Raw genomic sequence first — 115343 nt, forward strand, 5'->3', positions numbered from 1 at the left:
CTTCCGCCCCTCCGAGGAGGGGCGAGAAACGTGGCTCGACGAACTTACCTGGTTTTACCAATTCTCGATCACGGCCATGTTACTATTCGAGACGGTCGAGTCGCAGACAAGGGGTTCCCTGCATGCCTGACTCGATTTTCTCCGGAGTTGCCGACGACGTTGCAGAGGGGCCTCAATTGCGGACCTTTTCCCCACCTATCGGCATCGCCGACGAAGCACTCCAACCTCGACTGCCAATTCGACTTGGAGAGGGAATGGCCCACCCACGTCTCCGAGAAATCCGGGTGCTGATGCCCCCCGCAAATGGCCCCTTCTGTACCCGTCGAAATGGACCTCTCCGCACCGACAGTCCATCACCATAGGTGGAGTGATCAAAGCCTGATGAAGATCCGGTTTTTCTCGAGTGAACGGACGAAGAGGTAGTTGATCGCGTAGAACGTTGCCACCCCCACAAGACACCACCAAAGCGGCGAGTCGCCGGGGACCAGGTTCAGCAACGAGACCTCGACCGAGTGGTGGATGACGTACGTGGCGAGCGGATTCTGGCCGAACGTTCGGAACGCCCCCACGTGCATCCCACCGACGTCGCAGGCCACGACGAAGACCGCGTAGAGGGCCGCGGCGAAGCCGAGCGCGAAGAGGGTAAACGGCAGCGAGACGACCCGCTTGTTCATCATCCAGTAGTTGTGCTGGCGGAGCTCCGGCGGGGGCGGCTCGACGAACGGGGGCTCGGCGAGCAGGGACGCCAGCGATCGGCCCGCGATCTTGCCGAGCGGAGGGCGGACGGGGGACACCGCCAGCTTCTCACCGTCGGTCGACGTGCCCGGCTCCACGTTGTAGAGGGTCGTGAGGCAGGAGAGTGCGTAGGCGAGCACCATCAGGCCCACGCCCCACCCGAGCAGCTTGCGCGAGGCACGGGCCGGCGCCTCGGAGGTCATCAGGTCGTAGGCCAGGGTCCCCCCCAGCATGATCGCCCCCCAGGAGAGCAGGCCGAAGCAACCGCCGTCCCAGGCGGTCGTCTTCGCGATCCCCCAGTAGTCGCTCAGCCAGTTCGGCTTCCCGTGGACGAACGCGAAGTTGAACCAGTCGGAGATCACCACGTGGATCGCGAGGAAGGCGAGCAAGGTCAGGGCACGCCCCCGAGTCCCGAGCGCAATGAAGGGGATCAGGACGATCTGCGTCACCCCGATGATCGCGAGCACCTCCCAGAGGTCGGCCTTGATGACCCGGGCGATGAAGTCTCGGATGTGTTCCGAGTCCATCTCCTGCCAGTGCGAGAACTTGTTGCCGAAGCCGTACATCATCACCGAGATCAGCACGAGGGCCAGCCCTCGGACGAAGACGCGACGGTAGGCCCCGAACGCCCCGAGCTGGGGCAGGCGCCTGAGCATCGTCAGCCGGTAAGAAAACCCGGCCGCGAAGAAGAAGCTGGGCATGATCGAGTCGGCATAGCTGAAGTAGACATTGTGATGCTTCAGCACCGCGTGCATCGCCGACAGGCCGCCGACGAAGTTGACCAGGATCATCCCCATCACGGTGTAGCCCCGGAACTGGTCCATCGAGACGATCCGGGCGGGGGATGAGGATTCGGCTGTACTCATTCAGGCAATCTCCAAGGCGAGGGTCGCGAAGCCCACTCGGGGCGAGTGGCCGGCCCCTGGCCTGTTACTTGTCGTGTTTCCATCCCGGGAGCGGCAAAGGCTGACGCTCCCCCTCGCGGAGTCGATACCCCGCGCCGGCCTCGAGATCCTGATAGCGGTCGACCTTGCCGGAAGGCCAACGGACCTCGACCGAATCCGCGCGGGACACGTCGCCGAGGCCGAAATGGAGCCGGGGGTCACCCGCCGACTGGTAACTCCCACCACCCATCCTGTGCCCGAACAGGCGGCGCCCGCCGGCTTCGACGAGGACCTTGGCCCCGACGGCGTCTCGGTTCGACGTGGTCCCTTCGAGGAGGAGGGTCAGGGAGCGTCCCCCCTTCGTGCGGTTGTGGAAGTAAGCCACCGGGTCGTTCTGCGAGAGGACGAGCGCATCGACCCGGCCGTCGTTGTCGAGGTCGCCGACGGCCAGGCCACGGCCCATCCTGAGGACCTGGAAGGGGGCCCCGGCGTCCCGGGTCCGGTCGGTCAGGTGCCCCCCCTCTCCCCCAACGAGGAGTTGGACGGGCATGGTCCACGGCATGAGGGGGCGGCCGTCGTGGACATGGCCGTTGGCGGTCATGAGGTCGAGCCGGCCGTCGTCGTCGACGTCGAGGAAGCTGATGCCGAAGCCGAGCAGGAATCGGCTGGGCGCGGCAAGGCCGACGGCAGCCGTGGCGTCGGCGAAGAGGCCTTCGCCGAGGTTGCGGAAAAACGAGGTGGACTCGTTGTAGAAGTTCGTCACGGCGAGGTCGGGCCGACCGTCGCCGTCGAGGTCGCCGGAGGCCACCCCCATGCCCGCCTGATACCCGCCCCCCGCGTTCGCCGCCACTCCGGAGGCGAGCGCGGCCTCCTCGAACCGGAAGCTGCCTCGGTTGCGGAAGAGGTAGTTGGCCGACATGTCGTTGGCCACGAACAACTCGACGCGGCCGTCCTCATCGAGGTCGGCGGCGAGCACGCCGAGCCCTCGGCCATCGGGGTCGACAATCCCCGCTTCCGCCGTCACGTCCACGAACCGGCCAGAGTCGTTGCGGAAGACGTGGTCCGGGAGCGAGGGGAAATCGCGTGGCCCGCAGCGAAAGACGGCCGGGTTCTTCGGGTCGACGCAGGCGAGTTGTTCGTGCTCGTCCCAGCGGAGGTAATGGCAGACGTACAGGTCGAGGTCGCCGTCGTTGTCGAGGTCGGCGAGGGCGGCCGAGGTCGGCCAGTCGCGGTCGCCCGCCAGACCCGCCTGGTTCGTCACGTCATCGAACGTGCCGTCACCCCGGTTGTGGTAGAGCGCGTACGCTCGCCAGCGGGTGACGAAAAGATCCGGGTGACCGTCGTTGTCGTAATCCCCGACGGCAACGCCGTGGCCGTAGCCCCGATCACCCCCGAGACCCGCCGAGTCGGTGACATCCTCGAAGGTACCATCGCCCCGGTTGTGATAAAGGCGGTCGCCCGGTCGGCCCGGATCGACCCGAGGGGGATAGGTCCCCCCCTGCACACAGTAGACGTCCAGCCAGCCGTCGCCGTCGTAGTCGAGCAGGCCGACTCCGCCACTGGAGGTGACGGGGGGCGTCATCCGGCCGCCAGGGTCGCCGTTCTCGTGGACGAATCGCAGGCCGACGGCCTCGGCGTCGTCGGTGAAGTGGACGGCTGGCCCTCGTGGCGAGCCGGCCCCATCGACGTTCGCCGTCTTGGCTGAGGTGAGGTCGCCCAGGAGGTTGGCCATCGTCCCCGACAGTGCTTTTCGCGGTCTCGGGACGGATCCGGTGCCTCTGGACGCAACATACGTCCAGCATTCGCTCTCGAACGTCCAGCCGAAGGATCTGGCCAGTCGGGCCAGTTCGGCGGCCTGGGCATTCACCTCGGCCGAGGCGAGGATGGTTTCGTATCGCGCGAGGTCCTCGTCGCGTTTAGCCTTGCGAGCCCGGAGGCGGGCTGCCTCGTCGGGGTGGCCGTCGAGGATCGCGAGCTCCGCGAGTCGGGAATAGGCGGTCGCGTGGCCGGGGTTGAGGGCGAGCAGTCGCTCGAGCGCCTCGCGTTCCCCGGCTCGATCGCCTCGTCGGCTGGCGAACCAGACCCGGATCTCGAGCGCCTCGTGCTCGTCGGCCGGGACGTGGGCCAGGCAGTCGCGGACGACGTCGGGCCGGTTGGCGGCCTGCGCCCAGTCGAGCCGAGCGTGCCAGACGGCCGGGTCGTCCGGCCGTCGTTTCAGGCAGGCGTCGAGTTGTCGAGCGGCCTCGTCGAACCGACCGAGCCTCGTCTCGAGGTGGGCACGCCCGAGCCAGACTCGGTCGTCCCCGGGCGCCTGGGCGGTGGCGCGGTCGAGATAGGTCTGGATCCCTTCGGTCGCGAACGGGTCGACGTCGATGCGGTGGAGCCGCCTGAGGAATGCGACCAGGTCAGGCGACTCGTCGATCCCTTCGAGATACCGGCGCCTGGCTTCGACGAAGCGGCCCTCGGATCGGAGCAGGCGGACGAGCGTATCGCGCAGGTCCTCTCGGCCCGTCCCTCGGCCTTCAAGGGCGGTGTTCAGCACGTCCTCGGCGTCGGCGAACCGGCCGAGGAGGATTTCGAGCCGGGCCCTCCCGGTGTTCGCCCTGGCGAACTCGGGCGCCGCCCTGGGGATCTTTTGCCAGGCGGCGATCGCCGCCGTGAGCCGGCCGCGATCGGCCTCGCTCGCCCCGAGCTCATACAGGATGTCACCGCGTCCCGGGTGGGAGTCGGCGAGTTTGCCAAGGCGTCGGGCCGCGGTGGCCGCGTTCCCCGCCGCTCGGTCGCGACGGGCCGCCTCGAGCTCGGCGAGGGTGTGCCCCTCGTTCATGCGGCGGACCTGCCAGACGGCCGCCGTGATGAGCCCGAGGAGGATGACTGCCACTAACCCGAACCAGACACGTCGCCGTCCGCGGGGGGTGGACCGAGGTCCGGAAGGCAAAGGGTCCCCGGCCGTCGTTGACGACGGCCGAGGACCTTTCCGCGGAGGCGGAGTCGGATGGGTCATGATACAAATCCGGCCGGGACCAGATTAGAACTGGTCGGCGCTGATGACTTCGCCACCGTTGCGGGTGGAGAGGGCCTGATAGACGCCGTACTGGGGCACCGCGCCACCGCCGATGCCCGTGTAGGGGGACGTGCGGCTGGAGAACGGGGCGAGGGCGAACGGGTTCCACGAGTTGATCGAGTTCTTGATGAACCGGACCGAGCCGTCGCAGAAGAGGAAGTTGCAGCCGCCGGGGTGGTAGCTGCTGTAGGTGTCGGTGTAGTTGTTGCCGTCGTAGAAGTACATCGGGGTCGTCGGGGGCTGGGCGGCGGCCCAGCTCTTGAAGAAGTTGGGCGGGAAGAGGGTCGACGCCGTGGTGTCGCCGATCACGCCCGAGGTCCACCAGTTCGGGCCGAAGGGGTCGGTCGCCTTGGCGACTTCGCCGTAGGCCTTGTCGCCGGCGAGCAGGGTGTTGCTGGTGCCGTCGGTGATGCCCGAGAGGGCGACGGGGGCGATGGTGGTGCCGCCCGGACGCGGGTCGCCGATGTGGTAGACGACGCCGGTGTTGCGGGAGTTCAGAGCGCCGTTGCCGTTGTCCTTACCGCCGAAGTAGTAGAGCGGCCCGAGGTTGGTGCCGTAGCTGCTGAAGGTCATCGGGATCGGGGCGTCGTCCCAGCCGTCGCCGGCCTTGCCGGGATACCGGAGGCCGATCACGCCGGCGTCGCTGGGGCACCACAGGATCTTCATGCCGATCCCGTTCACCGTGGCGTTGGGCGCCTCGTAGATCTGGACGCTCGCGTTCAGGGCGTTGAAGATGGCGCCCGCCTCGTAGAACTGGGTGATCGCCATGAACGGGCCGAAGCTCTGGCGGATCATCGACGAGGTGGCGGGGTTCTGGATGTCGCGGGAGTAGAAGTCGCCCATCGGCAGGCACTGGTTGCCGTCCATGTAGTTATGGAAGGCCAGGCCGAGCTGCTTGAGGTTGTTGGTGCACTGGATGCGGCGGGCGGCCTCGCGAGCGGCCTGGACGGCCGGCAGGAGGAGCGCGATGAGGACGGCAATGATGGCGATGACCACCAACAGTTCGATCAGCGTGAAACCACGCCGCCAAGAACGGACAACGTTCTGAGCCTTCATCGGTCGAGTCTCCGGGGGAAAGGGAGGAAAGATAGACACGTCACCGGCGACGAGGACTGATCTATAATGAGCAAGAACATCTGCCTTCGTCAAACGGCGACTATTAACAATTCGACATCGGGCGGACGACGGCGTCCTGGATCTAGAGCGACGACGCTCTCAATTGGCTTGGCCTTCGGCTTCGGCCTTCTTGAATGCTCTCTTCTCGCGCGGCGTCATCTGGTTGAACGGAGTCTTCTTCACCTTGGGAGGAGGCGGGAGATCCTTGGGCCTGTCGAAGTTCTGCCGGAACTCCGCGTTCCCCTCCTTGTCATCTCCGCCGCAGCCGATCGCCATCCCGCCGAACACGATCAAGCTCGTGCCGAGCCACAGGCGCCAATGCGCAGAGCGGACTCGTCGTTCCATTCATGATCTCCCTTGAAAGGCGATCGAATCGCTGAAATCAACATCCCAGGAGCCGGCTCGCGAAGGACGAAGTATCCCCCCGGCACTCGCCAGCGAGCACTCCCCCGCCCGGGGGATCGACACCGGCGAGGGTGGCGCATGCGCCACCCCTCGGCACCAACACCACGGACGGACGTTGCACGGCAAGCGAGGAAGCGGTACAATCTCCGGCCGAATGCATGCGGACAATCCCCACGCCATCAAGGCGCAGAAATACCGTATGCGCAAGGCCAAGCGATGATCGCCACCTTCGCCTAAACCTTACCGGGGCCTATCACCCTCGACACCGCCCCGGAACACCAACCAGCAACGCGGTTTTCTCTCTTTGGTCGGATTTGTACGCGAAAACTTCAAGAAACGGACTCGGCACCTGAAGGAGCCGGTCCCAATGCCCCAAGGTAAACGCCCCAAAAGCCGACCGAGACCTCCCACCAGCCCGCTCGAAGGAAACCCTCCCAGCGGCTCGTAGCAAGAGTCTCCGGAAGACCCGGAAACCGCGTACCAATGTGACATTTTGAGATCAGTGAGAATACCAAGCCGCACAAGAGATCGCAAGGATTTTTTTCGGTCGAACGCTAAGATTCTTAAAATCACATCCGTGAATGGATTGAGTGGGAATTCGACCGACCAGGGACATCCTCGCGAGCTCTCGCCAAGATATTACTTCGTATGGCGCTACGACAAGACGACGTTTTCCGGCAACATGCCACCTCATCGTCCGGAACACCTCGAAGGTTTCGGCTCGACCCAAAACTTTTTCGGGGTGTTCTGAAATCGACGACCGCGAAAAGTGGATTGGAGCCGAGTACTCGATTGTTGACGTAGGGTTACCATGGAGGGGTGTTCGTCGTCAGGGGGCCGTATCGGTGGCGGAGAGCAGGCGATCTTCCACGGCATCGGCGGTCGTCGTGAGTCGTTTCTGCGCCTCGGCCCGAGGCCGGCCGGCCGGGTTGGGCTGCGTGGCCATGACGACGTAGACAACCGGCTCACCCCGGGTCGACTCGTACCAGCCGCTGAGGACGTGGGTGAGTGGGTCCGTTTCGAGGTCCCCTTCCTTGCGGAAGTGTCGCCCTCGTCGCGGGTGGTCTTCGACGATGACGGCGCGGCGAATGTCCTCGACGGTCTTCTCGTCGAGACCGGCGACCTTCCGATCGGCCAGGCGTTGGAGGACCGCGCCCAGGGCGGCGGGCGTGGCCTCGTTGTCGCCCGAGACCTGGCGGTCGGCCAGCATGTAACGCCGGACGGCGATCCCGGAAAAGGCGGGGTCGCGGCCTCGGATCGCCTTCGTCAGCCCCTCGGGCCCGCCGAAGAGCGCGATGACGACGTTGGCCGCCGCGTTATAGACCAGGTTGGACGCGGGGGCCGATCCCATCATCACGCCGCCCAGCTTCCTGACCGAGACTCCCGTCAACCCGGTGCGGATCTCGGCCCTCTGGGCCTCGTCGAAGTGGGCAATCGCCGGGTGGCCTTCCCGCAAGACCTCCTCCAGGCCCGTCGGCGGCCGGTCGAGCGCCTCCGAGTACCGGGCGAACAACTCGATCAAGAAGCTCGTCTTGATGGCGCTCGCCGTGGGGAACACCGTCTCGGCGTCGGACGAATACCAGGCCGTTCCCGACCGTCCGCCGACCCAGAGCCCGACGCGGATCCCCTCCCCGTGCTCCTCGACGAGCGTCCGCACCAATGGGTCGAGCGCCCCGCGATCGATCCGAGGCGCCTGTCCTTCGGCCGCATGCCCCGGAAGTGTCGAGAGGGCGAGTGAGAGTACGACCGACCCAAGGCCATGTCGAAGGTCCACGCGAATCATCTTTGAACGTCCCCACGAGGTTCCGAAGCCCGCCGAGGATGATAGCAACGACGTGCCGGAAACTCACGGGCCTCTCGGAAAGCTCTACGGCAACGCAGGCGGACAGGGTGACAGTTGACTACCATCAGGACCGACATGGACGATGACCGTGACCTATGCGACGATCGTCACGAGGCCTTGAATTACGGAATGCTTCCGGCGCCCCCTATCGCAATTCCACCAGAAGCGGCCGCTCGAGGATGGATTCCGAAATGACAGCGACGGAAAAGCCGCAGGTTCCCGCAGGGTGGTTCTCTCGTCGACGGCTGGCCCGCCGGCTCGTCTTGGCCGGGGTCGTGGGCTCGCTCGCCTGGTTCTCGATTTCTTTGGCGGTCGCCTACAAGTTGACTCGGCGCCCACAGCCCCCGTTCGCGGAGGGGGTCGTCGACGTCCCTTGGGGAACGCTGGTCTCCGAGCGGCTGAAGACGCGTGACGGACACGAGATCGGGGCGTGGTACCACGAAGGGCGAGAGGGATTGCCGACGATCCTCCTGCTCCATGGGAACGGGGGGAGCCGAAAGAACTCGCTCGAACGCGCCGAGGTGCTGGCGAGTCGGGGATACTCGGTGCTCCTGATCTCGCTCCGGGCGCACGGCGACTCGACGGGCGACTTCAATGATATCGGGTATGGGGCCCGTCTCGACGTCTTGGCGGCGGTCGAATCCCTGGAACGTCGGCATCCAGGACGCCCGATCATCGTCCACGGGACGTCGTTGGGGGCCGCGGCGGCCGTCTTCGCCTCGACCGAGCTCGGCCACCGAGTCCGGGGGTACATCCTCGAAAGCCCCTACCAGGACCTGAAGGTCGCGGTCTGGAACCGTACCGAGAATGCCTTGCCACCGGTCCTGGACTGGCTCGCCTACCGGGGGCTGCTCGCCGCGACCTCGCTGATCCTCCCCTACGTCGACGAGATCTCGCCCGTCGAGAGGATCTCGGGGATCCCGAAGGATGTCCCCGTTCTCATCATCGCCGGAGGTGCGGACAAACTCGCCCGCCCGAGCGAGGCACAGGCCCTGCTCAATCGGGTCAAGTCGCACGGCACGCTCGTCACGTTCGAGAAGGCCGGCCACCTCAAATTCCTCAAGACCGAACCCGAACGGTACCGGCGGACGATCTTCGACTTCCTCGAGCCGCTCTCCGGCGCACTCACCAGTGGCCGTTGATATACCAATATTCCATCGCGATATAGATGTACGTCGATACCAGGAAGAATCCGGCCATCCCGGCGAGGTAGACCACGAGTCGAGACGTCGCGCCCCAACGTACGCCCACCCTCCGGACGAGTCTCCAGGCCCCCCATCCGATGAGCCCGTAGAGGACGAAACCGGCACTCGCGAGGCCGATCAGGGCGGGTTCACTCTGGCGCTGATCCTGGATGTTGACGATCGCGATCGCCACGAACAGGACCAGAAGCGAGAGATGCCAGACCCGCAACCCCGCGAGCGGGGACGATCGACGAGTCAGCCGGCCGGGCGAAATCGATTCCGTCATGGGAGCCCCTCGGTTCGTGACGTGTCTAACCCCGATCCCATTCCCCTCGCCCGACGATCGACTCGGAAGAGACAGCGCCGGGCCTTCCTCGACAATTGTCGGACACAATCGCTTCGGAATCAAGGCGGGCTTTGAGAATCGGGCTCAGCGCGTCGAGATCCCGGAGAGTCGCCCTTCCACGACGATGTGGTCGGTGATGGCCTGGATGAACTGCTCGCGGCTCGCGCCGGGCGCCAGGTTGAGGGTCGTGTCGAGGGCGTAGACCCGGAAGAGGTATCGGTGACTTCCGCTCGGTGGGCAAGGGCCGCCATAACCGACCTTGCCGAAGTCGTTCAGGCCTTGCATGACGCCCGTGCCGGACGTGCCAAGCTTGACCTGCGGTTCGGGAGCGAGTCCTTCGGGAAGCTCCTTCGTGGCGGCGGGGATGTTGTAGACGATCCAATGCGTGAAGATCCCCTGGGGCGTGCGGGGGTCATCGCAGAGCACGGCGAACGAGCGGACGGACTCGGGGGCGCCTGACCAGGCGAGCGGCGGCGAAGCGTCCTTCCCGGCGCAGGTGTTTGCCTTGGGGATCTCCTCCCCATTCGCGAATGCCGGGCTCTTGAGAGTCATGCTCACCCGCTGCGGGTTCCCGACCGGGATGACCGGGAGCTTGGGCCCGCGACCGCAGGAGACGAGACCAAGGGCGATGAGGGAGACGACAACGACCGCTCGACGCATGATCTCCAATCCTCTCCAAAGCTTATCGAAATCTCGCACGGGCTCGTGCGAACGTACTGTTCCGCGGTACCGAAGCGGGCCGTCTCGACCTCGATGAGCTTCCAATCATCCCCATTCGACGAGCCCCGGTCCATGAGCTTCCCCGGATCGACTCGCGAGGTCACGGCGGAGAACCTCGGGGGCGGGCCGCTTGTCTGGGGGATGCCGACGGACGAGACCGAGGGGTTTGGGAGGATCGGACGTGGAACTCGACCTGGGATACTGTGTCATCCGGTCGTGGCGATTCGAGGATCAGAAGTCCCTCGTCCGACACGCCGACGACCGCGACGTCTGGATCAACCTTCGCGACATCTTTCCCCACCCTTATACACCCAAGGCCGCCCGCGATTGGCTCGAGTTCGTGAACGTGATGAAACCCGAGCTTGATTTCGCGATCGCCGTGGAGGGTTCGGCCGTCGGCGGCGTCGGCCTCGTCTTGCACGACGACGTCGAGCGTCACTCCGCCGAGATCGGCTATTGGCTCGGCCAGGCGTACTGGGGCCGGGGGATCGCCACGGCGGTCGTTCGCGCGATGACCGAGTGGGCCTTCACCCACCTCGACGTCTGCCGGATCTACGCGGCCGTCTTCGAGTGGAACCCCGCCTCGGCGCGGGTCCTCGAGAAGTCGGGCTATCAATTTGAGGGGCGGCTTCGCAGGAGTGTGACGAAGGACGGCAAGACGATCGACCAGTTGCTCTACGCCAATACGCGGCCGAGGGACTAAACCGAGAGTGACCGCGGCCTATCCTCGTGTCGGATTCCCGAACCCCCGGTTTGAGCGGCCTTGAAGGGACCGGTAGAATGCCCACCCGAGCCCGACGACGTTGGACCGCTCCGAGCAACCGACTGACGCGGCGTGGATCCAGTCCACCGTCACGTCGCGGCGAAATCGAGGGGACTTTCCGGTGGGTGAACGCCGAGATCTATCCTTCGAGAGTCTCGACGAGGTGATGCCGGAGGTGGAGCGGCTCCTCGCTGGCCATTCCATGGTCGGCACGTGGACGCTCGGACAAGTCTTGCATCATCTGTCGGAAGGGATTCGCCTCTCGGTCGAAGGACCCGCAGGGCCGGCCGAGCCGACACGCGAGCAGGACGTTTTCCGTCGACGACTCCTGCGCTCGGGGCGATTCCCCGAGAAAGCCGAGATCCCGGTCCCGTCCATGGTGCCGCCCGAAGGCCTCGACGCCCATGCGGAGGCGGAGGCGCTTCGGACGGCGATCGCGCGACTCGTCTCGTCTGAGGGACCGTTTCCCCCCCACCCGAAACTCGGGCCGCTCCAAAAGGAGGAATGGCTCCGGTTCCACTCCATCCACTGTGCGCATCACCTGCGTTTCGCCGTGCCTGCGGCGGCCCAAAGCCCCCGCGCTTCCTCCGATCCTTGAGCCGACCTCGAGTTGAGCCGACCGAGTGCTGGTATCCGAAGGAGAACGACCATGAGGCTGACGCGCCGATCGCTGTTCCGGACGAGCTTGGGTGCGGGGGCATTACTGTCGATGCCAGGGACCGGTCGAGCCGAAGAGGAACGTCGGGACCTGTCTGATCGGCTTGACCGGGTGCTCGAGACCCCTGTGCTCCGGACCGAAGCATTCTCGAAGCCGGTCAAGATTGCCTCGATGGAGTTGCTCCGGAACCGTCGCGAGTTCGTCATCCGGGTGCGGTCGACCGACGGTGCCGAGGGGATCGCCGTCCCAAACTCGATGCACCTGATCCACACCTACCCAATCTTCCTCAACCGGGTCGCCCCGTTCTTCGTAGGGAAGGATGCCAGAGAGCTCGAGCCTTTGCTCTGGGAGCTCTACCGGCATGACGATAACTACAAATACCAGGGACTGGCGCTCTGGGTCTGCACGGCCGGGGCGGAGTTCGCGATCCTCGACCTGCTCGGCAAAGTCGCGGGGACGTCGGTGGGCGACCTGCTCGGCGGGGTCCGGCAGCGGGACATCGCGGTGTATCGTGCGAGCGGCGTCCGGGGCAACACGCCCGAAGAGGAGGTCGCGTACCTCAAGCAGATCGTCTCCGAGAGCGGGGCCAAGGCCCTGAAGTTCCGACTCGGGGGGCGGATGAGCAAGAACGCCGACTCCCTTCCGGGGAGGACCGACCGGCTCATCCCGATGGTCCGCGAGGCCTTCGGCAAGGAGATGACCCTCTACGCCGACTCGAACAGCTCCTACGACGCCAAGAAGGCCATCGAGGTCGGCCGGCTGATGGAGGCCTACGACTACAGCTTCTACGAGGAGCCTTGCCAGTTCGACCACCTCGAGGAAACGAAGGTCGTCGCCGACGCGCTCAAGATCCCCGTCGCCGCGGGCGAGCAAGAATTCAGCGAGGACCGCTTCCGCTGGGTGATCGCGAACCGGGGGGTCGACATCGTCCAGCCCGACCTTCATTACTACGGGGGCTACATCCGCTCGATGCGAGTGGCGAGGATGGCCCACGAGGCGGGCATGCTCTGCACGCCGCACATGTCGGGCTCGGGCCTCGGGTACCTCGACGCCGCGTATTTCGCCGCATGCATCCCGAACCCGGTCCCGTTCACCGAGTTCAAGGGGAACGCCGAGATCCCCATCAGCAGCCCGACCTCGTCGCTGATCCCCGAGAACGGGATCGTCCGCATTCCATCGGGCCCCGGCTTCGGCGTCACGATTGACCCGGCCTTTATCAAGGCGTCGGTGAAGGTGTCGACGTTCTGACGGGCGGGCCTCCGACACACGGGCGTCACGAGACGTCGATCTTTTCCCTTGAATCCCGATCGAACAAGTCGGAGAATGCCAAACGGAATCGGTGAGAGTGCCCGTATCCGAAACCCGGTTAATTCTTAAAAACCGGATTTCTGCGGAAATGCGACGACAACCCGCGAGGGGTCGTCGAGGTCGTGGGCGTCAGAAACCCGTTTTTTAAGAAAAAACCGGGTTTCGAGGCCGGTTCTGCCCTCGTGTCCGGGCCTATTCACAAGAAAATCTGTCAATGCGACGTGGGCCCTCAGCTCCGTCCATGAGAGATGGCCCGGGGAACCCGTCGAGGACTCGATTTGCACCGCGAATATCAGCCTGCACACATGGCGTTCGGCCACGCGACTCCTGGCGGCCACACCCGGGAGCACGACCATGAGTCCGAGCTCCGCTGGCTGATCGCGACGACGGCGGTGGTCGGGATCTTGCTGGGCACCGAGCTCGCACTGGCCGCCTGGGGCGGAGGGTGGCGACCGTTCGGAGTGTCGCCGGCGCTGGTTGCGGCGTTGATCGGCGGGGGTCGGGTCGTCTACCTCGCCCTGGCCGCGTTGTTTGAGGGGACGATCGGGGCCGACATCGCACTCGCGATCGCATGCGTGGCGGCGGCCGCGCTCGGGGAGTATTTCGTCGCGGCCGAGGTCGTCTTCATCGCACTTGTCGGTGAGTGCCTCGAGGCGTTTACGTTCGACCGTGCCCAGCGAGCGATCCAGAAACTCCTCGAGTATCGGCCCTCGACGGCCCGGGTCCTCCGCGACGGCCAGGAGACCGAGGTCGCCGCCGAACGGCTCGTGGAGGGGGATGTCCTCGTCATCCGGCCCGGCGAGCGGCTCGCGGCCGACGGCACAGTCATCGCCGGTCGTTCGGCCGTCGACCAGGCCGTGCTGACCGGCGAGTCGCTGCCGGTCGACAAGGGAGAGGGGGACGAGGTCTACACGGGCACCTTCAACCAGTTCGGACGGCTCGAGGTGCGCGTCGAACGGGTCGGTGCCGAGACCACGCTCGGGCAGGTCATCCGCCTCCTCGCCGACGCCCGAGCTCGGCGATCCCCGCTGGAGCGGACGGCCGACCGCTATGCTCGGCGGTTCCTACCCGCCGTGCTGGTCGCGGCCACCCTGGTCTTCCTCGCGACAAACCTCGGGGTCTTCCGATGGTTGGCTCGCCAGGGTGAGCGCCCGGCGGTCGACCTGATGCCGGCGCTCGCCGTCCTGGTTGTGGCCTGCCCTTGCGCGCTCGTCCTGGCGACGCCTGCGGCAGTCCTGGCAGCGACGGCTCGACTGGCGAGGCGAGGGGTCATCGTCAAAGGGGGGGATGTCCTCGAACGGCTGGCTCGAGTCGATACTTTCGCGTTCGACAAGACCGGGACGCTCACGGAGGGGAAGCCGGAGCTCGGCGAACAGGTCGCGTTCGCCCCCTGGGATCCTGACGACCTCCTCCGCCTCGCGGCGGCGGCCGAACGGGCGAGCGAGCACCCTCTCGCCCGACTACTCGTCGAGGAGGCGGATCGTCAGGTTCTCGACGTCCCCACCGTGGAGGACTTCGAGGCCTATCCAGGCGCCGGGGTCTCGGCCCGGATCCGGGACGACGGGACTCGCTGGCAGGTCCTCGTCGGCAACCGCCGCCTCTTCGCCGAGCGCGAGGTCGAGGTTACCCGAGAGGCTGAGGACGCGATCAAGGCGATCGACCGCTCGGGCCAGACGGCCCTGATCGTGGCGGTCGACGGGCGCGTCGCCGGTGTCCTCGGGGCCCGAGACCGCGTCCGACCCGAGGCGCACGACGTCGTCCACGACCTCGAGTCTCTCGGCATCCGAGGCGTGACGATCCTCACGGGCGACCGACCCGCCCCCGCCCTGTCGGTCGCGAGGCGGGTCCATATTAGCGAGGTTGAATCCGAGCTCACGCCGGCCGGGAAGGCCGAATGGATCCGCCGCAAGCAGCACGAAGGCAGGGTCGTCGCGATGGTCGGCGACGGCATCAACGACGCGCCCGCCCTGGCGACGGCCGACGTGGGGCTCGCGCTTGGAGGTGTCGGGGGCGACATCGCGGCCGAGGCCGGTTCCGTCATCCTGATGGGCGACCCGCTCGAGCCCCTGTCCGAAGCCGTCCGGCTCGCCCGGCAGACAGTGCGGGTCATCCGACAGAACATCGTGCTCTTCGCCTTCGGCGTCAACGCGGTTGCGGTGACCCTGGCGGCGTTCCGGATCCTGGGGCCGGTCGCCGCCGCCGTGTTTCACCAGGTCGGCTCGCTGCTCGTCCTGATCAACGCCCTGCGATTGCTCGGCTTCGAGCGGCGGGGCGATTCCAGACTCGGCCGGCTCGCGGCGGCCTGCAGGGCGTGCAGACCTTCGGAGCTCTCGGACTGGGCGTGGGGACATCGTCGGGGACTGGTCCGGGCGGGCCTCGTGGCATTGGTCTTGGCCTACCTTGGCTCGGGAATTGTCGTCGTCGGGCCTGACGAGGTTGGCGTCCTGACGCGGTTCGGGAAATATCACTCCCCCCTCCTCCCCCCTGGCCTGCACCTCAGGCTCCCCGCCCCTTTCGAGACAGTCTCCAAGATCGAGCCCGACCTCGTGCGGATCGTCCGGGTCGGCCTCGCGGGCCCGGCCGCGAACACGGGAGGAACGCTCGCCTGGAACGCCTCACACGGAATTCGCCGGGATGACTCGGCGCTCTTCCTGACGGGGGACGACAACCTCGTCGAGCTCGCCGGCGTGGTCGAGTATCGTTACACCGAGCCTGGGGTCGCCGAGCTCTTGTTCCGGGTCGCGGAGGTGGAGTCGTGCCTGGCCTCGGCCGCCGAGGGGGCCTTCCGCGAATCGGTCGGCCGCATCGAGCTCGAGTCGATCCTCGTCGCCGACCGCCGTGCCTTCGAGGCCGAGGTCGCCGACCGGCTCCGCAAGCGCCTCGAGACGTCGGGCGTGCGGGTCGCCGTCGACCGGGTGAGGGTCGTCGACGCCCACCCGCCTCGCGAGGTCGTGCCCGCCTATCGCGACGTCTCGGCGGCCGTCTCCGACGCCGAGCGGTTCCGCAACGACGCCGAGTCCTACGCCGCCGAGCAAGACTGGTCGGCCCGCGCCGAGACCCGCGTCCGGCGCGACACGGCAAGCACGCAGTCCCAACGGCTCAAAAGCCGTGCCGAGGGAGAAAGCCGTGCGTTCCTCGCCCGTCAGTCGGCGCATGCCGGACAGCCCAACCTGACGGAGTTCCGGCTCCTCTGGGATACCCTGGCCGTCGCCTACGCCGGCCGCTCCAAAGTCATCCTCGACCCGCGCGCCGGCGGCCGACGCCACCTCTGGCTCGCCGACCCCGAACGCGCCGGCCTCGGCCCCGCAATACCGACCGCCAACCCGGGGGGCGAGGCCGAAGCCGAGCCCATCGACGAGTGACGACCGAACTTCGGAGCCCTCCGTCCATGGCCACGACCACCGCCCTTCACGTCGACCCAGAACCTCAAGCCGCTCCTTTCCTCTTCCAGGACGTCTCCTGGGAGGACTACGAGGCGATGCTCCGGATCGTCGGTGATGGTCCCGTCCGAGTCACCTACGACCTCGGGAGGATGGAGCTCGTATCGCCGACGTATCGCCATGAAAACGTCGGCTACCTCCTCGGCCGACTCGTGGACATCCTCGCCGAGGAGTTGGACATCGCAATCGAAGGGGCGGGGACGACGACATTCAAGCGTCCGGATCTGAGCAAAGGGGTCGAGCCCGACCAGTGCTACTGGCTACGAGAAAACGCCCGCCGGATGTGCGATAAGGCCCAACTCGACCTGGCCGTAGACCCTCCCCCCGACCTGGTGGTCCAGGTCGATATCTCGAGCGGCTCATTGCCCCGGATTCGGATCTTCGGCGCGATCGGAATCCCGGAGGTCTGGAGATATGACGGGACGTCGCTCCAGTTCCTGCATCTCCAGGACGATGGTGCCTACCACTCTGCGGACACGAGTTGGTGTTTCCCCGCGCTGACTCTCGGCGAAGCCCGTGAGTTCCTTGAGAAGGCGAAGGGGATAGACAAGACCGCCTGGAGTCGATCCGTCCGGGCCTCGATCCGAGCCTCGATCGTCCCAGGAGCCGGCGAACGCCCCTGAAGAAGGTGGCTCTCCGCATCATTCAACATTCGCACATTGCCACATTCCTAGAATCGATCCGAAATTTATGCGACAACCCACGGCTTCTAGACCAGGCTCACTCTTGCGACGATCGCCCGTCATCCTCGCCATCTTGGGCCTCGTGGCGCTGGTCCTTCTCAGCCGATCGGCCGTGATCGTCGACCAGACGGAGGCGGTCTATGTGACCGAGTTCGGCCGCTCGGTGCGGCTGATCGAGGAGCCCGGGTTGCACTGGAAATGGCCCCACCAGAGTCGTCGAGGGTTCGACCGGCGGATCCAACTCGACGTCCCGCCCCCTCGGGAGATGCTGACGAAGGACAAGAAGAACCTCGAGGTCGCCTGGTACGTGAACTGGCGGATCGCCGACGTGGAGCGTTTCTTGCGCTCGGTCCGGACGATGCCCGATGCATCGGCCCGGCTCGAAGACATGGCCGCGTCGGTGCTCGCGGCCGAGTTGGGGGGGCACGACCTGGCCGCCCTGGTGCGGGTCGACCGCAAGTCGGCGCTGGACGTGATGATGACGGAAGTGACCGGACGCATCGCCGACCAGGCGGCGCGGGAGTACGGCCTCGCCGTCGTCGACGTCCGTCTCCGTCGCCTGAACTACCCGGAGGACGTGCGGACGGCCGTCTTCGAACAGATCCGGAGCGAGCGTCGGAAGGTGGCGGCGAAGACCCGGGCGGAGGGGGAGAGCCTCGCCCGCACGATCCGGAGCGCAGCGGACCTCGCCCGCGCGAAGACGGTCTCCGAGGCTGAGGCCGAGGCCACACGGGTCGTCGGCGAAGGTGAGGCCGAGGCGACCAGGGTCGCAAACGCGGCCCAGGCCGCCGATCCTGCCTTCTATCAGTTCCTCAAGACCCTCGAGACCTATCGCGCCGCGCTCGATCAGAAGACCACGCTCGTGCTCTCGGCCGAGAGTTCATTCCTCAGGCTTTTAACACAAGGCGTGGCAGGCGCGTCGACCGCCACACCACCGAGGTCACCCACCCTCGCCAACCCCGCGCCGACGACGGCGGGAGGGACGCCGTGATCCGCTGGGGCCGCATGGCCATCGTCGCGGGGGGCTTGGCCTACCTCGCCACCGGGCTGACGATCATCGGGCAAGACGAGGTCGGCATCGTCCGGCGTTTCGGGGCCGTCCTTCGCGAACCCTGGGAGCCCGGCCTGCACTGGGGGCTTCCCTGGGGCTTCGATCGACTCGACCGGGTCAAACCCGGAGAGACTCGGAGCTTGTCCGTCGGCGCCCCCGACGTCCGATCCGCCCCGCTGGCGAAGGCCCCCGACCCCGACTCCGAGGCCTACTTGACCGGCGACTTGAACCTCGTCTCGGCCCAGGCGACCGTCCAGTACCGTGTCCTCGACCCGGTCCAATCCCTGTTCGCGTCCCCCGGGTTGGACCGAGCCCTCGCGGCGACCGCCGAGGCGGCGCTAACTCGGGCCCTGGCCGAGCGGACGATCGACGACGTCCTGACGACCGGCCGCGCCGAGGTCGCCGACCGGATGCTCCGCGAGATCCAAAGCCGGGCCGACGCCCAGGGGCTCGGGGTGGGGATTCGCGCGGTGAGGCTCGGGAGGATCGCCCCCCCACTCCCCGTGGCCCCGGCCTTCGCCGACGCCGCGAGGGCCCGCAGCGACCTCCGCCAGGCCGTCACCCGCGCCGAGGAGTACGTCGGCCGAGCCGAGGCCGATGCCCGAGGGCAGGCCCGCGAGATCGCCGACCGCGCCGCGGCCGAGTCCGAGCGACTCGTCCAGCGCTCGAAGGGCGAGGCGGACCGTTTCACCAAGGTCCTCGCCGAAGCCCGCAAAGGACCCGACGCCACCCGAAAGCGGCTCTACCTCGAGGCCCTGGCCACGCTCCTCCCTCGTTTCCGTCGCAAGGTGGTCGTCGACCCGTCCCAGGGGCTCGACATCAGCCTGATCGCCGGCGAGCGGGCTCCGGAGCCAGCGTCCGAGATACCCGAGGGGACCCCAAAGGCTCCTTGAGCCCGGCCACCGCATTCGGTGGTTGAATCCGGGACAGTCGGACTCCAAAATCGGAGTGTCGTGCCGTCTCGATACGTTGACGCGAACGTTGAGACGAGACCGCGAGCGGGGATTTGCGATGAAACGAGCCTACGCCGGCGTCATCACGGTGGTCTTGATGGGCCTCCTGGCGTGGTCGGGCCTCCGCCGGGCCGACCTCCCCTCGCAACCGAGTGGGGGCGAAACCCAACCGGTCGACACGGCCGAGGCCCGGGTCAACGCCCTGCTCGAGAGTAGTTCGGCCGGCGATGTTACGCGATATTTGGCCTCCTTCGGCAACCCGATGCGGGAGCGGCTCGAACGCGAGGTCTCCGAGAGAGGGCGAGACGCCTTCGCCGATGACCTCCGCCGCGCGGCCAGGGCCAGGAAGAGCCACGCCGTCTTCGCGGCCGAGGACGAAGGCCCCGACGCCGCGCGGATCGACGTCGAAACCGTCTATCCCGACCGCAATGAGCGCCAAGCCTACCGTCTCGAGCGCCGAGAGGGCGTGTGGCTCGTCACCGATGTCGAGACCTCTCGAGGGCACGCACCTCGTGCCCGTTTTGGCGCCGAGGCGAACTACAAGGAGCCCGAAGGCGTCCCCGTCCAGGCCGCGGCGATCGTCGAGGATACCGGTGAGAACTCGAGCCCCTGAGAAGAGGAAAGGATCCCAATCAATTTTCAGCCACGGATTCAACACAGACGCAACACATAAAAATTATATCTGCATAAGTTGTTATTTTTATACACAAATAATATTTTTCAATCTGCGTCCATCTGTGTCATCTGCGGATAGATTCTCTTCTCATCCGCAATCGATAAACGCAACAACAACCAAGGAGTGCGACCCATGCGAATCTCTCGTCCGTTCGCGATCGTACTGACGCTGCTCGGCGTGCTGGGGGCCTCGGCGGCCTCGGCGCAGAGGGGGGACAAGGATGCGGAGGGGCCGCGACGGCTCGACCCCGACGTGGTCTCGATCCGCTTGCAGTTGGGGGTCGGAGACCAGGCGAAACGACCGTGGAGCGGTCGAGCCTCGCTCGACCGCGGCGAGGTCGTCGGGGTTGAAGGGGGGCGGTTCCGCCAGGGTGATCATGTCGTCGGGCGCGACTCGTGGGTCGTGCAGAGCCACACGCTCCGCAAGGTCGCCGCGAAGAAGAAAGCAAACGCCGCGCCCGCGAAAGGTGGACCGGGCACGACCGGGGCCTCGATCACCCCGAACCTCCTGATCGTTTCGCTCAAGGCCCCCGCCGACGCCACCTTGAACGTCGAAACCGAACAGGGGCGCTTCGCCATCCCGCTCACCGAGGTGGCGGACGGACGGCCCCATCCCTACCTCAACGGCCGGGTCGAGGCCCAGCGGACCGCCAACGTGGTCCCGCTCCGCGAAGGGCCCGAACAGGCCGACTTCCCCTCGGCGGCGGCCGACGCCCGAGGCTCGACCTGGATTGCTTACGTCGAGCACCAACCCCGAGGTCCCGAAAACCTCGAGTCGTTCCAGGATCGCCCGAAGTCCTTCGCCGAATTCGCCCCGAGCGGCGGCGGCGACCAGGTCCGGCTGTTCCGCTTCCTTGACGGCCAGGGCGCCGAGCCCCTCGACGTCACCGGGCCGGGGCTCGACGTCTGGCGCCCTTCCGTCGCGATCGACCGCGACGGCAAGGTCGTCGTGGTTTGGTCCGAGAACAAGGACGGGAACTGGGACCTCTATCGACGTGCTTACGACCCTGAGAAAACCACCTGGTCCGAAGTCACTCGCCTGACGACCAACGCCGGCACCGACGTCGACGCCGTCCTCGCCTCAACGCCGGAGCACGGCGTCTGGGTGGCCTGGCAGTCGTGGGACAAGGGTGCGTCGGATATCTGGCTCGCCCAGGTCAACTCCGCCGGCACCCTGGGCGAACCGATCCGCGCGAGCGCCACGCCCGCCAATGAGTGGTCTCCCGCGATCGCGATCCACGGCAACCGGGCCTATGTCGCGTATGACTCGTACCAGGACGGCAACTATGACGTGAACCTGTTCGAGGCAGGCCTCGCCGGGGACGACCTCTCGCGAAAGACGACGGCCATCGCCAATTCGCCGAAGTACGAGGCGAGGCCCAGTATCACGGCCGACGGACGAGGCCGGGTCTGGGTTGCCTACGAAGAGCGCGACGCCAACTGGGGCAAGGACGCCGAGAACCTGCTCCAAGGCCAAGGTTCGACGCTCTACCGCTCGGCCGCCATCAAAGTCCGATGCGTCGTCGCCGGGCGTGTGGTGGAGGTCCCCAACCCGGTGGCGGAGGCCCCGGCCCCGCTCCGCCCGATGAACAGCTACCCTCGGCTGGCGCTCGACCGCGACGGTCGGCTCTGGCTCGCCTTCCGCCACCGCCAGGAAGCCATCTGGGGGGCCAATGCGGTGATGGTCGTCGGCGGCGTCTGGGTCGAGTACGCGACGTCCCTGTCGGGCCAGGCGTGGGACCCGCCACAGCCCTTGCCGAAGAGTGACGGCCTGCTCGACAATCGCCCGGCCCTCGTCGCCCCGTCGAGCGGACCGGTCCTGGCGTTCTACAGCACCGACGGCCGTCTCCGTCGCGAGGTCGAACCGAACCCCGACCTCAGCCGGAGGTTCGGCGCCCAGGCCGCCACGCCGGGAGGCCCTGGCGGGGTGTTCAACCTCGACCTGGAGGTCGCCGCGTTGACCCCGGTCGCCAAACCGGGAGGCGCGGAGCCGACCGCCGAACCCGGCGAGGCGGTCCCGGCCTCCGAGGGGGCGGCACCCTCGGTCCACCCCGAAGAGTCGGCCGATGTCGCCCGGATCCGAGGCTATCGCATCGAGACGAACGGCAAGTCCTACCGCCTGCTCCGAGGCGACTTCCACCGCCACACCGAGCTCTCGATGGACGGCGGCTCAGACGGTTCACTTGAAGACATGTGGCGATATTCGATCGACGCCGCCCGGCTGGATTGGATGGGCTTCGGCGACCACGACAACGGCGCGGGGAAGGAATACACCTGGTGGCTCTCGCAGAAGGCCACCGACCTCTACAACAGCCCCTCGCTCGTGACCATGTTCACTTACGAGCGGAGCGTCGCCTATCCGCACGGGCACCGCAACGTCATGTTCCCCAAGCGAGGGATCCGCACCCTGCCCCGGCTGGTCGGTACGGAAGGGGTCGTCGACAATGACACGCTGATGCTCTACGACTATCTGAAGGAGCACGGCGGCCTCTGCGCCTCGCACACCTCGGGGACCGGGATGGGGACGGACTGGCGCGACGTCAACGCGGAGCTCGAGCCGCTCGTCGAGATCTTCCAGGGGCACCGGAACTCCTACGAACACCTCGGGGCCCCGAGGGTCGCCCGCCGACCCGGCGAGGCGATCGGCGGCTGGAAACCCCTGGGGATGGTCTGGAACGCCCTGGCCATGCAGTACCGGCTCGGATTCCAGGCGTCGAGCGACCACATCTCGACCCACATCAGCTACGCCGTCGCGATCGCCGAGGACTCGACCCGCGAGGCCGTCTTCGACGCCTTCAAGCGGCGCCACTGCTACGGCGCCACCGACAACATCGTGCTCGACGTCCGCTCGGGCCCGCACATCATGGGCGACGAATTCCGCGCCGACGGCCCCGTCCGGCTCAAGGTCTTCGTCCACGGCACCCGCCCGATCGCCCGCGTGGACATCATCAAGGACTTCGTCTACGTCTACTCCACCGAGCCGGGCCGCGAGCGGGTCGAGTTCGAGTGGAAGGACGATGAGAAGCGCCCTCCCGGATTGAGCTGGTACTACGTCCGGGCGATCCAGGACGATGGCGAGATCGCCTGGGGAAGCCCCTTCTGGGTCCGCTTCCCCGCCGGGTCGGGGGAAGACTGAGACATCCCCGACGAGATCAAACCCGGACAACCCCAACTCCCCGCACGGTATCGGGACGATCGATCAGGCCACCTTCGGCCGGTCGATCGTCCCGGTCCACGCGCACCGGAGTCAAATCATCGATCCCGCAGCCGCTCCGCCAACGGGAAGAATCTTGGGAAAAAGTCATCAAGAATCGGCGCGAATCGGCATATAACCGAGGGACCAGATATTTGTCATCCGAGACAGGCCGAGGATTGCGGCTTTCCCAGAGGCCATCCTCTTGCCCGCCGCGTTCTCGCTCGGAGCGGCTCAAATCTCGGGGCATCCACGGGGGTTAGCGCATGAGGAAAGCTCGACTTTGGATCTTTCTCATCGCGTTGGCCTTCGCCGTGGTTGTCCTCCGGCCTCGCGCCACACCTTGGATCGTCAGCCTCCCGCTGGCGAGCCCCTATCCCCGACTCGATCGCGACGCGAAGCCTTTTTTGATTCGGCTCTCTCAACTGCCCGCGCTTCCGGGCTTCAAGTCGCCGAAGCCTGTCGTGGCCGCGGATAAGGCAGGCAACGTCGTCGTCGTTGCCCATGGATTCGTCGATGTGCCTACCGCCGTCCGAGGTACGCGGGGAGGGGGCGGCGGAAGTGAGCTTTTGGTCTGGCGATCGGCCGATCGCGGCGATCGATGGAACCTGCCCCAGAACCTGACCGGTCGGGCGGCGGACGGTGAAATCGCATTCGACCCCTGGCTGGAGACGGACGGACGGGGGCATTACTACCTCGTCTACGGGCTCTCGCCCGAGGGTCGAGTATTCGTTCGACGCTCCAAGGACGCGGGCCAGACCTGGTCCGACCCGCTGCCGATCCCATCGAAGGGCATGGATCGCCCCGTCCTGGGGATCAGCCCGAATGGGAATCGCCTCGTCGTGGCCGGGGCTCGCACGGAAATACCCGACGCCGCGACCTCGAAACCACCGAACGGGGACGATCCCGGACAGGTGGCCAAATTGCGGGCGTCGATCCGCTTCGATTCCAGCGTCTTCGTCTCGAACGACCACGGCGACTCCTGGGAGAAATGGCCGAGTCCGTTCGGGAGAGAGCACGCCATCCCCTTCGCCGTCGTGATCGACGACGAGGATCGGGTGACCGCATCCTGGGTCGTGGAAGGTGGCGGGTCGCGGAGTGCCGTCAGCCTCTCCGAAGATCGAGGACAGACGTGGAAGACGACTACGCTGGTCGAGTCGTTGCAGCCGGACCGGCCGCACCCGTTCGATGGCGAGCGGTTCCCCGTCGTGGCCCTCGATGGTGCGTCGGGACTGCACGTCGCCTTTGTCACCGCAGGCGCAAGGCAATTGTTGACGCGTCGAAGCGTGGCCGGGAAAGGGTGGAGTGAGCCGATCACGCTCTCCAATCCATCCGCCGAGGAAGTCCGGATGGCCGCCATCGACGCTCGAGGCCCCATGGTCCATGTCACCTGGGTGGAGCGCAACGGAACGAGTTGGCATGCCTATTACCGAGGATCTCGCAATTCCGGTGAATCATGGATGCCGACCGTGCGTGTCTCGGGTGAGGGCACGACTTCCGCCAGATTCGCCCTCCACAGCGACGACGATCAGTCGAGCGTGAGGGACGACGGCCTCGGTCGCGTCCATGCCGTCTGGTGTTCCCGAGGCGGCGACGTCTGGCACGCGGTGCTCGAATGGTCCGCTCGGCCGCCGGAATCCATACCCTTGCCAAACTCCGCCAACGTTCCCCCGTGAGTCATCGAGCGGCGTCGGCCCCTCACGGAGCGAGCCCGTGCGGCGCGGCAAGTCAAATCCATTTGTAGAACAACTAAATCCTCATTTTGTCATAATCAATCAAACAAACTGGAGTCCTCATGTTTTCCGGACGCCGCACGATTGCCGGTCTCATCGGGATCATCCTGTCTTGCGGAATCGTCCTCGCCGGCCTCCGCTCGGGATCGAACGACTGGTTCAAATTAATCTACACGTCAACGTTTCTCTTGCTCGTCTATGCCGCGATCACTGCCAGGTATCGGGATGCCTTCCGGCATGGGTTCGCCATCGCGGGCTGGGCCTATTTCCTCGTCGGTTTCGGGCCTTGGATCGCCGCAACGCGCGAATCACCAACCTCTCATGCGGTGAACCGAAACATCGCCACTTCGGTGGTGCTCGAGATCATGTCCGGGACGATCTCCATCAGCGACTCACCCCCGCCCAATCCTCCAACCGCCTTGACGGAAATGATGACTCGGTTGCGTAGGGCCAACCGCGACGGGATCGGCCACTGCGTCCTGACGATCTCATTCGCCGGGATGGGCGGGATCGTTTCCCGCAGGGCCGCGAGGCGCGATCTCGAGGGTCTCGGCCGATAATCCCAACCTGCCGCTCCCTCAGGACTCGAACCCGTCGCCGCCGTAAGAATTCGAGAAATACCGTGGAGGTCATCTCCCGGGCCGCATTGATGGAGAGGAGTGACCGGGGCACCGTCAAGGGAGCAACCGAAATGGCAAGTGGATCGTTCGGCACAGCCCTCCAGGAGATCGACCGGGTCTTCAATCAGGGTTCGGTCTCGGGCATGTCGGAGGCCCAACTCCTCCGCCAGTTCGTGGAGCGTGGGGATGACCTGGCGTTCGAGGCGCTCGTCGCGAGGCACGGGCCGATGGTCCTGGGGACCTGCCGACGGATGCTCCGGGACCCGAACGACGTCGACGATGCCTTCCAGGCCACGTTCCTGGTGCTCGTGCGCCGGGCGGTCCACTTTGGCGAGGCCGATCGGGTGGGCCCCTGGCTCCACGCGGTCGCGGTGCGGGTCGCCGCGCGTACCCGGGCCGACTCCGCTCGCCGCGGACGTCGCGAGACGGGTGGCTCGACGGTCGAACCGGTCGCACCCACAACCCCCGAAATATCCGACGATCTGCGTCGGGTCCTCGACGAGGAGATCGGGAGGCTGCCCGAGAAATATCAGCGCCCTGTCGTGCTCTGCTACCTCGAAGGCCTCTCGCACGAGGCCGCGGCCCGGATGCTCCATTGGACGACGGGCTCACTCCGGGGCCGCCTCGACCGAGCCCGCATCAAGCTCCGAGACCGCCTGACCCGGCGAGGGATGGCCCCGACGGCCTTGACGATCGGCGCGGCCCTCTCGCCCGAAACCACAGTCGCCTCGGTCCCACCGGCACTCGTCTCGGCGGCCCTGGCGGTCGCCAAGGGGGCCTCGCCTCACTCGGCACGGGTCGTCGGGTTGGCCGAGGGAGTCCTCCGCGGAATGTTCGTCGCGAAGGCCCTTGGCTGGGGCACCGCCCTGGCGGGCGGCGTCGCCGTGCTGGCCACGGGCATGACAACCCTCGTCGCCCAACCGTCCCCCAAAGATCAAGCCGCACCACCCCCCGCTCTCGCTCTCGCTCTCGCGGCCGACGCCGAGAATCCGCCGCCACCGAAAGTCGTCCTCAAACCCGCGCGAGAAGGGGACACCGTCACCCTGAATCTCGGCGACATCAAGACCAAGGCACCCCTTCCCGGTGTCGAGCTCAAGGTCCGGATCGGCGGCAAGGAGACTTCGACCGCCACCTCCGACGCCCAGGGGCATTTCTCGCTCAAACTCCCCTCGCCATTGCCGAAGATGCTGGGCGTGCGAGCGAGCAAGGACGGCTACGCCCCCGTCATCCTCTCGGTGATCCACCCGGCGTTCGAGGATCCTTTCCCCTTGTCGTACGACCTGGCGATGGTGCCCATCGCCCCGATCTCCGGGATCGTCCGGGACGAGGATGGGAAGCCGGTTTCTGGGGTCGAGGTCACGCCGACCTTCTGGAACTCGTCGCTCGCCGCCCGAAATCGCGAACAATTCGACGTCGAACACTCCGTCAAGACCGACGACCAGGGGCATTGGCAGAACGACGTCATGCCCTCGGCGATCGGCTTCCGCAGGTTCTCGTCGATCTCGCTCCGATTCACCCGTGCGGGCTTCCAGATGGTGGAAAAATCGGGAAATACCCCCGAGGAAGCCATCGGACGAGACGGCATCCTGGTCCTCCCGAAGGGGCTTTCGATCCCCGGACGTGTGGTCGACAACGCCGGCAAACCCATCAAGGGAGCCTCGATTACGCTGCGACACCCGGATCGCTTCGGGGATAACATCCTCCCCCTGGCCACGTCGGACGCTGGCGGGCTCTTCCAACTCGAGGGTGTCCCCCCGGGCGAACTCCTGATGACGACGCGGGTCGACGGATACGCACCCGACCTGCGCAGGGTGAAAGTCGCGAAGGGAATACCCTCGAGCGAGATCCGGCTCAGCTCGGGACGGACAATCCGCGGACTCGTCCAGGACGACAAGGGCAAGCCGATCGGCCACGTCACGATCTACCTCGATGGTTGGCGCGGTGAGCGTGCATCCGACTTCCGAATCGAATCCGGCGCCGATGGCCGGTTCGTGTGGGAGCACGCCCCGGATGACGCGATCTGGCTCGACGTCATGACGGAAGGGTTTCTTCCGGCAAGGAGTCAGGAGGTTGGTCCGAAGGAAAACGAGAAGTCGTTTACCCTCCACCGGATCCCCAGCGCCCGCGGTACGGTCGTCGATGCCGAGACCGGTCGGCCAATCGAGTCGTTCAGGATCATCCCCGGTTCGGAAGGGCGCAACGGCGCCCCCACGTACTGGGACCGCGGCCACGATCGGGCCCAGGTTTCGGGAAAGTATGAAATCAAGTTCACGGAATCGGCCTCGTCGGGGCGCCGACTCCGCGTCGAGGCCGAAGGGTATCGGCCGGAGGTCTCGCGCCGGTTCCTGGACCGTGAGGAGCGGGTGGAGATTAACTTCACCCTGCGGAAGGAGTCGGGGGTCTCGGGAATCGTCCAGCTCCCGGACGGGTCACCTCTGGCCGGAGCCGAGATCCTCCAGATCGGGACGTCGCAACCAGCCTTCCTCACCAACGGTCACACCCAGCCAAACAACGATCATCGCGTCGTGAAGTCGGGCCACGACGGTCACTTCATGCTCCCGACGGAAGAGCCGCCCTACACGCTCCTCGCGCTCCACGATCGAGGATTTGCCGAGCTCCGCGTCGAGAAGGCCGGCTCAACGACTCCGCCGATGACCGTCGAGCCCTGGGGACGGGTTGAAGGGACCTTGCGCATCGGCTCGAAACCAGGCGCGGCCCAGGACATCCACCTGCTTTACGAACGCCAAGGGGACAGCACCCAGGCGATCCCCTTCTTCAGCGGCAGGGCGACGACCGACGCCTCGGGCCGCTTCGTCTTCGAGCGAGCCCTCCCCGGTAAAGGCTCGGTGGCGAGGTCGATCCCGCTGGGCCGCATGCGAACAGGGTATAGCCACAGCACGCCGGTCCAGATCCGGGCGAACCAGACGACCCGGGTCGCCATCGGCGGCGTCGGCCGCCCCTTGATCGGAAGGGTCGTCATGCCCGCGGATCGGAATGCGCCGGTGGATTGGTCCTTCGGCCTCGGCTCGATCATGACCAAGCCATCCCTGTCCCAGAGGCTGGGCCTCCTCGCGACGCGAAGTTACACCGCGAAGATCGAGCCCGACGGGACGTTCCGCACCGAGGACGTCGAACCCGGGTCGTACACCCTGATCCTCAGTCTCGAGGCCCCTCCGTCCAACCCCAATGGATTGGGCTTCAACAATAACAACCTCGGCGCGGCCAGACGCGAATTCGACATCCCGACGCGACCCGGCGGCCGGAGCGACGACCCGTTCGATCTCGGGACCATCGAGTTGGTCCCCTCGAAACCGCAAAAGGTCATCAAGGTCTCGGAAGTCGCCCCCACGTTCCAGGTCGAGACGCTCGACGGGACGCTCTTGAGCCTGGCCGACTACCGAGGCCGATTCGTCCTCCTCGACTTCTGGGCGACCTGGTGCGGCCCCTGTCTGAAACAAACCCCGCACCTGAAGGCCGCCTTCGAGGAATTCGGCAAGGACGACCGCTTCGCGATGATTGGGCTGAGCCTCGACGAGTCCCGCGATAGACCCAAGGAGTACGTCGAGAAGAACGCCCTGGGCTGGACCCAAGGCTACCTCGGCCCCTGGGCCAAATCCAAGGTCCCTGAGGATTTCGGCGTCACGGGCATCCCCTCCATCTGGCTCATCGGCCCCGACGGCCGAGTCGTCGCCAGAGACCTCGATGGGACCGGCATCAAAGAAGCCGTAGCCGACGCCCTTTCATCGACCGCCTCGAAGTAATCAACGACCCGACCTCGGGCGAAAACAGCCTCGGATGGAAGGCATAGGGGTGAAAGCCGGTTTCTCCGCAGATGACGCGGACACGCACAGATGAACCGGTGAAGGTTTTTAATTCCATCTGTGCCAAGCTTCGCCATGTGCGGATCGCCTTCGGCTGATTTTTCAGGTCCCGATGCCAAGGCTTTGGAAGTCACAGGGTGGGTTCCGGCTCCCTTCTCCTGATTGAACGCATGGATCCTGTCACAAGCAACGACCCCGCCTCGCGTAGCCTTGGGCTCCGCGAGGCGGGGTCGGTTGAGTCTTGAACGATCGGCGTTCCACACCCGAAGAATGAGGGAAGATCTCGCCCGATCAGTCCTTCGTCAGGAATGCATAGACCGGCGAATTGTAGTTCGTCGAGCTATTGAAAGTCGCGAACCCGTTATTGTAGTCGTTGTTGCCCTGACCATCGGAGATCGACATCTGGTAGCCCGACAGCGCCGGCAACGAACCGGGCTGAGTGCCGATGGTACCGAGTTGGAACGTCAAGCTGAACGTCGCATTTTTAATGGGCAAGCCGGTGTTGGGATCGATGTCGCCGAGGCTGAGATCGAGATTCGAAGTAATGGTCAGGCTCTGGCCGGAGTAGGTCCCGACGTAGGACCGCGAGATCGTCTTGCCCGCGAAGTTGGTGAGGGTGAGCGTCCCGAGGACGTGGGAGCCCGTCGTGTCGGTGACGACCGTGCTCACCTGGAGCTTGATCGTGCCGTTGTAGTAGGTGTTGGTCGCCTCGGCCGTGCCGGCGTTGAGGGTGATGAGGTCCTGGTACGTCCCGGAGTACGACGACTGGAGCTGGTAGGCCGATCCACTGTTGTACTGGAACGACGTGTTAGGCGAGTTGCTGCTGCTGCCGGAGGAGTAGTCGATCGCCTTGGGGAGGGCCTGGGGGCTGTTGGTCGGGGCACCGATGACGTTGACGTAGACCTGGACCGTCTGCGAGGACGACGTCCCGTTCGTCGAGGTGACGGTGATCGGGGCGTAGGAGTAGGTGCCGACCGGGAGGCTCGAGGTATCGGGGTTGAGGTAGATGTTCACGCTGGAATTATCGGAGTTCTGCGATCCCGTCAGGCCCAGTTTCGTGGGGCCGGTGACGCTCACATTCAGCGAGCCGCCGCCCGAGTTCGTGATGCTGAAGTTGCCATTGTAGTAATTATTGCTGCTCCCTTGCATCACGGTGAGGAACACGACCTTGGTGCTGAGACGAGCCACGGGGGGTCCGGTGGCGGCCGGATCCTCGGGGATGATTCCCGAGTAGCTCAAGGGGCTCGCCGTCGTCGACGTTTGCAGCTTGGCGAGCCCGATCAGGCTGTCGACCACCATCGCCTGGTCCGCGACCTGGGAGTTGAAGCCGGGGGCCATCGTGGTTGAGGCCGAGGTCTGGGCCACGGTGTTCTTGAGGATCTGGGCGTCGGGAGTTGCTTGCAGCGGCCCGACGAGGGCGATGTTCTGCTGGATCAGCGGGGCGCTCATGACGAACTGGGTGGTCGCCTCGGCGATCCCCCTCTTGTCGTCGAGCGCGGTGGAGGGTGTGGTCACGCTCTTGACGAGCTGGCCCGAGACATACGTCTGGTAGCTGGCGAACGACTCGAGCGAAGCGATCGAGGCGGCCATGTTGACCACGCTCGTCACGTTCGAGGCCCCGACGACCTTCGCGCCGCCGATCTTGGTGAAGTTCTTCGTGAGCATCTCGACGTTGTTCAACGCACCGCCGATGAGGCTGGAGAGGAGCGAGCCGCTGCTATTCAGCACACCCGTCCCCGCCTTCGCGCCCTGGGCGGTCCCGGCCAGGAGCTGGTCGAGGAGGGTGAGCGAGGCCTGGTTCATGGTGTTGTTGAGGCCACGATAGGTCCCCAGGCCAACCTGAGTGACCTTGCCCGAGGTGAAGCGACCGACGAGCTGTTGCAGCCCGGCCACCTCGGCCTGGGCCGTCTGGATCTGGTTGACCAGGTCGGTCGGGAACGCGCCATAGGAGTAGTTCGACGAGAACGTGCCCTGCAGCGACTGGTAGTTGTAAAGTGCGGTCTTGAGGTCCGAGGCGAGCTGCGCCAGGGCCTGGTTGGCGATCGTGCCCGCGGACTTCCCGGTGGCGGCCGGCGCGGTGATCTGGAGGTGGCCGATAGCCTTGGTCGTCGTCATCTTCCCGCCCACGATCTGCACGACCGAGACCCGCTCCCAGCCCGTGGTCGCAAAGACGTGATTCGCCTGAAGATACAAGGGGGCCGCGACCTGAACCGAGGTCGACGTGACGGCCGTCGGCGTCTCGTAGAAACGATGCCCGGCGCGGTCGACGAACATCACCGCCGTGGTGCTGCCGGGCGTCGTGTTGTACTGCCCGGCGAGGTTCAGCGTCGCACCCGGCGCGGCGGACACGAAGCCCTGCTGAAAGCCCCCGGCTCGCGCGGAGATCGCCGAGTGGGCGTGGATGTTGGCCCCCGCCGCGCTCAAGACCACGCGATCCTCAAGTCGATCGAAGGCCATCAAGCGGTGCGCGCGGCGCTGCCGTAGTTTCGTCGTCATCGGTGATTGTCCCCGGCTGTGATTCAGGTGAGAAAACGTTGACCACGGGCAAAGACGACCGCGGTCGGGCGGAGACGGACGCTAGGAACGTCTCGTGTCGCTCGGCGCAGCAGCCTCCGAACCCCTGGCGGGTATGATCGCGACGACATCGTCTGAGGGGCGCGTTGGTGGGGTCCCTGGTCCTACGACCCTAAGAATCCAGATTGTCCGCCCAAACGCCACAACCCCCAAATGTCGACCAGACCCTCTATCTTCATAGACAGCATTAGAGTCTTCGACCGGACGCAATTCCAATTATTTTTTGTCGAAATCCCAAGAATTCGAATCCGAAAAACATCAGTTTGACGCCGATTTTTCAAGCTCGGGAATAAGCTTGCTGCTCCCCATGAAGGACAGCGATCCAACTGTCACTGCATCCATCACGTCGTCGAACGACACCGATTCGGCGATCCTTTCGCACGATGTATTCGTGCGGCCTCCAACACTCCGGGATTCTCTGAGCTCTTTGGTGAAGGCCACCGGTTCTTGTCCGATCGACGCGTTGGTGATTTCTTCACAAAGGCACCACAACACAAGGAAATCACGTTGGGAAGCTCGAGAGGATTCGCACTCCGTCGGAATCCCCCCGTCGTGCCTTCGTAGTGAAGATCTCCCGCGGTGAGTGCTCGGTGGAGTTCGACGAGGAGTGTCGATTTTCGCCCGGTCCGTGCCGAGAATCTTGACAGTCGGCCCGATTCCGGGGAGCTTAAACAGCAGCCGACGAACGGTTCTCACGAGGGGCGGCGCTCGCGAGGCCACCCCCCCCGAGGAAACAGGTTCGCCTCCCAATGACTGAGACGGACACGACTCCCGAAATCCTCCTGGAACGGGCCCGCACCGGCGACCAGATCGCCCGGGGCCACCTCCTGGACCTCTATCGCAATTATCTGCGTTTTCTGGCGCGATCTCTCATCGGCGGCGCTTTGCGGGCGAAGGTGGAAGCATCCGACCTCGTGCAAGAGACGTATCTGAAGGCGCACCGCGAGTTCACCCAGTTTCACGGAGGAGGCGAGCCGGAGCTCGTCGCCTGGCTCCGGCAGATCCTCGTCAGGAGCCTCGCCGACCAGGTCAAGCATCACCGGGCGCGGGGGCGTGACCATCGTCGCGAGGAGTCCCTCGAGGTGATCCTCGACCACTCCAGCCTGGTCATCCACCGCGCCTTGGCCGTCTCCACGTCGACGCCGAGCGGCCACGCCGTCCGCCGGGAGCAGGCCGTCATCCTCGCCGACGCGCTGGCACGACTGCCGCAAGACTATCGCGAAGTGTTCGTCCTGCGCAACCTCGAGCACATCCCGATCGACGAGATCGCCGAGCGGATGGGGCGTTCCGCCAACGCCGTACGCAAGCTCTGGTCGAGGGCCATCCTCACCCTCGGCCACGAGCTCGAGGCGTCCTGATCAAACAGGCCGGGACGTCGAGGCTGCCGTCCGATCGGTTCAAAGCCCGTTCGCCTCGCAGTAGTGCCGGGCCTCTTCGTAGGCTTTGCGGAGGCGGACGAACTCCGAATGGCTCCCGCCGATGTCGGGGTGGGTCGCCTTGGACAGGGTGCGGTAGGCGGATCGGACCTGCTTGGTATTGAAGGGGGGCTCGAGCCCGAGGATCGTCGCCCATCCCGGCGCCGCGGACTTCCCCGCGGCGGCGCCCAGGATCTCCCCATAGAGCCGACCAACCGCCTCGCGGAACCCTCCGCCCCCGGGCAGGTCGTCGGGGCAGACGAGCCAACGGGCGAGGCGGAATGCGTCGTCGCTGTCATCGTCGAGGACGGCCCGGGTCAGGTCGGCCCGTCGAAACGCCCGGTCGAGCCGGAGTCCGAGGAGACTCTCCATGACCGCGAGGGGCGAATAGCCCTCGGGCACCCCGCGCCAGAAGAGGATCTCGGCCGCCTCGACGAGCCTCGCGGCGGCGAGGTCGAGCGCCTGTCCGGGGTTACCGCCGTGCTCCCCTGCCTGCCGCCGCCAGAAGCCGACGACGGTGACCTCGAACAGGGTCCGGACCTGGTCGGCCGACGGGGGATGGTAACCAGGTTTTGGTGGAGCCCCGGCCAAGCCGAGGCGGCGGCGGACCTTGGCGGTGATCTCCCGGACCTCCTCGGCGGTCGGCTGCTCGGACTCGGGGATCTCGTGCCCGACGCCTCGGCCCCCCGACAACGCCTCCGTGGCGATGTTGTAGGCGAACGCGGCCAGCCAACGGGTCGGGTAGAGGCCGAGGTTGGCCGCCTGGCCCTTCTTTCCCCGCCCGATCGAGGCCCGGAATCGGCGCTCGCCGAGCAGCTCCGGGAGTTCGATCACCCCACGGAGGGCCCCTCGGCCCCGATCTCGCCCCGAACCCGCCTGGCCCATGCGCCCTCCCCTCCCCTCGCGACCGACCGCCTCCCTCGAAGCCCGGCGTCTGGCCGGGAGAAATTCCGGGAAAGGGGCGTATCCAAAACCACCGGTGACCGCAGTATAGGAGGACAGGTCAACGTTGAGGGAGGTCAACTCATGGCGAACGGACAGTTTGGCCCGGCGGTCCGCCACATCGAGCGGCTCTTCACCGTCGGCAGCATCGTCGGGATGGACGAGGACGAGTTGCTCGACCGGTTCCTCCGCCGAAAGGACGAGGCGGCCTTCGGGGCCCTCGTCGCCCGGCATGGGCCGATGGTGCTCGGGGTCTGCCGCCGTTGGCTCGACGACCCGAACGACGTCGACGACGCCTTCCAGGCCACGTTCCTCGTCCTGGTGCGGAAGGCGAACTCACTCCACCGACGCGACCTCCTCGGGAACTGGCTTTACGGCGTCGCCCTTCGCGTCGCCAGCCGGGCGCGGACGGCCTCGATCCGGATCAGGTCCGTCGGGCGAGGCGTCGAGGCCCTCGCCGACGCAGGACCGGCCGCCCCCGAGCCTTACCCCTGGCTCCACGAAGAAGTCTCGAGGCTCCCCGCCAAGTACCGTGCGCCGATCGTCCTCTGCTACCTGGAGGGCTTGACCCACGAGGAGGCGGCCGAGCAGCTCGGCTGCCCCCTCGGCACGGTAAAAGGACGACTGGCCAGGGCGAGGGACCTCTTGCGGACCCGCCTGTCGCGCCGAGGGCTCGCGCTCCCCTCGGCAGGAGTCGTCGCCCTGCTAGGCCAGGAGGCTTCGGCCGCCGTCTCCCCGCTGCTGGTCGAGGCAACCACACGCGCGGCACTCGCCCTCGCGGCCGGCCGTGCAACGTCCATCGCCCTGATCTCACTCCCCGTCGCCACCCTTTACCAAGGAACCCTGCACGCCATGTCACTCTCCAAGCTCAAGCTGCTCGCCGTCCCCGCGGCCTTCGTAGGCACCGTCATTACGGGAGCCGCGGTGCTCGCCGATCCCCAGAAGCGGGACGATCAGCCCAAACTGGAAGCCGGGGCACCGTCGTCCTCGACCCCGAAAGTGCAAGGTAGCGAGCCAACGACCAACGGCCGCCCCACCGCCTCCGAGGCTACCGCCAACACGCCGGTATTCCTCCAAGCGGTCATGCCCCGATCCACGACTTCCGAGAGTCGCAAGGTCGCCCAATCCCAGATCGAGATGGCCCGCGAGGCCCTTCGTGCTTTCCGGTCGGAACAGGTCCACCCCGACCCCGAGAAGATCGATCAATGGTCGCTTCGGTTGATGCAAGCGCAGAACACTCTCGCCAGCACCCCCGAGGAGCGCATCGCGGCGGCCTCCGAGCATCTCGAGCGACTCAAACACTGGGAAGGCATCGTCACCTCGCTCGAGAAGGACCTTGCCAAGCAGGGGAATCCCGGCCGCGCCGACACTCGGCTCGACTGGCAGTTTCGCCGGAGCCAGGCCGAGCTGATCCTCGCCGAAGTGAAGGGTGGCTCTCTCCCGTCAACGACCGTCAAGTCCGCAAGGCATGACGAGGGCGTCGTGCCGAATGCCGCCATCCAGGGCGAAAGGCAGGTCGTCCAGGCCAAGGACGACAATCGGCCCGCCGCAGGGGGTGGGATGATGATGGGAGGTTCCCCGAGGAGCATGATGGGCGGGATGATGATGGCAAGGATGGGCTGGGACGCCAATTCCCAGAGGAGACAGATCAACAATCAGATCAGCATGAGGATCGCCGAGCTCTCACCCAAGGTCGAGGACGCGGACAAGACCCCGAAGACCCAGGAGATCCTCAAGGCGCTCAATCAACCACTCTCGTTGGTCTTCTCAAAAGAGACGCCGCTCGACGATGTCCTCAAGTACATCAAGGCGGCGACCCAGGGCCCGAAGGACACGGGCATCCCGATCTACGTCGACCCCGTGGGCTTGAAGGAGGCCGGAGTGGAGACGACCTCGCCCATCCTGTTCGAGCTCGAGGGCGTGCCGCTGAAGACGAGCCTCCGGCTGATCCTCAAGCAGGTCGGCCTCGCCTACTGCGTCCGGGAGGGGCTCCTGATCATCAGCTCGGTCGAAGGTGTCCTCCAGGAGCTCAAGGAGTTCGAGTCGACCCATCCGGAGATTACCCCCCCGGAAAAAGCGTTTTGACAATCCGAGCAAGCGTGACCGCAAGTCGGCCCTCGAACGTCCGGACAGCACTCAAGGACTCGTCGTCTTGCCGACGACGAGTCCTCGGCTCATTTACGGCGGAGGGAACTCGGACCAGGTCGTTGGAACGCAACCGTCACTTCGGCGGCTGTGTCGAGCGGAGATAGGCGAAGAGATCCCGGACCTGCTTGTCGGAGAGGTCCTTGAGGAGTCCTTCGGGCATGATCGAGGACTTGGAGGCCGTCATCTCGTCGATGTCGGATCGGCGGATGGCGGCGTCTCGACCATCGGCGCCTCGGAGGACGACGACCTGGGGGTCCTGGTCCATCAACACGCCGACGAGCGCGCGGCCGTCGGCGGTGGCGACGAGGTAGGTGCCGTAGCCTTCGCGGATCTCGGCGCTCGGATTGACGACGTTCAGGAGCATCGTGTCGAGGTCGTCGCGTCGATAGGTGGTGAGATCCGGCCCGACCTTTCCCCCCTGGGCGAACAGGGTGTGGCAGCTCAGGCACTTCTGGGCAAACAGACGTTCTCCGGCCCGAGGGTCGCCGGGGCCCGAGCGGACGCGGGAGGCGAACTGATCGATCTCGCGCTGAAGCTCGGCCGGGGTCGCGGGACGGACGTCGCCCCAGTGCGCCTTGACGAGGGCCTGGATCCGGTCGTCGCGATGGCGGAGGAGGCGCTGGACGGTCTCGGCGGGGATCGAATGGGGATCGACCTTGCCCGCGTCGACCGCCTCGAGGAGAGGCTTCGCCCAGGCTGAGCGACTCGCGAGCATCCCGAGTGCATCGCCGCGGACGTCGTCGGTCATGGTCGGGAGCGCGTCGAGGATCGCCTTGCTGATCTCGGGGTTCGGGTAGCGCTGGAGAGCGACCAGGGCCGCCCCCTGGAGGGCACCGTCGGAGGAGCGCGAGGCCAGCTTCAGGAGCGTCGGGACGCTACGGGGCTGGTCGACCTCGCCGAGGATCTGGAGGTACTGGAGCTGCTTCCCCTTGTCGCCTCGCTCGTCGGCCAGGAGCTTCAGGGCCGCGTCGACGGCCTCGGTCCGTCCCTGGCGGAGGCCCAGGATGATCGATCCTCCCTGGTAGCGGCCCAGGGCTTCGGCCAGCTCGTCCGGCAGGTTGGCGAGCGACCGCCCCGCCAGAGCCGCCTCGAAGCCGGTCATCAAGGCCTTGATCGACTCCTGGTCGGGTGCCATCTTGAGGAGATCGGCACACGTCAACAAATCTTTACGACCGCCGCCGGAGGCATAACGGCGCATGATCCGCTCGAGGATGACCTGCTTGACGATCGGGTGGGACCAGAGCGTCGAGTCGTGGAAGAGCGCGAGGACGGCCGCCCGATCCGCGTCGGACTTGGCCTCGATCGCCCACCAGAGCAAGAGCGGGATGTGGATGTCTCGGGCGTCCTCGTCGCGAACGAGCAGGTTGCGGACGATCGCCAGCGAGGGCCCGGCGGGCAGGCGCCTTGCCGAGCTCGCGAGTTGGCTCCGCACCGCAACGGCCGGCTCCGACTTCGCCAACTCCCCCAGGCGCGTCGCGACGGCGGACGTCACCGAGGATGCGTCGCAAAGCAGGCGGACGGTCCAGAGCCGGACGAAAGGGTCGGCGTGGCCGAGGAGGCCCAGCGCGTTGGCCTCGTCGAGCCCACCGCTCAGGTTCAGCCCCCAGAGGGCCTCGAGCGCGTCCTGCCCTTGCCCTTCGCGGGCGAGCCGGGCGAGCTCGGGGATGGCCTTCGCGTCCTTGCGGTCGCCGAGCAGCCGGAGGGCCATGCGACGGAACCAGATATTCCGATGCTTGAGCAGCCCGATCAGCTCCTGCGTGGACTTGTCCGCAAGGTTGAAAGGCGCGATCGGCTTCGCGTCCTTCGCCTCGAGCCGATAGATCCGCCCGTTGGTACGGTCGATCTGCCCCTCGTGATTGCGGTAATGGTTCGTCTGCCCGTCGTACCAGTCGGCGACGTAGATGGCCCCATCCGGCCCGACCTTGATGTCGACGGGGCGGAACCAGGAGTCGCTCGTGGTCACCGGATGGCCGATATCACGGGTCTGGAAGGAGGAACTGTCGGGCAGGACGTCGCTCAGGACGACGTGGCTCAGAAGGGGCGCGACGCCGAAGAGCTTGCCGTTGTATTTCTCCGGCAGCGCCCCGCCGTCGTAGATGAGGAACGTGTGGGTGAAACGGGGCACATTGTGGTGCGCCATCGCCGAGAAATAGCCGAACGCATAGGGGTTGGAGAGGGGCCCGTGCTTGTCGAATCCCTTGCGGGAGTAGCCTCCCTGCACGTAGTGGAAGCCTCGGGTGTCTCCGCCGTTGTGCCCGGAGAAGATCCGCCCCTTGGCGTCGATCTCGACCCCGAAGGCGTTGCCCCCTCCTTCGGCAAAGACCTCGTATCGGCGCGACTCGGGGTGGTACCGCCAGATGAGCTGGCCGAGCGAATGCACGGGAGCCTGGTCGGTCTTGGGCCGCTTCACCCGGCCGGAGACCGTGCTCCCCTGCGCGGCGTAGAGCCAGCCGTCGGGGCCCCAGACGATGCTGTTGACGACCGAGTGGGTGTCTTCCAACCCGAACCCTTCGAGGTGGACCTCGGGGTCGCCGTCGGGCACGTCGTCGTTGTTGCGGTCGGGGTAGAACAGGAGATAGGGTGCGTTGAGCACCCACACGCCCCCGCGACCCTTGACGCAGGCGGTGGCGATGTTGAGGCCGTCGAGGAAGGTCGAGTGCTTGTCGAAGGAGCCGTCGCCGTTGGTGTCTTCGTGGATCGTGATCCGGTCTCGGCCGCGGTCATGGTTCGGGGGTGCGGCCGGGATCTTGTCGTAAACGATTCTCCAGACGTTGTCGCGGCTGAGCATCGTCAGCCCGGCCGGTTCCGGGTACTGGCGATACTCGACGACCCACATCCGCCCGCGTTCGTCGAAGTTGAGGAAGACCGGCTGGGCGATCTCGGGCTCGGCCAGGATCTCTTCATATTTGAGATCGTCCGGGACCTGGAACCGCTTGAACGACTCCGCCGGACTCAGCGGCTCACCCTTCCTCGGCGGCGGCGTCTGTCCCCGCGCCGGGGCGATGGAGAATGCTGAGAGGGTGATCGTCAACACGATCGGCCAAGAGACGCGGGAACCGGGCTCGCCAGCTTGACGCCGGTGCGACATCGAGATGCCTCGTCGAGAAATCTACGTCAATGAGAACGAATCGCCTCACACGCCGAAATCGGCGCAGCATTTCATAGGATGGGCACGGCCCACCGGTCTTTCTAAGGTTCGGTGGGCGATGCCCACCCCACGAAATGCGGGCGATCAGGCAAGGATTTCGTTGACGACATTACCGTGGACGTCGGTCAGGCGAAAGTCCCGACCGGAGTAGTGGTACGTCAAGCGTTCGTGGTCGATGCCCATGAGGTGGAGGATCGTGGCGTGGAGGTCGTGGACGTGGACCTTGTTCTCGACGGCGGCGAAGCCGAACTCGTCGGTCGCCCCGTAGGCCATGCCCCCCTTGACGCCTCCGCCGGCGAGCCAGACGGAGAAGCCGTGGTTGTTGTGGTCTCGCCCCTTCGACCCTTCCGAGACCGGGGTCCGGCCGAACTCGCCCCCCCAGAGGACCAGGGTGTCTTCGAGCAGCCCTCGGGCCTTCAAATCCTTGAGAAGCGCGGCGACCGGCTGGTCGGTCTCGCGGGCCTTGTCGGCGTGCTTGGCGATGTCGTCGTGGTCGTCCCAGGGCTGCCCGGCCCCGGTGTAGACCTGGACCATGCGCACCCCGCGCTCGACCAGACGCCTGGCCGTGAGGCAGGCGTCGGCGAACGGGCCTTGCCCGTACATCTCACGGGTGGCCGCACTCTCCCGGCCGAGGTCGAACACCTCCTGGGCCTCGGTCTGCATCCGGTAGGCCATCTCGAGCGAGGCGATTCGCGCCTCGAGCGGGTTGTCGTGGCCTCCGCGGCGATCGAGGTGCCGCTCGTTCAGCCGCTTGAGGAGGTCCATCTGCTCGCGCTGGGACTTCCGGGTCTGGTAGGTGTTGTTGATGTGCTCGATCACCCGCTTGGGATCCATCGAGGAATTGTTGATATGTGTCCCCTGGTAGATCCCCGGCAGGAAGCTATTGCTCCAGAGCTGGGGGCCGACGACGGGCTTGCCCGGGCAGAGGACCATGAAACCGGGCAGGTTCTGGTTCTCGGTCCCGAGCCCGTAGAGCAGCCAGGAGCCCATGCTCGGCCGGGTCGGCTGGGTCTCGCCGCTGTTCATCATCAGCAGCGAGGGCTCGTGGTTGGGGATGTTCGTGTGCATCGACCGGATCACGCAGAGGTCGTCGGCGCAATCGGCCAGGTAGGGATACAGCGAGCTGATCTCCAGGCCCGACTCCCCATGCCTGTCGAAGCGGAAAGGGGACTTCAGGAGCCCGCCGGTCTTGCGCTCGGTCTTGAGGTTCGCGCCCGGCGGGCGCTGGCCATCGTATTTGGTCAGGGCGGGCTTGGGGTCGAAGGTGTCGACCTGGGAAGGCCCCCCGTTCATGAACAGGTGGATGACCCGCTTGGCCCGTGCGGGGAAATGGCCGGCCCGAGAGCCTAGCGGGTCGAGGGCGAGGCCCGGGGGCGTCGCCGTGGCCCCCGAGGACGAGAGTCGGCCGGCGTCGGAGAGCACGGCCGCCAAGCCCAGGGTCCCCAGGCCGGTCCCGACCCTGCGGAGCATCTCCCGACGCGACACCTCGAACGGGAACGAAGGCTGGCTCATCGACAGTTCCTCGTGGGTCTCAAGAACGGGGCCGGCTCCGGCTCTCTTCCGAAACCTGTTTTTTCTTAAAAACGGGTTTCTATGGCAGGTGACCACGACATCCCGGGGGGAGGCGTCGACGTCGAATGGGCCAGAAACTCGGTTTTTAAGAAAAAACCGGGTTTCGGGACAGGGTCTCAGTCGAGGTAGAGGAACTCATTGCTGCCGAGCAGCGCCTGGGCGTAGCGCTGCCAGCGTGTCTGACGTCCAGCGGGGGCCTCGCCCGGCTCATCCGCGGAGGCGAGGTACGCACGGCCCATCTCGACCTCATCCCCATCCGCCGGGCGGCCGTAAAGCAACAGATACGCCCTTCGGATTCGCGCGTCGTCGTCAGCCTCCTCCTGCAAGCGAGCGGCCAGGGCTCGGGCCTGTTCGACGACGAAGGGGCTGTTCAGCACGAAGAGTTGTTGCTGGGGAACGGTCGTCTGGTTCCGCTTGTCGCTGGTGATGTTCGGGTCGGGGAAGTCGAACAGCCTGAGCAGCGAGTCCAGCTCATGCCGACTGACCTTCGCGTACAGCGTCCGACGAAGGTTCCCCGTCGCGGAGAGGTCGACGGAGGGACCTCCTACGGTCGGATCGAGTCGGCCGGAGACCGCGAGGAACGCGTCGCGCCAGGCTTCGACGTCGAGCCGTCGACGGTTCGCCCTCCAGAGCCAACGGTTGTCGCCGTCCGCCCGGAAGTTGGCGTCGTCGAAGTCGGTGCTGAGTTGATACGTGGCCGAGGCCATGATCTCGCGGTGGATCGCCTTGACCGACCAACCCGATTCGACGAAGCGCCGGGCGAGGTAGTCGAGGAGCTCGGGGTGGCTCGGGGGCTCCCCCAGGGTGCCGAAGTTGCTGCTCGTGCCGACGATCCCCCGGCCGAAGTGGTTCTGCCAGACCCGGTTGACCATCACGCGGGCCGTCAGCGGGTTATCGGCGGAAGCGATGGCCTCGGCCAGCTCAAGCCGGCCGCTCCCCTTCGCGAACCGAGGGGGATCATCACCGGCGATCACGCGGAGGAACCGCCGGGGGGCAACCTCACCTTGCTGGGCGGGGTTCCCTCGGACGAAGACCTTCATGTCGGCCGCGGTCGCCTCGGCCAGCGAGTGGGCGATCGGATAGGGCTCTCGGGTCGTCGCCTTGAGCCGTTCGACCTCGGCGGAAAGCTCCTGGATCCGGCCGGCGACCTTGGGCGGAAGCCGTTTCTGGATCTCGGCGTCGGAGATCGCGAAGACCCCGTCTTTGCCGAAGAGGAGTTTGAGCAGCTCGGCATCCGAAGCGTCGACCGCCCCGGATGGGGCGACCACCGAGTCGAGCGACTCGGGCTTCTTCGTGGTCGCCAGGAACCGGACACTCGAGCTCGACCCAGCCTGCTCCGTCCCTCCGGCATCGAGACCGGCGCGGGTCTGGAACCGGGTGTAGCCCGCAGGGAGGTCATAGACGATGACCGAGGGGGCGTGAGTCCCGATCCCTTCGGCGAACTCGCGGCCGGCGACGCGCAATGGCGACCCGCCCGCGTTCTTGCCGACGTTGACGGTGCCCGACCCGCTCTCGGCCTTCTTCCAGGCGACCTCCGTCAGCTTCTTCTCTCCCGCAGGCCCGATCAGCTTCGGCTCGATCCAGTCGGCCCAGTCACAGCTCTTGCCGTCCCCGGCGTCGTCCACGACGAGATAGAGCCGCTTAGCCCCGGCGATGTCGAGGTCGAGCTCGACGACATCCTCGGCACGATTCACCACCCTTCGCGTCGAGAGGCGACGGACCTCGTCGCGGAAGGCCCTCGCGGTCTCGAGCACAGGCGACGGCACCTGGGCTTGTTTCTCGACACCGCACGCGGGTAGCGACCGCCAGGCTACGAGCGAGCCCAACTTGCGTCCCGCACCGTTCGCAGGGTCGAGGAACTTCGCCCAGCGTTCCAGGAGGGCCAAGTCGAGCCCTTCGCGTGAGTGTTCCGCCGCCGGGGACGAGGCTCCCAGGCTGCCGCTCCGACCGGCCCAGACCGCGACGAGATACGCGTCGATCTGATCGATGCTCGATCGGGCGACCTTCGCCTTCTCCTCGTCGCGTAACTTCTTCAGCTCGGGCTCGACCGCCTTGAGCCGCTCCTGAGCGACCTGGAAGCGCTTCACCTCGTCGTCCGGGACGAGCGGGGTGTTCGCCAGAGTCGAGCTCTGAAAGACGCCGGCCAGCGAGTAATAATCCTGGGTCGGGATCGGGTCGAACTTGTGGTCATGGCAACGGGCGCAGGAGACGGTCAGGCCGAGGAACCCTCGGGTGAGCGTGTCGACCCGGTCGTCCAGTTCGTCGGCGGCCGCCTTGGCGGCGTCGGAGTTCTTGTAGTACTGGGCCCCCAGGCCGAAAAATCCGAGCGCGACTCGGCCGTCGTACGGGGGGGTCGTCCCCTCGGGGAGCTGGTCGCCGGCGATCTGGAGCTTGATGAACCGGTCGTAAGGGAGGTCGGCATTGAACGACCGGACGACCCAGTCGCGATAGCGAAAGCCGCTCGTATTCGGCTCGGTCGCGAACGTATGCGCCTGGTCCTCGGCATACCGCGCGACATCGAGCCAGTATCGCCCCCAGCGCTCGCCGTAGCGGGGCGACGCCAGTAGCCTGTCGACGACGCGTCGAAAAGCCTCCGGCGATTCGTCCGCCAGGAAGGCCTCGATCTCTTCGGGGGTTGGAGGCAGGCCGATCAGGTCGAACGTCGCGCGTCGGATCAACTCGCGCTTGCCGGCCGGGCGGACGGGTTTGAGCCCTTTCGACTTCAAGGTCGCGAGGATGAACCCGTCGACTGGGTTCCGCTCCCAACTCTCGTCGCTTCTCGCCACAGGCGTGGCGACCGCGGGAGGCCGGAACGACCAGAACTGACGCGCCTCGGTGAGGTCGATCGACTTGCGCTCACCTTTTGCAGCACCGCCGGCGGGGGCGGACGTCCTCGGGTCGGCCGCTCCCGTCTCGATCCATCGAGTGAAGTCCGCGATCGTCGCGTCGGGCAGCTTGCCGGACGGGGGCATCTGCGACGACTCGTACCTTAAGGCCGAGATCAGCAGGCTCTCGTCGAGGCTTCCGGGCACGACGGCCGGCCCCCCTTCCCCTCCCTGGCGCATCGCGGGCGCCGAGTCGAGCCGGAGGCCCCCCTTCAGGCTCTTCGCCTCGGCCGAATGGCACTGGTAGCAGTGCTTCACAAGGACCGGTCGGATCTTCGCCTCGAAGAACTCGAGGTCCTCGGACGACGGTGCCCCGGCTCCCGCCGAGACGGCGACGACGAGCGAGACCCATCCGAACCATACCACCGAGCGGGCCCCGGGATGAGCGCAGCGACGATCCCAGGGGTTCTTGATAGGCCTGAACAACATCCCGTGTGGTCCTGTCCTTGGGAAAGTCGAAGGCACTGGCAGGCAGCGTCGGCAGGCCGTTCTCTCTACGTCGAGCCAAGGGCGGGAGGACCGGTCAACTCGATCAACCTTATTTCAACAAAAGGCTCGCAACCTGGCAACTCGAGAGTCCCGAGATCCGGCCGGATCTCACGATCGCCCCCTCAACCCGCTCGGCGGCAGCAATCAGCGGGCCCGGGAACTCGACCGACCGTTCATCTCAAAATTTATTTCATCAAAAGTCTTGATATTATATTGACTTATCGACATAACCATTGAAAAACTCCCGGCCCGAAGACGACCTTCCTATCCGAATTCGACCGCGCTCCTCCCGTTCGTATTCCTCACAACAAAGGCGCAAGGGGAGAAGCCGAGAGTACGAATCCCCTCGGCTCTCCTCTTTGGACTTGTTTGTGCCTTTGTGGTGAATCCCCGTCCCCATTCCCCCCACTAATCCGCGACGCGTTCAAGACTCGGGCGTCAGGCCGAGCACGATGTCGAACTTCGCGACCAGCTCCCCGATCTTCGAGTTCGCCAACGGTTCGAAGTCGACGGTGACCGAGTCGCGAGCTTTGGGATCCCGGAGGCTGCGGTAGATCCCGTCCTTCTCGTTCTCGGCCTCGCCCTTGATGTAGCACTGGGTCGTGAGGAGTTCTTTCTCGCCCCGGCGGACCTTGAAATGGATGTGGGGCGTCCGGCCGGTGTAGGCGACCGGCTTGATCGTGCGGAAGGTGTACTCGCCGGTCGAGCCGGTCAGGAAGCGGCCGTACCCCTGGAAATTTTTGTCGTGCTTCGGGTGGTTAGGGTCCGCGGTGTGGATGTACGCCCCCTCGTGATCGACCTGCCAGATCTCGACGAGCGCGTTTCGCAGGGGGTTCCCCTTCGCGTCGAGGATCTTCCCACCGAGATAGGTCACCTCGCCCACCGCGGGGGAGATGGCGTCGTTGATGATGAGCAGGTCGTTGTCGGTGTCGAGCGGGAGCTTGTTCGGGTAGAACGGCCCTTCCATCTGTGCGGCCGTTCGGACCAACTCCTCGGCGAACAGCCCGCGCGTGCTTAGCGTGGCCGCCCCGAAGGCCATGGTGCTCAGGAAGGCGCGACGGTGTCGAGGTCGGATGTCGTGGTCCCTCATCAAACAGTCACCTCATGATAGGGGATCGGGATCGATCTCACCGTCGACGATCGTACCAGAAAGGCACGCCACGTGGGGGAGAATCGCCGAGAGACGATCGGCCCCATCACTATTGACCCATCGTCTTCAAGCCAGGTCTTTCTTGAAGCACACCACCCACCCACGCCTCCTCGTAACCGAGGGCTTCGCGGGCCCGGTGGCTGACCTCGTACCTGAGCTTGGCTTGGGTGATCCGGTACCTCAGGCGGGATAAGGCGAGAGAGACACTCTCACGTCACGACGCGAGCTCGCTTCGACCACCGGATTCGGCCGTCGCTCCCCGTAGAACATCGAGCACCCCTCGCGGATCACATCCGTAAATTCCTGATCCCGCCGCTTCGTTGGCCTCGACGACCGCCGGGCCAATGCCCCGGATGACCCCGACGTCGAGGACCAAGGCGTCCGGCAGTTCGACCCGAGTGTCGCTGAGGAGCCGGTCGACCAGGTCCCTCGAGAGTGCTGCCAACTCGGGCTCGACGACCCACTCGTCATCGACACGGGCCAGTGCCCCATTCAGCCAATAGGGTGACCATGCACCGACCCGGCGCCCTCGCACGAAATAGCGGAACTCGGCAGCCCAATCGACCGGGTCGGAGACCAATACCGGATCTTCGCCGGGCATCTCAGGAAGTTCCCCACCCTCGGCGTACACTCGGGCCGGGAAGGTCTTCCTATTGGGAGGTTTGAGGAACACCGGCCCTGTGAGGGTCCGAGCCTCCGCGGCCGATACCAGTTGGATGCGCCGACTGACATACTCAATGGGGAGCTGAACCAGAAAGTCCTCGGGAGGCATGATCACGGTTAACCCGAGTTGCTCGGCAACCGCCGCATTAAACAAGGGCTCGGCGAAGAGGACCGGTTCCTCGGGTTCGAAATCTTCGGGACATCGCCAGCTCGCCAGTCTCATCACGTCCCACCCGAGAGCGATCGCCGCGCGACGGAGTTTGATCGAGTCGTCGGAGTATCGAGGGGACAAAATTAACGTCGGCATTGGAATCCACTACTTGTTCCGAAACCTGTTTCCATCCCGAGAGTCTAGGTTCCTGAGGGGAGGTCGAGGTGGGTGTTCGCTGGAGAAGCCCCACTCGCACTCTTATCTTGGGGTTACAGAAAAGATTGACGCGCATCGACCGACCGATGTTCGCCCCAGGACTCCGAGGCCAACCGGCCTTGGTCGCGCGCGACCCTCTCGACCAGGGGTGTGTCAGCGTTTCGAAGGCTGCGGATGGTCGACGCTCTTGAGCAGCGATGGGGGGATTTCGGCTCGGAGGATGTCATTGTGGTCCCAGGTCGCGGCCCTGGCCCCCCCCACGAAAAGCGACCAGGCGTGTTCCGGCTCGCCCGGCAGGAGCATAGGGGTGACATGGCCGTGTCGGTCGAAGGCCTCGCCAGATCGAGGGATGAGGAGACCTGGCTCGCGCCAGGCGACGCCGTCGAGGCTGGTCGCCGCTCGAGTGCCCTCGTGGGACTCGAAGACCATGACGTAGCCGCCCGAGGTCCGCTCCACGTCGACACCGCCGGCGTCGCCGCCGAGGACCGGGTTGCGGGGGGACTTGGTCCAGTGGAGACCGTCCATAGAAGTCGCCAGGCCCACGCTCCGCGTCGAGGTCGGCGACGTCGGGACGCCCTTGGCGGGTGCGCCCGCGGGCAGATCCTTTCGGCCGTCGTACCACATGGAAAATATCGGCCCGTCGAAGAGGACCGACGGCCGGCCGACGATGAGGGCATCCCACTCGCCCGACTTCCCGGGTTTCAGCACGACACCCTCCGGCTCCCAGACGATCCCATCCTGCGACGTCGCCAGGGCAATCTCGTCCACCACGTCGGCCGCGGCCAGGGTGTAGTACATGAAGTACTTCGCGCCGACCTTGACGACCGACGGGTCGTTGACGTGATTCGCCGCCCCTCGGTCGAGGACGACACCCCGGCGGGTCCAGTGCTCGCCGTCGGCCGATTCCGCGAGATGGATCCGGTCATGGCCATCCCGCCCCTGCCCTCCGTACCACATCCGATAGACGCCGCCGTCGAGCAAGACGTCGGGCGCGTAGATATTTCCCTCGCCGTGGGGCGCGACCTCGGTGCGGGATTGAGCCTCCAGGATCGTCTTGAATTCGGGTCGTGCCTCGGCCGGATCCGTCCGATTGATCAAGACCATGAGCAGCAACATCAACATGCGTATTAAATCCCTTCTTTTATCGATGAACGAGTAACCCTTCAGGATCTGGCCCCGCCTGGGTCGACACATCAGGTGGCCCTCTCCTTGAAAGCATACCGAACCGGCCGCGTCCGCGAGCGCCGCGACCCCACCCGAGTCGCGGAGAGGTCCCTCGCGAAAATCCGACTCGCGCATAGAGATGACGGGGTGATGAACCGCGGGTCTGACGGACTGGCTCCGTGTTCGGGCGGTCCTGCTCATCTCAAGATCCGGCGGGCCGGATCGTCGCGAGTTTCGGCCCGGATGCGGGGTGCGTTGGGATTGGGAGCGGGCGTTGGGGCTTCGAGCGAGGCCGATGTTCGATGCCCCGATGGTTCCGCCCGAACAGGAAAGGCCCGGTCTGGCGGACGCATCGATAAAGACGTACGGTTTGCACGGGGACCCCCGCGCGGACGATGGGAAAACCCTCGAGCGATTCGATGCGCTCGAACCAAGGGGCATAGACCTCGGCGTCGACCTCGCCGTCCTCGAGCTTGATGAAGATCCCATCCCGACCGACCCAGTCGTCGTGCCGGCTCCAGTAGGTGAAGCTGCGTGCGTCGCGGTGGAAGCACGCCACGTCCCAGGGGCGTCGCGTCGCCATGGCGAGCTCCGCGCTGTTTCGCCAGGAGTTCGTGAACAGGAAGTTCTTCGGGTCGTCGAGCAAGCCTCGTCGATCGATCTCTCGGGCGATTTGTTCCCATCGGAACGTGTCGATGGTCGGGTCGACTTCGAAGGCGAAACGGCCGAAAAGCAGTCCTCGCGCGTCCATGAACAACCCGGTATCGGCTTGAACCAGGAATCCGAACGCGAGGACCGCCGGCGCCAGCGTGACTGCGACGAGCCGGCGACGGACGACGAAGGGATAGTCGTTCAACCGATCCGACCAGTACCGGCCCAGCATCGGCAGCAGGGCCACGAAGCCGATCAGAGGCCAGTGGGGCATGATCCGCTGGAAGGTCGCCACGCCGAGGAAGATCCCCAAGGCCGGCACCGCCTGGCAGACCAACAAGGCCTCGACGTCGCTCCATTCGGTGACGCGGCGACGGCCGAGTCGAATCAGGACGGCCACCAGCCCCAGCCAGATCCACGGGGTGAGGTAGAGGATCTGTCCAACCAATGCGTCGACGAACATCGCGGGGCGGAAGCCCTCGAATCCCCCGGCCCGATGACCTTGATAGGCGAATGACGTCCACTCGTGCTGAGAATTCCAGAGAATCACGGGCGAGAACAACAGGAGGCCGATCGTCGCGGCCAGGTAAGGGCCGGGCGTCCGCAAGCAGCGTCGGGCGGACGGGCGGATCAGGAGGAAAAGCAGCATCCCGACGGGCAGCAGGGCTGCGTGATACTTGCTCATCATCGCCGCTCCCCAGGCCAGGCCGACGCCAACCCAGGCCGAGGTCCGGCCGGGAGACTCGAGGGCGACGATCAATCGGTCGAGGGCCAGCAGCCAGAAGAACAGCAGCGGGCCATCCGGACCGGCGAAGGTCCCGACGATCACTCCGTAGAAAATCGTGGAATTCAGGGCCAACGCCGCCAAGACTCCGGCCCTCGGCCCGAACGATCGGCTCGTCAGGCGCGCCAACAACCAGGAGGAACCGGCAAATTGCACGATGAAGCCGACCCGGAGCCCGAAGACCAGCGACGCACCCACGGCCGCTTTCAACCCCAGGGCCGCGACGAGGCCCACCATCGGCGGGTGGTCGAAGAAGCACCAGTCGAGGTGGTGAGCATACAGGTAATAGTATGACTCATTGTTGAACGCCCCGAGGCTCACCCCCCAGATCAGCCGGAGCAGCGTCGAGACCCCGATCAACGTCCAGAGCGCCTTCCGTGTCGACATCCGTGACCTCCGCGAGGACCGTGGCTCGCGACCGGCCCGGCGTCTTGCCGGCCTCGTCAACGCGCGGCCCTCGGCTGGTCCTCACGACGTTAAACGGATCAACCCCGAGAATTCGCGCGCACCAAAGTCGCTCGCATCCCCGGAAACCGGTCACGCCAGGATCTCAACAACTCGAGCGGCAAGGGTCAGGGTTGGCTGGAACGCCGCGAGTCATTCTGTTAGGGTGGGCCGAGCATGCTTGCCGTGGCACCAGGGAGGAGATGAGTGCCGGATTCAAGGGACTCACACCATGGGTAAGGCGCACGGACGTCGTCGACGACGCAGCCCTGCCCTCGAGCCGCTGGACACTCGCGTCCTCCCGAGTGCCATGATCGAGGCCGCGATCCCTTCAAGTCCGTCGGCGGTCGTTGCGACGTCCAGAGGTCCCTCTCCGACTGTTCCCGCCGAGATCTCGCGCACCCCGGATGTCGCCGACGTCGGCGAGGAATCCGGAAGCTCCGTCGGATTCCTCGAGCCATCATCACTCGCCAATAATTCGCATTTGATCCTCTCGGATGCCGTAGAAGATTCGAGAGAAGTGGCGGATCGCCATAAGGAGTCGGACCTCGCGGCACCCAGCGTTGTCGGCCAGCCTCCCCTCCCTCAGGTTCTGATCACCGAGACGACAACGTCGACCCGGCCATCGCAGACCTCCGGACACGAGACGTCGGCCTCCCCCCTCGGTCCCTCGCCGACGATCCAGGTCCCGCCCGTGGCCGATCCGTCGCTGTCTCGAGCAGCTCAGCCGGACGACGCGATCCTCCCGACTCACAACGGGCCGGGAGGGTCCCGGGATCCGAAATCGAGAGCCTTGCCCACGGGTCCTGAGCCTCGAGTCCTCCCTCGCTCGGGCGATCTAGGCTCTCGTTCGACGTCAGAAGGCGTCCCATCCGGAATCGGATCGGAAAGTCCCCTGCCTCGGGCGGCGGGCCTGATTTCGAGCGTGTTCCCGTTCGACCACACCGCGCTCGATCGAGTGCTCGACGGTTCCCTGGGACGCGGCCGAGAGTTTGGGAGCCAACTGACCCGGTGGCAGGATCCACTCTCGGTAGTTCAGATCCTGCTAACGGCCTCAATCCTGACGAGCGGGTACCGATGGTTCCTCCGAAGGTTCGTCGATCGAGGTGACGCGGCCCGGCGAGTCCGCAACGCCGGCCTGATCATCCCGGGCATCCCCGGGCTGCCTCGCCGCTAAACCACGGACTCGGTGTTGAGCAACGACGTGAAAGACGACCTGATCGAACGACTGAACGGCGGGGACAAGGAGGCGGCCGAACGTCTGTTTGCCGCCTACGAGCCCTATTTGCGCATGGCGGTCCGAAGGCAACTGAGCGGGCCCCTTCGATCGAAGCTCGACTCGATGGATGTGGTCCAATCCATCTGGGCGAACGTGCTCCGCGGATTTCGCGTGTCGACCTGGCATTTCAACGATCGCGAGCACGTCAAAGCCTTCTTGATGAGGGCCGTCAAGAATCGCCTCATCGATCGGCGCCGGCAATTCCACCGGGCTCTGGAGCTCGAGCAGCCCCTAGCGTCGACGGCCACGAACGACCTCCCGAGCTCCAAACAGGCCCGGCCCAGCGAGCTCGCCCAGGGCGAGGAACTCTGGGAACGGATCCTCGCACTCTGCCCTCCGTCGCATCAGGAGGTCGTCCGACTCAAGCGACAGGGGCTTCCACTCGCCCAGATCGCCGCTCGGACGGGCTACCACGTCGGGAGCGTCCGCCGGATCCTCTACGACCTGGCGAAGCGCATGGCCGACGACCGCAAAGATGCGATGGCATCCACTCCCAAACGGATTTGAAGGGAAACGTCATGTCCCCTTCCGCCTCTCATTCCCGAGAGCCCCTGTCGGGCAACGACGAGAGCGAATGGGTTGCGGAACAACTCGAGTGGATGGCCTCGGCCTGGGAACGCGGCGAAATCGTGACAGCCGAGGAGATCCTGGAGAGGAATCCCGGCCTCGGCACCGAGGCGTCGATCCGGCTCGTTTACGAGGAGTTCCTCCTCAGGCGCGACGCCGGCGAGGACTTCCCTTCGTCCGAAGTCCTCCGTCGATTCCCGCAGTGGGAGGACGAGCTCGAGCTGCTGCTGGATTGCAATCGGCTCCTCCAGCCTCCCTCGTCCCGGTTCGCATTCCCGGAGCCCGGTGATTGGCTCGGCCCTTTCTACCTGGTCGCGGAGATCGGCCGAGGTGCCTCGGGTCGGGCGTTCCTCGCGAAGGAACCCACGCTCGCCGATCGCCCGGTCGTCCTGAAGCTGATCCCCGACGATCAGGAAGAGCACCTCTCGCTCGCCAGGTTGCAACATACGCATATCGTTCCCCTATTCTCGGAACATACGTTCCCCGAACGAGGACTCCGGGCGCTTTGCATGCCGTCGCTGGGCGGCGTCAGCCTCGATGCGATCCTCGAAATCGTGTCGGGGATCCCCCCCGGCGAAAGGCATGGCCGAGACATCGTCGCGGCCCTTGACCGGACCGGCGAAAAGCACCCATCGTCACCCCCGACCGACGGCCCCTACCGACGCTACCTCGAGCAGACGACGTACCAACACGCGATCTGCTGGATCGTGACATGCCTGGCCGACGCGCTCCAGTACGCCCATGCGCGCGGGATGGTCCACATGGACGTCAAGCCGTCGAACGTCCTCATCACCGCCGATGGTCAACCGATGCTCCTCGACTTCCACCTCGCCCGTCCGCCGATCGGTCCTGGCGATCGGCTCGTCGACCGGCTCGGTGGGACCCCGGGCTGGATGTCGCCCGAGCAGTCGGAGGCGCTCGGTTCGATCCGAGAAGGGAGGGCCGTCGCCGAGGCCCTCGATCATCGCTCCGACCTCTATTCGCTGGGCCTGATCTTGTGCGAAGCGCTCGGCGGCCACGAGGCCCGTCGTGAGAACGCGGCCGGGAAGACCTGGACAAATCCGAATCTTCAGGTGGGCGTCGGCCTCGGGGCGGTCGTCCGGAAGTGCCTCTCGCCGAATGTTTCGGGCCGCTATCAGGACGCTGGCGCCCTGGCCGATGACCTGCGTCGGATCCTCAACGACCTCCCTCCTCGCCTGGACGCGGATCCGAGCGAGCCGAGACGGTTGCGGACTTGGCTCGGAAGTCGTTTCGACGCCCCCTCGAAACGATCGGCTCGGGGCTCCATCCTGCTAACATTGGGCCTCACGCTCGGGTTGATCGTACTTTGCGCCTACCAGCGGGAGGTCGAGCTCGAAACGGCCCTCGAGCAGGGCCGAAGCCTCCACGACCGCCGCCAATTCTCCGAAGCCGTCCGGGTCCTCGACCTGGCACTGGCACGGACGCCGACCTTCCTGCCCTTCCTACGCTCCGCCCGTGCACTCAGCACGCAACGACTCCAATCGCATCGGGCCCGAAGGGCCGAAGCACTCCACGAGTTCGCCAATCTCCTACGCTTCCGATATGGCGTCGATCCGCCCTCGCCGGATGAAGCCCGAGAACTCGAGGCACCCATCCGAGCGTTCCGGCGGGAACGGGACGGGCTCCTCGATGACGGTAGAGGTTCGCTCGACTCCGAGACCAAGCAACGGATCCAGTCCGACTACCTGGAAATGGCCCTGGTCAGGTCCGGTTTCCTCGACCATCAAACCCCAGAGGATTCGCCCGGCAGCGACTCTAAAGGCCAATCACCGCGATCCGCGCCAGGCTCGCACCGGATCCACTACGAATCAGGGCGGATCCATCTCCGCAACGGCCGGTTCGCTCAGGCCTCTGAAGAGTTCGAGCGAGCCCAGGACCTCCAGCCCCAAGAATTCTGGTCCAGCTTCTATCAGGGGCTTTGCCAGTATCGGCTGAAGCAATACGGCGAGGCCGTGGCCACGTTTCGCACCTGCATCGCGATCAGGCCCAACGCCGTCTGCTACTACAATCGAGGACTCGCCTTGGAAGCCCTGGGAAAGATCGAGTCGGCGAAACGCGACTATGGTCGGGCGTTGTCACTCGATCCCGGCCTGGCCTCCGCCGCGCTCAACCGGGGAATCCTCGCCTACCACGAAGGTCGAAATCACGAGGCGATCGAGGATTTTCAACGAGGCTTGCGGTCATCCTCGAACCCGGTGCTGATCGGGCGTCTGCACTACAACCTCGCCCTCGTCCATCTCGCGCGAGGCGATCGCCAATCCGCCCTTCGCAGCCAAGCCAAGGCCCTCGAATACGGTTGCCCCGAGGCAAGGGCCCTCCACCCGTCGCTCCGCTGAGGTTCCCGGATCGGCGAGCGGCCGTCGGCCGCCGATCGGTCCTCGCCGCCTCCACGACCCCAGGAACACGCAAACATCCGACCGTTTGAGCCCTCGACGTAGACCGTCGTCCGGTTCATTTGCGTTGGGGCGCGCGCCCGAGGGGATCCTCTCCGTTTCCCTTACAAGAGCGCCAGAGCGGCGAACATGCGGACGCCCTTCTTGGGCGACCGGGGGTTCACGGAATCGAGGGATCCGACGTGTCTCAATCCGCGACAGGGATGGAACGCGAGACGATGAACCCTGAAGCCGCGGGCGTGCTCGCGATCCTGGGTTCTCGCCAGGCGCTCTGGGCGATGATCGTGGTCGGATCGGCCTTGAGGCTCCTACTCGCGAGCGGCATCGGCCCCGGGAACGACGAATCTTATCATTACTTGTTCTCGATCCATCCCGACTGGAGCTACTTCGATCATCCCCCGATGGTCGCCCTCGTCGAGTCGGTCGGCCTGAGCTTCGTCGGTTTCCACGCCTCGGTGCTCGGGTTGCGGTTGGGCTCGGTGATCCTGTTCGCCGGATCGACCTGGCTCATGGCCCGCCTGACCGCTCGGTATTTCGGAGGAGCCGCCGGTTGGCTCGCGGCGTTCGCGCTCAACGCGAGCGCCTATCACGGGTTGGCCTCGGCGACATTCGCACTCCCGGACGGCCCGCTCGTGTTCTTCTGGCTGCTGACGCTCGACCGTTTGCTCGTGGCGCTCGAGAATCCGGACCTCACCTCCTGGATCGCCGTCGGCCTGGCCTGGGGTGGTGCGATGCTCAGCAAGTATCAGGCGGTGTTCTTGCCGATGTCGACACTGGCGTATCTCATGCTCGAACCGCGATCCCGCCACGTCTTGCGAAAGCCCGGTCCCTACGTGGGGTTCGCCATCGGCCTCGTGGCCTTCACACCCGTCCTCTACTGGAATGCGTCCCACGCCTGGGCCTCGTTCGCATTTCAGGGAGGTCGGGCCATCGGACATTCGGGGTTCCGTCCCGATCGATTGGTCGCGTTCGTCGGGACCCAGGCTGCTTACGTGTTCCCCTGGATCTGGGTCCCGGTCGTTTTGGTGTTGTGGAGCCAGTTACGCCGTCGATGGCGTGGCGAGGTTGACGCACCGCAATGCACGTTCCTCTTGTACCAGGCGTTAGTCCCGTTAGTCGCCTTCGCCGCGGTCGCGACCCTTCGGCCCATCCTGCCGCATTGGTCTCAGGTGGGTTATCTTGCGGCGTTCCCTCTGCTCGGCCGGGCGTGGGGGGCGAGAGTCGCCTCCACACCGATCCGTGGTGTTCGCCAGGTCGTCTGCCTCGTGGTGCTTTGGGTCGTCCTGATTGAACTGGTGATCGTTCATACGGAGACAGGCCTATTCCAGGCCGAGGGCCACGGGCTGTTGAAACTGGTGCCGGCGGCGATCGACCCGACGTTGGACTGCTACGGTTGGGATCAAGTCACCCGCGAATTGCAAAGGCTCAACCTGATCGGGGAGCCGGGCACGTTCCTCTTCTCCGACCGGTGGTACTGGAGCAGCCACCTGGCATTCGCCACGGACGGGCGAATCCCGGTGGCCTGTTTCAATCGTCGTCGCGGCCTGAGTTTTTCGACGTGGAACCGCGAAATCGACACGGTCGGGCACGACGGAATTTACGTAGGCATCGACAATTGTTCAAAATCCGCCAAGAATTTTTCCCGGTGGTTTGAACGGTTCGCCCCCCTGGCCACGTTCCCGATCATTCGCCAAGGTGTGCCGGTTCGCTATGTTCATCTCTTTCGAGGCATCAAAATGAACACCTCGTTCCCTGCGGGGAACCACTGAACGGCGAGGCCTCGACTTGTTGAGCAACCCTTCGCATTCGCCCGGCGGGGCCCCCCCCTATCGTGATTCCACCCAAGATCCTCGCTCGAGGTTTTGCGGGACCACTCCACCCGATCACTATCCTGCAAGCGCTCGTGCCAGCGGGCAGGTATCGAGGAGGGGCTCTCCTCGCCGGTAACGGGACAGGAGTTCCACGGAATCGCGGGCGAGTTCTCGGCGGACCTCCCGACGTTTCCCCTTGATCTTCGGGATCGTCATCGAGTCGTAGCCGGTGGCCTGGTGCCGTAGCCAGGCGATGACGGCGGCCTCGGCGCGTTTCTCGATGGGGATGCGTTGCGTGCGGGCGACGGTGCCGCTCCCGACGGGCGTGGCGTGGTCGGTGACCGCACGGGCCAGTCGTTCGGCGATCGCGCCGTGGCTGGGATGGAAGGCGAGGTACTTCAGGACCGCCCCGGTGAAGTCCTCGACGTATTCGCCCTGGGCGGCTGCCCGGCGACGCGCCGCGGACTCTTGCCGCTTGGCGTAGGCCGGATCCGCCCGCTCGGCCGACAGGTCGGCCCGGATCCGCTCGATCGTCTCGGACGGGGCCCAAAGGCCGTGAGAGAACGTCTTGCGTCCTTTTTTCTCCTGCACGGCCCAGTAGTCCCCCACCGCCTTGACCCGACGCGTAAGTCCCGGGTCTCCGGGCGGGAGCAAGACCCAACCTTCGGGGACAGCCAGGACCTTGCCATCCGCGCCTCGGACCGTCCTTGGAGCCGGCCCCGGTGCATACGCCTGTCGGCTTTCTTCAACGCTCAACATCGCCTCCTTGAATCCAACCACCACGAAGGGTCCGCCCGAAACCCGGCAATCTTTTCGTAGCCGATTTTCTGACCCCATCGAGGCCGACCCGGTCCACATTCACACATCCAACGCCCAGGCCCACTTTTCGGAAACGTCGCGATCCTCCCACCTAATCCGAATGGACTTGGAGAAGTCGACGAACTCCGGAACAGGCGCGAACGGCGTGGGTTGGCCCGTCTCCTGGATGGCGTCTTGTCTTCATTCGGCGTCCCCGGCGAAAATCTTCTCGCGGCTCGAGATCGAATCCCCCCACTTGGGTCAACGAATCCCATGAAGAATGTCATGCCCTGGTTCGTCAGCATCGGCCTCATCCTGGGCGGTTTCTATTTCTCGGCGAACTCCGCACTCTATGGTCAAGGCACTCAGACGCACTGGGGATACCTCGTCACGGGACTGTGCTGCATCTTCCTGGGGACGGGCTTCTCCTACATGATCTGGTATCGGCACTTGCCTCTCGACCCAAAGCACGGCTCCAGGCATCCCCTGGAATGATCCCTCCTTACCCTGAGGGGATTTCCCAACGTCGGGGCCTTGGCACTTCGTTCAAGCCAAAGCCCTGTTGACGCATTTCGTCAAACGACATATTTCGGAACGCTAAAACCGCTACAATGGGAGACCGACGCCTCGGGCGGGAGACGCCCGGGCACATAACGCCAATATCGGCAAAATCCCCATGCGCACCCTCCGGCCCAGAATCCTGCTCATCTCGCTGCTGGTCGGGGCTGTGTCGCCAGGAGCGATCGCCGAAAGTCTTCCGCAAGCGGCCCAGCAACTGGTGCAGGCACGCTGCGTCGAGTGCCACGACGCGGGGACGAAGAAGGGGGATCTCAGCCTCGAAGATTTGCCGTTCGAGCCGGCAAAGCCCGAGAACTTCGCGCGGTGGGTGAAGGTCTTCGACCGGCTCGAGTCGGGCGAGATGCCCCCGAAGCAGGAGCCGCGACCGCCGGCGGGCGAGGTCGAGGCCGCACTTTCTTCGTTGAAGCACGCTCTCGCGACGGCGGACGACGCCCGGCTCGCGGGCGAAGGGCGGACGGCGCTGCGCCGGCTGACTCGCGTCGAGTATGAGAACACGATCCGCGACCTGTTCGACCTGCCGGGGATTGCCTTGCAGGCCCTGCTGCCGCCGGACGGGTCGTCGCACGGCTTCGACAAGAACAGCGAGGCGCTCAGCATCTCGCACGTGAATCTGGCGAAGTACCTCGAGGCGGCCGACCGCGCGCTCGACCTCGCCATCGCGACGAGGCCGACGCCACCTCGCGTGGAGAAGTTGCGGACCACGCTCCTCGATCACGGCGGGGCAGCCCCTTATCTCTCGATGCAAGGGGATAACATCCTCTTGCGCGGGTTCCAGCCCGATCCGGCGTATCCGCCCGCGGGCAAGCACCGGCACCTGGACCTCGGCGCGCACGAGGCCATGGGGATGTACCAGACCGACAGCTCCGTCGGCATCTTCCGGCGCGAAGACGACTCGGTGAATTATTACTTTCGCGGCTTCACCACCATCTATCCCGGTCGTTACCGAGTCCGGATCTCGACCTGGGCGTTCCAGTGGGACAAGGGCGCGGTCCTCCCCGCTCGAGGCACCGAAGCCCTCAGGCTCGCGGCCGTGCAACTCACGGGTGATGGGCGCGGCGGCCAGCACCCGAACTTCACGTTGGGCTACCTCGACGCGCCCTCGATGAAGCCCACCGTCCACGAGACGAACGTCTGGCTGCATGAGAATGAGATCCTGGGTTGCGACGTCTCGTCGCTGGCCCCCGTGGTGAACTACAACCGCAAGGGGTACGCGATGGCCTTCACCGGCCCGGCCATCGCCATCGACTGGATCGACGTCGAGGGGCCGTTCAACGAGGTTTGGCCCCCTCGCTCGCATCGAGCGATCTTCGGCGACCTACCAATCGAGTCGTTCGTCACCAAGGATCACCCGGGTGCCAAAACTCCGAGGCGGGTCGACTTCGAACGGCTCTGGCTCGGGGACGCGCGGAACCAGGCCGACCCGGTATCGGGCGTCTGGACGGTGCGCAGCGAGCACCCGAAGGAGGATGCCGACCGTTTGCTCGCGAACTTCCTCCCCAGGGCCTTCCGTCGTCCGGTGGCGGACGAGGTGCGAAAGCGCTATGTCGGGCTCGTCGAGGCAAGGCTGAAGGCGGGCGACACCTTCGAAACCGCGATGCGGTGGGCCATCCGCACGGCGCTTTGTTCGGCGGACTTCCTCTATCACGTCGAGCCGGCCGCACCGCTCGACGACTTCGCCCTGGCGAATCGCCTGGCGTATTTCCTCACCAACTCGACGCCGGACGACAGGCTGACGACGCTCGCGGCCGAGAACCGGCTGCACGAACCGGAGACGCTGCGGGAAGAGCTCGGTCGCTTGCTCACGGACCCGCGATCGAAGCGGTTCATCGACGACTTCCTCGGCCAGTGGCTCAAACTCCGGGCGATCGCGGCGAACGACCCGGACCGGAAGCTTTACCCGGAATTCAGCCCGTATTTGCAGGAGTCGATGGTCGCCGAGACGCGTGCCTTTTTCCGCGAACTGCTCGACAAAGACCTCGACGCCACGCACCTCGTCCGCTCCGACTTCGCGATGCTGAATGAGAAACTCGCCGTCCACTACGGCGTCGAGGGGGTGAGGGGGTCGGGGATCCGCCGGGTGCCACTGCCGCCTGGTTGCAAGCGTGGCGGCCTCCTCACGCAGGCGTCGATCTTGAAGATCACGGCCAACGGCACGACGACCTCGCCCGTGCCCCGAGGCGCGTTCGTGATGGATCGCCTGCTCGGACGACCGCCGGAGCCGCCCCCGTCGAGCGTCCCGGCGGTCGAGCCCGACGTCCGAGGCACCACGACGATCCGCGAGCAACTCGCGAAGCATCGGGACAATCCCACCTGCGCCGGCTGCCATGCGAAGATCGATCCAACCGGATTTGCGCTCGAAAGCTTCGACGTCCTCGGCGGATTCCGCACCCGCTACCGATCGCTGGAGAACGGAGATCCCGCCCCTCGTGGCAGGATCGACCCCTTCATCGGGATCGCCTTCAAGCTCGGCCCCGCCGTCGATCCCAGCGGCGTCCTGCCCGACGGGCGGACGTTCCAGGGCATCGAGGAGTTGCAAGGGTTACTGGCCGCGGATCGCCGCGGGCTGTTGAAGAACCTCGCCCGGCAATGGCTCGTCTACGCCACCGGCCGCGAGGTCGCCTTCCGCGATCGCGACGAAATCACGGCCATCGTCGACGCGGCCGACAATCGGGGCGGCGGCCTCCGCACCTTACTCGAAGAGGTCGTCCTGAGCCGGGAGTTCCAGACCCGATGACCCGACTCTTGCCGATCCTGGCGATCCTCCTCACGGCCCGCGCCTCGGTTGCCGAGGACGTTACGGTGAAATATCGTCTTCGTGGGCTCTTCCAGCCCGAACGCGTGGACGACCTGCGTCGCCGGGCGAGCACGCTCACCTTCAACGACGGGAACGGGCCCGTCACGGTGACGCTCGTCGACGTGAATTATGAAACCGCCGAGATCACATTCGCCTATGACCCCGGCTCCTCCCCGTTCAAAGGGAAGTCGCCGCAAGCCATCCTGACCGTCATCGACAACCCACTCCGCAACGCGACTCGACACAATTTCACGCTCGTCCCGCTCGGCCCACATAAGGCCGATCAGCTCAAGCAGGAACGCATCGCGGTCGCCGGCCTCGACTGCAAAGGCTGTGCGTACGGCGCCTATCGCGCCGTCGCGACAATCGAAGGCGTCGAGCGTGCCGTCGTCAGCTTCAAGGAAGGCTACCTCCTCGCCTCGATCGATCCACAGAAGACAAATCGCACAGCCCTCATCACCGCCCTCAAGAAGGCGGAAGTCGACGTAATCGAACCTGATTCCGGCACGAAATAGAACGGAAGACTCTCTATCAACAAATGCCACAGATGATCGCAGATGAAATTACATTGATTTAATATTTATTTTTTATCCGTGTTTCGTCCGCGGCCCAGAAGAGCCCAGGTCGATCATCCCAGTCGCCAGGACACGCCACTTTCCTCCAGCAAGAGACCCGGATATGCCTCACATCGCCAAGTCTCCGCTGAATCGCCGCACCTTCCTCCGCGGCTCGGGCATCGCACTCGCGCTGCCGTTCCTGGACGCGATGCGGCCGGTCTTCGGGGCTCAAGCCAGGGCGACGTCCGCGGTCCTCGACGTGCCGCGCCGGATGGTGTGCATCCAGACGAACCAGGGGATCATGCCCCAGTTCTTCTTCCCCGAGAAGGCGGGCACCGACTTCGCTCCGTCCCCCTATCTGGAGACGCTCAATTCCCACCGCTCGCAGCTCACGGTCTTTTCCGGCGTGAGCCTGCCCGGCGTCACGGGGGGGCACCAGGCGGAGAAGTGCTTCATCACCGGCACGCCACACCCGGAACAGAACGGGTTCCGAAACGAAATCTCGCTCGACCAGTATGCCGCCGAGCAGATCGGAAACTTGACGCGGCACCCGTCGCTCGTGCTGGCCATGTCGACCGAGGGCAAGACCCTCAGCTACACCCGCAACGGCTCGCCGATCCCCTCGGAGAACAGCCCGAAGCGCCTGTTTCAAAAGCTGTTCGTGCAAGGCAAGCCGGAGGAGGTCGAGGCGACCGTCGAGGCCCTGAGGCAAGGGCAGAGCATGATGGACTTCCTCGGGGAAGACGCCTCACGCCTGAACCGCTCACTGTCCGGGGGCGACCAGTCGCGACTCGATCAGTACCTCACCTCCGTGCGCGACCTCGAGCGCCGGATGCTGACGTCGGAAGCTTGGGAGCACAAGCCCAAGCCTGTCGTCGACGCGAAGCCGCCGGACGACATCGCCGAGGGGAATCGCTTCGTGGAGAAGACCGGCCAGCTCTTCGACCTGATGACCTTGGCGTTGCAGACCGACTCCACACGGCTCATCTCGCTCTTCATCGACACGACCGTGATCCACAACATCACGCACCACGGGGGCCGGCCCGAAGTCATCGCCGAACTACGGGGTCACGAAGCGCGTCAGTTCGCGGTGTTCAACCGGTTCCTCACCGCTCTCGCATCGGCCAAGGAAGGCGACGCCACCCTGCTCGACCGCACCCAGGTTCTCTACGGCACCTGCATGGGGAGCGCGAACTCGCACAGCAACGTCAACCTGCCCGTGCTCTTGGCCGGCGGTGGCTTCAAGCACGGCCGGCACCTGGCCTTCGACGCGAACAACAACCACAACCTCGCGACGCTCTACGTCTCGATGTTGCAGCGGCTCGGGCTCGAAGCGGACACCTTCGCCGGGGCCCGGACGACGATGCGCGGGCTCGAGGCGGTGTGATCGCGGATTGAGGAGGTCACCCGGACGCTGGGGAGGGCGATCCGTCCGGGCCCATCTTGCTCAGGGAGGCAACATCGCGGCCGGTCGATCGATCGGCCGACGTCCCGAGCGGACCGCGAGGACGGCCAGGGACGTGACCCAGACCACGAAGACGAGCAGGGCGACGACGAACCTGCGGCGACGAGTATCCATCCAGCGGTCCTAAGCGGGACGTGTCGAGACGCCGGGCGTCCCGAGGACAATCCTTTGATCCATCATGAACGTCGACCCTCGGGGCGACGATCGCGGGGCCGAAGCACCGCTCGACCGACCACCGCGAGGAGCCCGTTGAAGCCGCCGGTCAGGCGACTTCGTCGAGCGCCAGGATGTAGTCGAGCCGGAGGCCCCGATCGAAGTCGAAGACGTCGTCGAAGTCGGTCCGGGAGTCGCTCTCGGTCTTCTCGAGGTCGCCCGAGGCGATGAGGTTGTAGACGATGTTGCCGAGGTCGGAGGTCGAGCGGACGCCCCAGAGGTTGAGGACGCTCAGGGCCATCAGGCCGTAGTCCCTCAACGCGAGGAGCCGGGCCCCTTCGCAGAGCTCGCGGCCGGTGACGTGCCTCGAGGCGGCGAAACCCTTGGGGCGCGACCGGCCACGCCCCTGCGAGCGCTTCTTCTGGGTCTTGGTGAACTCGAGGGCTTCGAACACGAAGGCATAGGCCTGGATCGGATACCGGGGGTCGCGGGCGAGGACCCCAGCCAGATCATCGCGAAGGCTCATGAGAATATCCCCATGGCTCGGGACGCACCGAACGCTCAGTGTTCGATGCGGTCGTCGTCCTCATCCTTGAGGGGCCGCGCCTTCGACTTCTCGACGCCGAGGATCTCGTCGGGGCCGACGACGATCTTGCGACGGTCTTCGAACTCGACAACCACTTTTTGGGCGAGGACTTCCAAAGCCAATACCCGGCCCTGACCACGGTGGGTTACCACCTTCGAGCCGACGGCCGGCAATTCGCGCTCGAGAGATTGGTAAGTATCGAACTCGTAACGCAGGCAGCACTTGAGCCTACCACACCTCCCCGAAATTTTCGAGGGGTCTAGCGTGGTTTTTTGGATCTTGGCCATCCGCATCGAGACGGGGGGCATCCGGGAGAGGTGGGTGTTGCAGCAGACGGGCTTGCCGCAGTCGCCGTAGTCGGCCAGGAGCTTCGCCTCGTCTCGGACGCCGATCTGCCGCATCTCGATGCGGGTCTGGAGCGCCCGGGCCAGGTCCTTGACGAGTTCGCGGAAGTCGACCCGCTTCTCGGAGAGGTAATAGAAGACCATTCGCTCCCCGCCGAGGATCGTCTCGACGTCGACGAGGTCCATCTGGAGCCGGCGTTTGGCGATGAACTCGCGGCAGGCGACGAACCCGGCCTCGCGGACCTCGGCCAGCTTGGCCTCGTCGGCGAGGTCGCCGGCGAGGGCCGGGCGGACGATCTCGCCTCGGGCCGGATTCTCGAGGAATTGAGACGTCCGGTCGGTCGCCGCGCAGAGGACCTCGCCCATCTCGGTGCCGCGTTCGGTACGCGCCACCACTCGCTGTCCACGCGGATGCTCCTGGTCGGCCAGGCCCTCGAATTCGCCCAGGAAACGCATCTGGCCGTAGCGGACGACGTAGCGGTTGCTCATATCGGACGCGACCTGGGGGCCTTGGGCGGATCGACCTCGACGAGATGCGTCGGGGCCCCGCGATGCCTTTGAGATTGCCGCGAGATCTGGGCTGGTCGTCCCTACGGACGTGCCCGCGACGGCCCGGCCCGAGGGCGCGTCACCGTCACCCGAGGTCGGCCCGAGCCTGGCGGAATCGTCCTGGGATTCGGCTTCACCCGCGACGCCGCTCGCCCCATAATACGCGCCGGGCCGGCCGGCCGATAGGCCCCGGGCCCATCCCCGGTCGACGTTGAACGCGAAAGGATGGACTCGCGATGGTGAATGAAGACCTGCTCGCCCTCCTGGTCTGCCCGGTGGACCAGAAGTCTCCGCTCCGCCGCGAGGGCGATTCGCTCGTCTGCACGCGCTGCGGCCTCAAATTCGCCATCAAGGACGATATCCCGAATATGCTCATCGAAGAAGCCACTCTGCCCGAAGGCTGCGCGAGCCTCAGCGACCTCGCCTGCTCCCGCGACGGCGACGCCAAAGGGGTCTGACCCCCGTCTCGTTGCCTGAGATTGGAGCGCCCTCCTCTTTGTCGAGAACGCAACATCGAGGGGTGATCCGTTCATCTCCCCTGGTCGCGGCCGGCGTCGGCCCCGTATACTGGTCGGGAGCGCGCCTTCGGTCGAGGGATCGGGTGCGGGGTTGTGGGGCTACTAGATCTCGGGCCATCGAGGAGAACGCGACGAATCCCATGGACATCGCCAAGCTTGCGTTGGAGGACGGCACGGTCTTCACGGGTCGGGCGTTTGGGGCCCGCGGCGAGGTTGACGGCGAGGTCGTCTTCAACACGAGCATGACCGGCTACCAGGAGATCCTGACCGACCCGTCGTATCACGGGCAGATCGTGGCGATGACCTACCCGCAGATCGGCAACTACGGCGTCAACGCCGAGGACGCCGAGAGCCGACGTCCCTGGGTCCGCGGGTTCGTGATCCGGGAGCTGAGCCGGATCGTCAGCAACTTCCGCGCGGACGGCTCACTCGAGGACTACCTCGCCAAGAACGGCGTCATCGGCATCGAGGGCATCGACACCCGGGCGCTCGTCCTGCTGACCCGCGAGCGGGGTGCGTTGAAGGGGATCCTGTCGACGACCGACCTCGACGACACCAGCCTCGTGGCGAAAGCCCAGGCCAGCCCCGGCTTGGTCGGCCGAGACCTCGTCCGCGAGGTCATGCCCCAGGGGTCGGCGACCTGGGAGCCCGGCCTGGAAGTCACGCACGCCCTCGCCCCCGAGAGCCGCCAATCCCGCCAGGCCAGGGGCGGCGAACGACAGCCGCACGTCGTCGCGCTCGACTTCGGCATGAAGTGGAACATCCCCCGGCACCTGGTCGACCGCGGCTGCCGAGTCACCGTCGTCCCCGGCTCGACCCCCGCCGAGGCGATCCTCGAGCACGCCCCCGACGGGATCTTCATCTCCAACGGGCCGGGCGACCCGCGCCCGCTCGCCGAGGCGACCGCCACGCTCCAGCATTTGATCAAGTCCGCCGCCGAGTCGCGCGGGGTCCCGATCTTCGGCATCTGCCTCGGCCACCAACTCCTCGGCCAGGCCTTCGGCGCCCAGACGTTCAAGCTCAAGTTCGGGCACCGAGGTGCGAACCACCCCGTCCGCAACGAGCAGACCGGCAGGGTCGAGATCACCACCCAGAACCACGGCTTCGCCGTCGACCCCGCGACGCTCCCTGCCGACGTCGAGGCCAGCCACGTCAACCTCAACGATCAGACGCTCGAAGGCCTTCGTCACAAACGCCTCCCGATCTTCAGCGTCCAGTACCATCCCGAAGCCTCGGCCGGCCCGCACGATAGCCACTACCTCTTCGAGGAGTTTCGGAAGCAAATCGGCTGAGTCCGTGGCGCCGACTCGATCGCGACCCTCCGCGGACGCCGCTATCGCCAAATCTTTCCCAGGCCCCCGGATCGTCTCACAATTGACGGGGCCACCCTGGGGCGTTACCTTGATTCTTTGCAATCCAAAGCGGCCGGCGACGGCCGCGGCTCTTGGACCGGAGATGCCTCGCCGTGGCTTCGACTTGCGTGGTGGGTTTGCAGTGGGGGGACGAGGCCAAAGGCAAGATCGTGGACCTGCTCTGCGACCAGCATGACGGCGTCGTCCGCTACCAAGGGGGGGCGAACGCCGGGCATACGGTGGTCGTCGACGGGACGACGTACAAGCTCTCGCTGATCCCCACGGGGATCCTCCGGCCTGGGATCGACTGCGTGATCGGCAACGGCGTGGTGATCCACCCGCCGGCGTTCCTCCGCGAGGTCGAGACGCTCGCCAAGCAGGGCGTCGACCCCTCCGGCAGGCTCCACGTCAGCGACCGTGCCCACGTGATCCTGCCCTACCACTTGGCCGAGGAGCGTCTGACCGAGGAGTCGTCTTCCGCGGCCGACCATCTCGGGACCACCCGGCGCGGGATCGGCCCGTGCTATCGCGACAAGGTCGGCCGGGTCCACGGCGTCAGGGTCGGCGACCTCTACCACCCCGCTCGATTCCGGGAGCACCTCGACCGCATCGTCGCCTACAAGAACCGGCTGCTCTCGGCGATGCTGCCCGACTTCGAGCCCCTCGACGCCCGCGCCGTCGCCGACGAGTACCTCGAGTACGCCGAGCGGCTCCGCCCCTACACGCGAGACACCACGACCTGGCTGCACGAGGCCATCGGTAAGGGCAAGCGACTCCTGTTCGAGGGGGCGCAAGGGTCGCTGCTCGACGTCGACCACGGCAGCTATCCCTACGTCACCAGCTCAAACAGCAGCGCGGCGGGGATCGCCGCGGGTTCGGGCATGCCGACGAGGCACATCGACCGCTGGATCGGCGTCGTCAAGGCTTACACGACGAGGGTCGGTGGGGGCCCCTTCCCCACCGAGCTCGACAACGAGATCGGCGAGCGGATCCGACGGATCGGCCGAGAGTACGGCACGGTGACCGGCCGACCCAGGCGTTGTGGCTGGTTCGACGCCGTCGCGGCGCGGTACTCGGCGAGGGTCAGCGGCTCGACCGAGATCGCCCTGATGCTCCTCGACGTCCTCAGCGGGCTCGACGAGATCTGCGTGGCCGTCTCCTACGAAGACGAGTCCGGCCTCGCGATCCCCGAGATGCCCGCGCACCTCGACGACCTGGAACGCTGCCGCCCGGTCTTCAAGACCCTCCCCGGCTGGCACGACGACCTGACCGGCGTCCGCTCCTGGGACGACCTGCCCAAGACGGCGCAGGAGTACGTCAGGTTCCTGTCGGGGCAGATCGGAGTGCCGGTCTCGATCGTTTCCGTCGGTCCGGAACGTCGCCAGACCATCGTCCTGGGAGGCTCGCGTTAAACTCGCGAGCGACTCTTCTGTCCGGGCCGCCTTCTCAACTCACTTGATGAGCCGACCGAGCACCATGGCGAACGTGTCGATCTCCGAAGAAGGACAGGCGAAGATCGCGGCGCTGGGGCTGCGGCCCGAGCAGCTTCCTAGGCACGTCGCCCTCATCATGGACGGCAACGGTCGTTGGGCCCAGAACCGAGGCTTGCGCCGGATCGTCGGCCACCATTACGGGATCCGAAGCGTCCGCTCCGTCGTCGAGGAAGGGTGCCGACTCGGGCTCGAGCAGATCACGCTCTATTGCCTCTCGATCGAGAACTGGAAACGTCCGCAGGCCGAACTCTCGTTCCTCCTCCGGCTCTTCCGCCGCTTCCTGATCGCCGAGCGGGCGAAGCTGATGGAGCAGAACGTCCGCCTGTCGATGATCGGCAGGCGCGAGGGGCTCCCGCCCGACGTCCTCGCGGAGTTCGACCGCACGGCCGAGATGTCGTCGAAGAACACCGGGATGATGCTCTGCCTGGCCGTCAACTATGGCGGCCGGACCGAGATCGCCGATGCCGCCAGACGCATCGCCGAGGAGGTCCGGGCCGGGGTCCTCGACCCCGACCGGATTGATGAATCCACGTTCGCCTCGTATCTTGCCACCGCGGGGAGGCCCGATCCCGACCTCCTGATCCGAACCTCGGGCGAGATGCGGGTGAGCAACTTCCTCCTCTGGCAGATCTCGTACGCCGAGATCTGGGTCACCGACGTCCTCTGGCCCGACTTCCGGGGCGACGACCTCCTCGCCGGCTGCCAATCCTTCGCCTCGAGGCAGAGGAAGTTCGGCGGCCTGCCCTCGACGGTGTCGAGCCGGTAGGTCGGTCTCCAGGCGTTGCTCAACCAGGCCGAAGGGGCCAACGGGTCCCGGAACCCTCGCCCTCATCGTCCGATCCAAGCGCCCCGACGTCCGGATAGCCGAAACCACAGCCCCCTGCCCACGAGCCACGACACCATGCTCAGCACCCGTCTCGTGATTGGTCTATCGATGGTCGGGTCGCTGCTCCTGATCCTCTGCCTCGACGAGTGGCTGGGCCCCTGGTATCCGATCTGGTTCCTGCTCTCGGTCGTCTCCCTGGGGATGGCGTCGATCGAGCTCGTGGGGCTCTTGAGCGAGGGGAACGCCGAGTCATCGGGCCACCTGGTCGTCGCCGGGGTGATGTCGCTCGTGGTCGCCAACTGGGCGCCCCATATCTCGAAGGCGTGGGTCGAATCGTCGAAGGATTTGCATCACCTGACATTCGACCCCCTGTCGCCCGTCAGTGCCCTGGGGTGGCCTCTCATCGCCTTCGCGGCCATCGTGATGGCGACGTTCTTCGTCCAGAGTCTGCGGTTCCGGACCCCGGGCGCGACGATGCCGACGATCGCCGGGACGGTCGTCGCGGTGGCCTATCTCGGGGTCCTGGCGAGCTTCATCATCCAGATGCGTTGGTTCGACGGCCCCTATCATGGGATCCTCCCGCTCGCGTTCCTGGTGGCGACGTCCAAGGGGGCGGACACCGGGGCGTACACGGTGGGTCGGCTCATGGGCCGCCACAAGCTCTGGCCACGGATCAGCCCGAACAAGACGATCGAAGGGGCCGTCGGAGGGCTCGTCTTTGGCATCGGTTTCGCGTTGGCCACCGCGGCGGTCGCTCGCTACCTCCTCAAGATTCCGACCTTGAGCTGGGGCGCTGCGGTCGGCTTCGGGATGATCGTGGGCTCGGCGGCGCAGCTCGGCGACCTGATGGAGTCGATGATCAAGCGTGACTGCTCGCGGAAGGATGCGTCGGCTGCGGTCCCCGGCTACGGTGGGGTTCTCGACGTCCTCGACTCGCTCCTCTTCGGCGGGCCGATCGCCTTCGCCTACTGGCTCTGGCTGGGCCCCTGATCCTGAAGTGCGTTCGCACTCGACTTGGACCTCTCGACGATACCAGCTAGAAGCACCGGCGAGTGAAAGCCTTTCGGTCTCGGCGACATGGATTCACTCGCTGGCGCTCGGGGCTTGTAAGGAGCTGTCTCGAGATCAGGCGTTTCGAGCCGAGTCGCGTACCTTTCTCCGTGCGGCCTTTTCGCCACACGAGCCCTCGGGGGGTCCGGGGCATCGCCGCGATGCGATCGACAAGACATTGCCTTTTCCGAAGGTGATGATCCATAATAGGGGACGCTGGCCGCGTCCGCCCCGGGTTTGTCCGGGACGACGTGGCCCGGATCTGTCGGCGAAGGTCATCCGGTTCGCACCGGGGGGCCCTCCGGCCGGCGAAGGGCAAGGCATGCCGGAAGTCACGATCAGCCTGAGCGGGCCTGACGAAGAACTCGCCATCTTCGGCAGCCGCGACCAATACCTCCGACAAGTCCGCGACTCACTCAACGTCAAGGTTGTCGCCCGGCACGGAGAAATCCGAGTCGAGGGGGACCGCGAACGTGTGGAGCAGTCGCGGCAAGTCTTCGAGGAGCTCCGGAACCTCCATCGGCGCCGTCGAACCATCTCCTCGGAAATGGTGGCCGACCTGATCGAAGGGGTTCAACGGACCGCCAATCCTGAGAATCCTGGTTCCGGTCCGATCGAGATCCGCGAGGGGAATCGGACCGTCCGACCCCGCACCGACGGCCAGGGCCGTTATCTCCGGGCCCTCCAGGACAACGAGCTCGTCTTCTGCGTGGGTCCCGCGGGGACGGGCAAGACGTATCTCGCCGTGGCGATGGCCGTCGCGGCAATCCGTCGCGGCCAGATCAAGAAGATCGTGCTCGTCCGCCCGGCCGTCGAGGCCGGCGAGCACCTCGGCTTCCTGCCCGGCGACCTCGAGGCGAAGATCAACCCGTATCTCCGCCCGCTGCTGGACGCCTTGCACGACTTGATGGATTATGATCAGATCCGGCGTTACATGGGGAACGACCTGATCGAGATCGCCCCGCTCGCGTACATGCGTGGACGGACCTTGAACGACGCCGTGATCATCCTCGACGAGGGACAGAACGCCACCGTCCCTCAGATGAAGATGTTCCTGACCCGCATGGGCCAGAACGCACGGATCGTCGTCACCGGCGACGTCACCCAGGTCGACCTGCCGTCGGCCACCCAGAGCGGCCTGGCCGATGCGGTCGATCGGCTCAAGGCCATCCCCGGCATCGGTGTGGTCTGGCTCGACAAGACCGATATTGTCAGGCACCCCCTGGTCCAGGCGATCGTGAATGCCTACGAAGATTTTGAGCCGGCGAAGGAACCGGTTTCCGGCGCGGCGGACGTCGTCGAGCCGAAACCTCCCCCTATCACCGGCCAGCCCGCCTCGGGTTGAGGCGGGGCGCGGTCGATCGGACCGTGCCGAAGCCGTGCCGGTGTCGGCACGGCGCATCCCGGCGTGGGATGGGGCTCCGCCCCGTTGACCACGCACGCTCGAGACGCTTCCATGAGCTTTGGTAAACGACGCTCCAAACTCCTCCGGGCCCAGTTGAGGCCCACGAACCCGATCGCCCTCCACCAAGGACGCCTGGCCCGCCAGCGCGACCGCCTGGCCCGCCTCTCCGTCGTCGGCGTCGCCGTCCTCATCACCGCCGCGATCGTCCACGGGGCGGGGCCCCCCTTCACCTTCCGGCTCGGCGAGCGGCCCGGGCGCGAGATCCGCGTCAACGTCCCCCGCTTCGAGCGCCTGAACCAGAAGAAGACCAACACCGCTCGCCAGGCCGTCATCGACCTGGTCCCGCCGTCGATGGTCAACGACTCGGCGCTGATCCAGGACCTCTCCGAGCGTCTCGACGACCTCCTCGTCACGATCGCCAAGGCCCCCAGCCTCGACGCCCTGCCCGCGACGCTCCGAACGAGCTGGAAGCTCAACGCCGAGGCGTTCGACGAGATCAAAGCGGCCACCGACACCCCCGAGCGTCGCGAAGGCGTCCACCGCCAGATCAAGCAGGCGTTCGCCCCCCTCCTCCGCGACGGCGTCCTCGGCTACGACACGCTCCCCCGCCACGAGGAGTCGAGTCGGATGCTCTCGGTCCGCTCGCTCGGCCAGGAGCCCAAAGAAGCGCACCTCGTCGCCAGGGAGCGCGTCGTCCCCGAACGCGTCGCCAAGCTTGACGGCTCGGTTTATGCCGACTTCAAGGGCGCATTCACGTCTAAAAGACTCGGCCCGGTGCTCTTCCGCCTGATCGCGGAGAAGCTCGCCGGCACCCCGACCCTGAGTTACGAAGAGCAATACACCGCCCAGCAACGTGAGCTCGCGCGGAGCGGCGTCGGCGAGGTCTTCGACACGTATCGCCGAGGCGACGTCCTCGTCGAGCAGGGCCAGAAGATCGAGGAAGAGCAGCTCATCCTCCTCCACCTCGAACACGACGCCGCCATCCGAGCCGCCCACCTGAGCGGGAAAGACCGGATCGTCGCCCGCGTCCGACGCGCCGGGGCTATCGTCCTGATGGTCGCGGCCTTGTACGCGCTCGTCGGCTACTACATCGTCCGCCACGAGCCCGAGGTCGCCGGCGACCTGAAGCGGATCGCCGCCCTCTGCGGCCTGACCGTCGTCGCGATCGGACTCGTTCGCCTCTGTTCGATCCAGCCCTGGGACGCCGAGCTCATCCCCGTCGCCATCGCGGCGATGATCCTGGCGATCGCGTACAACCCGCACTTCGCGCTGATGGTCACGTTCGCGCTCTGCTTGCTGACGACCCTGGCGCTCGGGACGGGCATCCCCCACTTCCTCGTGCTCATGGGGGGGACCGCGGCGGGCGTCCTCACGCTCAACGAGGTCCGCACGCGGACCAAGCTGATCAAGGTCGGCGCGACCGCCGCCCTCGGATACTTCCTCCTGACCTGGGCCACGGGTCTCTGGCAGGACCAGCCGATCAGCCTGATCACCAGCGAAAGCCTCTGGCGCGCCGGCTGGGGCCTGATGGCCGGGTTCTTCCTCGGTGGGAGCCTCCCGTTCGTCGAGAACTCGTTCGGCATCGTCACCGGCATTAGCCTCCTCGAGCTCGGCGACATCACCCACCCTCTCCTCCAGGAGCTCGTCCGACGCGCCCCGGGCACCCACAACCATTCGATCACCGTCGGCGCCATCGCCGAGAGCGCGGCCGAACGCATCGGCGCCCACGCCCTGCTCGTGCGCATCGGGGCCTACTTCCACGACATCGGGAAGATGCTGAAGCCGCACTACTTCATCGAGAACCAGGCGGGGGCGACCAACCGCCACGCCAACCTCGCCCCGGCGATGAGCACCCTGATCATCATCGGGCACGTGAAGGACGGCGTCGACCTCGGGCGGCAGCATCACCTCCCCGAGCAGATCATCGACCTGATCGAGCAGCACCACGGCACAACCCTGGTCGAATACTTCTACCACGAGGCCAACCGCCGCAACGACGGCAACCCCGACGCCGCCGCGATCCAGGAGCGTGCCTTCCGCTATCCTGGGCCGAAACCCCAAAGCAAAGAAGCCGGCATCCTGATGGTCGCCGACGCCGTCGAGAGCGCGAGCCGCACCCTCTCCGAGCCGACCCCGGCGCGGATCGAGGGGCTCGTCCGCGACCTGATCGAGAAGCGCCTCCGCGACGGCCAGTTCGACGAATGCGGGCTCACCCTCCGAGAGATCGGCGAGATCCGGGAAAGCCTGATCAAGTCTTTGATCGGCATCTACCACGGACGCGTCAAGTACCCCGAACAGCGGACCGCCTGATGGACAGCGACGCGACCACGACTGAAATCGACGTTGAGATCGGCGACAACCAGAAGCACCTCCAGGTCGACCCCGAAGCCTTCGCCGGCCTCGTCCGCCGGGTCCTCGCCGCCGAAGGGGTGACGCGGGCGTCGCTGTCGATCGTCCTCGTCGACGACGCGACGATCCACCAGATCAACCGGCGCCACCTCGGGCACGACTGGCCGACCGACGTGATCACGTTCCCCCTGTCCGACCCCGACGACCCGGCCCTCTCCGGCGAGCTCATCATCTCGACCGAGATGGCCGCGACGACCGCCCGGCACGCCTCGGCCGACCCTCAGGCCGAGTTGGCCTTGTATCTGGTCCATGGTTTGCTTCATCTGTGCGGGTACGACGACCAGTCCCCCGATGACCGAGTCGAGATCCGGCGCCGAGAGGGCGAGATCCTGGCCGGCGAGGGCCTGACCAATACATTCCCCCTCGTCGGCCTGGCCGAAGAGATCGACGCGGGGCGGGAGAGCACGAGGTGGGCGGTCTAAACGTGGGCGCGACTCTGATACTGGGTATCCTCATCCTGGGCCTGCACCTCGTCTCGGTCACACTGGCCAAGGCGCTCCAGACCTACTCACGGAGCCGACTCGAGGACCTCTGCGAGGCGAACGGCCACCCCGGCCGGGCCGACGAAGTGGCCCACGATGCCGGGCGTACCGAACGCAGCGCCGAGTCCCTCGCCGTCGTGACCGGCTTGACCCTCGCCGCCCTGCTCGGCGAGCTCGCCAATCGCGTCGCGCCGCAGCTCGCGGTCGAGTCCGTCGTCGCCATCGCCCTGGTCGTCGGCGCGGTCGGCTACATGCTCGCGGGGGTCATCGGCCGCGTGTTCGCCGAAGTCGTCATCGACTCGCTCTGGCCCGCCTGCGGCTTCCTCCGGGGGCTGACCAACCCGCTGACCTTCGGCTCGCGCGCCGCCGAGTCCCTGGCCCTCCGGATGTCCAAGTCCGCCGACCCCACGCCCCGACCCGCGAGCGTCGAGGTCGAGGTCCCCGCCGACGGCGACAACCCCGACGACGTCGAGGCCGACCTCCCCGAGTCCGCCCGAGAGCTCCTCCAGAACGTGGTCGAGCTCACCCGACGCGACATCGTCGAGATCATGACCCCGGGCTCGTCGATCATCATGCTCCCGGCCTCGGTCTCGGCGCGCTCGGCCGCGCTGACCTTCCGCGAGTCCGGTCGGAGCCGCGTCCCCCTCTTCGGCGAGAATCGCGACGACATCGTCGGCATCCTCTACGCCAAGGATCTGTTCCCGCAGATGACCGGCGTCAACGGCCCCGACTCGGTCGTCCCCCGCAAGCACGTGCGGCCGGCGTATTGCATCCCGGAGACCAAGAACGCCTTCGAGCTCCTCAACGAGTTCCGCTCGAGGCGGACCCAGATCGCGATCGTCCTCGACGAGTACGGCGGGGTCGCCGGCCTCGTCACGCTCGAAGACCTGCTCGAGGAGCTCGTCGGCGACATCGACGACGAGCACGACATCCCGACCCCGGCCGACCCCGTCGTCTCGCTCGGCGCGGGGAGCTACGAGGTCGAAGCGACCTTCCCTCTCGAGCAGCTCAACGAACGGCTCGGACTCCACCTGCCCACCGACGCCGACTACCTGACGATCGGTGGCCTGGCCTTCCACGCCCTCGGCCGCCTGCCCGAGCCCGGCACGTCGTTCCGGTTCGACGGCGTCGAATTCACCGTCGTCCAGGTCGCCGATCACTCGATCCGACGCGTCCGCCTCAACCTCCAACCGGCCTCGGCCGTCGAGAGCCGCTGAGGCCCGAGGGCCGCGACCGTAGCCGAGTGATCCGTCGTCGGCGTTCCCACGTGGGTCCTCGTTGAGACCTCTCCCAACCGTTGCTGCACGGAGGCAACGCCCTTGGCCGCCGTTCGAACGCTGGCTTTGGTCGTCCGATCGAACGACGTCTTCGAGACGAGCTCGGTCGTGACCGCCTTCTCGAAGGAGCTGGGCAAGGTCTCGGGCCTGGCCAAGGGGGCCAGGCGGTTGAAGTCGCCACTCCAGGGTGGCCTTGACCTGCTGGGCATTTCCGATATCGTGTTGCTGCACAAGGCGTCTGAGGCGTTGGACCTGATCATCGAGGCCGCGCCCGTCGAACGCTTCGCGTCCTTTCGCCGCGATCTGGCGGCCCTGTATGCCGGCTATTACATCGCCGAGCTGCTGTCGGAACTGACCGACTTCCACGATCCACACCCGAAATTGTTCGACGCGGCGACGGTGACGTTGCGGCATCTCGGGGACTCCGCGCTGCGTCCTCGACGGGTCCTCCGGTTCGAGTTGGCCTGTCTTCGCGAGCTCGGGCTGATGCCCGTGCTCGACACCTGCACGCACTGCGGCAACGTCGTAGAAGCGCGGGGAGAGTCTTATGCGTTCGGCCTGGCGACCGGCGGAGTCCTCTGCCCGAGCTGCCGCCCCGGCCAGCCGCACGTCGCAACCCTCTCGGGACGGACCCTGGAGGCGATCCGAGTCCTCGCCAGCCCCGGCCTCGACTGGCGCGAGCTCGACCCCGGCCCCGCGACCCTCGGGCCGGTGCGGACGACCGTCGGCAACGTGATCAGTCACCTGCTGGGCCGCCGCCCCCGTCTACTGCCCTTTCTCGGAGTATGACCGAATGGACCTGGCGTATCGGCAACTTACCCCCCACGCTCGGTCGCCCTTTCGACTCCGTCTCGGTGCCGTCCTGGCGATCGTCCTGACCGCCCCCGGTTGCACCACCACCAGCGGGGGGCTCTGGAGCGCCTGGAAGATGGGGACCGACTCGTCGCTCACCCGTCCCATCTCCAAGGACGAGATCGCCGACGACCGAAACCTCATGGCGCGTTGGCTCGGCCCGAAACGCACCCCATACTCGACCCCCGAACCGCGCTCGTCCCTCGTCCTCGGCTCCGACGGCTGGACGCCCATGAAGGCCCCCTCCAACCCCGAAGCCGACGCCGAGTTCCGCGCCGCCGAGAAGCTCTACAAGCAAGGCAAGCTCGTCGAGGCCGAGGCCGCCTTCGGCCCGATCATCCGGAAGCGCAAGGGGACCCCTTGGGGAGAAAAAGCCCAGTTCCTCACCGCCGAGTGCCAGTTCCAGCGAGGCAAGCTCGTCGCCGCCAACGACAGCTACGAACTCCTGCTCCGCGACTACCCCGGCACCGAATACAGGGACCGGCTGGTCGCTCGCGAATACGCCATCGCCGAACGCTGGCTCGCCCTCGACGACCCCAAGGCCAAGGCCGAACAGAAGCTCCCCTGGTACTCCCGGTTCGACGGCCGGAGGCCCCTGGTCGACACGCAGGGAAATGCCATCGCCGCGCTCGAGCATGTTCGCCAGCACGACCCGATCGGCCCGCTCGCCGACGACGCTGTGCTTCGCATCGCCGACATCCACATGGGCAACGGCGAGTTCGAGCTGGCCGCCATGCACTATGACCAGCTCTCCTCCGACCACGCCAAGAGCCCGTTCGCCCAGAAGGCCCAACTCGCCAGCATCGACGCGAGGATGAAGGCGTATATCGGCCCTGAATACGACGGCGGTGGCCTCGAGAAGGCCCGCGAGATGATCAAGCAGACCATGGTCTCCTTCCCCGACCACCCCGAGAACAACGAGAAGCTCTACCACACCCTCGACATCATCAACGACGCCGAGGCCGAGCGTACCTACATGATCGCCGACTACTACAAGCGGACCGGCAAGGTCATCTCCGCCGAGTACGAATTCGGCAAGGTCCGCCACCGCTGGCCCAAGAGCACCTGGGCCGTCAAGGCCAAGGCCGAGCTCGCCACGCTCGCCAAGATGCCCCGCAAGGAGATCCAGCCCAGCAAGATCATGGGCATGCCCAACACCGACCCCAACAGCATGCAGGGCGCGATGGGCGGCGGCGGTGGGATGGGCGGCATGGGCATGGGCGGGATGGGTGGCATGGGCGGCATGAATTGATCCGATGTCGGGTGTAGTTATCTCCACTCTCCAGGGAAGGTCGATCCGATGTCCGAGCGAAACCCGTGCGATCTCCCGACGAGGCGCGATCTCCTCCGCATGGCGGCCGTCGCCGTGGCCGCCCAGGCCGGTTGCGGCTACTCCATCCGCGCCCCGTATGACACCAGCATCAAGACCGTCTACGTCCCCATGTTCCGCTCGGTCTCCTTCCGCCGCGAGCTCCAGATGCAGATGACCGAGCTGGTCATCAAGGAAATCGAGAAACGCACCCCCTACAAGGTCGTCGGCACCCTCGAGGAAGGCGACACGATCCTCGAAGGAACCTTGAACTACGCGGACAAGAACACCAACGTCGAGAACCCCCAGAACCTCCCGCGACAGCTCACCGCCACCATCCAGGTCGCCGTCAACTGGATCCACAACCCACCGCTCGACTTCGAGAAGGACAGGCCACCCACCATCGTCTCCGAGACCGTCAACTTCTCGCCGGAAGTCGGCGAGACCTCCATGACCGCCTTCTACAAGACGTGCCAGAACATCGCCACCCAGATCGTCGACATGATGGAAGTCGCCTGGTCCTCCAACCACGAATGACCGTCTCGAGAAACACGGCTGACGACTTTTTCTCCAAAGCCGGGTTTCGGACGTCGACAGGGAAGGTCGATCTCATGCCCGATCGAAACCAATACCATTTCCCGACGAGGCGCGATCTCCTCCGCATCGCTACAGTCAGTGTTGTCGGGCAAGCCGGTTGCATTTACTCCCTACGCGCCCCCTACGACACCAGCATCAAGACCGTCTACATCCCAATGTTCCAGTCGGACACCTTCCACCGAGAACTCGCGCAGAAGATGACCGAACTGGTCATCAAGGAGATGGAGAAGCGCACCCCCTACAAACACGTCGACTCCCGCGAAGCAGGGGACACGATCCTCGAGGGGTCCGTGACATACGCGGACAAGAACACCAACGTCGAGAACCCCCAGAACCTCCCGCGACAGCTCACCGCCACCATCCAGGTCGCCGTCAACTGGATCCACAACCCACCGCTCGACTTCGAGAAAGACCGCCCCCCCACCATCGTCTCCGAGACCGTCAACTTCTCGCCGGAAGTCGGCGAGACCTCCATGACCGCCTTCTACAAGACGTGCCAGAACATCGCCACCCAGATCGTCGACATGATGGAAGTCGCCTGGTCCTCCAACCACGAATGAATCACGAACACAGTTCTGGGACAGATCATCGTTGAATTGCCCCCCTCAAGGATCACCTGAGAGACGCCTTACAAGCCCGAGCCGCAAGCGAGTGTATTCGGCCACGACATCCCAATATCCATTCACTCGCTTGCGCTTCGGGCTTGTATCAAAGAGCTGCGGCTCGAAATCGACGACCCCAGCACCCTGAATTGATCCATAGACAACAACACCATTCTCATGGTCTGCCTTCGTTTCCAGAAGAGGTCGTTCCAATGTCCGATCGAAATCCGTCCCGGCGTCTGACGAGGCGCAACCTCTTCCAATTGGCCGCAGTCGCCGTCGTCGGGCAAGCCGGCTGCAATTATTCCCTGCGCAGCCTCTACGACTCGAGCTTCACGACCGTGTACGTCCCCGAGTTCCAGGCCGATCCGATCCACCGCGAACTCGGGCCGAAGTTGACCGAATTTCTCACCAAGGAGATCAAGAAACGCACCCCGTACAAGGTCGTCCATAACCGCGAGAAAGGCGACATGATCCTCGAAGGGTCCGTGAACTACGTCAACACGGCCAGCCACGCCGAAAGCCCCCAGAGCCCCCCGCAGCCGCTCACTGTCGCCATCCAGGTCTCCGTCAACTGGATGCACAATCCGCCCCTCGACTCCGAGAAGAACCGGCAACCCGTCCTGATCGCCGAAGCCGTCAACTTCACCCCCGAACTCGGCAAGACCTCCACATCCGCCGTCGACAAGACCTGCCAAACCCTCGCCACCAAGCTCGTCGACCTGATGGAAGGCAACTCGACCTCCAACCCCAACTGACCAGCCACTTCAAGCCCTCGCCACTCCCCCCCGAGGGGCTTCTCCCCGACTGGCCCCATCCATCATCCCACAAATCCCGAGATGTTAATTCCTCGTTCCCACGGTCCCCGTGGGAATGCCGTCCTCGGACGATCTGCGTCCTCGATTTTCGACCTAAGACGGCGGCCTGGAAACCGTCGGGGCGGGCGGACGAGCCGCTGGCAGTGCTCCCGATTCGATCCCTCATGCGCGGGGCGGCTTGATCCGGGGCGTGCCTTTCCCGCTCGGAACGAAGGTCGTCCGCGTCCCGAAAGACCGACGCGGGGCGTCGAAGGCGGCATTCCCACGGGGACCGACGGAACGACAACCGATCATGCAATCACATATTTATAAACAGGCGAAGTCGCATGCATCCGGAACTTCGGATTAGAGCAACTTGTGGACAGGGATAGCCGACTGATCTGGGAATTAACCCACCCCTGCTCGTTGTCCAACATTGCCTGCAATCGATCAAAAATTGTTTCGAACTACGTCTTGAAGACACATCCAATTGAAGGTCCGCGCGCGGATTGGCCGTTGCGTGGCGGCGCTGGCTCGCAACGGCCAGGAGTGGTTCTCGAGATTCGTGTCCGGAGACGAGGGCCGGTCGCCCTTCGAACTCGCAAGATTCGACGACCGGAGGCCAAAGTGGCCTCCGATCGTCTCAATTCAGTTCGAGCCCGGCCGACCTCAGAGGGTGAAGTGGAAGGTCTTGGCGATGAGCCGCCAGAGCCACCAGCCGAGGGTGTGGGTGCCGCCGTCGATCTTGGCGAAGCCGCGGAGTCCCGGCTGGAGGCGAAGGTTCTTGTTTTCGATGGGGATGATGACCTCGTAGACGGCGGTCAAGGGCTTGGCCGCGTTGGTCTTGGGGTCTTGCTTGGTCGCGATCTCGCCACCGGCGACGTTGGAGAGCTCGGGCTGGATCTCCTCGCGGTTCCGCTTGGCGACCTCGCCGACCTTGCTCCGGAGGGTAACCTCGGAGTCGCCGTAGACCTTCACCCAGGCACGCCGATTGAGCCGGACCAGGTCGATGTCGGCCTGGTCGAGGATCATGTGCGCCTCGAGGTGGTGGGGGTCGCCGACCTCGCAGAATGGCTTGCCCGGCTTGATCCACTGGCCGACCGTCTCGGGGTGCGGCACGCCCATGACCTGGCCGTCGCGATGCGCGACCAGACGGAGCTTGCCGATCTGCTCGATCACCTTGTCGAGGGCGGGCTCGAGCTTCTGGGTCGTCTCGAAATGCGACTTCGCCTGGGCCCGGCTGTCGCGTGAGGGGTGGTTGAAGAAGAACTGGGCCTGCGCGAAGTTGGCGTCGAAGAGCCCCTGGAGCTGGATGCGGTCGCGGACCTTCTCGGGGTTGGAGAGCTGGGCGAGGAGCGTCCCCTGCTTGACCCACTCGCCGTCGCGGACCTTCAGCTCGACGAGCCGGCCGGGGATCTCGGCATAGACTTCTTCCGGGTTGGCCGCCGTCAGGACCAACGTCCCCTGGACCCGCAGCGGCGTCGGGATCAGGAGGATTCCGGCCACAGTGACCACGGCCACCGCCGCGAAGCCGGCCGCCCTTGCCTTTTTCACCTTGCGCATCCTCCCCGGCGTGCGAATAAACTTGATCGACTGGTACAGGGGCATTCCGACCATCGGGACGAGCGAACCGATCGCCATCATCGCGCTGATCGAACCCAGCTTGTACGGCTGGAGGAACTTGTAGAGGAAGAACAGGATGCTGAACGTCACCAGCCAGCGGTACACATAGCTCGCCACCGCGTAGAAGACGAACAGAAACCGCCGCGACCGGGGCATGTAGCTCTGGACGGGAATCTCCAGCCCGAGCACCTTCTCCTGGAACAAGTACGTGAAGAACTGCGTGCTCTTGATCCGCAGGTTCGGGATCTCGAGCCAGTCGGCCATCACGTAGTAGCCGTCATAACGGAGCAGCGGGTTGGCGTTGAACAGGATCGTGTTCACCGAGCAGATGAACATCGTCGCCAGGCAAAGGCTGTTCAAGAGCCCCGGCTCGGAGTTCCACCAGACGAACGTGGCGAGGCTCGCGAGGAAGCACTCGACGTAGATACCCGCCGCGGAGATCCAGATGCGTTTCCACTTGTTGGGCAGGAGCCAGCTGTCGGTCACGTCGCAATAGAGGGCCGGCGTGAGGACGAGGAAGAGCATCCCCATCTCGTGGACCTCGCCCCCGAAGTGTTTCGCGGTGAGGCCGTGCCCGAACTCGTGGATGATCTTGATGATCGCCAGACTGATCCAGAAGTAAAAGATCGTGCTCCAGTTGAAGAAGCTCTGGAAGTCCGGCAGTCGCGAGCTGAAGAGGTTCCACTGGCTCACGACGAGCGTCAGCGCGGCGAGCATCATGGCGACGCTGAACGCCACGAAGTAGGGGGTGAAGATCCAGCGGAAGTAGGGATACATCCCCGTCAGGAGCTTCTCGGGGTCGATGACGGGGATCTTGATGTAGAGGATGTTGGCGATGAACTGCCAGACCTTCTTCCAGCGGTTCTTGCGCCGGCGCCGGATCAGGACCTTGGCCTGGTCGGGGCTGTCGATGAGGACGAGGCCGGCCTCGTGGAGCTGGGCGGAGAACCGGGTCAGGTCCTCGATCGAGATCGTCTGCGGCCGATACTTGCGTTCGAACGACCGCTTCACGTCCTGCAGGTTGTTCTGGCCGTTGAACTCCTGGAGGAGGAAATATTCCTCGATCTTGAATCGGAAATACTTCAGCGCGATCGGGTCCTTGATGACGTAGTGCGTCATCCCCTCGTAGAACTGCGGCTGGACGATGAGGTCGGGCCGGAGCTTGACCTTGAGGTGCTCGGCGGCCTGCCCCATGGGGGCTCCGGGCACATGGGTGGGAGCGGAACTCATCGGTCGACGGCCCTCGGCTCGGGTCGATTCGGGAAATAGGACATGGGAGTGGCGGCGGTCGGAAAGGTCGAGGACCAGGGCCCCGGGCGACCGCCCGGCCCGCTCCCGATCGCTCGGGGCGGAGCCGTCGGCGACGACCGGGCGTCGGTCAACGTCCCAGGCCGCCCGGCGCCGTCCTCGCCTCGATCGTCGGCTCCGGATCCTGCCCTTCGGGCGTGAGGTAGATGGTCAGCGCCGCCTTGAGGCCGGGGCGGAGCGCCCGGTCCTTGTTGTCGAACTCGGCCGAAATCTGCACCGCGTTCTCGCCGATCGCCTGGACCTGGGGATCGACGTAGGTGATCTTGCCGCGGATCCGCTTCCGGTCGAGGCCCGAGGGGACGCCCTGCATCCCGGTCAGCTTGGGCTGGAGCTCGACGATCTGCCCTTCCTTGACGCGGAAGGCGTGTTCGATGGGGATGTACGCCCAGACTCGGAGCTTGTCGATGTTCCCCAGCCGGATCACCGGCTCGTTCGCACGGACGCTCTCGCCGGGGTGCTTGTATCGCTCGAGGACGATGCCGTCGAACGGGGCGACGATGGTGTGCTCGTCGCGGGCCCGCTTCGCCAGAGCCAGCTCGGCCTTGTCGAGCTCGAGCTTCTCGAGGGCTTCCTGGTAGAGGGCGTGCGCGACCTTGACTTCGGCCTCGTTCTTCTGCATTTCCTCGCGGGAGACCATGCCGGGCTTCCGCTCGTTGAGCCGCTTGCTGGTGGCGACCACGGCGATGGCGAGCTCGCGTTGGGCGATGGCCTTCGCCTGGGCCGCGGTGCTGGCGACCGCGACCTCGGCCTTCCGCATCGTGAGCGTGGCGATCTCGTCATGGAGCTTGCCGATCAACCCCCCGGCCCTCACGGGCATGCCGATCTGCAGCTCCATCTTCTCGACGACCCCTTCGCGGAGGGCGGCGACGTCGGACTTCTCGATCCACTCGACCGTGGCGTCGTCGACCGGCAGGGTCTCGACCGATGAGGTTCCCGGCGAGGGGTTCTGGGCGAGCGCCGCGATCGAAAGTGCGGCGAAGAGGCCCCCCGCGAGGGCGATGGCTTTCTTGGAGGATCGCATGGCAAGACTCCGGAGGGCGTGATTGAGGGATTCGCCACGGAGGCGGGACGTCCGGCGACTCGACGGCGATGTCGGCTCTGGAACGTCGACGTCCTACGTGCCTTCATGGGATGGAGTGGATCGAGTTTGCACATCTCTCATGACGCCCGACCGGAGACCCGCACCCTCGTATCGACCCGAACTTACGGATCGAAGGGCCGAGTCCCCAGGACGTCCGAGCGATACCCTTATTTCTGAAGGAACGGCCAGCGGAACAGCACCGTCTCGTAGAAGACGTGGACCACGTCGCGGAGCAGGACGTAGGCAAGCCTCGCCTGACCGCAATCGATCCGGGCCCGGACCTCGGCCCCGGGACGCAGGGCCTGGTTGCGGGACAGGAAGTCCTTCTGGACCTCCTTGCTGAAGCCGACGGTCACCTTGACCACGTGCTTGGTCTCGACCAGCTCGGCCTTCGAGCCGACCCGAATCACGTAGCCCGGGTAGCGGTGCTCGGGGTCGGTGGCCGTGACGAAGTAGGCCGAGAGTCGAGACGTCGGGGACTTCTTGCCTTGCTTCATCTGCGTCTCGAGCCGGTTCTGGGCGTCGAGGATCGGCCCCATGTCGTCATCCGGGACCTCGACCTCCAGCACCCAATCGCCGTCGGTCGCGGCAACCGTGATCAACTCCTGGCCGACCTCCACCGGACGCCCGAGCAGGTTCTTCTTCACCTCCCAGGTCGTCACGATCCCCCCTTGGGGCGAGTGGACCACCAGGGACTCGATCTGCTGGCGGATGATCTCGACCTGCTCCTTGGCGGCCTTGGCCGTGATCTTCGAATCCCAGAGCTGCCCATTGAGCTGGACGACTTCATCCTCACGACCACCCGACTTACCTTTCAAGCTCTGGATCTGCCGGCCGAGGAAACTGGCCTGGCTCTCGGCCTTCTGCTGCTCGGCGGTGAGCCGCTTGAGCTCCTTCTCGAGCTCCTTGCTCTCGAGCCGGGCGAGAAGGTCTCCCTCTCGGACGACTTGGCCGTGCGCGACGGGGACGTCGATCACCGTCCCCTGGTAGGGGGCATACGTGATCTGGCGGTTCTCCGGCAGCAACGACCCTCGGCCTTCGATCGTCAGCTTCCAGGGGACGAACGCGAGGATCGCGATCACCCCGAGGATGGCGATCAAGACGCCGACGATCTTCGCCAGCATCCGGCCTCGGAAGAACCGCCAGGGGGACCCGATCAACTTGAGCAGCGGCAGCAGGAAGATCTTATCGTGCTCTCGGGCATTCCAGAGGGCGGTCGAGGCGTGTCGCGAGACGACCTCGGTCCTCGCGTGAGCATCCGTCGACGCCATCTCGTCGCCGATCTGCTCGGCCACGAGGCATCCGAACGGCACCTTCTCCTTGCTCGGCTCGCTCTCGGGCTTGTGCAAGAGCGTCACGACGACGGCCTTCGAGCCCGACTCGTCGACGTAGAGCTCGAGCGCGTCGCGGATGTCGGGGGCGAAGCCTTCGGTATTGCCGGTGTAGACCAGGTCTTCGCCCGAGCGGATCACGACCTTGCAAAGCCGGGTCAGCTCGCGAATCAAGTTCGCCCGCTGCTCGACGACTTCCTGGCCGCTGACCGCCTCGACCATCACCCGGCCGCCGACCTTCATGGCGACGCTCATGCGGTCGCAGCCGACGAGCCGCTTGCCGTCGTTCGCGACGGCGTAGGCCGACTCCTTGAGGTCGAGCGAGGCGTGGATCTGGTGGGTGAACCCTTCGAGCTGGTTCCAGAGCCGCTGCTGCGACATCATCTGCCGCATCTGGCGGTTCTTGAGATAGTTCCCCGCGAGGTCGCAGAGGTCGCTGACGAACCGCAGCGTGCTCTTCTGCGTCGCCGCGCGTCGGGTCGGATCCATCAGGATCTCGATGAGTCCGACGACCTGCTTATCAACGGTCAACGGGGCGATGATCAATGAGAAGGGGGTCGGGTTCCCGGCGTTGGGGACCCCTTCCACCGTCGCGCCCGGGGGTATGATTTGCGGTTGCGAGGCCTGGATCATGCAACCCAGCAGCGCGTCGTGGGGCTGGGTCCGTGCCCGGCCGTCGAGCAGGCCGGTGAGGCGGAACTCTAACTGGTGCTGGAGCTTCAGACCACCGCGGCCGTCCAGGAGCCAGAACGCCCCACCCGAGGCCGCGACCGCGGCAATCGCGCGGTTGAGGAACTCGACGTAGAACTCCGCCGGTTGGATATCCGACTCGGCGAGATCCGCGATCTCGGCCACCAGCTTGCGGATCTGGTTCTTCGTCTGCTCGAGCAGACCTGGATCGATGGTTTCTTCCGGCATGGTGGTTCCCGCCATTGGGCGCCAGAGTCCGAATCGACTCACTGCCGCCGCGCCCCCTACGAGGGCATTCATACGAAGATGGACGCGCGCGGCGCATACGGCACAAATCCAACGGGACGGGCAACGCGACGACCTTCCCGAAAGGAATTTCCCGACCCTCCCTAGGCCTGCCGTCCACCCTCCGGCTTATCCCCTTTCTTGTTCAAACCCCGACGGGGCGATAGATTGAATCGCGAGGGATCCACGCCGAAAGGCCCTGGGATCGGGTGGATTCCGCTTGCTCGTCCGGACTCGCTGAAGGGGATGCCGGTGGCCGATTGCGACCTGGTGACGGGCGGAACGGGAATGCTGGGGAGCCACATCGTCGAGCGTCTCGTCGCCCGAGGGCGACGGGTCCGTGTGCTCGTCCGTCCGGGAAGCCGGACCCACTTCCTCCGCGAGCTTGGCGTCGAACTCTTCGAAGGAGACCTGACCGACCCCGACTCGGCCATCGAGGCGGCCAGGGGTGCCGAGGTGATCTACCACGCCGCGGCGAAAGTCGGAGACTGGGGAAAATGGGCAGAATTTCAGTCCAGTTGCCTCGATGCGACCTCAAATCTGGGTCGAGCGGCCTTGCGGGCGGGGGTACGCCGGTTCGTCCACATCAGCTCGACGAGCGCTTATGGCCACCCGACCGAAGGGGGGCCTCCGGTCGACGAGTCGGCGCCGCTCGGGCAGAACCTTTGGAAGCCCTGGGACTACTACACCCTCAGCAAGGTCGAGTCCGAGCGCCGGCTCTGGGAGCTCGTCGAGCGTGATCGATTGCCGCTGACGATCATCCGTCCGAGCTGGCTCTACGGCGAGCGCGACCGGACCACGACCGCACGGCTGATCGACCGGTTCCGGCGAGGGCAGGTCCGCCTGATCGGCCCGGGGGGCAACCCATTGAGCGCCGTGTATGTCGGGATCGTGGCCGACGCCGCCATCCTCGCGGCGAACGACCCGGGCTCGATCGGCGAGGCGTACAACATCACGAATCAAGGGCCGATCACCCAGGCCGAGTTCATGGACCTCTTCGCCGAGGCCTGCGGCGTCCCCAAGGTGACCCGCCACGTCCCCTATCGAGTCGTCTTCGCCGCGTCATTCCTGCTCGAGGCCTACGGCCGGCTGACCCGCAGCGTCCAACCCCCACTCATCAGCCGATACGCGACCTGGCTCATGGGCCGCGACCTCCGCTACAGCACAGACAAAGCCCGAGTTCGCCTCGGTTGGGCCCCCGACCTGACCTATCGCGAGAGCATCGGACGCTCCGTCCGATGGTTCCTCGAACGCGAAGGCTCCCGAGACGCCTTGCACCCGGTCTGAACCTCTCCCCCGCAGGGATCAGCGACCTCCGTTGTCATCGGGTGGCCAGGTCGGAGCGCAGCGACGCTCCCGATCGCGAGGCGTCGACCCTCTCGCGGAAACCTTGGGCCGCCCTGCACGACGGGTCGTCGAATCACCCAGGGGTCGAAACTCCGACCCGCCCGACCAAGAGCGGTCGCGATCGATGATCACGGGATATCCGAGCACGCGCACGTAACCCCCTGATCCCAATCCGAATTCGTTCTGGCCGACTTGTCGACCGCGAGTCGCGTCGGGCATGATAAACTTATGCGGGTTAGGTAAAACGCACGGGCCGCGACGGTTCCCCGACTGGGGCCGGAGCACCGGCGGGATTCGCTTCGGTCTTAAGTCAGGTTGGGCCTGCCGACGGCGAACTTGCCCGACCGCGATCAACCGTGGAGGGGGACCATGATGAGTCGATTAGTGGGAATCTCATGGGTCGTAGCGCTGACCCTGGCGGCGGGCCCTGGTGCCTTCCGCGCCGACGACGAACCGTCCGACGGCGATCACGAGCCCGTCATGATCAAGTCGAGGGGAGGCGGAGGCCCGAGGCCTGACGGCCCCGACCACAAGTTCCGCGACTTCAACGAGCTGACCAAAGGCGCGGAGAAGATCGACGGGCTCTTCACGCTCCACCACAAGGATGAACATCTCTACGCCGAGATCCGGCCCCACCAGTTCGACCAGCCGATGCTCGCCCCGATCGCCATCGCCCGAGGCATGGCGATGGCCGGCCAGCCCCTGAACTTCGGCGACGAGTGGGTCCTGCTCTTCAAGCGGGTGGGCGACCGGGTCCAGCTCATCCGCCGGAACATCCACTACAAGGCCCCCGCGCACTCGCCGCTTGATAAGGCGGTCAAGCAGAACTACACCGACTCCGTCCTGATGGCCCTGCCGATCCAGAGCATCAACCACGCGGGCCAAGGGGTCGTCATCGACCTCGCCGACATCTTCTTCACCGACTTCGCCGAGCTCGGCTTCGGCTTCCTCGACCGGAGCCGGACCAACTGGCACAAGATCAAAGGGTTCTCGAACAACGTCGAGCTCGAGGTCGAGGCGACCTTCGGCGGCGGACGGAACATGATGTCCTCCGACGACGGCGTCGCCGACAGCCGAGGCCGGACGATCATCATCCACTACAGCCTGGCCAAGCTCCCCGACTCGGGCTACCACCCCCGCTTCGCCGACGACCGCGTCGGCCACTTCCTGAGCGCGTTCAAGGACTTCGGCCTGAACGACCCCGACACCAGCTTCGTCCGCCAGATCAACCGGTGGCGGATCGAAAAGTCGGACCACCGCGCGAAGCTCTCGCCGCCGAAGAAGCAGCTCATCTGGTACGTCGAGAACAACGTCCCGGTCGAGTATCGGCCCTACGTCGAGGCGGGGATCCTCGAGTGGAACAAGGCCTTCGAGAAGATCGGGATCCGCAACGCCCTCGCCGTGCGCTGGGAGGAAGAAGGGCGTGACGAGTTCGACCCCGAAGACATCAACTACTGCACATTCCGCTGGATCACCACGAGCGGGGCGTTCGCGATGTCCTGCCTGCGGGCCAACCCGCTGTCCGGCGAGATGATCGACGGCGACGTGATCTTCGACGGGAGCTTCGTCAAGTATTGGAAGGAAGAATATGCCTTCCTGACCGGCTCACTCCCGGTCGCCGCCGGCGAGTCGGGCACCCCGATGCCTCTGGCCGCGGGCGAGATCATCAGCCCGATCATGGCCGCCAAGCAGGGATTCGGCCTCCCCTTCACGCTCCCGAACCGCCGTCCCGCGCCTGGCACCGAGATGGCCGCCGCCGGCTCGACCGAGTTGGTTCCGTCCAACTGGAACGACTTCCAGATCAAGCTCCGCAAGCGCCAGGCCTCCGGCCTCTTCGCCGGCTGCCAGCACGCCGTCGGCATGCGTGCCGAGATGGGGCTCGCCGCGATCGCCCTGGCCGAGGCGGCCACCGCCAACCTCGACGAGAAGAAGGACGACAAAGCCAAGGACGAAAAGAAAGACGAGAAGAAGGACGACAAGGCTAAGGACGAGAAGAAAGACGATAAGGCCAAGGACGAGAAGAGCAAAGAAGAAAGCAAGCTTCCCGAGGAGTTCCTCGGGCAACTGATCAAGGAAGTCGTGATGCACGAGGTCGGGCACTCGCTCGGCCTGCGGCACAACTTCAAGGCGAGCACGATGCTGGACGCCGAGCAGTTGAACGACGTCGCGATCACGCGGGTCAAGGGGCAGTCGGGCAGCGTGATGGACTACAACCCCGTGAATATTGCCCCCAAGGGCCAGAAGCAGGGCGACTACACCACGACGACGATCGGCCCCTACGACTACTGGGCGATCGAGTACGCCTACAAGCCGATCGACGGCGACGAGGTGTCCGAGCTCAAGAAGATCGCCGCCCGCTCCCCCGAGCATGACCTCGTCTACTCGACCGACGAGGACATGATGCTCAACAACGACCCGCTCGTGAACACCTACGACCTCGGGTCCGACACGCTGAAGTTCGCCAAGGAACGGATCGTGGTGGCCTCGGAGCTGCTGAAGGACCTGGACGACAAGGTGGTCAAGGACGGCGAGTCCTGGTCCCGGGTCCGGAGCGCCTTCGGCTTCCTGCTCGGCCAGTGGGGCAACGCCGCCTACCTCGCGGCGTCACAGATCGGCGGCCAGTCGGTCTCGCGCGACCACAAGGGTTCGAAGGGGGAACACGACCCGATCATCCCGGTGAAGGGTACCAAGCAGCGCGAGGCTCTCGCGTTCCTCTCCGACTCGATCCTCAGCGACAAGGCGTTCAAGTTCTCGCCCTCGCTGCTCCGCCGCCTGACGACCGAGCGCTGGTATCACTGGGGCAACGAGTCGATGTTCTCCTCGGGCCGGAGCACCGAGTACCCCGTCAACGAGCGGATCCTCTCGATCCAGAGGATCGTGCTGAACCAGGCCCTCGCCGCCGACGTCCTGCTCCGCCTCCAGAACCAGGAGCTCCAGACCGATCCCAAGGGCGAGCCGCTCCGGATCGCCGAAGTCTTCCGCTCCCTGACCGACGGCATCTGGTCTGAGCTTGCCGCGGCCCCGGCCGGCGACAAGGCCCAGGAGCTGAGCCTCTCGATCATCCGCAGGAACCTCCAGCGCGAGTATCTGCGGAAGCTCTGCACGATGGTCCTGGGTAACCGCCGGAGTCCTTATGACGACATGTACGGCTTCGTCATGTTCTACGGCAACGGCGCCGGCGGCGGAACCATACCGGCCGACGCCCGCAGCCTCGCCCGGCTCCACCTCAAGGAGCTCGGCGACCGGCTCGACGCCGTCCTCAACCGCAAGGACCTGACTATCGACGACACCACCAAGGCCCACCTCGACGAGTGCCGTCACAAGATCGCCAAGGTCCTCGACGCCGACATCCCGGCCAACGAGCCCTGAGAACCCCTCTCCCGGAGGCCCGCCCATCGCGTGGTGGGCGGGCTTCCACCTTCGGCAAACCCCGCCGTCCGAAACCTGATTTTCCCTTCAACAACGACTCGGCACATCATCCAGGCATTGTCACACCAGGCGAGCTCGCGAGACCACCCATGCGGCTCACTCGTCTCAGCATCCGCACGTTGATGATCGTCGTGGCCATCACGGCCTTTCTGATGTGGGGCGGCCGGATGGGGGCACGGTCGCTCGACTATCACCGCCGCTCAACGTACTACAGCACCCAGGCAGCAAATTGGCGTGAGTTAGCGACCAGGAACCACCCGTGGAAGGCGTTCCGCTCGCAATGCGCCGAGTACTTCACGGCCCTGGCCCGGAAGTATCGCCGAGCCAGTTGGCGCCCTTGGCTCCCCGTCGACCCTGATCCTTATGCCCCGGGAGCTCGCGAGGCGGAACAGGCGGCCTCGCGCAAGACGTCGCGATGACGCCATATCCCCTCGCCCTCGCACCCGCCGTCAGAACGGAGGCGGGGCATTGACGGGGACGCCGGGAAGGGGCGGTGCTTCGTTGGCGGCGGGGGCAGGCGTGGGGGTCGCGGCCGGGGCCTGGAAGCCGTTGTCGGCCCCCTCGACGGCGAGGACGCAACGGAAACCGAGGAATGGGAGCCGCTTGTCGTAGCGGAGCCCTTCACGCTTGGTGAGCGCCCAGGTCTTGGAGCCGCCTCGGATCGCCAACTCCTGCGAACCTCCCCGGCTCGTAGGCCCGGCGGGGTCGGTCGGGACCGAGGACTTGAAGAGTTGATAATACCTGAGGTCGTAGTAGTCCTTGGTCCATTCCCAGGCGTTTCCGGCCATGTCGAAGGCGCCGATCGGCGAGTGGTCGGCTTCGAAGGACATGACGGGATCGAGCTTCTTGGGGTCGCGCGTCTTCACCCAGTCGGGGGCCTCGATTCCCCAGGGGTAGATCCGGCCGTCGGTCCCTCGGGCGGCCATCTCCCACTGGGCTTCGGTGGGGAGCTTCTTGCCGGCCCAGGTGGCGTAGTCCCTGGCCTCCTTCGCGCTGACCATCACGACCGGGCTCTCCTCGGTCGAAGTCGACGCGATCGGGTCGCGGGCAAGGGCCCGGTCGCGTTCGGTGCGACGACCGACTTCCTTCTGGAAGAGATCGAAGAGGCGGACGGTCACCTCGTGTTGATCGATGTAATAGGTGGAGAGCCTGACGGCATGGGCTGGGCGTTCGGCGGGTTCACCGTCGTCGCGGCCCATGATGAACTCACCGCCGGGGACCAGCACCATGATCGCCCCATCGCGAGCTCCGACGATCTCCAGCGGCCAGCCCGAGGCGTGGACCTGCGTCCCCGGCTTGGGGCGGAACCGCTTCGGCAGCAGACGACCGGTCGTGGGTTCCTCGGTCGTCGGGGCCGGCCCCGCCTCGGACGGATTCGCCGGCGGGACCAGCCCCACCTGGCCCTTCCTCGCGCCCGGGGTCGAGGCGGTCACCTCGATTAACTTCGGGGGAGCGACAACCTCAGGGGGCTGCGGCGGCGGCTCTGCGGAGGTCGCGACGACCGCAGGACGGTCGGGGAACAGCGGCAGATTCTGCTCGGGACGTCCCAACGCCTCCTTCGCCTCGCGAGCGGCCCCCGTGTTCGGGTACGACTTCACGACGAGGTTCAGGAGCGTGATGGCCTGGTCCGTGTTGTGTCGCTTCGCGGAATCTCGGGCCCGATCGAGGAGCACGCGGGCCTCCTGCTCGATCGACTCGCGGCTCGTCGTGTTCGCCACGACGGGCGCCGGTTCCGGGGTCGCGGCCCCGTCGTCGACCGGAGACGCACCGCGGAAGAATGGGCGGAGCACGAAGAAGATCACCAGGCAGAAGATCCCCGTCAGCGCCAGGCCGATCCCGATCCGGATCGTTTGCCGGGTCTCGTAGGTGTCGAGGTTAGGCGTTTCCTCGATGAGCACCCCGCGACCCGACTTCTCGGGTGTCTCGTTGCCCCGGCTTCCCTTCTTATCGGCCGAGCGGCTCGACCCACCGCCTCGTTGGCCCGCCGAGGAATCGGCTTTCGAGGAGCCTTCCTTCGCGTCGGACTTACCCCCCGTCTTCCCCGAAGGTGGTGAGGGCTCGGGGTCGGGCTCCGTCTTCCAGAGCCGAGGAAGCGGGGCCACGGGCGCCGTGCTCTTGCCGCGAGGGGCCTCCTCGACTTCGTCATCGACCGGGTTCGGGCCCGGGGCTGAAGAGTCGCTCGAGTCTTCGTCCGCAAGGCCGTAGCTGTCGTTGTCTTCGGACGACGGGACCGAGGGACGGCGGCGTCGGGGATCGGAGGACTCGGCCATGCGGGCGCTCCCGAGCGACGAGTAAACCCGGTGCGGGATTCGGGGTGCGGAGACCGGTCTTAGCCCGGTTCCTCTCTGTTTAAAGCTATCGTCCCATCGATGGCCCGGCAAGAGCTTGCATTATGGCATGCGCCTTCCGGCGGCCCGGTCGATCGGGTTGAACGCAAGGTACGGGCAGGGCCGCCCTCGACGCCTCGAGACCGGACGCTCCCTGTTCTGAAATACGATTTCCCGAGTGATTGCCCGACAGGATCGTCAGGAAAGGGATGTGAGGATTCGTACAATCGCCCGGACGCCCACAATCCGTCGAGGGGCATGATCCACCGGCATTTCGAAGGCTCGCCGAACCTGAATCAAGTCTTTTGGAATTGACCAATCTTTTCGAGAAACTCCGCATTCGAGGGAAACTTGGCGAGCTGGCGGACGAGCGACTCCATCGCATCGGTCGGCTTGAGCTCGGAGAGGCTCCGGCGGAGGAGGTTGACGCGGGAGAGTGTCAGGGGGTCGAGGAGGCGTTCTTCCTTGCGGGTGCCCGACTGCTGGATGTCGATCGCGGGCCAGACACGGCGGTCGGCAAGCCGGCGGTCGAGCACGACCTCCATGTTGCCGGTCCCCTTGAACTCCTGGAAGATGAGCTCGTCCATCCGGCTGCCGGTGTCGATCAGGGCGGTGGCCAGGACGGTCAGCGAGCCCCCCTCGTCGAAGGTCCGGGCGGCGCCGAAGAGGCGCTTGGGGACGTCCATGGCCTTGATGTCCATCCCCCCCGACATCGTCCTCCCCGAGTTCGACCCCTTGTTGTAGGCGCGGGCCAACCTCGTGAGGCTGTCGAGCAGGATCAGGACCTGTCCCCCGGTTTCGGCGATCCGCTTCGCTCGGTCGACGGTGAGCTGGGCGAGTCGGATGTGCTCTTCGGGGGCGTGGTCGGACGACGAGGCGATGACCTCGCCCCGGACGCTCCGACGCATCTCGGTCACTTCCTCAGGCCGCTCGTCGACCAGGAGGACGAACAGGTGGACCTCGGGGTGGTTCTTCGCGATCGAGCCTGCCAACTGCTGGAGCAGGATCGTCTTGCCCGTTCGCGGGGGTGCCACGATCAGGCCTCGCTGGCCCTTGCCGACCGGCGTGAGCAACTCCATGACCCGCATGCCGAGCGGCTCGGGGCCGACTTCGAGGCGGAGCCGGTCGTGGGGGTCGATGGCGGTCAGTTCGTCGAAGCCTCGAAGTCCGATGTACCGCTCCGGCTCGCACCCCTCGATCTCGGTCAGCTCGGCCAGGCGCATCGCCTCACCCTTCGACGGGGGCGCGGCACGGCCGGTGAGTCGGACACCCTGTCGGAGCCGGAACTTGGCCAGCATCGGGGCCCCGACGTAGACGTCGTTCGTCCCCGCTTTAAAATTCCGCGCGGGGTCCCTCAGGAATCCATATCCTTTGGGATGCATCTCCAGGACACCCGAACAGCTCAGTTCGGCCATGCTCATGGCAATCGCCCGGCGAGAAAGGTAGACGCTGCCGCACAATCGGCAGGCATGTGTCTCCGAGACGAGAGACGCGGTCGAAAATCAACGGGGAGCGGAAGGTCAGACCAAAGGAGCCGGATCAGGATGTCGATCAGGAACTTGGCCCGATCGAACAACGCTCCGGTCAAGCGGTGGGACGACCCAACGGTACGACGGACCGACGAGAGGTCGGAAGGTCGAGATTCCTCACCATCGCGAGGAATCCGAATAGAACGCTCAAGAGGAATCGGCCCGGATGACTGTACGAAAAGGATGCGTCCTCGTCCATGCCTAAACCGCGAATTCTCGAGAACCGCGATTCCCATCAAAGCGCAATCCGATCGGACCATCGCGGATCCGCGTCGCGTGGTCCGCGGTCCCCAGGTCATTCGTCGTCGCCGGGCTTTTCTTGCCGTCTACACTTGGAATTGACCGGGTTCGACCGACGAACGTTGTCACATCCAAGCAAGACAACATCAACGCACACCGGCCATAACTTACTCAATCCATGACCTTTGGGTCCCTTCCGATCGCGAGCCGTTCCGCCCTCGGGCCGACCGGTGCCGCCGGGCGAGGGGACGATACCCTTGGGACCAGCTCATGCGGCAATACTTGGATCTTCTCCGCCATGTCCGCGATACCGGCGTGAGGAAGCCGACGAGGGCGGTGCTGCGATCGACGGGGGAGACGATCGACGCCTTGAGCGTATTCGGCTACCAGATGCGCTTCGACCTCGCCGACGGCTTCCCCGCGGTGACTACCAAGCGCTTGGCGTTCAACCCGGTCGTCCACGAGCTCATCTGGTTCCTCCGGGGCTCGACCAACATCGCCTATCTCCGCGACCACAACGTCACCATCTGGGACGAATGGGCGGACGAAAATGGCGAGCTCGGCCCCGTTTATGGCAAACAGTGGCGGTCGTGGGAGGGTTCGGAGGGCGACACGATCGACCAGGTCGCGAACCTGGTCGCGGGGATCGAGGCCGTCAAACGCGACCCCACCGCTTCCGTGGGCCGCCGCTTGATCGTCTCGGCCTGGAACCCGAGCGACCTGTCAAAAATGGCACTCCCCCCCTGCCACACGCTTTTCCAGTTCTCCCTCACCGAGGGCAAGCTCTCCTGCCAGCTCTACCAACGCTCGGCGGACCTGCTCCTCGGCGTGCCATTCAACATCGCCAGCTACGCGCTCCTCACCCACCTCGTCGCGAACGTCACCGGCCTCGAGCCGGGCGAGTTCATCCACACGTTCGGAGACGCCCACATCTACACGAACCACCTCGACCAGATCGACGAGCAACTGACCCGGACGCCTTACCCCCTGCCCCACCTCCGGATCGACGACTCGCTCACCAACCTCGCCGAGATCCGCCGGGATCAGATCGAGCTTGTGGGCTACCGTTGCCATCCTACGATCCGGGGCGAGGTCGCCGTCTGACCTGATTCGGGAGAGTTCCGTGACCGTATCGATCATCGCGGCCGTGGCGAACGACGGCCTGATCGGCCGAGACAACCAGCTCCCCTGGCACCTCCCACGCGACCTGAAGCGGTTCCGGGCCCTCACGATGGGCAAGCCCATCGTCATGGGCCGCAAGACATTCGAATCCCTCAAACGTCCCCTGGACGGCCGCCACAACATCGTCCTCACCCGCCGCGACGACCTCTCCGCGTCCGGGTTCACCATCGCGCACTCCCTCGACGAGGCCATGACTCTGGCGGCCCCCGAGCGGGAGGTCATGATCATCGGGGGCGCCGCCGTCTTCCGCGAAGCCCTCCCGATCGCCGACACCATCCACCTCACCATCGTCGACGGCCAATTTCAGGGCGACGTTTACCTCGACCTCGACTTCCTCGAGTCGCCCTCATGGATCAAGACCTCGGCAGAAGATTGGCCTCCCGATGCCAAGAACCCGTTCCCCATGAAGTTCCTGACGCTCGAACAATCCAAAAATTTACATGCCCTGAATACCCCGATATCATAACGTCGAGCCGCGTTCCCGCCACTCAAAACGACACATCTCGCACTGTCGTCATTCATCGGAAGAGCGCGGGGCAGGAGTGCCCCGAGTAACGGGGGGAGGGCTTACGGGCGGGTGTGAACGGATCACAGCCCGGGGCCTGCAGGGACGCTTGGCGTCGCTCGGCCCGAGTCGGGGCGGTCAGGGAGCCAACGGCCGACCTGTTTCGCGAGGCGGGAATCCAGTATCCTGGCAGGAAGGCTCGAGAGGTTCTCCGAGAGCTCGATCCCGAATCGAAAAGTCGCCAGGGTCATCGCCGAAATGCGCAAGATCCCGCTCAGGAAGACCGCCAATGATCGGCTCGCGGGGCAGTTCGCGAATGACCTGAACGAGTCGCAGCTCGCCGCGGCGACGGCCCCCGACGGGTACAACCTGATCCTCGCGGGGCCGGGCTCGGGGAAGACCCGGGTGATCACCTATCGGGTCGCCTACCTGATCGCCAAAGGAGTGCCGCCTGAGTCGATCCTCCTGGTCACCTTCACGCGGCGAGCGGCGAGGGAGATGGTGGGGCGGCTCGAGGAACTGATCGGGCCGCAAGCGGCGCGGGTCTGGGCGGGCACGTTCCATCACATCGGCAACCGACTCCTCCGCAGGGCCGCGTCGGCCCTGGGATTCGGGCCCAACTTCACGATCCTCGACAGCGAAGACCAGCTCGACATCGTGCGGCTGGCGATGGACGACGCCGGTCTCTTCGGCACGGGCAAGCTCGCCCCGAAGCCGAACCTCGTCCTGCACCTGCTCAGCTTCGCGTTCAACGTCGGCCGGCCGCTCGACGAGGTCGTCGCCGACCGCCATCCCGACCTCCTCGTCTGGCTCCCCAACCTCGCCAAGACGGCCGAATCCTACGCCCGGCGCAAGCGCGAGTCCAACAGCATGGACTACGACGACCTGCTCGGCCAGTGGGCCCGCTTGATCGCCGAATTCCCCGAGGCCAAGGCCGCGCAGGGGAGAATGTTCCGGCACATCCTCATCGACGAGATGCAAGACACGAACGTCGTGCAGGCCGACCTCGTCGAGTCGATCGCCAGGGCTGGTTCTGGGAACCTGACCGCGGTCGGCGACGACGCCCAGTCGATCTACCGATTCCGAGGCGCGAACTACGACAACATCCTCAAGTTCCCCGACCGACACCCGGGGTCCCGGCTGTTCCAGCTCGAGGTCAACTACCGATCGACTCCGGCGATCGTCGCGTTCACCAACGCCTCGATCGCGCACAACGTTTCCGGCTTCTCCCGCAACCTCGTCTCCGCCCGCCCGCCCGGCTGCCGCCCCGTCGTCGTCCCGGCCGCCGACGCTTATGAGGAAGCCACGTACCTCTGCCAACAGATCCTGGACTGGCACGAGGAAGGGGTCGGCCTGAACCGGATCGCCGTCCTCTACCGGAACCACCACGACAGCATCCTTCTCCAGGCCGAGCTCGTCGCCCGGGGGATCCAGTACTCGGTCCGCAGCGGCCTCCGGTTCTTCGAGCAGGCACACATCAAGGACGTCCTGGCCTTCCTCCGGATCGTGGTCAACCCTCGGGACGACGCCGCCTGGCGCCGCTTGCTCCTGCTCCTGCCGGGGATCGGCCCGGCCAAGGCCTCGGCGATCTGCGCCCGGCTCGCCGAGGCGCCTGACCCACTCGCGGCCCTCGGCACCGCCGAGACGATGGCCCTCGCACCGACCAAGAGCAAGGGGTTCCTCGCCGGGTTCGTCGCCGACCTCAACAAGATCCGAGCGACCACCCCCGAGACCCATCCGGCCTCGGCGATCACCGCCATCCTCCAGGGGGGCTACTCCGCGACCCTCCGCGTCAAGTACGACCGCCCCGAGAACCGGATCGCCGACATCGAGCAGCTCTCGGTCCTGGCCGCACGCTACGACAGCCTCGAGCGCCTGACCGCCGACCTCCTGCTCGCGGGCGATGTCTACGGCATGGACACGCTCGCCGAGGGGGACGCACCCGCCGAGGTCCTCGTCCTGAGCACGGTCCACCAGGCCAAGGGCCTCGAGTGGTCGCGCGTCATCGTCCCCCGCCTGATCGAAGACAGCTTCCCGAACCACCGCGCCTTGAACGAGCCCGGGGGTGAAGACGAAGAGCGTCGGATCTTCTACGTCGCCATCACCCGCGCCATGGACGAGCTCTTCCTGACCTACCCCCTGATGATCCCCCGAGGCAACCGAGGCCCCAGCGTCCTCTCCACCCCGAGCCGGTTCCTGACCGAGATCGACCCGGCCCTCGTCGAACAAGCTGTCCTCGAGCCCGACTTCGACCTCAACCTCGCCTGGTCCAGCCCCCCTCCCCTACGCGACCCGAACGACGAAGGCCCCACGGACGACGAGCTCCCATTCTGACGCCCGACCCCTTTACTTGGGTCGCGGCGTGTATCATGGACCGGGGAGCCTCGAACGACTCCCGGAGCCCTCGGGATTTCAGACCATGAGCACTCTCGACTCCGCGGGACGTCGCGTTGCTCAACCGCTGATCGATGGCCAGCGCCTCGATCGGGCGAGCTTCCACGCCCGATATGAGGCCTCACCCCCGGGAATTCGCGCGGAGTTGATCGGCGGAGTCGTCCTCAGGCCCAGTCCCGTCGGTCCGGAACACGCCCGAGCCCATGTCCCCTTGATCGTCTGGCTCGACCACTACGCGGAGAAGACTCCCGGCGTCGAAGCCCTCGACAACGCCTCGGTCGCCCTCGACAGTTTGGGCGAACCTCAGCCCGACGCCCTCCTGAGGATCCTTCCCGAATTCGGCGGCAAGACTCGTTCGGAGCGTCACGTCATTGCCGGCGCCCCGGAGTTCGTCGTCGAAGTCGCCAAGTCGACCCGCTTCCTCTACCTCGGTCCGAAACGAGCCGATTACGAGCGGGCGGGGGTGAAAGAGTATCTCGTCCGGGCCCTCGAGCCCGACGAGCTCATTTGGCACGTCCTCCTCGACGGCCAACTCGATCCCGTCCCGCCGGATGCCGACGGAATCCACCGCTCGGACGTCTTCCCTGGCCTCTGGCTCGACCCCGGAGCCCTACGCGCCGGAAACCGCGAAGCCACCCGCAAAACCCTGGATCGGGGCCTGGCGACCCCTGAGCACGCGGACTTCGTGGAGAGGCTCGCCCACTTCTCCCAAGTACGCCGAGACTCATCAGACCAGGGAAAAGTCGAGAGCGTTTGAGATCCAAGGCACCTCGAAGTTGATCCGGAAGTGGCCGTGTAGCTCGCGTGCCCTTCCCACGATCTATGCTTTGATCTTTTATTTGCAACGTTATTAAAATACCAGGCTATTTTCCATTTTTTTCCAGTTCCCGAATCCGTATGGCAGCGGCCTTTCCACGGACCGAGTTTGGGCTCTCGCTCACGACCTTTCGATAGAATTCGAGGGCTCCCTTGGACTTTCCCATTCGATCGAGGTTATGGGCCGCACGGAAGTTCGTTTCGATCCGAGATTCGACGGCTGATTCGGACGTCTCGCGTTTCTCGCCCACGAGAGAAGGATCAATGGATAGAGAATCCAAAAAGATGGCGATTGACTTTTGGGCCGCGTGGGAGAGATTCGCGTACCGGGTCGCAGAAGCACCGGCCTGACCACCGTGGAATCGTACGGCCTCACCAAGAGTTTTTGCACGCCCGTCATGCAGGTAAGGGCCAGACTCGTGGAATCCCCAGAGAGGCGGCGTCCGCCACTCACTGCTCAAGCTGCCGGTCCCGTCGGGTAGTCCGTAGTACTCCCCGGTGGTGTCCAATTCGCTTCCCATGTCGTGGAGCAGCAGATCGCTATAGATCCCCTCGATATCGCCCAGTTTGCGAACGTGGCAATCTGCGCAGCCGATACTCTCGAACAATTTGTAACCGGATTGAACTAACTTATCCTCATGATTGGGATGGTAGCGAATCACGGGGGGCGGCAGCGACCCGACGTAGGCGGCCAGCGAGTTGCATTCGTCCTGCGTCAGATCGAGACCTCTTACTTCCGCCGTCTCGCTTGTGGTGAGCGGTGTAGGAGGTTGGTGATGGCCGGGCACCTCGAGGCCCAGTTCATTGGCACACGCCGCTATCACGAACTCTTGCAAGCTCGACACTTGTGCCTTCCATCCGAACCGACCGATGGACCCGTCCTTCATTTTCCGACAACGCCCTCGGACCTCAGGTGCCTGCCTCTCAGCCGTGTCGATGAAGGCCTCATCGGGAAGCGAGTCGATCACTCCCATGCCGAACAGCGGTGTCGCGCTCCGAACGGAGATTGAGAGCGACCCACCAACAATCACCAAGCCTTCTTGAGACCTGATCTTTTCGATGAAGGCCGACCTCCGACTCGCATAGGCGGAGTTGACGTTGGCCCGCGGAAGCACTACAGACCTCGCGCCGCAAAGCCCTGGGTGCACTTGCTTTAGTACGGAGTCTTCGGGCCTGATGACGAACGCGTGACCTCTCATCACACCGTCGCTTCCGGCGATGACCATTTCACGCGTGTCGTCGTCTTCGGAGATATGAAACCTTGTACCAGTCAACCGCCCTTTCTCGTTGGCGACCGTGATCCGTTTCCCTTTCAAGGTCCGATCCGGCGTAACGAAAACGAACTTCCCCATGACGTCTCCACGTTCTGGGTCGTGGAATTTCCCAAATTCCATCCGATATCCCGAACCGGAGAAGGCGATGTTTCGAATGACATTCACAGGCCGAGGGGGACCATCACTCGCGGGGTCCTTTCCGGTCATGGGCATCAGGCCGTTGGGAATCGTCATCGCTTCCAGGCCACTGATATTGAGGCTGAGGAGTTCGACATTCCGATCGTTGGGGCCCGCGCCTCCCGGCTTCCCCTGACTGTGGCATGCCAGACATGACTTCTCATTATAGGCGGGCCCGAGGCCGTCGCCGCCGTGGCAGAGGGGATCGTTGGGAAGCCACTCTCTTTCGAAGAGTTTTCGCCCCAAGGCCAAATCTGTTACCGTGAATGGACGGCCATTCTCTTGCACCACCCGAGACCCTTTATCCGCAACCCGAGCCTGGTCCTTCGCTGACTCTGCTCCATCGGACGATTCCGCAACGACGTCGCGATTCACCGGTCCTCGGAACTTCAATCCAGCCTTATCTATAAGGATGGAAGCCGGCGGGCCGGCTTTACTTAGGTTCTCGACTGTCATGTGTCGGTCTTGCCGACGAGGTCTTCCGACTCTTCCCCTATCCTGCCCAATCGCGACGTTCGCCAGAACGAGGATCCACCCGAACGAGGCGATCCCGAGGTATCTCGCTTTGTTTCGCCAGGGGGACCACAACGGAACACTCCCATATTGGCACGCATCGAACTTGCCGAATTTGCTGCATAAAGTCGGGCGACAATGCTCGAAGGTATTACCCTTAAACCAATTCTCAACTAATCCGAGCGATAAACCCAGCGTATTGAGCATCGTCGCACCCTCACTTTCAACGCCGTCCGAGCAACCACATGTTGATTTTACGGGAGATCTCGCAGCGAATCCAGCAGTTTCCACTAATCAATTAAGGAAGTATCATCTTCCGTCTCGCACCCCCTGTCCCCGAAGTCAGTCCGACGCGGATGTCCCTCCTCAATCTGTCACGATCGGAATGAATGTTGGAGAGCAGGAAATCGCCGAGGCGATGCGGTATCCTGAGTCGGACTCATTTCTATCCGCCGCGAGCCTACCCGACGAGAGACGAGGGGAGCCGATTATGCCGATCGTGACGATCCAGATTACCCGCGAAGGGACGACCCCCGAGCAGAAGGTCGCGCTCATCAAGGGCGCAACCGACTTGATGGTGGATGTGCTGAACAAGCCACCAAGCCTGACGTTCGTGGTCATTCAGGAAGTGGATCTAGAGGACTGGGGAGTAGGAGGCTTGCCAGTCAAAGACTATCGAAAGCAAACGGAAGGCCACTGACCATTCAACACGAATCAAACATTAAACAAAAACATCATTAACTCATACATCAATCAAAGGTCCACATTCCCCTATTAGCGGGATACGATCACAAAGACCGAGCCTCCTGACAAGAACCAAGGTGTTGATTGCCGAGGTTGGGTCGTTTTGCCTTTCTCCATTTTGGTCCGTCCGGGGATAGTCGGTCATGGTATGCGGCACTCTTCGTTCAATTTTTGCGGTGGTCACGCTCGGTCTCGCGTACATCGGGCCCTTCGTGCTGGCCGATCATCGCGCAAACGGTGGTGAGCCCATCGCGACGAAAGAGTCAGGTCGGCCGAACATCGTGGTCGTCGTCTTCGACGACATGGGCTTCTCGGACCTCGGCTGTTACGGCAGTGAGATCCGGACCCCGAACGTGGACCGCCTCGCAATGAAGGGGCTCCGGTTCACGCGATTCTATAACGCCTCGCGCTGTTGCCCGACCCGCGCGGCGCTTCTGACCGGGCTTTATCCTCATCAGGTGGGGCTCGCGAAGAACGGTCGCGACCTGTCGCGCGACGCGGCCACGATCGCCGAGTTACTTCGCGATGGGGGATATCAGACGGCGATGGTAGGGAAGTGGCACCTCTCGGAAACGGCCCCGCTCGGCGGGAAGGCCGACGGTCCAAGGCATATGGCCTGGCTCAACCATCAGGCCGAGCACGGGCGACCATTCGCTGATGTGGGGACCTACCCCGTCAATCGCGGGTTCGAGCGGCACTACGGGCCGATCTGGGGTGTGGTCGACTACTTCGACCCGTTTTCGCTCGTCGAGGGAACCAAGGCCGTCGAGCAAGTGCCCAAAGACTATTACCTGACCGACGCCCTCGGGGCCAAGGCGGCTGAGTACGTCCGGGCGATGGCGAAGGACGAACGCCCGTTCTTCCTCTACCTCGCCCATTGCGCCCCGCACTGGCCTTTGCACGCCCGGCCCGAAGACATCGCCCGTTACCGGGGTCATTATCGCGACGGCTGGGAGGCCCTCCACGCTTCACGCTATCGCAGGCAGGTCGAGATGGGGCTCGTCGATTCGGCGACGCACCCCCTACCTCCGTTGACTGGACGGGGTCCTGGCTGGGAGACACTCGATGAGGCTGGCCGCGAACGGGAAGCCTCGCTGATGGCCGCCCACGCCGCGATGATCGACCGGGTTGACCAGGGAATCGGCGAACTCGTGCAGACACTCAAGGACACCGGCCGATACGACAACACCATCATCCTCATCCTCTCTGACAACGGGGCCTCCCCGGAACGATACATCAATCCGGGCTTCGATCGGGCCTCGCAAACCCGAGACGGCCGACCCATCCAGTACACAGGCGAATTCCATCCAGGACCGGAAACCACCTGGGGCTACCTCGGGCCGCACTGGGCAAGCGCTGTGAACACACCGTATCGTTACTGGAAGGCGACATCCTTCGAAGGGGGATGTCACTCTCCCTTGATCGTCCACTGGCCGGCTGGCTTGAAAGCCGTTCGAGGCTCGACCACGGATCGAGTCGAGCACGTCATCGACCTGATGCCAACCTGTCTTGAGCTCGCGGGAACACCGTATCCCGACCAGTACGCCGGTCATTCTCTCAAACCACAGGAAGGGACAAGTCTCGCACCGATCCTCAAAGGTCAAGCGGGACCGTTACCTCGAACTCTTTACTTCGAGCACGAGGGTGGCCGGGCGATCCTCGACGGTGATTGGAAGCTCGTCGCCAGAGCCGGCGAACCCTGGGAGCTCTATCACATCTCCCAGGACGCCACGGAGACGCACAACGTCGCGGATCAAGAACCGAAGCGGGTCGAAGCGATGGTAACCCGTTGGAACGCCTGGGCCGAACGCGTCGGCGCCGAGGCTCCGAAACGAGCCAGGGTGCCTTGAACCTGCGGAAAAGCACTGTCCACGGGTTTGGCCGGATCGATGCGAAGACTGTCGGTTAGTCGCCGAATTCCTTGAACAAGCGTTGCAACTCCTCTTCACCACCAACGATACCGAACGAGTGGCCGAAGATCTCGACCTCGAGATGGCCGTCGGCAAAGAACTCAACCTCCCATCGTTCGCCCGGCACAGCGACCTCGACCATGATGGCTTCGGGGCGCACTCGAGTGAGGTTGAAATAGATCTTGTGCTGATCCAAGTCCGAAAGGAAGTCGAGCAGCTTTTGGAGCGGGTTCAAGGAACAGCCCTTCTGATCATGCTTCGTCCCACCAGGTTCTCCTGGGAGTCGAGCCTTGAGTCCTCGGGGAGAAGTCCGACTGAGTTTGACAGCACTCCTGGGTCAAGCCACTTTAGCCCGTGGCCCCCGGCCGGTCGATCACGGACGTACGCATCGAAGACTGTTTGATCGACCGGATCCGATTGACGATCGTATTGATGATCTCGGGCTTCGCCTTGTTCTTCATCCCGACGAGGCCGATCGCATCGACGATCGACGTCAGGTCGGTCTTGGTCAAGGGATCGAGCTTTGCCCGCAGGGCTTCGATCAGGTCGAACGTGACGTCCGGGGAGGGTGCCCGACCGTGGAGGTCGACGACTTCCGCCCGGAGGGTGGCGAGGTCGAGCTTCGGCTTGGCGGGCGACTTGGCCCGAGCCCCGGCCTTCGGCTCGACGACGGGGATCACTCCGGTGCGCGAATACTCCTCGGCCCTCGCCAGGAAACCGGCGAACTGAACGAGGTCGTGGTCGCGGAATGGTTGGAGCCCCTCCGCGACCTTGGAGAGCTCCGTCGCCGACTTCTTGCCGTCGGCAGCCTGGAGGAGCCTGGCGAGGTCGTTGAGATACTGCTGGAGCTCGGAAATCTTCATGAATTCACCTCGGCCGGGGCAATCGCTCGAGTCCCGGTGGCCCGGCAGAAGGTCGGCAGGCGACCCTCGATCTCGTTCGCGAGGAGGTCGAATGCGTCGGACATCTTATCGCTTTCCGTCAGGGGCCGGTGCTCGTCCTCCGCGCTCCGCACCTCGGTACTCTGTCGGATGAACGAATCGAGGCGCGGCACGGCCTCGCCCCAGACGTTCTTGGCCTTGATCTCGAGCTCCGAGAGCCGGTTCTTCTCGTCGCTGGTGAGCTCGGCTCCGAACGTCCGGTTGGCCACCATCCCCAGCACCTTGAGCTGACCGTTGATATTCTCGCGGAACTGCAGCATCCGAGACAGGAGGACCGGGACACGGTCGGTGGTCGCCTTGCTCGGCATCACCGGGATCAACACGGAGTCGCTCGCGGCCAGCGCGTTCACGCAGCAGATATTGATCAACGGGGGACAGTCGAGGAGGACGATGTCGAACGTGTTGGAGATCCGCTTGAGGTGGAGCTCCCTGCGGAGGATGAATCGAGGGTCGCGGTGCCCCTCGCGCAAGAGCCATCGCACCGTCAGGTTGGTCTCGGCGTAGACGAGCGTGTCGACCGTCCCCACGATCGCCGAATCCTCCGTGCCGAGGACGGGCTGGGTGTAGTTCAGCAGATTCGGGTACTCGGCGTCGAATGACCGGGCGAGGAAGTCGCCGATGAAGAGACGCTTTTCTTCCAGGCTCGCCTGGTCTTGCTCGGGGAGGAAGAGGCTGGTGAGCGAGCCTTGCAGGTCGAGGTCGATCAACAGGACCTTCCAACCCCGGCGGCTCAACGCCGCGCCGAGGTTCGCGGTGAGCGTCGTCTTGCCGACACCCCCCTTCAGGTTCAGGATCGAAACGATCGGCATCCGCCGCTCCTCGAGGGGCCGGAAGTCCGGGGCGTTGTAGCGCACCCGCTCAGTCCAGGTGAAGCCCGTCTTCTCGAGGGCGCGCGTGATCCGTCGGCGTTCCGACGTGAACTGCGATTGGATCTCCTGGAGATGCTCCTGAAGCTTCGCGGAGGTGTCGCGATGCGACTCGGCGAGCTCCGCATGCCGGGTCGAGTCGCTCACGGCCGCGAGCTTCTCCTCGGCCAATCGACGCGCTTCGTCTCGAGCCGCTTCCAGACTGGCGATCAGGTCATCCGGGGAGGTGTCGAGCCGTTCCTTTTTGGCCGACTCGAGTTTCTGTTTCAGGTCGCGCACTTCGTCGCTCGCCATCGCCATACGATGGCGGAGGCCCGCGGAGAGCGCTCGGTGTAGCGCGATCAACGCCGGTGTCAGGGCCGAGATCACCACGGCCGCAGCCGAGCCGAACGCCAGGAGAACCTCTTTATTCGTCCAGCTTGGCAGACTATCCTTGAAGATGTCCTGCATATCGACCACACACTTTATCAAGTGAACCGAGTGACTTTAACGATACCCGAAACCAAGATAGTCGATACAATTCCTAGATCCTAGCACCCAGCGAAGTCCACGATATGAATTATCGAGAGGTGTGTGGAATCCTCCGCTCCTGGATCTCGCGACGCTTCCCAAGAGGCGTCAAGGGGCCTCTCATCCGTTCCCCCGACCGCGTCGCGCGGCGACCGCACATCGGGCCATTCCCCTTCTTCGAAGATGATTTGCAACGACGTTGGCGATGCGACCGGGGACGAAGCCTACGTCGCTCCGTCCCTCCTCGCTGACGTCGATCGGTTGCGCCCGCGGTCTGCAACCTCGCCTCGGCTCCAGAATGGCGTGAGCGAGCTTGTCGCGAAACCAGGCCCAGCGGTCGGCCGATTTCGATAGGAGTTGACCCGATCGGGTTGCTACACTCGGGAGACCGAGGGGCGGCGTATCCTCGAGTTGGCGACCCTGCGACGTTTTCCGCGAGGTCGATCCCGCCCCGACGCAAACCTGCCCGGAGGGAATTCACCCGTGAGAGCCGAGCGTCTCCCCATCGTCTGTGGGATCGCCATCCTGGCGATCGGCACACTCCTCCGGCCCGTCCCGGCGACGGCCGAGATCCTCTTCAAGGCCGACTTCGAGACCGGCGACTTCAGCCAGTTCAGCGGCCTGAGCAAGAAGATCAAGCCGGGACACATCGAGGTCGACACCGACGTCGTCCACGCCGGCAAATACTCGGGACGATTCACGATCCACGAGGACAACGTCTTCAACGCCGGGCAACTGCGAGTCCAGGCCAACGGGCCCAAGGTCACCGTCCAGGAAGGTTCGGATACCTTCGTCTCATTTTACATGTACATGAAGGAGCCGCCCAAGGATCGCGACAACTTCTTCTACTGGGAAGGCAGCCCGCCCCCGCGTTACAACAACGTGATGACCTGGTGGGTCCAGCCGAAGCCCGACGGCTCCGGCACGACCATCAAGTACGGGACGGGCAACCTCGGGCGCAAGGGCGTGCATTGGGAAGCCGACTTCGAGGTCGGACGCTGGCACCAGTTGGGCATGCACATCCATTGGTCGGAGGATCCCGCCAAGGGGAACGTCAAGCTGTGGTGGGACGGCGAAGTCGTCCTGGATAAGAAGGTCCAGACCAAGGGGCCCCAGTCCGTCTACTTCTCCCAGCCTGGGATCCACCGCTCCCCGCACGCGGAGTCGGTCGACACCATCTATTTCGACGACATCCTCTGCGCCACGACGCTTGAGGAGATTGTGATCCAGAAACCCGGCACCAAAGCGAAATGAACATCGGAGCTGGGTTGAGTATCCATCGCGACGTTCGCGATGCATCGGATGAGGACGATCCCCCCGGTAGGTGGGGCACTCTTGCCCCCTGGCATTTGCCAAGGCTCCCGCGATAAGCGCGGGGCAGGAGTGCCCCAGCTACCGGGGGGATGACTGTGCGCTCTTCGTCTGTTGCCCACGAAAGCGGCTACGGCTCACCCCGAATGAAAGCATGACGGGCCAGTCCTCGGACAACCTCCCTCAGGCGTCAGGGTTGTCGATCAGTTCCTGAAGCCGCATCCGGAACTCGGCCGGGAGGGCGTTGACCCAACCCTCGTCGACAAGCCCAACATCGAGAAGGTCGAGGATGTGCATCTTATCTTTGATCCGGAAGGATGTGAGCTCCATCCGGACCAGAGCCTGCAACTTGAGGACGTGAAATTGGCCGGTCCACTCGGACTGCGTGACGTCAGGTGTGGGAAAGAGGTATTCGGCGCGGACCTTCTCGCCAGCGAAGATGATCTGGATGGCATCGCGAGTCTTCGCACCTGGGCTATCGAGAAATCTATCGACACCTTTCACGTGAAGCCGGACGAAGCCCACGGACTCGAGAACAGAACAACCGGCGTTGCTTCATCAAGATCCGCTCGTCGAAGGAGGATATCAACGTCCTGGGTGTTGTGCACAGCCGCCGTGTCAACCCTGGCGACCCAGACCGCAACCGCATTGCCCCCGATGACCGCGTACGGAATCATGGCCTCGTTTAACGGCTTCGTCGCCCGGAGCAAGCGAGCACGGACCATTTCCACTGCGGTGACCATCCTTTCCAAATGGATTGGTTCCCATGGTGGTGTCATCGCCGCGCCTCCTCTTCCTCCAAGCAGCTTCCCACCTCAATCATCCCATCCTCCATCGCGTTCATCAAAATCCCATCCCGTGACGTCGTGCGAGGATCGACTCGTTTCGAGCCTTCCGATAGGAGCATCCCTCCGGGAGAGTTCATCTTGACTTAGCCGACCGAGTTCTCATACTTCCAGTACCGTTGACATCCGGCATTTTTCGGATGAAAGCATCCTGGCCCGGGGTCTTACCCCGCCAGGGCAAGGGTCGGCGGGATACCTTCGAGCCGAACGGCTCGGGAGGCAGGGATGGGACAGGGAAGTTCGCTCGAGTCGAAAGTGGTCGATGGCACCTCGGGCGGCGATCCTGCCCGTCGGGGCCCGGGGCTCGTGGGGAACGTCCTCGGGGCGATCGGGTGGACGCCGCTCATCCCACTGACTCGGTTGGCCGAGGGGGTCCCGGCGCGAGTCCTGGTCAAGCTCGAGTCGTCGAATCCGGGCGGGAGCGTCAAGGATCGCGTCGGCGTGGCGATGGTCGACGAGGCCGAGCGTCTGGGATGGCTCAAGCCGGGGGGGACGATCATCGAGGCGACCGCCGGCAATACCGGCGTCGGGCTGGCGATGGCCGCGGCGGTCAAGGGATACCGTTGCGTCTTCGTGCTGCCGGACAAGATGAGCCTCGAGAAGGTCCGGCTCCTGAAAGCCTACGGCGCGGAGATTGTGATCACCCCCACGTCGGTCCCACCCGACTCCCCCGAGAGCTACAACGGCGTGGCCGACCGCCTCGCCCGGGAGATCCCCGGCGCCTGGCGTCCCAACCAGTTCGCGAACCTCGCGAACCCCGAGGTCCACTACCGGACGACCGGCCCCGAGATCTGGGAGCAGACCGAGGGTCGGATCACGGCGTTCGTCGCCGGGGTCGGCACGGGCGGGACGATCTCCGGGGTTGGCCGCTACCTCAAGGAGCGGAACCCGGACGTCCGGGTTATCGGCGCCGACCCCGAAGGGTCGGTCCTCTCGGGCGACACCCCGAGGCCCTGGAAGGTCGAAGGGATCGGCGAGGACTTCGTCCCGAAGACCCTGAACGGTCAGGTTGTTGACGAGTGGGTCCGCGTCGGCGACGCCGAGAGCTTCCACACGGCGAGGGCCTTGGCGCGTCGCGAAGGGCTGCTCGTCGGCGGGTCGTCCGGGACGGCCGTCGCCGCCGCGCTTCGGTTCGCCCGACGCCTCTCCGCAGACGACGTCGTCGTCGCCCTCTGCCCCGACACCGGGCGCAACTACCTCAGCAAGATCTACGACGACACCTGGCTCGCCGAGAACGGACTCCTGCAAGTCGAGCACCCGGCGCAGACCGTCGGCGACCTGCTCCTTGCCCGAGGACCGAGGGCATTGGTGAGCGTCTCGCCCGAGACGACCGCCGCACAGGCCGTCGAGTTGATGCAGTCGCGCGGGATCTCGCAATTCCCCGTGCTCCGCGACGGACGTTCGGTCGGCAGCATGCAAGAAGTCACGCTCGCCAGGTTGTTTCACGACGACACCGACCCGAACCAGGTCCTCGTCCGCGACATCATGGCCCGCCCCCTGCCCCAGGTCGACATCTCGGTCCATCTCGACGAAGCCTACCGCCTCCTCCTGGCGGGCAACTCGGGCGTCCTGGCGGTCGCGGGAGACGAGGTCGTCGACATCGTCACCCGGATCGACCTGATCCATTACTGGAACCGTACGCCGAATGCTGATGGGGCCACGGATTGAATGGGGGGATTTTCAGCCACGGATTGAACACGGATGAAACACGGACAAGACAACCCAGGGATCAAGACAAAACTTCAAATTAAATTGCTTTTTAAATTTTTAAGTTATCCGTGTTTCATCCGTGTTCAATCCGTGGCTAAACCTCTTGCCTTCAATCCCTGGCCAATAAATCCACCGCAATCCATCCGTGGCCAAAATCATGAAAGATCACGAGCACAAGCCCGGCTTCTCCACCATCGCGATCCACGCCGGCCAGGAGGCCGACCCGGCGACCGGGGCGACGGTGGTGCCGATCTATGCAACGTCGACTTATACGCAGGAGGCTCCCGGGCGTCACAAGGGGTACGAGTACTCCCGGAGCGGGAATCCGACGCGATCGGCCCTGGAGACCTGCCTCGCGGCGCTCGAGGGGGGCGAGCGGGGCCTGGCCTTCGCCTCGGGCCTCGCGGCGACGACCGCGGTGCTCTCAACACTCCGGCCCGGTGATGAAGTCGCCGCCGCCGCGGATCTGTACGGCGGGACCTTCCGGCTCCTCGAGCGAGTGTTCAAGCCCTGGGGGCTCGTCCCTCGATATACCGAGGACCCCAGCGCCGAAGGTTTCGCGGCAATTATGACTCCGGCCACGAAGCTCGTCTGGATCGAGACACCGACCAACCCGCTCTTACAGGTCCTCGACATCGCCGCGATCGCCGAGCTCACCCACGCCCGAGGGGCCCTGCTGGCGGTCGATAACACGTTCGCGTCGCCGTATCTCCAACGGCCGATCGAGCTCGGCGCCGATATCGTCGTCCACAGCACGACCAAATACCTCGCCGGCCACTCCGACGTGATCGGGGGCGCCGTGATCGGCCCGAAGTCGCTCCTCGAGCCGATCGCATTCTATCAGAACGCGGCCGGCGGCGTGCCCGGCCCGTTCGACTCCTGGCTCGTGCTACGGGGCATCAAGACGCTGGCCGTCCGGATGGAGAGGCATTGCGCGAACGCCTCGGAGCTCGCCCGATGGCTGGCCGCGCATCCGGGCGTTGAGCGCGTCTACTACCCCGGCCTCCCCGAGCATCCCAACCACGAGGTCGCCCGTCGCCAGATGCGCGACTTCGGGGGGATGCTCAGCGTCCGTCTCAAGGGAGGGGCACCGGCCGTCGAACGGCTCCTGACCCGGACGCATCTCTTCAGCCTCGCGGAGAGCCTCGGCGGAGTCGAATCCCTGATCGGCCACCCCGCCACGATGACCCACGCGAGCATCCCGGTCGAAGTCCGCGCGGCCAGGGGCGTCGACGATGGTTTGGTCCGGCTCAGCGTCGGCATCGAAGACCTCGATGACCTCCGAGGCGACCTCGAGCAGGCCCTCTCCTGAACCGAACCTTACACGCTCCACCCTGGGCGGTTCGACCTCGCGAGGTTGGATCGCCCCATGGTGATGCCGATGTCCGTCGTTGTTCTCCCTCTTTCCGCCGAGAGTGGCCTCACGTCCGAGGAGCGATCGGAGACGGGGTTCGCAGCATTCCTCAAAGCCCCTCGGCCTTGAAACATTTCAACAAAAAATAAATTTAACTACAGACGAATTTCATTATCTCTCCTTATATAACACGCGTTTCAACTCCGAGGTCGGTCAAGGCCCCCGGCGGGCCCCCGTCGTGCTGGAGTCTCATTCGGAAAAGCTCACCAAGTCTACCCGCTCTCATCGCGTGCAAATTGACTCTCACCGATGCAGGATTATAGGGTGGAAGCCTGCTTGCACGAGGGCTAAGCGAAGAGTCTTTCACGAGATCCGATGGTTGGATGAGGACATTGACTGCCTGGTACGGGCTGGCGGCCGATTTGCGCAATCCGTTCAAATTTCCGCTCGCCGATTGCGAATGAGTCGGGGGAAGTCAGACGGCGAGCAGGACGGGCTATCGGGCTCGTCGGGGCGCATCTCCGGCGCCTGACCGTTCCTCACTTCCAAAACGGAGTCCGCAAGATGGACCTCAGTCCCGTCGCGTCATCACCCGCCCCAGGAAGACTCGCGTTCATCTTCGCCTTCGGAGCCATCCTGGTCGGGCTTTCTCACGCCCGGGCGGAGGGCCCGGGGCTTGATGCGGTGGCCCGTGACTATGCGAAGAGCCACGAATTTCACGGGACGATCCTAGTCGAGCGTCAGGGTGTCACGCTCTACCGCGAGAGCTTCGGGCTCGCCGAACGCGAGTTCGACATCCCCGTCCAGGACGACACGAAGTTCAAGGTCGCATCGATTACCAAATCCTTCACGTCGGTCTTGATCCTCCAACTCAGCGAGCAAGGGAAGCTCGAGTTGGACGCCCCCTTCAAGAGGTATCTTCCCGGCTATCCCGGCGCGGGTGCCGACACGATCACGATCCACCAGCTCTTGAATCACACCTCGGGGCTCGGAAACTACGATACGATGCTGCCGGAAGTAGAGCTCGAGAAACGGGGGCTTGATCTCTACCAGTTACCCCACACCACCGACCAACTCCTCGACAAACACGCGCGCAGCAAGATCGCCAACGAACCCGGAAAGAAGTTCGACTACAATAATGCCGATTATGTGATTCTGGGAAAAGTGATTGAGGCCCTCGCCGGCAAGCCTTACGACGTCGTCGTCACCGAACGCATCCTGGCTCCCTTGGGAATGACCGAGACGGGGATGACCCGTCACCACCAGATTACGAAGAAGCTCGCCAGGACCTACTGGCGGCCGAAGGGCTCCCGAGAGATGACGAACGACTGGCCGTTCTACTACGAGAATTGGTACGCCGCGGGCGGCATGTATTCCACGGCGACCGACCTCCGGAAGTTTGCCGATGCACTCTTCGGGGGCAAGCTCTTGAAGCCCGATTCGCTGAGCCGCATGCTGAAGCCCGGGTTGGACGATTACGGCTACGGCGCCTGGATCAGCAACCGAGAGATCGGGGGGAAGCCGGACAGGGTCTTCGAGAGGTTCGGCAGTATCCAGGGGGCGAACTGCATCCTATCCCACGTCATGAATGCTGACATCACGGTTATCTTATTGAGCAACACCAATGTCACCGACCTCGGTGATTTCGCGGCCGTACTGAGCAAGGCAGCCGCCAGTCCCCCGAAAGACTAGCGTGGTGAACGGACGGGTTGTGCTCGTAAGTCGAGCGCACAACACCGGTGGCAAACCGCGGTGGTCGCCGGCTCAGGCCAGCGGATGACCCTCCGACCGCCGGAGTCGATCTCGATGTTCTTCATTTCGATGTACGGGACGCGGTTGAAGGCCTCGCCGAGTCCCATCTGATGGAACACGTCGATGCCGCTGCGTTGCAACCCTTCGCCACGGAAGGCGCGTGCGAAGTCAGGGTGTGTCTCCAGCGCCGTGACCTCCACGCACCGCCTCGCCAGCAGGTAGGCCAACGCCATTCCTGCGGGTCCGGCGCCGACGATCAGCACTCGGCCCGGTCGCCCCGTCATGAGTCCCTCCCGTCGAAGCCCGTCGGCCCCGAGCACCGTCGCCCCGGCACGATCGACACGCATGATCAAGCCTTCGCTCCGTCAAACCCATCTTTAAAGCAAGACGGAGGAGGCGATGAGCGTGACGAGTAAGAACCTGTCCCGAACCCCGGTTTTTAGGAAAAACCGGGGTTCGGGACAGCCATTCGAAGTGTTCGAGGAGACCCCTCACCGAAGGCGACGATCGGGTTTCGGAATCGGTTCGCCGACGTCCTACCTGAATAGATGTCACGATTGACCGATCCCTTTAGGTAGGTGAATAATGAGACACTCTCCGCAAGAAAGCCGCTCATCTCGCCCTGCCCGCATGCCCCTTTGGAGTTTGAACCCGACATGCATCCGTGGAATGCGCCCCGTTCCCAATGCGCCCCGGCTCGACTCCGCACAGGGGTAGTGCTCGGCCTCGCGCTGGCCGGGCTGCTGACATCGGCCGACCTCCGGTACGCGGACGGCGCCGAGGCTACCTCCCAGGATAAGACCGCGGCGTCGCCGGAATTCACCCGAGACGTCGCGCCCCTGTTGCAGAAACACTGTTACAAGTGTCACGGCACCGAAGGGGGCAAAGGGGGGCTCGACCTCCGCACGGTCGGGGCCATGCTCCAGGGGGGCGAGAGCGGCGACCCCGCAATCGTGCCGGGAAAGTCGGCGGAGAGCCTCCTCATCCGGGTCGTCGCCGACGGCACGATGCCGCCCGGCAAGGTCTCGAAGCTCGACGGCGGGGAGGTCGGCCGGATCAAGGCCTGGATCGACGCCGGGGCATCGGCCGGGTCGGCGACCACGGACGCCCCCGTCGACCCCTCCCTCACCGCGCAGGCCGCGGTCGCCCGCAAGGTCGCGGACATCCTCGACTTCAACTGCATCGTCTGCCACGGGCGGAAGACGCAGGAAGGGGGCCTCGACCTCCGCACGGTCGAATCGATGCGGCGAGGGGGGAAATCGGGACCGGCCCTCGTCCCCGGCCACTCCAAGGAGAGCCTGCTGGTACGCCGGATCCGCGACGACGAGATGCCGACTCGCGAGGGGCGCTCGCAGGCGTCGGTCAAGCCCATCGCCGCGACCGAGCTCGAGATGATCGCCTCGTGGATCGACGCCGGGGCCCCCGAGCCCCCGCGACGGCCGGTCCTCCGCGACCACGCGAGGGACATCACCGAGGCCGACCGTGGCTGGTGGTCGTTCCAGCCGCCGAAGCGCCCCGACGTGCCCGCCGTCCGCCCCGAACACTCGAGGATGGTCCGCAACCCGATCGACTCGTTCCTCCTGGCCCGCCTCGAGAAAGCCGGCCTGGGGTTCGCCCCCGAGGCGGATCGGATCACCCTGCTGCGCCGGGTCACCTTCGACCTCGTCGGACTCCCCCCTTCGCCCGAGGAGATCGACGCGTTCCTGGGCGACGACAAGCCGGGCGCCTATGAGCGGGTCGTCGCCCGGCTCCTCGACTCGCCCAGGCACGGCGAGCGTTGGGGCCAGCACTGGCTCGACGCGGCGGGTTACTCCGAGTCCGACGGCGGCGACAACTTCGACCCGGTCCGGAATGACTTCTACCGTTATCGCGACTATGTCATCCGCGCCGTGAACGCCGACAAGCCCTACGACCGCTTCCTCCAGGAACAGCTCGCGGGCGACGAGCTCGAGGACTATCTCCACGCCCCCGAGATCACCCCGGCGTTGGCGGACAACCTGGTCGCCACGGGCTTCCTCCGGACCTGCGTCGACCCGACGGACCGCCCCGTCCACAACTACCCGCCCGACCGTGCCCAGGTGCTCGCCGACACGATCCAGGTGGTCGACTCGACCTTGCTCGGGCTCACGATCGGCTGCGCCCGTTGCCACAGCCACAAGTACAACCCGATCACCCATGCCGACTATTACGGCCTCTCCGCCGTCTTCGCCGCGGCCTACACGCCGCTCGAATGGCGGACGCCGAAGCAACGGCTCGAAGAGCTGGCCACGAAGGCCCAGCGCGACGTCGCGAAGTCGACGAACGCCAAGCTCGACCTCCGGATCGCCGTGAACAAGGCCGCGACCGAGAGCCTGACCACGATCCTCAACCGGCTCCTCTTCCAGAAGAAGCTCGACCAGCTTCCCGAGAAGCTCCGGGCAGACGTGAGGATCGCGCTGGCGCAGCCGGAGGCCCAGCGTGATCCGGTCCAGAAGTACCTCGCCGAGAAACTGGGGGAACACTTCCAGCCGAAAGACGACGAGCTCGCGGCGGCCTTCCCCAAACCTCAGGCGATGGTCGTCCGGGGCCGAGAACGGATCGCCGCGCTCGACGCGAAGAAGATCCGGCTCCCCGTCGCCCGAGCCTTGACCGACACTCGGTCCGATGCGGATCCGTTTTTTCTGCTCCGCCGAGGCGAGGCCTACAACCGTGGTGGCGAGGTCGTCCCCGATGTTCCGGCCGTCCTCACGGACGGCTCGACCCCGCTGGAAGTCACGCCCCCCTGGCCCGGCGCCCAATCGACGGGCAGACGCCTGGCATTCGCCCGCTGGCTCACGAGGCCCGACCACCCGCTGACGGCCCGTATTCATGTGAATCGAGTCTGGCAGGAGCATTTCGGGACCGGGATCGTGCC

At 65.3% G+C, this 115343-nt stretch carries 83 protein-coding genes (1 of these 83 cut by a window edge); 51 read left to right on the plus strand and 32 right to left on the minus strand.

The annotated features are described in order from the left end of the window. Nucleotides 1-371: 371 nt before the first annotated feature. The 5 genes from ACYOEI_RS17475 to ACYOEI_RS17495 form a co-directional block, all read right to left on the minus strand. Entirely contained in the window at nt 372-1601 is a 1230-nt protein-coding gene (locus ACYOEI_RS17475; protein ID WP_462850820.1) for a heparan-alpha-glucosaminide N-acetyltransferase domain-containing protein, read from the minus strand. 64 nt (nt 1602-1665) lie between these two features. Next, a complete protein-coding gene (locus ACYOEI_RS17480; protein WP_462850821.1) occupies nt 1666-4500 on the minus strand; it encodes an FG-GAP-like repeat-containing protein in 2835 nt (944 codons plus the stop codon). Nucleotides 4501-4647: 147 nt separating this feature from the next. After that, on the minus strand, nt 4648-5739 hold the full coding sequence (locus tag ACYOEI_RS17485) for a DUF1559 domain-containing protein (RefSeq protein WP_462850822.1): 1092 nt from the start codon (nt 5737-5739) through the stop codon (nt 4648-4650). Nucleotides 5740-5898: 159 nt separating this feature from the next. Next, the gene (locus tag ACYOEI_RS17490; protein WP_462850823.1) at nt 5899-6144 is read right to left on the minus strand and encodes a hypothetical protein; all 246 of its coding nucleotides are present in this window, start codon (nt 6142-6144) and stop codon (nt 5899-5901) included. A gap of 889 nt (nt 6145-7033) precedes the next feature. Beyond that, nucleotides 7034-7987, minus strand: a complete 954-nt coding sequence (locus ACYOEI_RS17495) for a serine hydrolase (protein WP_462850824.1) — start codon at nt 7985-7987, stop codon at nt 7034-7036. Nucleotides 7988-8238: 251 nt separating this feature from the next. Between ACYOEI_RS17495 and ACYOEI_RS17500 the strand changes: the two genes are divergently transcribed. Further along, a complete protein-coding gene (locus ACYOEI_RS17500; protein ID WP_462850825.1) occupies nt 8239-9189 on the plus strand; it encodes an alpha/beta hydrolase in 951 nt (316 codons plus the stop codon). On the opposite strand, the gene ACYOEI_RS17505 is transcribed toward ACYOEI_RS17500, so the two are convergent. Continuing rightward, nucleotides 9173-9517: a hypothetical protein gene (locus ACYOEI_RS17505; RefSeq protein WP_462850826.1), complete on the minus strand. Its 345-nt coding sequence runs from the start codon at nt 9515-9517 to the stop codon at nt 9173-9175. The genes ACYOEI_RS17500 and ACYOEI_RS17505 overlap by 17 nt on opposite strands. Before the next feature lie 144 nt (nt 9518-9661). Next, a complete protein-coding gene (locus ACYOEI_RS17510) occupies nt 9662-10237 on the minus strand; it encodes a YbhB/YbcL family Raf kinase inhibitor-like protein (protein WP_462850827.1) in 576 nt (191 codons plus the stop codon). Between the two features lie 241 nt (nt 10238-10478). Between ACYOEI_RS17510 and ACYOEI_RS17515 the strand changes: the two genes are divergently transcribed. The 12 genes from ACYOEI_RS17515 to ACYOEI_RS17570 all read left to right on the plus strand — a co-directional run bounded on the left by ACYOEI_RS17515 (nt 10479) and on the right by ACYOEI_RS17570 (nt 29135). Beyond that, nucleotides 10479-11000: a GNAT family N-acetyltransferase gene (locus tag ACYOEI_RS17515; protein ID WP_462850828.1), complete on the plus strand. Its 522-nt coding sequence runs from the start codon at nt 10479-10481 to the stop codon at nt 10998-11000. A 181-nt stretch (nt 11001-11181) separates the two neighbouring features. Beyond that, entirely contained in the window at nt 11182-11658 is a 477-nt protein-coding gene (locus ACYOEI_RS17520) for a DUF1569 domain-containing protein (protein ID WP_462850829.1), read from the plus strand. Between the two features lie 51 nt (nt 11659-11709). Further along, entirely contained in the window at nt 11710-12966 is a 1257-nt protein-coding gene (locus tag ACYOEI_RS17525) for a mandelate racemase/muconate lactonizing enzyme family protein (RefSeq protein ID WP_462850830.1), read from the plus strand. A 338-nt stretch (nt 12967-13304) separates the two neighbouring features. After that, the gene (locus tag ACYOEI_RS17530; RefSeq protein ID WP_462850831.1) at nt 13305-16388 is read left to right on the plus strand and encodes a cation-translocating P-type ATPase family protein; all 3084 of its coding nucleotides are present in this window, start codon (nt 13305-13307) and stop codon (nt 16386-16388) included. Between the two features lie 26 nt (nt 16389-16414). Beyond that, a complete protein-coding gene (locus ACYOEI_RS17535) occupies nt 16415-17089 on the plus strand; it encodes a Uma2 family endonuclease (protein ID WP_462850832.1) in 675 nt (224 codons plus the stop codon). Nucleotides 17090-17192: 103 nt separating this feature from the next. After that, entirely contained in the window at nt 17193-18140 is a 948-nt protein-coding gene (gene hflC / locus ACYOEI_RS17540; protein WP_462850833.1) for a protease modulator HflC, read from the plus strand. After that, complete coding sequence (gene hflK / locus ACYOEI_RS17545; protein ID WP_462850834.1) at nt 18137-19093, plus strand: FtsH protease activity modulator HflK; 957 nt, start codon at nt 18137-18139, stop codon at nt 19091-19093. The genes hflC and hflK overlap by 4 nt, the downstream gene beginning before the upstream one ends. A 118-nt stretch (nt 19094-19211) precedes the next feature. After that, nucleotides 19212-19766: a hypothetical protein gene (locus ACYOEI_RS17550; RefSeq protein WP_462850835.1), complete on the plus strand. Its 555-nt coding sequence runs from the start codon at nt 19212-19214 to the stop codon at nt 19764-19766. A gap of 195 nt (nt 19767-19961) precedes the next feature. After that, the gene (locus tag ACYOEI_RS17555; RefSeq protein WP_462850836.1) at nt 19962-22964 is read left to right on the plus strand and encodes a hypothetical protein; all 3003 of its coding nucleotides are present in this window, start codon (nt 19962-19964) and stop codon (nt 22962-22964) included. Nucleotides 22965-23287: 323 nt separating this feature from the next. Further along, nucleotides 23288-24697 (plus strand): sialidase family protein, encoded by a 1410-nt coding sequence (locus ACYOEI_RS17560; RefSeq protein ID WP_462850837.1) that lies wholly within the window; start codon nt 23288-23290, stop codon nt 24695-24697. A gap of 119 nt (nt 24698-24816) precedes the next feature. Next, nucleotides 24817-25314: a hypothetical protein gene (locus tag ACYOEI_RS17565; protein WP_462850838.1), complete on the plus strand. Its 498-nt coding sequence runs from the start codon at nt 24817-24819 to the stop codon at nt 25312-25314. A 131-nt stretch (nt 25315-25445) separates the two neighbouring features. After that, complete coding sequence (locus tag ACYOEI_RS17570; RefSeq protein WP_462850839.1) at nt 25446-29135, plus strand: sigma-70 family RNA polymerase sigma factor; 3690 nt, start codon at nt 25446-25448, stop codon at nt 29133-29135. 351 nt (nt 29136-29486) lie between these two features. Here ACYOEI_RS17570 and ACYOEI_RS17575 read toward each other — a convergent pair whose 3' ends face one another. Beyond that, nucleotides 29487-31691 carry a hypothetical protein gene (locus tag ACYOEI_RS17575; protein ID WP_462850840.1) on the minus strand — a complete coding sequence of 735 codons (2205 nt, stop codon included), beginning with the start codon at nt 31689-31691 and terminating at the stop codon, nt 29487-29489. An 827-nt stretch (nt 31692-32518) separates the two neighbouring features. On the opposite strand from ACYOEI_RS17575, the gene ACYOEI_RS17580 reads away from it, so the two are divergent. Continuing rightward, nucleotides 32519-33127, plus strand: a complete 609-nt coding sequence (locus ACYOEI_RS17580; protein ID WP_462850841.1) for a sigma-70 family RNA polymerase sigma factor — start codon at nt 32519-32521, stop codon at nt 33125-33127. Nucleotides 33128-33166: 39 nt separating this feature from the next. On the opposite strand, the gene ACYOEI_RS17585 is transcribed toward ACYOEI_RS17580, so the two are convergent. Next, nucleotides 33167-34069: a J domain-containing protein gene (locus ACYOEI_RS17585; protein WP_462850842.1), complete on the minus strand. Its 903-nt coding sequence runs from the start codon at nt 34067-34069 to the stop codon at nt 33167-33169. A gap of 141 nt (nt 34070-34210) precedes the next feature. On the opposite strand from ACYOEI_RS17585, the gene ACYOEI_RS17590 reads away from it, so the two are divergent. Further along, entirely contained in the window at nt 34211-36211 is a 2001-nt protein-coding gene (locus tag ACYOEI_RS17590) for an RNA polymerase sigma factor (protein WP_462850843.1), read from the plus strand. A gap of 136 nt (nt 36212-36347) precedes the next feature. Here ACYOEI_RS17590 and ACYOEI_RS17595 read toward each other — a convergent pair whose 3' ends face one another. The 7 genes from ACYOEI_RS17595 to ACYOEI_RS17625 form a co-directional block, all read right to left on the minus strand. Beyond that, the gene (locus ACYOEI_RS17595) at nt 36348-39362 is read right to left on the minus strand and encodes a PVC-type heme-binding CxxCH protein (RefSeq protein ID WP_462850844.1); all 3015 of its coding nucleotides are present in this window, start codon (nt 39360-39362) and stop codon (nt 36348-36350) included. Nucleotides 39363-39506: 144 nt separating this feature from the next. Then, nucleotides 39507-40934 (minus strand): DUF1501 domain-containing protein, encoded by a 1428-nt coding sequence (locus ACYOEI_RS17600; protein WP_462850845.1) that lies wholly within the window; start codon nt 40932-40934, stop codon nt 39507-39509. A 176-nt stretch (nt 40935-41110) separates the two neighbouring features. Beyond that, a complete protein-coding gene (locus tag ACYOEI_RS17605; protein ID WP_462850846.1) occupies nt 41111-44308 on the minus strand; it encodes a DUF1553 domain-containing protein in 3198 nt (1065 codons plus the stop codon). Between the two features lie 484 nt (nt 44309-44792). Then, nucleotides 44793-45458 carry a dioxygenase family protein gene (locus ACYOEI_RS17610; protein WP_462850847.1) on the minus strand — a complete coding sequence of 222 codons (666 nt, stop codon included), beginning with the start codon at nt 45456-45458 and terminating at the stop codon, nt 44793-44795. 274 nt (nt 45459-45732) lie between these two features. After that, entirely contained in the window at nt 45733-46488 is a 756-nt protein-coding gene (locus tag ACYOEI_RS17615; protein ID WP_462850848.1) for an ATP-grasp domain-containing protein, read from the minus strand. A 213-nt stretch (nt 46489-46701) separates the two neighbouring features. After that, nucleotides 46702-47670 carry a glycoside hydrolase family protein gene (locus tag ACYOEI_RS17620; RefSeq protein WP_462850849.1) on the minus strand — a complete coding sequence of 323 codons (969 nt, stop codon included), beginning with the start codon at nt 47668-47670 and terminating at the stop codon, nt 46702-46704. A 244-nt stretch (nt 47671-47914) separates the two neighbouring features. Beyond that, nucleotides 47915-49534: a glycosyltransferase family 39 protein gene (locus ACYOEI_RS17625; protein WP_462850850.1), complete on the minus strand. Its 1620-nt coding sequence runs from the start codon at nt 49532-49534 to the stop codon at nt 47915-47917. A 982-nt stretch (nt 49535-50516) separates the two neighbouring features. Between ACYOEI_RS17625 and ACYOEI_RS17630 the strand changes: the two genes are divergently transcribed. From ACYOEI_RS17630 to ACYOEI_RS17645, 4 genes are all read left to right on the plus strand, one after another. After that, complete coding sequence (locus ACYOEI_RS17630; protein ID WP_462850851.1) at nt 50517-50768, plus strand: hypothetical protein; 252 nt, start codon at nt 50517-50519, stop codon at nt 50766-50768. 15 nt (nt 50769-50783) lie between these two features. Next, nucleotides 50784-51377: an RNA polymerase sigma factor gene (locus tag ACYOEI_RS17635; RefSeq protein ID WP_462850852.1), complete on the plus strand. Its 594-nt coding sequence runs from the start codon at nt 50784-50786 to the stop codon at nt 51375-51377. 11 nt (nt 51378-51388) lie between these two features. After that, the gene (locus ACYOEI_RS17640; protein WP_462850853.1) at nt 51389-53794 is read left to right on the plus strand and encodes a tetratricopeptide repeat protein; all 2406 of its coding nucleotides are present in this window, start codon (nt 51389-51391) and stop codon (nt 53792-53794) included. Between the two features lie 275 nt (nt 53795-54069). Beyond that, complete coding sequence (locus ACYOEI_RS17645) at nt 54070-55620, plus strand: glycosyltransferase family 39 protein (RefSeq protein WP_462850854.1); 1551 nt, start codon at nt 54070-54072, stop codon at nt 55618-55620. A 117-nt stretch (nt 55621-55737) separates the two neighbouring features. Here the strand turns inward: ACYOEI_RS17645 and ACYOEI_RS17650 are convergent, their stop codons facing one another. Then, a complete protein-coding gene (locus ACYOEI_RS17650; RefSeq protein ID WP_462850855.1) occupies nt 55738-56421 on the minus strand; it encodes a DUF2293 domain-containing protein in 684 nt (227 codons plus the stop codon). 312 nt (nt 56422-56733) lie between these two features. On the opposite strand from ACYOEI_RS17650, the gene ACYOEI_RS17655 reads away from it, so the two are divergent. The 4 genes from ACYOEI_RS17655 (at nt 56734) to ACYOEI_RS17670 (ending at nt 61777) form a co-directional block, all read left to right on the plus strand. Next, nucleotides 56734-56955 carry a hypothetical protein gene (locus ACYOEI_RS17655; RefSeq protein WP_462850856.1) on the plus strand — a complete coding sequence of 74 codons (222 nt, stop codon included), beginning with the start codon at nt 56734-56736 and terminating at the stop codon, nt 56953-56955. A gap of 181 nt (nt 56956-57136) precedes the next feature. After that, a complete protein-coding gene (locus ACYOEI_RS17660) occupies nt 57137-59773 on the plus strand; it encodes a DUF1592 domain-containing protein (RefSeq protein WP_462850857.1) in 2637 nt (878 codons plus the stop codon). Beyond that, nucleotides 59770-60348, plus strand: a complete 579-nt coding sequence (locus tag ACYOEI_RS17665; protein ID WP_462850858.1) for a heavy-metal-associated domain-containing protein — start codon at nt 59770-59772, stop codon at nt 60346-60348. Before ACYOEI_RS17660 ends, ACYOEI_RS17665 begins: the two co-directional genes overlap by 4 nt. A 163-nt stretch (nt 60349-60511) precedes the next feature. Further along, entirely contained in the window at nt 60512-61777 is a 1266-nt protein-coding gene (locus ACYOEI_RS17670; RefSeq protein WP_462850859.1) for a DUF1552 domain-containing protein, read from the plus strand. A gap of 60 nt (nt 61778-61837) precedes the next feature. Here ACYOEI_RS17670 and ACYOEI_RS17675 read toward each other — a convergent pair whose 3' ends face one another. The 3 genes from ACYOEI_RS17675 to ACYOEI_RS17685 all read right to left on the minus strand — a co-directional run bounded on the left by ACYOEI_RS17675 (nt 61838) and on the right by ACYOEI_RS17685 (nt 63427). After that, nucleotides 61838-61969, minus strand: coding sequence for a hypothetical protein (locus tag ACYOEI_RS17675; RefSeq protein WP_462850860.1), 132 nt, complete (start codon nt 61967-61969; stop codon nt 61838-61840). A 148-nt stretch (nt 61970-62117) separates the two neighbouring features. Further along, complete coding sequence (locus ACYOEI_RS17680; protein WP_462850861.1) at nt 62118-62534, minus strand: Minf_1886 family protein; 417 nt, start codon at nt 62532-62534, stop codon at nt 62118-62120. Nucleotides 62535-62569: 35 nt separating this feature from the next. Continuing rightward, nucleotides 62570-63427, minus strand: coding sequence for a PSP1 domain-containing protein (locus tag ACYOEI_RS17685; RefSeq protein WP_462850862.1), 858 nt, complete (start codon nt 63425-63427; stop codon nt 62570-62572). Between the two features lie 296 nt (nt 63428-63723). Here ACYOEI_RS17685 and ACYOEI_RS17690 point away from each other — a divergent pair, with 296 nt between their 5' ends. The 14 genes from ACYOEI_RS17690 to lptE (ACYOEI_RS17755) all read left to right on the plus strand — a co-directional run bounded on the left by ACYOEI_RS17690 (nt 63724) and on the right by lptE (ACYOEI_RS17755) (nt 78417). Then, nucleotides 63724-63945, plus strand: coding sequence for a Trm112 family protein (locus ACYOEI_RS17690; protein ID WP_462850864.1), 222 nt, complete (start codon nt 63724-63726; stop codon nt 63943-63945). A gap of 200 nt (nt 63946-64145) precedes the next feature. Beyond that, nucleotides 64146-65297 (plus strand): glutamine-hydrolyzing carbamoyl-phosphate synthase small subunit, encoded by a 1152-nt coding sequence (gene carA / locus ACYOEI_RS17695; protein WP_462850865.1) that lies wholly within the window; start codon nt 64146-64148, stop codon nt 65295-65297. 173 nt (nt 65298-65470) lie between these two features. Beyond that, a complete protein-coding gene (locus tag ACYOEI_RS17700) occupies nt 65471-66769 on the plus strand; it encodes an adenylosuccinate synthase (protein WP_462850866.1) in 1299 nt (432 codons plus the stop codon). 64 nt (nt 66770-66833) lie between these two features. Beyond that, nucleotides 66834-67616 carry a polyprenyl diphosphate synthase gene (gene uppS / locus ACYOEI_RS17705; RefSeq protein ID WP_462850867.1) on the plus strand — a complete coding sequence of 261 codons (783 nt, stop codon included), beginning with the start codon at nt 66834-66836 and terminating at the stop codon, nt 67614-67616. Between the two features lie 135 nt (nt 67617-67751). Beyond that, nucleotides 67752-68666 carry a phosphatidate cytidylyltransferase gene (locus ACYOEI_RS17710; protein ID WP_462850868.1) on the plus strand — a complete coding sequence of 305 codons (915 nt, stop codon included), beginning with the start codon at nt 67752-67754 and terminating at the stop codon, nt 68664-68666. Between the two features lie 382 nt (nt 68667-69048). Beyond that, nucleotides 69049-70071, plus strand: a complete 1023-nt coding sequence (locus tag ACYOEI_RS17715) for a PhoH family protein (RefSeq protein ID WP_462850869.1) — start codon at nt 69049-69051, stop codon at nt 70069-70071. A gap of 111 nt (nt 70072-70182) precedes the next feature. After that, nucleotides 70183-72441 (plus strand): HD family phosphohydrolase, encoded by a 2259-nt coding sequence (locus tag ACYOEI_RS17720; RefSeq protein WP_462850870.1) that lies wholly within the window; start codon nt 70183-70185, stop codon nt 72439-72441. Continuing rightward, the gene (gene ybeY / locus ACYOEI_RS17725; RefSeq protein ID WP_462850871.1) at nt 72441-72962 is read left to right on the plus strand and encodes an rRNA maturation RNase YbeY; all 522 of its coding nucleotides are present in this window, start codon (nt 72441-72443) and stop codon (nt 72960-72962) included. The genes ACYOEI_RS17720 and ybeY overlap by 1 nt, the downstream gene beginning before the upstream one ends. A 2-nt stretch (nt 72963-72964) precedes the next feature. Further along, a complete protein-coding gene (locus tag ACYOEI_RS17730) occupies nt 72965-74239 on the plus strand; it encodes a hemolysin family protein (RefSeq protein ID WP_462850872.1) in 1275 nt (424 codons plus the stop codon). A 102-nt stretch (nt 74240-74341) separates the two neighbouring features. Beyond that, the gene (gene recO, locus ACYOEI_RS17735) at nt 74342-75088 is read left to right on the plus strand and encodes a DNA repair protein RecO (protein ID WP_462850873.1); all 747 of its coding nucleotides are present in this window, start codon (nt 74342-74344) and stop codon (nt 75086-75088) included. A gap of 4 nt (nt 75089-75092) precedes the next feature. After that, nucleotides 75093-76403, plus strand: a complete 1311-nt coding sequence (gene bamD / locus ACYOEI_RS17740) for an outer membrane protein assembly factor BamD (protein ID WP_462850874.1) — start codon at nt 75093-75095, stop codon at nt 76401-76403. A 48-nt stretch (nt 76404-76451) separates the two neighbouring features. Beyond that, nucleotides 76452-76997 carry an LPS assembly lipoprotein LptE gene (gene lptE, locus ACYOEI_RS17745; protein WP_462850875.1) on the plus strand — a complete coding sequence of 182 codons (546 nt, stop codon included), beginning with the start codon at nt 76452-76454 and terminating at the stop codon, nt 76995-76997. 74 nt (nt 76998-77071) lie between these two features. Further along, nucleotides 77072-77617, plus strand: coding sequence for an LPS assembly lipoprotein LptE (lptE, locus tag ACYOEI_RS17750; protein ID WP_462850876.1), 546 nt, complete (start codon nt 77072-77074; stop codon nt 77615-77617). Between the two features lie 254 nt (nt 77618-77871). Then, a complete protein-coding gene (gene lptE, locus ACYOEI_RS17755; protein ID WP_462850877.1) occupies nt 77872-78417 on the plus strand; it encodes an LPS assembly lipoprotein LptE in 546 nt (181 codons plus the stop codon). Between the two features lie 708 nt (nt 78418-79125). Here lptE (ACYOEI_RS17755) and ACYOEI_RS17760 read toward each other — a convergent pair. The 3 genes from ACYOEI_RS17760 to ACYOEI_RS17770 all read right to left on the minus strand — a co-directional run bounded on the left by ACYOEI_RS17760 (nt 79126) and on the right by ACYOEI_RS17770 (nt 84717). Further along, complete coding sequence (locus tag ACYOEI_RS17760; RefSeq protein ID WP_462850878.1) at nt 79126-81309, minus strand: efflux RND transporter periplasmic adaptor subunit; 2184 nt, start codon at nt 81307-81309, stop codon at nt 79126-79128. A 148-nt stretch (nt 81310-81457) separates the two neighbouring features. Next, entirely contained in the window at nt 81458-82408 is a 951-nt protein-coding gene (locus ACYOEI_RS17765) for an efflux RND transporter periplasmic adaptor subunit (RefSeq protein WP_462850879.1), read from the minus strand. Between the two features lie 227 nt (nt 82409-82635). Continuing rightward, nucleotides 82636-84717 carry an HlyD family efflux transporter periplasmic adaptor subunit gene (locus ACYOEI_RS17770; protein WP_462850880.1) on the minus strand — a complete coding sequence of 694 codons (2082 nt, stop codon included), beginning with the start codon at nt 84715-84717 and terminating at the stop codon, nt 82636-82638. 303 nt (nt 84718-85020) lie between these two features. On the opposite strand from ACYOEI_RS17770, the gene ACYOEI_RS17775 reads away from it, so the two are divergent. The 3 genes from ACYOEI_RS17775 (at nt 85021) to ACYOEI_RS17785 (ending at nt 89969) form a co-directional block, all read left to right on the plus strand. After that, nucleotides 85021-86061, plus strand: a complete 1041-nt coding sequence (locus ACYOEI_RS17775; RefSeq protein WP_462850881.1) for an NAD-dependent epimerase/dehydratase family protein — start codon at nt 85021-85023, stop codon at nt 86059-86061. Between the two features lie 429 nt (nt 86062-86490). Then, on the plus strand, nt 86491-89490 hold the full coding sequence (locus tag ACYOEI_RS17780) for a zinc-dependent metalloprotease (RefSeq protein ID WP_462850882.1): 3000 nt from the start codon (nt 86491-86493) through the stop codon (nt 89488-89490). Nucleotides 89491-89639: 149 nt separating this feature from the next. After that, nucleotides 89640-89969: a hypothetical protein gene (locus ACYOEI_RS17785; RefSeq protein WP_462850883.1), complete on the plus strand. Its 330-nt coding sequence runs from the start codon at nt 89640-89642 to the stop codon at nt 89967-89969. A gap of 30 nt (nt 89970-89999) precedes the next feature. Here ACYOEI_RS17785 and ACYOEI_RS17790 read toward each other — a convergent pair whose 3' ends face one another. Both ACYOEI_RS17790 and rho read right to left on the minus strand, forming a co-directional pair. Next, the gene (locus ACYOEI_RS17790) at nt 90000-91820 is read right to left on the minus strand and encodes an SUMF1/EgtB/PvdO family nonheme iron enzyme (protein WP_462850884.1); all 1821 of its coding nucleotides are present in this window, start codon (nt 91818-91820) and stop codon (nt 90000-90002) included. A 353-nt stretch (nt 91821-92173) separates the two neighbouring features. Beyond that, on the minus strand, nt 92174-93298 hold the full coding sequence (gene rho / locus ACYOEI_RS17795) for a transcription termination factor Rho (protein WP_462850885.1): 1125 nt from the start codon (nt 93296-93298) through the stop codon (nt 92174-92176). A 618-nt stretch (nt 93299-93916) separates the two neighbouring features. Here rho and ACYOEI_RS17800 point away from each other — a divergent pair. From ACYOEI_RS17800 to ACYOEI_RS17815, 4 genes are all read left to right on the plus strand, one after another. Next, complete coding sequence (locus ACYOEI_RS17800) at nt 93917-94750, plus strand: thymidylate synthase (RefSeq protein WP_462850886.1); 834 nt, start codon at nt 93917-93919, stop codon at nt 94748-94750. Nucleotides 94751-94769: 19 nt separating this feature from the next. Further along, nucleotides 94770-95294 (plus strand): dihydrofolate reductase, encoded by a 525-nt coding sequence (locus ACYOEI_RS17805; RefSeq protein WP_462850887.1) that lies wholly within the window; start codon nt 94770-94772, stop codon nt 95292-95294. A 297-nt stretch (nt 95295-95591) separates the two neighbouring features. Continuing rightward, nucleotides 95592-97667: an ATP-dependent helicase gene (locus ACYOEI_RS17810; protein WP_462850888.1), complete on the plus strand. Its 2076-nt coding sequence runs from the start codon at nt 95592-95594 to the stop codon at nt 97665-97667. 85 nt (nt 97668-97752) lie between these two features. Continuing rightward, nucleotides 97753-98484: a Uma2 family endonuclease gene (locus tag ACYOEI_RS17815; protein ID WP_462850889.1), complete on the plus strand. Its 732-nt coding sequence runs from the start codon at nt 97753-97755 to the stop codon at nt 98482-98484. Between the two features lie 106 nt (nt 98485-98590). Here ACYOEI_RS17815 and ACYOEI_RS17820 read toward each other — a convergent pair whose 3' ends face one another. Further along, a complete protein-coding gene (locus ACYOEI_RS17820; protein WP_462850890.1) occupies nt 98591-100450 on the minus strand; it encodes a di-heme oxidoredictase family protein in 1860 nt (619 codons plus the stop codon). A gap of 547 nt (nt 100451-100997) precedes the next feature. On the opposite strand from ACYOEI_RS17820, the gene ACYOEI_RS17825 reads away from it, so the two are divergent. Together ACYOEI_RS17825 and ACYOEI_RS17830 are read left to right on the plus strand one after the other, a co-directional pair. Further along, complete coding sequence (locus ACYOEI_RS17825) at nt 100998-101207, plus strand: tautomerase family protein (protein WP_462850891.1); 210 nt, start codon at nt 100998-101000, stop codon at nt 101205-101207. A gap of 187 nt (nt 101208-101394) precedes the next feature. Continuing rightward, nucleotides 101395-103101, plus strand: a complete 1707-nt coding sequence (locus ACYOEI_RS17830; protein ID WP_462850892.1) for an arylsulfatase — start codon at nt 101395-101397, stop codon at nt 103099-103101. A 55-nt stretch (nt 103102-103156) separates the two neighbouring features. On the opposite strand, the gene ACYOEI_RS17835 is transcribed toward ACYOEI_RS17830, so the two are convergent. From ACYOEI_RS17835 to ACYOEI_RS17845, 3 genes are all read right to left on the minus strand, one after another. Beyond that, entirely contained in the window at nt 103157-103396 is a 240-nt protein-coding gene (locus ACYOEI_RS17835) for a hypothetical protein (protein ID WP_462850893.1), read from the minus strand. 112 nt (nt 103397-103508) lie between these two features. After that, on the minus strand, nt 103509-104024 hold the full coding sequence (locus tag ACYOEI_RS17840) for a hypothetical protein (RefSeq protein ID WP_462850894.1): 516 nt from the start codon (nt 104022-104024) through the stop codon (nt 103509-103511). Then, a complete protein-coding gene (locus ACYOEI_RS17845) occupies nt 104021-105418 on the minus strand; it encodes an AAA family ATPase (protein ID WP_462850895.1) in 1398 nt (465 codons plus the stop codon). Before ACYOEI_RS17845 ends, ACYOEI_RS17840 begins: the two co-directional genes overlap by 4 nt. 543 nt (nt 105419-105961) lie before the next feature. On the opposite strand from ACYOEI_RS17845, the gene ACYOEI_RS17850 reads away from it, so the two are divergent. Then, the gene (locus ACYOEI_RS17850) at nt 105962-106732 is read left to right on the plus strand and encodes a heparin lyase I family protein (RefSeq protein WP_462850896.1); all 771 of its coding nucleotides are present in this window, start codon (nt 105962-105964) and stop codon (nt 106730-106732) included. Between the two features lie 240 nt (nt 106733-106972). On the opposite strand, the gene ACYOEI_RS17855 is transcribed toward ACYOEI_RS17850, so the two are convergent. Together ACYOEI_RS17855 and ACYOEI_RS17860 are read right to left on the minus strand one after the other, a co-directional pair. After that, nucleotides 106973-107293, minus strand: coding sequence for a hypothetical protein (locus ACYOEI_RS17855; protein WP_462850897.1), 321 nt, complete (start codon nt 107291-107293; stop codon nt 106973-106975). Further along, nucleotides 107290-107568, minus strand: coding sequence for a hypothetical protein (locus tag ACYOEI_RS17860; protein ID WP_462850898.1), 279 nt, complete (start codon nt 107566-107568; stop codon nt 107290-107292). Before ACYOEI_RS17860 ends, ACYOEI_RS17855 begins: the two co-directional genes overlap by 4 nt. 291 nt (nt 107569-107859) lie before the next feature. Between ACYOEI_RS17860 and ACYOEI_RS17865 the strand changes: the two genes are divergently transcribed. From ACYOEI_RS17865 to ACYOEI_RS17875, 3 genes are all read left to right on the plus strand, one after another. Then, on the plus strand, nt 107860-109302 hold the full coding sequence (locus tag ACYOEI_RS17865) for a cystathionine beta-synthase (protein ID WP_462850899.1): 1443 nt from the start codon (nt 107860-107862) through the stop codon (nt 109300-109302). A 199-nt stretch (nt 109303-109501) separates the two neighbouring features. Further along, nucleotides 109502-110656, plus strand: a complete 1155-nt coding sequence (locus ACYOEI_RS17870) for a cystathionine gamma-synthase (protein WP_462850900.1) — start codon at nt 109502-109504, stop codon at nt 110654-110656. Nucleotides 110657-111262: 606 nt separating this feature from the next. Next, nucleotides 111263-112390: a serine hydrolase domain-containing protein gene (locus ACYOEI_RS17875; RefSeq protein ID WP_462850901.1), complete on the plus strand. Its 1128-nt coding sequence runs from the start codon at nt 111263-111265 to the stop codon at nt 112388-112390. Here the strand turns inward: ACYOEI_RS17875 and ACYOEI_RS17880 are convergent. Next, nucleotides 112387-112797 carry an FAD-dependent monooxygenase gene (locus ACYOEI_RS17880; protein WP_462850902.1) on the minus strand — a complete coding sequence of 137 codons (411 nt, stop codon included), beginning with the start codon at nt 112795-112797 and terminating at the stop codon, nt 112387-112389. The genes ACYOEI_RS17875 and ACYOEI_RS17880 overlap by 4 nt on opposite strands. A 309-nt stretch (nt 112798-113106) precedes the next feature. Here ACYOEI_RS17880 and ACYOEI_RS17885 point away from each other — a divergent pair, with 309 nt between their 5' ends. Further along, nucleotides 113107-115343, plus strand: partial view of a PSD1 and planctomycete cytochrome C domain-containing protein gene (locus ACYOEI_RS17885; protein WP_462850903.1) — the 5' portion only. 769 nt of this gene lie beyond the right edge of the window; only the first 2237 of its 3006 coding nucleotides appear in the window; it begins with the start codon at nt 113107-113109; the stop codon falls past the right edge of the window.

This window comes from Singulisphaera rosea (assembly GCF_054877945.1).

Bases quoted from the DNA above. Each gene is read 5' to 3' on its own strand.
- ACYOEI_RS17475 (WP_462850820.1), bottom strand. From the start codon at position 1,601: ATGAGTACAGCCGAATCCTCATCCCCCGCCCGGATCGTCTCGATGGAC.
- ACYOEI_RS17485 (WP_462850822.1), bottom strand. From the start codon at position 5,739: ATGAAGGCTCAGAACGTTGTCCGTTCTTGGCGGCGTGGTTTCACGCTG.
- ACYOEI_RS17490 (WP_462850823.1), bottom strand. From the start codon at position 6,144: ATGGAACGACGAGTCCGCTCTGCGCATTGGCGCCTGTGGCTCGGCACG.
- ACYOEI_RS17495 (WP_462850824.1), bottom strand. From the start codon at position 7,987: ATGATTCGCGTGGACCTTCGACATGGCCTTGGGTCGGTCGTACTCTCA.
- ACYOEI_RS17500 (WP_462850825.1), top strand. From the start codon at position 8,239: ATGACAGCGACGGAAAAGCCGCAGGTTCCCGCAGGGTGGTTCTCTCGT.
- ACYOEI_RS17505 (WP_462850826.1), bottom strand. From the start codon at position 9,517: ATGACGGAATCGATTTCGCCCGGCCGGCTGACTCGTCGATCGTCCCCG.
- ACYOEI_RS17510 (WP_462850827.1), bottom strand. From the start codon at position 10,237: ATGCGTCGAGCGGTCGTTGTCGTCTCCCTCATCGCCCTTGGTCTCGTC.
- ACYOEI_RS17525 (WP_462850830.1), top strand. From the start codon at position 11,710: ATGAGGCTGACGCGCCGATCGCTGTTCCGGACGAGCTTGGGTGCGGGG.
- ACYOEI_RS17535 (WP_462850832.1), top strand. From the start codon at position 16,415: ATGGCCACGACCACCGCCCTTCACGTCGACCCAGAACCTCAAGCCGCT.
- ACYOEI_RS17550 (WP_462850835.1), top strand. From the start codon at position 19,212: ATGAAACGAGCCTACGCCGGCGTCATCACGGTGGTCTTGATGGGCCTC.
- ACYOEI_RS17555 (WP_462850836.1), top strand. From the start codon at position 19,962: ATGCGAATCTCTCGTCCGTTCGCGATCGTACTGACGCTGCTCGGCGTG.
- ACYOEI_RS17560 (WP_462850837.1), top strand. From the start codon at position 23,288: ATGAGGAAAGCTCGACTTTGGATCTTTCTCATCGCGTTGGCCTTCGCC.
- ACYOEI_RS17565 (WP_462850838.1), top strand. From the start codon at position 24,817: ATGTTTTCCGGACGCCGCACGATTGCCGGTCTCATCGGGATCATCCTG.
- ACYOEI_RS17570 (WP_462850839.1), top strand. From the start codon at position 25,446: ATGGCAAGTGGATCGTTCGGCACAGCCCTCCAGGAGATCGACCGGGTC.
- ACYOEI_RS17575 (WP_462850840.1), bottom strand. From the start codon at position 31,691: ATGACGACGAAACTACGGCAGCGCCGCGCGCACCGCTTGATGGCCTTC.
- ACYOEI_RS17580 (WP_462850841.1), top strand. From the start codon at position 32,519: ATGACTGAGACGGACACGACTCCCGAAATCCTCCTGGAACGGGCCCGC.
- ACYOEI_RS17585 (WP_462850842.1), bottom strand. From the start codon at position 34,069: ATGGGCCAGGCGGGTTCGGGGCGAGATCGGGGCCGAGGGGCCCTCCGT.
- ACYOEI_RS17590 (WP_462850843.1), top strand. From the start codon at position 34,211: ATGGCGAACGGACAGTTTGGCCCGGCGGTCCGCCACATCGAGCGGCTC.
- ACYOEI_RS17595 (WP_462850844.1), bottom strand. From the start codon at position 39,362: ATGTCGCACCGGCGTCAAGCTGGCGAGCCCGGTTCCCGCGTCTCTTGG.
- ACYOEI_RS17600 (WP_462850845.1), bottom strand. From the start codon at position 40,934: ATGAGCCAGCCTTCGTTCCCGTTCGAGGTGTCGCGTCGGGAGATGCTC.
- ACYOEI_RS17605 (WP_462850846.1), bottom strand. From the start codon at position 44,308: ATGTTGTTCAGGCCTATCAAGAACCCCTGGGATCGTCGCTGCGCTCAT.
- ACYOEI_RS17610 (WP_462850847.1), bottom strand. From the start codon at position 45,458: ATGAGGGACCACGACATCCGACCTCGACACCGTCGCGCCTTCCTGAGC.
- ACYOEI_RS17615 (WP_462850848.1), bottom strand. From the start codon at position 46,488: ATGCCGACGTTAATTTTGTCCCCTCGATACTCCGACGACTCGATCAAA.
- ACYOEI_RS17620 (WP_462850849.1), bottom strand. From the start codon at position 47,670: ATGTTGATGTTGCTGCTCATGGTCTTGATCAATCGGACGGATCCGGCC.
- ACYOEI_RS17625 (WP_462850850.1), bottom strand. From the start codon at position 49,534: ATGTCGACACGGAAGGCGCTCTGGACGTTGATCGGGGTCTCGACGCTG.
- ACYOEI_RS17640 (WP_462850853.1), top strand. From the start codon at position 51,389: ATGTCCCCTTCCGCCTCTCATTCCCGAGAGCCCCTGTCGGGCAACGAC.
- ACYOEI_RS17645 (WP_462850854.1), top strand. From the start codon at position 54,070: ATGAACCCTGAAGCCGCGGGCGTGCTCGCGATCCTGGGTTCTCGCCAG.
- ACYOEI_RS17650 (WP_462850855.1), bottom strand. From the start codon at position 56,421: ATGTTGAGCGTTGAAGAAAGCCGACAGGCGTATGCACCGGGGCCGGCT.
- ACYOEI_RS17655 (WP_462850856.1), top strand. From the start codon at position 56,734: ATGAAGAATGTCATGCCCTGGTTCGTCAGCATCGGCCTCATCCTGGGC.
- ACYOEI_RS17660 (WP_462850857.1), top strand. From the start codon at position 57,137: ATGCGCACCCTCCGGCCCAGAATCCTGCTCATCTCGCTGCTGGTCGGG.
- ACYOEI_RS17665 (WP_462850858.1), top strand. From the start codon at position 59,770: ATGACCCGACTCTTGCCGATCCTGGCGATCCTCCTCACGGCCCGCGCC.
- ACYOEI_RS17670 (WP_462850859.1), top strand. From the start codon at position 60,512: ATGCCTCACATCGCCAAGTCTCCGCTGAATCGCCGCACCTTCCTCCGC.
- ACYOEI_RS17675 (WP_462850860.1), bottom strand. From the start codon at position 61,969: ATGGATACTCGTCGCCGCAGGTTCGTCGTCGCCCTGCTCGTCTTCGTG.
- ACYOEI_RS17680 (WP_462850861.1), bottom strand. From the start codon at position 62,534: ATGAGCCTTCGCGATGATCTGGCTGGGGTCCTCGCCCGCGACCCCCGG.
- ACYOEI_RS17685 (WP_462850862.1), bottom strand. From the start codon at position 63,427: ATGAGCAACCGCTACGTCGTCCGCTACGGCCAGATGCGTTTCCTGGGC.
- ACYOEI_RS17690 (WP_462850864.1), top strand. From the start codon at position 63,724: ATGGTGAATGAAGACCTGCTCGCCCTCCTGGTCTGCCCGGTGGACCAG.
- carA (WP_462850865.1), top strand. From the start codon at position 64,146: ATGGACATCGCCAAGCTTGCGTTGGAGGACGGCACGGTCTTCACGGGT.
- uppS (WP_462850867.1), top strand. From the start codon at position 66,834: ATGGCGAACGTGTCGATCTCCGAAGAAGGACAGGCGAAGATCGCGGCG.
- ACYOEI_RS17710 (WP_462850868.1), top strand. From the start codon at position 67,752: ATGCTCAGCACCCGTCTCGTGATTGGTCTATCGATGGTCGGGTCGCTG.
- ACYOEI_RS17715 (WP_462850869.1), top strand. From the start codon at position 69,049: ATGCCGGAAGTCACGATCAGCCTGAGCGGGCCTGACGAAGAACTCGCC.
- ACYOEI_RS17720 (WP_462850870.1), top strand. From the start codon at position 70,183: ATGAGCTTTGGTAAACGACGCTCCAAACTCCTCCGGGCCCAGTTGAGG.
- ybeY (WP_462850871.1), top strand. From the start codon at position 72,441: ATGGACAGCGACGCGACCACGACTGAAATCGACGTTGAGATCGGCGAC.
- bamD (WP_462850874.1), top strand. From the start codon at position 75,093: ATGGACCTGGCGTATCGGCAACTTACCCCCCACGCTCGGTCGCCCTTT.
- lptE (WP_462850875.1), top strand. From the start codon at position 76,452: ATGTCCGAGCGAAACCCGTGCGATCTCCCGACGAGGCGCGATCTCCTC.
- lptE (WP_462850876.1), top strand. From the start codon at position 77,072: ATGCCCGATCGAAACCAATACCATTTCCCGACGAGGCGCGATCTCCTC.
- lptE (WP_462850877.1), top strand. From the start codon at position 77,872: ATGTCCGATCGAAATCCGTCCCGGCGTCTGACGAGGCGCAACCTCTTC.
- ACYOEI_RS17760 (WP_462850878.1), bottom strand. From the start codon at position 81,309: ATGAGTTCCGCTCCCACCCATGTGCCCGGAGCCCCCATGGGGCAGGCC.
- ACYOEI_RS17765 (WP_462850879.1), bottom strand. From the start codon at position 82,408: ATGCGATCCTCCAAGAAAGCCATCGCCCTCGCGGGGGGCCTCTTCGCC.
- ACYOEI_RS17770 (WP_462850880.1), bottom strand. From the start codon at position 84,717: ATGCCGGAAGAAACCATCGATCCAGGTCTGCTCGAGCAGACGAAGAAC.
- ACYOEI_RS17775 (WP_462850881.1), top strand. From the start codon at position 85,021: ATGCCGGTGGCCGATTGCGACCTGGTGACGGGCGGAACGGGAATGCTG.
- ACYOEI_RS17780 (WP_462850882.1), top strand. From the start codon at position 86,491: ATGATGAGTCGATTAGTGGGAATCTCATGGGTCGTAGCGCTGACCCTG.
- ACYOEI_RS17785 (WP_462850883.1), top strand. From the start codon at position 89,640: ATGCGGCTCACTCGTCTCAGCATCCGCACGTTGATGATCGTCGTGGCC.
- ACYOEI_RS17790 (WP_462850884.1), bottom strand. From the start codon at position 91,820: ATGGCCGAGTCCTCCGATCCCCGACGCCGCCGTCCCTCGGTCCCGTCG.
- rho (WP_462850885.1), bottom strand. From the start codon at position 93,298: ATGAGCATGGCCGAACTGAGCTGTTCGGGTGTCCTGGAGATGCATCCC.
- ACYOEI_RS17800 (WP_462850886.1), top strand. From the start codon at position 93,917: ATGCGGCAATACTTGGATCTTCTCCGCCATGTCCGCGATACCGGCGTG.
- ACYOEI_RS17810 (WP_462850888.1), top strand. From the start codon at position 95,592: ATGCGCAAGATCCCGCTCAGGAAGACCGCCAATGATCGGCTCGCGGGG.
- ACYOEI_RS17815 (WP_462850889.1), top strand. From the start codon at position 97,753: ATGAGCACTCTCGACTCCGCGGGACGTCGCGTTGCTCAACCGCTGATC.
- ACYOEI_RS17820 (WP_462850890.1), bottom strand. From the start codon at position 100,450: ATGACAGTCGAGAACCTAAGTAAAGCCGGCCCGCCGGCTTCCATCCTT.
- ACYOEI_RS17825 (WP_462850891.1), top strand. From the start codon at position 100,998: ATGCCGATCGTGACGATCCAGATTACCCGCGAAGGGACGACCCCCGAG.
- ACYOEI_RS17830 (WP_462850892.1), top strand. From the start codon at position 101,395: ATGGTATGCGGCACTCTTCGTTCAATTTTTGCGGTGGTCACGCTCGGT.
- ACYOEI_RS17840 (WP_462850894.1), bottom strand. From the start codon at position 104,024: ATGAAGATTTCCGAGCTCCAGCAGTATCTCAACGACCTCGCCAGGCTC.
- ACYOEI_RS17845 (WP_462850895.1), bottom strand. From the start codon at position 105,418: ATGCAGGACATCTTCAAGGATAGTCTGCCAAGCTGGACGAATAAAGAG.
- ACYOEI_RS17860 (WP_462850898.1), bottom strand. From the start codon at position 107,568: ATGACACCACCATGGGAACCAATCCATTTGGAAAGGATGGTCACCGCA.
- ACYOEI_RS17865 (WP_462850899.1), top strand. From the start codon at position 107,860: ATGGGACAGGGAAGTTCGCTCGAGTCGAAAGTGGTCGATGGCACCTCG.
- ACYOEI_RS17870 (WP_462850900.1), top strand. From the start codon at position 109,502: ATGAAAGATCACGAGCACAAGCCCGGCTTCTCCACCATCGCGATCCAC.
- ACYOEI_RS17875 (WP_462850901.1), top strand. From the start codon at position 111,263: ATGGACCTCAGTCCCGTCGCGTCATCACCCGCCCCAGGAAGACTCGCG.
- ACYOEI_RS17880 (WP_462850902.1), bottom strand. From the start codon at position 112,797: ATGCGTGTCGATCGTGCCGGGGCGACGGTGCTCGGGGCCGACGGGCTT.